The following is a 115046-nucleotide window of genomic DNA, read 5'->3' as shown; positions in this document are numbered from 1 at the left end:
GGCGGGGCGGTACATGCGGCGGTGCATGCGGGTGGTGCATGCAGGCGGGGACGGTGCGTTCGGGGGCGTTCGGCAGATCAGTTCGTTCGGCGGATGAGTGGCAGATCAGTTCGTCGGCGGATGAGTAGCGGGTCAGTGAGCTTCGGCGGATCGGTCGAGGTCAGCAGTGATGAGAGGAGTGACGGAAGTGATCGGTGAGACGTCCATGGGGGCCGCGCTGGTCTGTCTCGGCGCGCTGGTGTGGCTGCTGGGCGGGCGGCACTACGGGATGCGGCGGGCGCGGCTGCTGCTGGCGGGGGGCGGGGTGGTGACGACGGGACCGCCTGTCTGGGAGCGGTTCCGCGCGGAACTGCGCCGGCAGCACGGCCGATGGGGAGCCGAGTGGTGGGCGCTCGTCGCCGGTCTGGGGATCGCCCTGCTGGGTGCCTCGGTGATTCCGGTGGTCGCGGGGGCCGCCGGGGTGCCCGTCCTGCGCCGGATGCGGCTGGCCCGGCAGGTCCGGCTCACCCGGGAGCGGCGGGCCGACGCGGTGATCGCCCTGTGCGGTGGGCTCGCCGGGGAGGTGCGGGCGGGACGGCAGCCGGGGGAGGCGCTGTTGCGGGCCGCGCGGGACTCCGGCGGACTCGGCGACGCACAGGCCGCCGTGGTGGCCGCGGCCCGGTTCGGCGGAGACGTGCCCGGCGCGCTCGCCGTGGCCGCCCGGCAGCCGGGGGCGGAGGGCCTGCTCGGACTCGCCGCGTGCTGGCGGGTGGCCGTGGACCAGGGCGCCGGACTCGCCACCGGCCTGGACCGGCTGGACGGGGCCCTGCGCGCCGAACGGGATCAGCGATCCGACGTACGCGCCCAGTTGTCGGGTGCCCGGGCCACCGCGGTGCTGCTCGCCGCACTGCCCGTCCTCGGGCTGCTCCTCGGCACGGCCATGGGGGCGGACCCGCTGCGTGTGCTGCTGCACAGCGGCGCGGGTCTCGGCTGTCTGACGGCCGGTGCGGTGTTCGAGACGGCCGGGATGTGGTGGGCGATGCGGATCGTGCGGGGGGCGGAGGCCGGGTGAGGTGCGCCGTGCGTATGTGGCGAATAGCCCGAGTGACCGAAGACCGAAGACCGAACGGCCGAAGACCGAACGGCCGAAGACCGAACGGCCGAATGGCCGAATGGCGGGGAAGGGGTGTGCGGCATGACTGGGGAAGTCATCCACAGGCTGGGGACGGCGGTGGTCGTGGTGCTGGTCCTCGGCTGGGGTGTCCGGCGGCTGGAGCTGGCGCGACGGCGGCGTCGGGCGCGGCGCCGGGTGGCCGATCTGCTGGGCTTCGAAGTGCCTGATCGTACGGCCCAGTTGACGATTCCGGACATCGTTCGGCGGCGATGGGTGTCGACGGCCGGCGCGGCGTGTGGTGTCTGGGTACTGGTCGGCGGGGTCGTCGGTGTGGTGCTGGGGCTGGGCGTGGGCGTGGTGCTGTGGCGGTGGCGGGGCCGTCAGGCGGCAGCCGGACAGCAAGAGGTGGCCGATACGGCCGGGGCCGCGCGCCAACTCCCGCTCGACGCCGATCTGCTGGCCGCCTGCATCGCGGCTGGTGCCGGTCCGGTGATCGCCGCCCAGGCGGTGGGGGAGGCCCTTGGCGGACCCGTCGGGCAGGCGCTGGCGCGGGGCGCGGCGGAGGTCCGGCTCGGCGGCGAACCGGCTGACGCCTGGCGGAGCTTGGCGGCGCTGCCCGGTGCCGGTGCCGGTGCGCTGGCGCGGCTGCTGGAGCGGGCCGACGAGTCCGGGTTGCCCGCGGCCGGCCCGGTCGCCCGGCTCGCGTCGGACGCGCGTGCGGAGTGGGCCCGTGCGGCGACGGTCCGGGCGCACAGGGCGGGCGTACTGATCTCGGCGCCGGTCGGCCTGTGCTTCTTGCCCGCGTTCATCGCCGTCGGCGTGCTGCCGGTCGTGATCGGGCTGGCGGGTGGGGTGATGGGAGGGAGGTGAGGGCGAGGAGAGCGGGCCGGTACGCGGACGCCAGGTAAGCGCGACGAACGACGACGAGCGGCAACTAGCGACGACGAACGAGAACGAACGACAACTAGCGACAAAGACCAAAAGCCTCACGGGGGTTGAAATGTTCGAGAAGATCAGGAAAGTGGCGGTCCGGGTGCGTGAAGCCTGCCGTCGGGACGGCGGAATGGTGACGTCCGAGTACGCCATGGGGATCATCGCGGCCGTCGGGTTCGCGTTGCTGCTCTACAAGGTCGTCACCAGCGGCCAGGTCCAGGCGGAGTTGCAGGCCATCGTGAAGAAGGCCCTCAGTGCGCGGATGTGAGCGAGGTGGGGACCGTGGGTTCGTGACCGCGGAGGCGGCCGTGGTGCTGTCCGTGCTGGTGGCGTTCACGATGGCGCTGGTCTGGGGGTTGCTTGTGGTGGCGGCGCGGATCGAGTGCGTGGACGCGGCCCGAGCGGGCGCCCGGGCCGCCGCCCGGCAGGACCCGGCCGAGGCGGTGGTGACGGTGACCCGGGAAGCGGCGCCGAGGGGAGCGCGGGTGACCGTCGCGCGCGAGGGCGACCGGGTCCGGGTGACGGTGGCGGCCAAGCCACCGGTGCTGAGCGGGTTGCCGTTCGAGGTCCGGGAGGAGGCCGTGGCCCTCGCCGAGGACACGGTGGGACCGAGGGAGGAGGGGCCATGAGACGCCGGGGCGGGCCGACCGGCGAACGGGTGCGGGCCGGCGGTCGATGGGGGACCCGGGGAGGGGAGCGCGAGGGGTCGCGGTGCGGTGGGCACGCGCAGCCGGACCGGCCTTCGGGCTCTGACCGTGGATCCGCCACCGTCTGGAGCCTGGGGGCGATCGCCGTGCTGTGTGTGGTGTTCGGCGCCGTGCTCGCTCTCGGGCAGGCCGTCGTCGTACGACACCGGGCGGCCGGCGGCGCCGACCTGGCCGCGCTCGCGGCGGCGGACCACTGGGCCGAGGGCGGCACGGCGGCCTGCGCCCGGGCCGAACGGCTGGCGGCGGCCCAGGGAGTACGGCTGGTGCGGTGCGCGATCGTGGGCGACACGTCCGAGGTGACGGTGGCCGCAGGAAGGGGGCCGTTCACGGCGGAGGTCAGAGCGAGAGCGGGACCGGCGGCTGCCGTACCGCCCGGCGTGACGGACGGGTCCGCGGTTTCCGGCGCCGCGGGTGGCTCAGTGGTCGGGCCGCCTGGCACCACGGGTGGCTCTCTGGGTGGGCCGCCCGGTGTCCCGGACGGCTTGCCGGCTGTGCCGCCGGGTGTCCGGGGCGACTCCGGTGCCGTGCCGGACAGGTCCTGAACCCGGCCGCCTGACTGCGGCTCCCAGGCCCTGCCGGGCCACACCGCCCGATGCCCCGGACGGCTTCCAGGTCATGCCGGCTGCCCCGAGCGGCACCCTGGCGGCCCCACCGCCTGGCGTTGCGGTGGCCCACCGCCTGGTGGCCCGGTGGCCTGGTGTCCCGGCATCCCGGCGCTCCCGAGCCGTGTCGCTAGCCCCCGCGCCTGCTCTCCCCCGATTCCCCAGCGCCCGTCCCCTCCGGCGCCCCTCGCAGCAGCACCGTGAGCAGTCGTACCGCGCCCCTCTTGTGCAGTGGGTCGTTGCCGTTGCCGCACTTGGGGGACTGGATGCAGGACGGGCAGCCCGCCTCGCACTCGCAGGAGGCGATGGCCTCGCGGGTGGCGGTGAGCCAGGCGCGGGCGGTGTGGAAGGCGCGCTCGGCGAATCCGGCGCCGCCGGGGTGGCCGTCGTAGACGAAGACCGTGGGGAGGAGGGTGTCGGGGTGCAGGGGCACGGACACGCCGCCGATGTCCCAGCGATCGCAGGTCGCGAAGAGGGGCAGCATGCCGATGGAGGCGTGCTCGGCGGCGTGCAGGGAGCCGCCGAGGATCTCCGGGGTGATCCGGGCCTCGTCCAACTGGTCCTCGGTGACCGTCCACCACACCGCGCGTGTGCGCAGCGTACGAGGAGGGAGGTCGAGCTTCGTCTCGCCCAGCACTTCGCCGGTGATGAGGCGGCGGCGGAGGTAGGAGACCACCTGGTTGGTGACCTCCACCGAGCCGTAGCACAGGCGGCCGGCGCCCCACGGGATCTCGGTGTCCGTCTCCAGGATGGCGATGGACGTGGTGTCGCGGGCGACCGTCGAGTACGGCGGGTCCGCCTGCTCGACCAGGGCGACGGAGTCCTCCAGGTCCAGGGAGCGCACCAGATAGGTGCGGCCCTGGTGCAGGTGGACGGCGCCTTCGTGGACGGCGGAGTGCGCGGCGCCCGCGTCGACCGTGCCGAGCAGGCGGCCCGTGCCGGCCTCGACGACCTGCACCGGACGGCCGCCGGTGCCGCGGATGTCGGTGAGGTCGGCGGCCCGCTCCCGGCGGGTCCAGTGCCAGGCCCTGGTGCGCCGGCGGAGCAGCTTCGCGGCCTCCAGCTGCGGCAGGACGTCCGCGCAGGCGGGGCCGAAGAGGTCCAGGTCCTCCTCGGTCAACGGCAGCTCCGCGGCGGCGGCGCACAGGTGCGGGGCGAGGACGTAGGGGTTGTCGGGGTCGAGCACCGTGGATTCCACCGGCTGGTCGAACAGGGCCTCGGGGTGATGGACGAGGAAGGTGTCCAGCGGGTCGTCGCGGGCGACGAGGACCGCGAGGGCGCCCTGGCCGGAGCGGCCCGCGCGGCCGGCCTGCTGCCACAGGGAGGCTCGGGTGCCCGGGTAGCCGGAGATCACCACCGCGTCCAGGCCGGAGACGTCCACGCCCAGCTCCAGGGCGGTCGTGGCGGCAAGACCGAGGAGTTCGCCGGAGTGCAGTGCGCGTTCCAGGGCACGGCGCTCCTCGGGGAGGTAGCCGCCGCGGTACGCCGCGACACGCCGGGCCAGGGAGCGGTCGACCTCGGCGAGTCTCTCCTGGGCGATGACCGCGATCAGCTCGGCGCCGCGCCGGGAGCGTACGAAGGCGACCGAGCGCACACCCTGCACGGTGAGGTCGGTCAGCAGGTCGGCGGTCTCGGCGGTGGCGGTACGCCGTACGGGTGCGCCCCTCTCGCCGTGCAGTTCGGTGAGCGGGGGCTCCCAGAGGGCGAACACCAGCTCTCCGCGCGGGGAGGCGTCGTCGGCGACCTCGACGACCGGCAGGCCGGTCAGCCGGCGGGCGGCGACCGCGGGCTCGGCGGCGGTCGCCGAGGCCAGCAGGAACACGGGGGAGGAGCCGTAGCGGGCGCACAGGCGGCGCAGCCGGCGCAGGACCTGGGCGACGTGCGAGCCGAAGACGCCCCGGTAGGTGTGGCACTCGTCGACGACGACGTACTTGAGCGATTTCAGGAAGGAGGACCAGCGGGGGTGGGAGGGGAGTATCCCGCGGTGCAGCATGTCCGGGTTGGTGAGGACGTAGTTGCCGTACTGGCGGATCCACTCCCGTTCCTCGAACGGGGTGTCGCCGTCGTACACGGCCGGTCGTACCGATGTGCCGAGGGGTTGTGAAAGTTCCTTCACAGACCGGCACTGGTCCGCCGCGAGCGCCTTGGTGGGGGACAGGTAGAGGGCGGTGGCACCACGGCCGTTCGGGGCTTCCGCGCCGTCCAGGAGGGTGGACAGGACGGGCACGAGGTAGGCGAGGGACTTGCCGGAGGCGGTGCCGGTGGCGACCACCACCGAGTCGCCGTCCAGGGCGTGCTCGGCGGCCAGTGCCTGGTGCGCCCAGGGGTGCTCGATGCCGCACGCCTGGACGGCCGCGATCACTTCGGGCCGAATCCGGTCAGGCCAGACGGCATGGCGGCCCGCGCGCGGGGGCAAGTGCTCCGTATGAGTGATGCGCGCAGCCCGGCTCGGCCCGGCGGTGAGCCGGTCCAGAACCGTGCCCGGAGACGGGCGGGAGGCCGGGCGGGCCTGGGGTCGATCGGATCGGTGATTCTTGGCCATCGGCACCGAGTGTGTCACTGGCGTGACGGACAATGGAGCCAAGGCGTCGTGCACGCCTGCCGGTAAGTGATTGAATGCCATCGCGGCTGGCGAAACGTCCCGGGGGCCGCAAGCGAGGTGCCCGAGGGGCGACCGCTCGATAGCAAGGTGCTGGAGGATCCGTGGACCTGTCCCTGTCGACCCGTACCGTCGGCGATCGTACGGTCGTCGAGGTCGGTGGCGAAATCGACGTATATACCGCGCCCAAGCTGCGTGAGCAGCTGGTCGAGCTGGTGAACGACGGGAATTTCCACCTCGTCGTCGACATGGAAGGCGTGGACTTCCTCGACTCCACCGGGCTCGGCGTCCTGGTCGGCGGCCTGAAGAGGGTTCGTGCCCACGAGGGCTCGCTGCGTCTGGTCTGCAACCAGGAGCGCATTCTGAAGATCTTCCGCATCACCGGCCTCACCAAGGTGTTCCCGATCCACACCACGGTCGAGGAAGCGGTGGCGGCCACCGACTGATCGGTCGCCGACCGATCCCGGACCGGTCGCCGGCGTCGGGCTCCTGCCGGGGCCCGGTCGTCGGCCGGTCCCGTCCTGGGCCGATGCCGATGTGGCGGCCCGGAATACAGATGTACACCAGGGGGTGCGGGCGCTCGGCGGCCCCGCCCCCGACCGCACGCCCGTAGTCGCGAGGGGGATGCATGGCCACCGTCGAACTCCGCTTCAGCGCGCTGCCCGAGCACGTCAGGACCGCCCGGCTGGTGGCGGCAGCGGTGGCGCGCAGGGCCGGAGTGGACGAGGCCGTCCTGGACGAGGTGCGGCTGGCCGTGGGAGAGGCATGCTCCCGCGCAGTCGGACTCCACCAGAACAGTGGCGTCACGGCACCGGTGAAGGTGGCGCTGATCGAAGAGGAGAAACAGTTCTCCATCGAGGTCGGCGACGAGGCTCCGCATGCCGCCCCGGGCGGCGGCACGCCGGGCGCCGGGCAGGAAGCCGAGGCGGAGGCCGAGGAGGACGAGATGGGCCTCGCGGTCATCAGCGGTCTCGTCGACGACGTGGAGGTCACCACCGGGCAGAACGGTGGCCTGATCCGCATGACCTGGCCGACCGCGCCGTCGGCCGCGGCGCTCACCTGATCCAGCCCGTCTGATCCAGCCCGCCTGATCTCGTCTGTTCGATCTCGCTCACCTGGTCCGGCCGACCGGTCTCACTCGACTGGCCGTAGCCGCCGAAAACCACCCGACAAGCGCACAGGGGCCCTGCCGAGCAGGGCCCCTGTCGTGTTTGTGCGGCCACCACGGGGAATTCGTGAACGAATTCACGATCAAAACCGTGGTAATTTGATCAAGTGCCGGGTGGCCGACAATGGCTTTAGGGCATTACGTTGTTTGAGTTTGCTGTATGTACACGCAGGCCAATTCCGTTTACCGTCCCCTGTCTAGACTCACTCGACGGTACCTACAATCCGTCCACATCTTGAGCTCAGCCCAAGCGTCAAGGAGGACGAATGGCGGGGCTTTCCACTCCTCAGTCGGATCACCTCACGCCCCTCGCAGCCGCGGTCCTGACCGACGACAACAGGATCATCGTCGCCGTCATCGCGGCGGTCGCCCTGGCCGCGCTGGTGGTCGCGGGGATCCTGGTCCGCCAGGTGCTGGCGGCCGGCGAGGGCACCGACAGCATGAAGAAGATCGCCGAGGCGGTCCAGGAAGGTGCCAAGGCGTATCTCGCCCGGCAGCTGCGCACGCTCGGCGTATTCGCCGTCGTCGTTTTCTTCCTGCTCATGCTGCTGCCCGCGGACGACTGGAATCAGCGGGCCGGTCGCTCGGTGTTCTTCCTGATCGGAGCGGCGTTCTCGGCGGCCACCGGCTATATCGGCATGTGGCTCGCCGTGCGCAGCAATGTGCGGGTCGCCGCGGCGGCCCGGGAAGCAACTCCGGCGGAAGGCGAGCCGGAAAAGGATCTCACCACCGTCTCGCACACGGCGATGAAGATCGCATTTCGCACGGGCGGCGTCGTCGGCATGTTCACGGTGGGGCTCGGCCTGCTGGGCGCCTCCTGTGTGGTGCTGGTGTACGCGGCCGACGCGCCGAAGGTGCTGGAGGGCTTCGGCCTCGGCGCCGCCCTGATCGCGATGTTCATGCGGGTGGGCGGCGGCATCTTCACCAAGGCCGCCGACGTCGGCGCCGACCTGGTCGGCAAGGTCGAACAGGGCATTCCGGAGGACGACCCGCGCAATGCCGCGACCATCGCCGACAACGTGGGCGACAACGTCGGCGACTGCGCGGGCATGGCGGCCGACCTGTTCGAGTCGTACGCCGTGACCCTGGTGGCCGCGCTGATCCTCGGCAAGGCCGCCTTCGGTGACTCCGGGCTGGCGTTCCCGCTGCTGGTGCCCGCCATCGGTGTGATCACGGCGATGATCGGCATCTTCGCGGTCGCCCCGCGCCGGGCCGACCGCAGCGGCATGTCAGCGATCAACCGCGGCTTCTTCATCTCCGCGGTGATCTCACTGGCGCTGGTCGCGGTCGCGGTCTTCGTCTACCTGCCGTCGAAGTACTCCGCCCTCGACGGCGTCACCGACGCGGCGATCAGGGGCAAGGACGGCGATCCGCGCATCCTCGCGCTGGTCGCGGTGGCCATCGGCATCCTGCTCGCCGCCGTCATCCAGCAGCTGACCGGCTACTTCACCGAGACCAACCGCCGTCCGGTGCGGGACATCGGCAAGACCTCCCTCACCGGCCCGGCCACCGTCGTCCTCTCCGGCATCTCGGTGGGCCTGGAGTCCGCCGTCTACACCGCGCTGCTCATCGGGCTCGGGGTGTACGGCGCGTTCCTGCTCGGCGGTACGTCGATCATGCTGGCGTTGTTCGCGGTCGCGCTGGCCGGCACCGGGCTGCTCACCACGGTCGGCGTGATCGTCGCCATGGACACCTTCGGGCCGGTCTCCGACAACGCGCAGGGCATCGCCGAGATGTCCGGAGACGTGGAGGGCGCGGGCGCGCAGGTGCTCACCAACCTGGACGCGGTCGGCAACACCACCAAGGCCATCACCAAGGGCATCGCCATCGCCACCGCCGTCCTCGCCGCGTCGGCGCTGTTCGGGTCGTACCGCGACGCGATCACCACCAACGTGCAGGACGTCGGCGCGAAGCTCACCGGGCCGGGGGCGCCGCTCAGCCTGTCCCTGGACATCTCGCAGCCCAACAACCTCGTCGGCCTCATCGCGGGCGCCGCGGTCGTCTTCCTCTTCTCCGGACTGGCCATCAGCGCGGTGTCGCGGTCGGCGGGTTCGGTGGTGTTCGAGGTGCGGCGGCAGTTCCGTGAGAAGCCCGGGATCATGGACTTCAGCGAGAAGCCCGAATACGGCAAGGTCGTCGACATCTGCACCAAGGACGCCCTGCGGGAGCTGGCCACGCCCGGTCTGCTCGCCGTCATGGCGCCGATCTTCATCGGGTTCACGCTCGGTGTCGGCGCGCTCGGCTCCTACCTCGCCGGCGCGATCGGCGCGGGCACGCTGATGGCGGTGTTCCTCGCCAACTCCGGCGGCGCCTGGGACAACGCCAAGAAGCTGGTGGAGGACGGCCACCACGGCGGCAAGGGCAGCGAGGCCCACGCGGCCACGGTGATCGGGGACACGGTCGGCGATCCGTTCAAGGACACCGCCGGACCCGCGATCAACCCGCTGCTGAAGGTCATGAACCTGGTCTCGCTGCTCATCGCACCGGCAGTGATCAAGTTTTCCTACGGCGACGACAAGAACCTCGGGGTGCGGATCGGTGTCGCCATCCTCGCGCTGCTGGTGATCGTCGTGGCCGTGTATATCTCCAAGCGGCGCGGGATCGCCGTCAGCGACGACGACAGCGCCGGGCGGGTCGCCAACCCGCCGGACGCCGCGGTGGTTTCGTAGATCGCAGCAAGAAATCCCTGCTCACGGGCGGGCGGGCGGCGTGTGCTGACGCCGCCCGCCCGCTTGTCGTCTGTGGGCTCGCCCACGTCGTGAGCCTTCTCTCCCATGGCGTGAAAGATCACAAAACCTGACTTATGCCTCCCCCGGCGGGGGGAGGGAGTGCGTCCGCCGTGTAGATTCCGGGGGCCGAGAGCCATGGAAGGGACCAATCCGGTGAACAAGAAGCTCGCGGCCGCACTGTCCGGCGGTGCGGTACTGGTGGTGGCGGTGTCCGGGTGCAGCGACGGCGGTGACAAGGGGCCCGACCCCAAGCTGGTGTCCTGGGCCAAGACGGTGTGCGACGCGGTGCCCGCGCAGGACGCGAAGATCAGGTCGGCCAACGCTTCGATCGCGGCCATCGCCACGGACACCAACCTCCCGCCCAAGGACGCCCAGAAGACGTACGCGACGGCGTTCCAGGACATGGCCGAGGGCTACAAGGCGCTCGCCGATGCCCTCGACAGCGCCGGTGCGCCTCCCGGGATAGACGGCGGCGCCAGGCTCCAGCAGGACGCGGCCAAGAACCTCGCCGGCCTCTCCACGTCGTACGCCGACCTGAAGAAGAAGGTCGACGGGCTCAACACCAAGGACCAGGGCAAGTTCGCCAAGGGCCTGAAGGAGGTCGCCCTTCAGACCAAGGAGGTCGGCAAGCAGAGCGACAACGGCACGGAGGCGCTGAAGCGGCTGGAGAAGGGCGACGTCAAGGAGGCGATGGCCGAGCAGCCCAGCTGCAAGGTCACACCGTCCGGCTCCGCACAGCCGACGGCGTCGACGACGGCGGGCTGACGTCTGCGGGTGCGCGGCCGAGGCCCCGAGTCGGCTCGGGGCAGTCGCAACGAGTCGATGCGGGCGGTCCTCGCGAGTTGGTACCGGGCAGTCGCCCCGAGCCGGTCCCGGGCAGTCGCCACAAGCCGGTCCCGCGCAGCCGTCCCGAGTCGTCACGCGTAGTCCCCCCGATCGGTGTCGGCCAGCCACCGCGAGTCGGCCCCGGGCGGCTGTCGCGGGCCACAATGGGGGCGTGACTGACTCCCGACCCGCTCCCCTGCCCGCTACCGACCGGCCCGACATCGCCGCGCGCCTGAGGGACGCGCTGCTGGCCGCCTCCTTCACCGCCGACGGGCTGCTCGACCTGCTCGGCGCGCCCGCGTACGCGGCGCTGGCCCGCAGCGAGACCGTGCCCGCTCTCCGGGCGACCCGTGGCGACACGCCGCTGGAGACGCTCGTACGGCTGTTCCTGCTCCAGCAACCGGTGCCCCACGCGCGCGTGGCGGCCGTTCTGCCGGTCGAGGAGGCGGTGGAGGCCGGCTGGCTCAGGCGCGTGGGCGGTGACGAGGTGGCCGCGACCGTGGACGTACGGCCGTACGGCGGCCCCGGCGGCGAGGACTGGTACATCGTCTCCGACCTCGGCTGCGCGGTCGGCGGAGCCGGCGGCATCGGACAGCGTGACGAGGGTGTCGTCCTGGGCGTCGGCGGCGCCTCGACGACCCTCGCCGGCATCACCGTCCGCACTCCCGTCTCCGCCGCCCTGGACCTGGGCACCGGGTCCGGCATCCAGGCGCTGCACGCCGCGCAGCACGCCACACGCGTCACGGCGACCGACCTCAACCCGCGCGCGCTGCACATCACGGCGCTCACGCTGGCGCTCTCCGGGGCGCCCGCCGCCGACCTGCGCGAGGGCTCGCTGTTCGAACCGGTCAGGGACGACGAGACGTTCGACCTGATCGTCTCCAACCCGCCGTTCGTGATCTCCCCGCGCGCCCGGCTGACGTACCGGGACGGTGGCATGGGCGGGGACGATCTGTGCCGCTCGCTCGTTCAGGAAGCGGGGGAACGGCTGAACGAGGGCGGGTTCGCGCAGTTCCTCGCGAACTGGCAGCACGTGGCGGGGGAGGACTGGCAGGACAGACCCAGGTCGTGGGTGCCACGCGGGTGCGATGCCTGGATCGTGCAGCGCGAGGTGCAGGACGTCACGCAGTACGCCGAGCTGTGGCTGAGGGACGCCGGTGACCACCGTGGGGACCCGGCGGAGTACCAGGCGCGGTACGACGCCTGGCTCGACGAGTTCGAGGCGCGCAAGGTCAGGGCGGTCGGCTTCGGCTGGATCACCCTGCGCAGGACCGGGTCCGCCGAGCCCGTCGTCACCGTGGAGGAGTGGCCGCACCCGGTCGAACAGCCGCTCGGGGAGACGATCCGGGCGCACTTCGAGCGGCTCGACTATCTCCGGGAGCACGACGACGCGGCGCTGTTGGACAGCCGCTTCAAGCTCGTCCCCGAGGTGGTCCAGGAGCAGGTCGGGCTGCCCGGCGCCGAGGACCCGGAGCATGTGGTGCTGCGCCAGCACCGCGGGATGCGCCGGGCGACGAAGGTGGACACGGTGGGTGCCGGGTTCGCGGGGGTGTGCGACGGCACGCTGAGCGCGGGCCGCATCCTGGACGCCATCGCGCAGCTCGTCGGCGAGGACCCGGTGGTGCTCCGCGACCGCACGCCCGCGCAGATCCGGCTGCTGGTGGAGCAGGGCTTCCTGGAGCCGGCGGGCTGAGCGGGCGCGCGGGGCGGGAGCGCCGCTGTGAGCAGTGCCGCGGCGCCGGGTGAGAGGCCCCGCGAGGAGCGGTGCCGGGCAGGCGCCGTACGCCGGGTGCCCGTGCCGTCGTAGGCGCGGTCGGATCATCTTCCGATCGCGTCGCGCGCGTCGTCGTATGCCGGGGGCACGGGCCCGGTGGGGTTGCCGAGCGGAGGCGGCGCCGAACCGTTTCCCGAAAACGGCCGGAAAAAAAAAATCGGCAGCGGGTGCGAGGCCGTTCGATTCGAGTGTGCGTTCGAATGCTGGGGGGTCTTCCGTTCACCCCGATGTCGCCCGCCCGCCTCCCGCGCGTGCCACCCTCCCGGCGCTGGGCAGAGCCGACGGCAGGGAAGGGGTGCTCGGGCGATGGAGAGCGGGCCGGCGATCTTCGCGGGAGTGGTGTTCGCCCTGTTCGGGGCCGGTCTGCTGACGTGGACCGGTACCCGTCTGCGGCGCCGGGAACCGGTGGCCGCCGGTGTGAGTCGGGTCGCATCCGCCGCCGTCGCGAGCCTGGCCGGGACGATCGCGCTGAGCCTCGCCGTGTACTGCCTGACCCGGCTCTGAGACGGGTGCCCGCCCTGTCCGGGGGGTAAGGGGAACGTCACGCTCCGGACAGGATCGCGGGGGTGGCCGGGCGGTCCGGGCGGCAGGAATGGCGGTAGTCGGGTTACCGTTCGAGTGGCCGTTGTGGGCTTTTCCCGTTTGACACGGGGGCGGGATGTAGCGTCACACTCCGCAGCGTCACACGTGCCAGCAGTACGCCGCGACCCCGGGACCAAGGCCTGGGGAGGCCCCAGCGTCGACCGGAGAGAAGAGCGAAGTTGTCCCCGACCAGCGAGACCGCACAGGGCGGCCGCCGACTCGTCATCGTCGAGTCGCCTGCCAAGGCGAAGACGATCAAGGGCTACCTCGGCCCCGGATACGTCGTCGAAGCGAGCGTCGGGCACATCCGCGACCTTCCCAACGGCGCCGCGGAGGTGCCCGAGAAGTACACCGGCGAGGTCCGTCGCCTCGGTGTGGACGTCGACCATGACTTCCAGCCGATCTATGTGATCAACGCGGACAAGAAGGCCCAGGTCAAGAAGCTCAAGGACCTCCTGAAGGACTCCGACGAGCTGTTCCTCGCCACTGACGAGGACCGGGAGGGCGAGGCGATCGCCTGGCACCTCCAGGAGGTCCTGAAGCCGAAGATCCCGGTCAAGCGCATGGTGTTCCACGAGATCACCAAGGACGCGATCCGCGAGGCCGTCGCCAACCCGCGCCAGCTCAACCAGAAGCTGGTCGACGCCCAGGAGACCCGCCGCATCCTCGACCGCCTCTACGGCTACGAGGTCTCCCCGGTGCTGTGGAAGAAGGTCATGCCCCGGCTGTCGGCCGGCCGCGTGCAGTCCGTCGCCACACGGCTCGTCGTGGAGCGGGAACGCGAGCGCATCGCTTTCCGTTCCGCTGAGTACTGGGACCTGACGGGCACCTTCGCGACCGGCCGCGCGGGGGACCTGTCCGACCCGTCGTCGCTGGTCGCCCGCCTCCAGACCGTCGACGGCCGGCGGGTCGCGCAGGGCCGCGACTTCGACTCCCTGGGACAGCTCAAGAGCGAGAACACCCTCCACCTCGACGAGGCGACCGCCCGTGCCCTCGCCGCCGCCCTGGAGAACACCCGCTTCTCCGTGCGGTCCGTCGAGTCCAAGCCGTACCGCCGCTCGCCGTACGCCCCGTTCCGTACGACGACGCTCCAGCAGGAGGCCAGCCGCAAGCTCGGCTTCGGCGCGAAGGCGACCATGCAGGTCGCCCAGAAGCTGTACGAGAACGGCTACATCACGTACATGCGTACGGACTCCACGACGCTGAGCGACACGGCGATCTCCGCTGCCCGCGCCCAGGTCACGCAGCTGTACGGCGCCGACTACCTGCCGCCGCAGCCGCGCACCTACGCCGCCAAGGTCAAGAACGCCCAGGAGGCGCACGAGGCGATCCGTCCGTCGGGTGATCGTTTCCGCACGCCCGCGGAGACCGGCCTGACCGGTGACCAGTTCAAGCTGTACGAGCTCATCTGGAAGCGGACCGTCGCCTCCCAGATGAAGGACGCGACCGGCAACAGCGTCACGGTGAAGATCGGCGGCACCGCCGCCGACGGCCGGGACGTCGAGTTCAGCGCCTCCGGCAAGACGATCACCTTCCACGGCTTCCTGAAGGCCTACGTCGAGGGTGCCGACGACCCGAACGCCGAGCTGGACGACCGCGAGCGCCGGCTGCCGCAGGTCGCCGAGGGCGACGCGCTGTCGGCCGAGGAGATCACGGTCGACGGCCACGCCACCAAGCCCCCGGCCCGCTACACCGAGGCCTCCCTGGTCAAGGAGCTGGAAGAGCGCGAGATCGGCCGCCCGTCGACGTACGCGTCGATCATCGGCACGATCCTGGACCGCGGCTACGTCTTCAAGAAGGGCACGGCCCTGGTGCCGTCGTTCCTGTCGTTCGCCGTGGTGAACCTCCTGGAGAAGCACTTCGGGCGGCTCGTCGACTACGACTTCACGGCCAAGATGGAGGACGACCTCGACCGCATCGCGGCGGGTGAGGCCAAGGCCGTGCCGTGGCTGAAGCGCTTCTACTTCGGCGAGGGGACGGCCACGGGCGGCGCGGCCGACGCCGGCAACGGCGACGGCGACCACCTCGGCGGCCTCAAGGAGCTGGTGACCGACCTGGGCGCGATCGACGCGCGCGAGGTGTCGTCGTTCCCGGTCGGCAACGACATCGTGCTCCGCGTCGGCCGCTACGGCCCGTACATCGAGCGCGGCGAGAAGGACACCGAACAGCACCAGCGCGCCGACATCCCGGACGACCTGGCACCGGACGAGCTGACCGTCGAGCTGGCCGAGGAACTGCTGGCCAAGCCCAGCGGCGACTTCGAGCTGGGCACCGACCCGGCCACCGGCCACGCGATCGTCGCCAAGGCCGGCCGCTACGGCCCGTACGTCACGGAGGTCCTCCCCGAGGGCACCCCGAAGACCGGCAAGAACGCGGTCAAGCCGCGTACGGCCTCGCTCTTCAAGTCCATGTCGCTCGACACGGTGACGCTGGACGACGCGCTGAAGCTGATGTCGCTGCCGCGTGTCGTCGGCACCGACGCGGACGGCCAGGAGATCACCGCGCAGAACGGCCGCTACGGCCCGTACCTGAAGAAGGGCACGGACTCGCGCTCGCTCCAGTCCGAGGACCAGCTCTTCACGATCACGCTGGAGGAGGCGCAGGCGATCTACGCCCAGCCGAAGCAGCGTGGCCGAGCGGCAGCCAAGCCGCCGCTGAAGGAGCTGGGTGAGGACCCGGTCTCCGGCAAGCCGGTCGTGGTCAAGGACGGCCGCTTCGGTCCGTACGTCACCGACGGCGAGACCAACGCGACCCTGCGCTCCGGCGACAGCGTCGAAACGATCACTCCTGAGCGTGGTTTCGAGCTGCTCGCCGAGAAGCGCGCGAAGGGGCCCGCCAAGAAGACCGCGAAGAAGGCGGCGGCGAAGAAGACCGCCCCGGCGAAGAAGACCGCCGCCAAGAAGACGGCCGCGAAGAAGACGACGGCCGCGGCGAAGAAGACGACCGCCAAGAAGACCACCGCCAAGAAGGCGACGGCTTCCAGGGCGACGGCTTCCGGCGCGGAGGACTGACACGCCGCCGGACCGGCGGTCTCCCTTTCCGGTGCGCACGACGAACGCCCCGGCACCCCTTCGGTGCCGGGGCGCGCGCATGCCCGGACACGCGAGGTGTGGTGCCAGCGGCTGCGGATAGGCTGAACGCATGACGCGAGCCGAGCAGCCGACGGCCCACACCACAGCACCGGACGACGCCCTGGTCGCGGACTCCCGCGAGCGCGCCGTCCGCTCCCTGCTGCGCCGACCGCAACTGAAGCGCCTGTGGAGCGCGCAGTTGGTGAGCGGTGTCGGCGACACCCTGTCCCTCCTCGTCCTCGTCCTCCTGGTCCTCCAGTCGGCGATCGCCGAGGGGGCCTTCGGCGGCGGCTACCGGGGCGTGGCGTTCGCAGTGGCGACGGTCTTCGCCGCGCGGGTCCTCGCCGCGCTGCTCTTCGGCGCCGTCCTCCTCGGCCCGCTGACCTCGCTCACCGCCCAGGAGGGCCCCCTCGACCGCCGCTGGACCATGGTCGGCGCCGACGGCCTGCGCGCGGCGCTGATGATCATCGCGCCGCTGTGGATCGACTGGACGCCGGACAACGCGCTGGCCGTCCTGCTCGTCACCGCCTTCGTCACCGGTGTCGCCGAACGGCTGTGGACCGTCTGCCGGGAGAGCGCCGCTCCGGCCCTGCTGCCGGCCCCGCCGCCGGAGGGCGCGACGGTACGACCGCTGCCGGACCACCTGGACGCCCTGCGCCGCCTGTCGCTGCGGACGACCTTCCTGGCGGTGCCGCTGGCCGCCGCCGTCCTGGTCGTCGCCGCCCTGCTGAACAACCTGCTGGGCACCGGCGTGGCCTGGTTCGACCAGCACCAGGCGGCCCTCGGGTCGTATGTGGCGGCGGGCCTGTTCGCCGCCTCGCTGTCCGTGCTGACCTATCTGGAGCTGCCCGCCACGCGCACCCCGCGCGCGCGGTCACCGCTGGAGGGCCTGCGCCGCCCGCGCACCGGCACCGGCGTCGACAAGGGCCGTACGGGCGCCATCCCGCTGCTCGTCCCGGCCTGCGCCGGAGTCGCCGGTGCCATCGCGGCGGCCGTCTCGGTGAGCGTGCTGCACGCCAAGGACCTGGGCGGCGGCCCCGTGCTGTACGGCCTGCTGGTGCTGGGCCTGACCGGCGGTGTCGCCGTCGGCATCCGCACCGCCCCCGCGCTGCTGCCCTCGCTCTCCCGCCGCCGTCTGCTGGCCCTGGCCATCGCCGTCACCGGCATCGCCCTGCTGGCCGCCGGGCTGGTCCCGGACGTCACCACGGTCCTGCTGATCGTCACGCTGGCCGGCGTCGGCGCGGGCGTGGCCGCCAACACCGGGCACACCCTGCTCGACCAGGAGACCGAGGACTCCCGCCGGGCGCGCACCACCGAACACCTGCACGCCATGAGCCGGGTCTTCATAGCGCTCGGCGCACTGATCGCGCCCTTGGTCGCGGCCCTGATCGGCCCGCACCGGCTGGAGAACGGCAAGTTCGTCTTCGCGCACGGCGGCGCCGCCTTCACCTTCATGCTGGTCGGCGCGCTGCTGCTGCCGGTGGCCGCGCTGGTGCTCGCCAAGGTCGACGACCGCTCCGGCGTGCCGCTGCGGCAGGACCTCAAGGACGCCCTGCTGGGCGGCGACGACCCGGTCACCGCCCCGGCGGCCAACGGCTTCTTCATCGCCCTGGAGGGCGGCGACGGCGCCGGCAAGTCCACCCAGGCCGAGGCGCTCGCCGAGTGGATCCGCGCCAAGGGCCACGAGGTCGTGCTCACCCGCGAGCCCGGCGCCACCCCGGTGGGCAAGCGGCTGCGCTCGATCCTGCTGGACGTCTCGTCGGCGGGCCTGTCCCACCGCGCGGAGGCGCTGCTGTACGCCGCCGACCGCGCCGAGCACGTCGACACCGTCGTACGACCCGCCCTGGAACGCGGCGCGGTGGTGATCACCGACCGCTACATCGACTCCTCCGTCGCCTACCAGGGCGCCGGCCGCGACCTGTCCCCGACCGAGATCGCCCGCATCAACCGCTGGGCCACCAACGGTCTCGTCCCGCACCTGACCGTCCTGCTGGACGTCTCCCCGGAGACCGCCCGCGAGCGGTTCACCGAGGCACCGGACCGGCTGGAGTCGGAGCCCGCGGAGTTCCACGCGCGCGTGCGGGCCGGTTTCCTCACGCTGGCCGCCTCCGACCCCGGGCGCTACCTGGTCGTGGACGCCGGACAGGAGCCCGAGGCCGTCACCACCGTGATCCGGCACCGGCTGGATGTCGTGCTGCCGCTGTCCGAGGCCGAGATCAAGGCCCAGGAGGAGGCGCGCAGGAAGGCCGAGGAGGAGGCCCGCCGCAAGGCCGAGGAAGAGGCCGCCCGCAAGGCCGAGGAGGAGCGCCTGGAGCGCGAGCGCCAGGAGCAGCTGGCCAAGCTGCGCGCCGAGGAGGAGGAGCGCAAGCGGCGCGAGCTGGAGGAGGCGCAGCGGCGCGAGGCCGAACGGCAGGCGGAGGAGGCCCGGCAGCGGGCCGAGGAGGCCCGCCGGCGCGCGGAGGAGGAGCGGCAGCGGCTGCTCGCCGAGGAGAAGGCGCGCGCGGAGGAGGAGGCCCGCCGCAGGGCCGAGGAGGAGCGGCGCCGCAAGCAGGCCGAGGAGGAGGCCCGCCGGCGCGCCGAGGAAGAGGCCCGGCAGGCCCGGCTGCGCGCCGAGGAGGAGGCCCGGCGCCTGGAGGCCCAGCGCAAGGCCGAGGAGGCGCTGCTGCGTGCGGAGGAGGCCCGTCGGCAGGCCGCCGAGGCCGCGTCGGCGGCCGACGCCGCGGCCCGCAGGCCCAGCACGCCTCTGCCGACGGCACCGAGGGTGGTCCCTGACGCGGCCACGGTCCCGACGCCCGTGGTGTCGCCGGAAGAGGCCGCGCGCGGGACGGACACGCGGGGTACGGACGACGAGACGACCGTGCTGCGTCCGGTGCGCGAGGAGCGCGCCGCCCGCGGCACCCGGGGTGTCCACCCCGACTCCGAAGTGACCGCCGAGCTGCCGCAGCCGCCGGCCGTCGCCGGGCCGGCCGACGAGACCGCGGTGCTGCCGCAGGTGCCGGCGGGCGCGGCGGACGAGACGGCCGTGCTGCCGCCGGTGTCCGCCGACGAGACGGCCGAGCTGCCCAGGGTGACTCCGGGTGCGGCGGACGAGACCGCGGTGTTGCCGCCCGTACGGGACGGCGACCCGGCCGACCGGGTGCCGCCCGGCTTCTTCCGGGAGGAGCGGCCCGCCGCGGGCCCCGACGGCTCCGAGCCGCGCACGCGCGAGATGCCCCAGATCGACGCCGACGGCACGCCCCGCCGCCGCCCGCGCCCCGACTGGGCCGAGGAGACCCCGCTGGACGACCTGCCCACGCTGGCCGACGAGCTGCTGGGTTCGTACGACGAGGGACAGTACGGCGACCGGGGCGACGGCGGGGAACAGGGTCGCAAGGGCCGCGGCCGGGGTCGCCGCGGCTGAGCCGCACGCTGGTGAGGGCCGGGTCGCCGGGCGCTGGTGGGGGTCGCGCCCGGGACGCCGGCGGCTTGTGCTCGGGTGCGGGCATGGGCGTCGGCGTGTGCGGTTGCCGTCGTTGTCGGCCAGGTGAGGGCGTCGGCGCCGGCCGTGGCCTCCGATACCGGACAGGCGTAGCCCTCTGGACAGGCATGGCCCCTACTGGGCGGGCGCAGCCCTGATTGGGCAGGCGTAGCCACCGCCTCTGGGCAGGCCCAGCCCTGATTGGACAGGTGTAGCCACCGCCTCCGGACAGGCGTAAGCCACCGGCGGGCGCCTCCGGCAGGCGTACCCCCCTCCGGACAGACGCGCAGTCCACCGGCGCCACCGCCTCCGCGACCTCCGTCCACCCCGGTTGTCAGTGCCCACCCGCACAATGGAGGGCGGAACGCGGAGTGTGACGGAAGGGCGGCGTGACCCATGACCGTGTGGGACGACCTCGTCGGGCAGGAGAAGGTGAGCGCGGTGCTGGACGCCGCCGCGCGGGACGCCGACGCCCTCGTCACGGCCGCCGCGGCGGACCAGCCGCTGCCCGAGACGTCGAAGATGACCCACGCCTGGATCTTCACCGGCCCGCCCGGCGCGGGCCGGAACCAGGCGGCCAGGGCCTTCGCCGCCGCCTTGCAGTGCGTGAGTCCCGACCGCGCGCTCGGCGGCTCCCCCGGCTGCGGCTTCTGCGACGGCTGCCACACCGCGTTGCTCGGCACCCACGCGGACGTCACGTCGGTCGCCGCGGTCGGCTCCGAGATCCTGGTCAAGGACATGCGGGACACGGTCCGCAAGTCGTTCACCTCCCCGGCGAACGGCCGCTGGCAGATCATCCTGGTCGAGGACGCCGAGCGGCTGAACGAGAAGTCGGCCAACGCGGTCCTCAAGGCGGTGGAGGAGCCCGCCCCGCGTACGGTCTGGCTGCTGTGCGCCCCCTCCATCGAGGACGTGCTGCCGACCATCCGCTCCCGCTGCCGCCACCTGAACCTGCGCACGCCGTCCGTCGAGGCGGTCGCCGACATGCTCATGCGGCGCGACGGCATCGAGCCGGAGGTCGCCGCGTCCGCCGCCCGCGCCACCCAGGGGCACGTCGACCGGGCCCGCCGCCTGGCCACCGACCCGGCGGCCCGCGAGCGCCGGGCCGCCGTGCTGAAGCTCCCGCTGCGGCTGGACGAGGTCGGCGCCTGCCTGAGGGCGGCCCAGGAACTGGTCGACGCGGCTGCCGAGGACGCCAAGCAGCTCGCCGAGGAGATGGACGGCAAGGAGGCCGAGGAACTGAAGGCGGCGCTCGGGGCGACCCAGGGTGGCCGCATGCCGCGCGGCACGGCGGGGGTGATGAAGGAGCTGGAGGACATGCAGAAGCGCCGCAGAACCCGTACGCAGCGCGACAGCCTGGACGTCGCCCTCGGCGACCTCACCGCCTTCTACCGCGACGTCCTCGCCCTGCAACTCGGCACGCGCGTGGCGCTCGCCAACGCCGACGCGGAGGACGCCCTGGAGCGGCTGGCCCGGGCCGGCACCCCGGAGTCCACCCTCCGCCGCATCGAGGCGATCTCCGCGTGCCGCGAGGCCCTGGACCGCAATGTGGCTCCGCTGCTGGCGGTGGAGGCGATGACGATGGCGCTGCGCGCGGGGTGAGGCGCCCAGCCCCTGAGGGCGACCGGCCGGGCGGGGTCCTGCCGGTCAGGGCGGCCGGCTGAGGAGGGAGGAGGCCGCCGTGTCCCTCGTACGAGCCACAATGCCCACGCACCGCACACATGCCGTCGCACACGGTTAGGCTCGCCGGATGTACACCAGGCCATCTCCCCGCACCCGCCGGACCCGGGGCACCCGCGCCCGGACGACGGCCCGCCTCACGGCGACGCTCTTCACGGCCGCCGCACTGCTCGTGTCCGCCTGCTCCTCCGGGAGCTCGACCACATCATCCGCGGGCGGGACCTTGCAGGCGGCGCTGGCCGCGCTGCCGCATGCGACGCCGTCGGCGCTGGCGTCGTACTACGGCCAGCGGCTGAGCTGGCGCGACTGCGGGGTGCCCGGATTCCAGTGCGCGACGATGAAGGCGCCGCTGGACTACGCCAGGCCCGACGCGGGCACCGTACGGCTCGCCGTGGCCCGCAAGAAGGCCACCGGCAAGGGCAAGCCGCTCGGCTCCCTGCTGGTCAACCCGGGTGGACCGGGCGGTTCGGCGGTCGGGTACCTCCAGCAGTACGCGGGCATCGGCTACCCGGCTCAGGTCCGGGCCCGCTACGACATGGTCGCGGTGGACCCACGGGGAGTCGCCCGCAGCGAGCCCGTCCAATGCCTCGACGGGCGGCAGATGGACACGTACACGCAGACGGACATCACCCCCGACGACCAGCGGGAACGGGACGCGCTGGTCGCGGCGGACCGGAAGTTCGCGGAGAGCTGCGGGGCCCACTCGGCACGGCTGCTGCGGCACGTCTCCACCGTCGAGGCGGCACGGGACATGGACATCCTGCGGGCGGCGCTCGGCGACCGGAAACTCAACTACGTCGGGGCGTCGTACGGCACGTTCCTCGGGGCGACGTACGCCGGACTGTTCCCCCGGCAGGTCGGCCGGATGGTCCTGGACGGCGCGATGGACCCGACCCTGGACGCCCGCAGGCTGAACCTGGACCAGACGGCGGGCTTCGAGACGGCGTTCCAGGCGTTCGCGAAGGACTGCGTACGGCAGTCCGACTGCCCGCTCGGCGGGAGGGGCACGACGCCGGCGCGGGTCGGCGCCAACCTGAAGGCGTTCTTCCGCAAGCTGGACACCCACCCCGTCCCGGCGGGCGACGCGGACGGCCGCAAGGTGGGGGAGTCGCTGGCCACGACCGGGCTGATCGCGTCGATGTACGACGAGGCGTCCTGGGAGCAACTGCGCGAGGCGCTCACCTCGGCGATGAGGGAGAACGACGGCGCCGGCCTGCTGGCCCTCGCCGACAGCTACTACGAGCGGGACGCGAAAGGCCACTACAGCAATCTGATGATGGCCAACGCCGCCGTGAACTGCCTGGACCTGCCGCCGGCCTTCTCCGGTCCCGAGGACGTCGGGAAGGCGCTGCCCGAGTTCGAGAAGGCGTCCCCGGTCTTCGGCCCGGGCCTGGCCTGGGCCTCGCTGAACTGCGCGTACTGGCCGGTGCGGGCGACAGGTGAGCCGCACCGCATCGAGGCGAAGGGGGCGGCGCCGATCGTGGTGGTCGGCACGGTCCGCGACCCGGCCACCCCGTACCGCTGGGCCCGGTCCCTGGCCCGCCAGCTCTCCTCGTCCCGCCTGCTGACCTACGACGGCGACGGCCACACGGCGTACGGCCGGGGCAGCGCCTGCATCGACACGGCGATCGACACCTACCTCCTCCGCGGCACCCCGCCGGCCGCCGGGAAGCGCTGCTCATAGCCCCTGCCGCCCACCCCGGAACCACCCACTCCGGGGTGGGTACGAAGCACCCCCGGAAACTGTGTAGACTTACCGACGTTGCCGATCGCACCATGGTGCGGGCAGCACGCCGCTTTAGCTCAGATGGCCAGAGCAACGCACTCGTAATGCGTAGGTCTCGGGTTCGAATCCCGAAAGCGGCTCCGCTGGAAACCCCGGTCAGGACGCTCCTGGCTGGGGTTTCTCGTTGTGCGGACGCGACGGCGGCGCCGCGTCCGCTCGGCTCGCCTCCGTCTCGTCGACGGCGAGCCGCCCCCATGCAGTGGCCTGCCCGACTCGACGGCTGCGGGGTTCGGTGCCCCGTGATCCCTCTGTCCGCTGCTGACGTTCCCGGTCCCGTACTGCCCACGTGGGCCACGGTCGTCATCGTCGTCGTGGGCGCCCCGCTGATGGCTGTGCGTCTGTACCGCACGTACTGCCGCCGGAACCGCGACTAGCCGGGGAAGCGGTTGCGGTGCGGCTGCTTCCGCTTCCGTGTGGTCTTCCTGTTCGTGTCCTCGGAAGACGCCTCGCTGACGTCGCGAAGCCGACCTTCGTCCCATGGGTGAGGGCATGTGGGTCGTCCCGGTGAGGGGCACTTCCCGGGGCCGGCCGTCGGCGGGCACCCCGGTGACCCGGACCAGGCCGGGTTGACGTAGAGGTGTCGCAGGTGGCGGTCCAGGATGAATACGGGGGCGGAGGCGCCCTCAAGTGACAAAACCGGAACAAAGACGCGGCAAAGTGAATCGGCGTCCGGTGAACCCGCGGACCTGAGGCAACATCTTGGTGAAGGGCGGGCAGCGCGCGGTCGGGACGCGGTGCCGCTGTCGGCCGGATGGAGTGAGGGACGTGGTGGAGCCGAGGATCGCCGTCGCCGTGGTGACCATGGGCAACCGGCCCGCCGAGGTCGACGCCCTGCTGGAGTCCGTGGCCAAGCAGGACCTCGCCCCCGCCCGCATCGTGATCGTCGGCAACGGCTGCCGGCTGCCCGAGTTCGCCCACCGGCTCTCCCTGCCCGGCGAGGTCACCACCATCGACGTCGAGGAGAACCTCGGCTGCCCGGGCGGCCGGAACATCGCCCTCGCCCGGCTGCGGGAGTTCGGGGACGTCGACGTCGTCGTGGAACTGGACGACGACGGGCTGCTCGTCGACCCCGACGTGCTGCGCCGAGTGCGCGACCTGTACGCCGCCGATCCGCGCCTCGGCATCGTCGGCTTCCGCATCGCCGACGAGCGGGGCGAGACCCAGCAGCGGCATGTGCCGAGGATCGGCAGGTCCGACCCGCTGCGCGGCGGCTACGTCACCGGCTTCCTCGGCGGCGGACACGCCCTGCGCATGGCCATGCTGGCCGAGACCGGGGACTGGCCCGCCGAGTTCTTCTTCGCGCACGAGGAGACCGACCTGGCCTGGCGGGCCGCCGACGCCGGCTGGAAGATCCTGTACGCCCCCGAACTGCTCCTCCAGCACCCCAAAACCTCACCGGCCCGGCACGCCATCTACTACCGGGTCAACGCCCGCAACCGCGTCTGGCTCGTCCGGCGCCGGCTGCCACTACCGCTCGTCCCGGTGCACCTCGGGGTGTGGACGCTCCTCACCCTCGCCCGCACCCGTTCCACGGCGGGGCTCAAGGCCTGGTTCGGCGGGTTCGCGGAGGGGCTGCGGGAGCAGGCCGGTGAACGGCGGCCGATGCGCTGGCGGACGGTGTGGAGGCTCACCCGGCTGGGACGGCCGCCGGTGATCTGAGCGAGGGAGCCGAAGAGGCCCAGGAAGAGGAACGGGACGGGGCCCCGGTCGTTCACCTCCGCCGGCCGGGGCCCTTGTCGTCCCCGGATCCAGCCTGCGGCGACACTCCCCCGAGTTACGCGTCCTACGCGCGCGCCGTCGGGCCGAATCCGATGGAATGATCACATCAGGATGCGCCAACGGATCGCTAACATGTGGCCAACGGTTCGTCAGTGGACCGCGGAGCGGTTGGCCGGAAGTCCGCCGGTGGCAGCGGGAGCTTCCCCTTCGGGTGGGCGGATTCAACTGCCGGATGCCGGATGCCGGATGCCGGAGGGCCGGTGGGTCGGTGGGTCGGCCGGCGGTCGGCCGACAGGAGGAAGGTGGCGGGAAACCGCTGTGGACAGGGCGGAATCCCGCCAGGTGACGGCGGGTACACACCCGCCGCGGGAAGGCAGTGGAGCGGCGTGATGCGGCGGTGCGACCTGCACTTCGGACTGCTGGGACCGCCGGTCCTCTACGACCGACCGCCCTACGGAATCTCGTACGACAGCTCTTGCACCACCTCTCCAGAAACCTCCGGCACCGCTCCTGGAGCCGCCGGTGCCGCACCCCGATCCCCCGGTTCCCCCACCGCCCGCCGTCCCGCCGAGAAGGCCGGCCACGACGCCCCCCACAACGGCGTCCGAGCCATCGGCAGCCCCAAGGTCCGCGCCCTGCTCGCCGCGCTGCTGCTGGAACCCGGCCGGGTCGTGTCGGTCGAGGCGCTGAAGGACGCGCTGTGGGGCGGCGCCCCTCCCGTCTCCGCGCAGGCTTCCCTGCACAACCACGTCACCCGGCTGCGCCGGCTCCTGGACGACCCCGAACGGCTCAGGGCCGTACCGCCCGGCTATGTGCTGCGGGTCGAGCACGGCGAACTGGACGTGCACGTCTTCGACGCCCGGGTCGCCGAGGCGCGCGCCGCGCACGCCCGGCGCGACTGGCCGGGCGTCGTACGCGCCTGCGCCTCCGCGCTCGCGCTGTGGCGCGGCACGCCGCTCAGCGGACTCCCCGCCGACATCGGCGGCTACGCCCTCGTGCAGCGCCTGACCGAGGCGCGGCTGCTCCTGCTGGAGCTGCGCTACGACGCCGAACTGGCCCTCGGCGGCGCCCGCTTGGCCGCACTCGTCCCCGAGCTCGCGGCCCTGGTCGCCGAACATCCACTGCGTGAGGCGTACCACCGTCAGCTGATGCTCGCCCTGCACCGCACCGGCCGCCAGGCCGAGGCCCTCGCCGTCCACCGTGATCTGCGTGCACGCCTGGTCGAGGAACTCGGCATCGAGCCCGGCCCGACCGTCCGCGAGGCGCATGTCGAGGTGCTGCGGGGGAGCGGTGAGCAGCGGCGGCAGGACGTGGAGTACGGCGGCTCCACGCGGCCGGCCGGGCAGGGCGGACAGCCGCGCCGGGCGGACGACTCGGCCGACGGCGACGGCGACGGCGGCGGCGATGGCAACGGCGACCGTACTGGCACCGGCACCCCCAGCGGCACGGGTGCCACCCCCAGTCACACCGTGGGCGGTGCCGCGTCCCCGGCGCCCCAAGCACCCCCCGCGTCGCCCTCCGCGCCCCCCACGCCCTCCGCGTCCTCACGCGAAGGCGACGGAACTGCCGTACGGCAGACCCCCCGTCCGGCCCAGTTGCCCGCCCCGCCGGCCCACTTCACCGGCCGTGCCGACGTGCGCCGCGATCTGCGTCGCACGCTGACCGAGCCGTCCGCTCCGGCCCCCGCCGTCGCGGTGGTCAGCGGAATGGCCGGCGTCGGCAAGAGCGCGCTGGCCCTGCACGTGGCCCATGAGTTGAGGGAACGTTTCACCGACGGTCAGCTCTACATCAACCTGCACGGCGCCACCCCCGGCATGACCCCGCTCACCGCCACGCAGGCGCTAGCCGCGCTGCTGCGCGACCTCGGTGCGGCGCCCCGGAACATCCCGGAACACCCGGATGCGGCCGCCGCGTTGCTCCGCTCGCTGCTCGCGCCCGCGCGCATCCTGCTGGTGCTGGACGACGCGGCGAACGCGGCGCAGGTACGGCCCCTGCTGCCGGCCGGCCCCGGCTGCGCGGTGATCGTCACCAGCCGCTCACCGCTCACCGCGCTCGACGGCGCCCGTCGCTTCCCGCTCTCCCCGCTGACCGGTGAGGACAGCGCGGCCCTGCTGCGCGCGGTGAGCGGGCGCGCGGGACTGGACGCCGGCCACGCGCTGGTCGAGCTGACCGGCCGGCTCCCGCTGGCGCTGCGCGTGGTCGCCGCCCGGCTCGCGGCCCGCCGCGCCCTGACCCCGGACGTCCTGGCCGGCCAACTCGCCGAGACCGGCGGGCGCTTGCACCACCTGGAGTACGACGACCTGAGTGTCCGCCGCTCCCTGGCCGTCGCCCACGACGCGCTCGCCGCCGCCGAGCGCGAGGCCGACCGGGACGCGGCCCTCGCCCTGCGCCACATCGGCGCGCTCGACCTGCCCACCTACGGCGCCCCGCTGATCGCGCGTCTCACCGGCACGGACGAGCGCCGCGCCGAGGCCGCCCTGGACCGCCTGGTCGACGTCGCCCTCCTGGAGGAGACGGCGTACGGCCGCTACGCGCCCCACGACCTGGTCCGCGACTTCGCCCGCGAACTGGCCGACGCCGCCCGGAGGCCCACCGCGTTCCCGGCCGCCGGCGCGGCAGGTACGGATGCCTTCGGCGGGGCTCCCGCGTCGGCCGGCAACGAGTCCTCCACGGAGACCCCCGGCACGGCCGGCAACGACGCGTCCGGCACCACCGGCGCGGATGGCGGCGCCGGAACCACCGACCTCGCCGTCTCCGGCGGCGCGCCCGGTCGCGAATCGGCCTCTGCCGTCTCCGGCGGCGCGCCTGGTCCCGGACCCGCCTCTGCCGTCTCCGGCGGTGCACCCGGTCCCGGACCCGCCTCTCCCATCCCCGGCGGCGCACCCGGTCCCGGACCCGCCTCTCCCATCCCCAACCGCACACCCGGTCCCGTCCCCGGACCCGGACCCGCCGTCCCCGACCGCACCCCCCGTCCAGAAGACGTCCCCGCTGTCCCCGACCGCATCCCCCATCCCGGAGGCACCCCCGCCGTCCCCGACCTGGCCGCCCTCCGGTGGTACGCCGCCATGGCCGAGCGGGTGCTGACGGCGGTCGTGGAGCCCGGACTCGATCAGGACGACCGGCGGCGGCCGACCTCCGCGCAGCCGGCGGAGCACGCGGCGGACGTGGCGGCCCTGGCGCCCTTCGAGTCGGCCGAGGAGGCGTTCGCCTGGGGTGAGCTGGAGCTGGAGAACGTCGTCACGCTGGTGGCACGCAACGCCGGCACCGAAGATCCGCGCACGGCCGCCCCCCTCTCGGCGCTCGTACGGCTGCTGTACCCCTACGTGCAGCGCAGCGGCCGGGTCGCCGAGATGGAGGTGCTGGGGCGGGCCGCGCTCGGTGCCGCGCGGCGGCTCGGGGACCCGGAGGCCGAGGCGTACGCGCTGGGCGACCTCGCGGGCCTGCACTTCCTGACCGGCCGGCAGAACGACGCCCTCGCCCTCACCGACCAGGCCCTGGAGATCTGGGGGCGACTGGGCACGGCCTCCCGGATCCGGCGCTGCCTGAACAACCGAGGGTTGCTGCTGGAGGGACTGGGGCGCTTCGCTGAGTCGGGGGAGGCGCTGCGGCAGAGCCTCGCCTACTCGCGGCTGCTGAACGACCCCTACGGCGAGGCCGTCACCCACAGCCACCTGGGCAACCTCTACGAGCACACCGACCCGCGCGCCGCCATCGCGCAGCACCGGCGCTCGCTGGCCATCGGGGACGAGATCGGCGCCGTCATCGTGCAGCACTCGGCGCACTGCAACATCGGCTACGCCCATCTGACCCTCGGTGAACCGGCCGCCGCCGCCCGGCACTTCGAGGAGAGCCTGCGCATCCTCGGCGGTCACGGCGACTGGCACGGGGAGTCCCAGACCCGGCTCGGCCTGGTCCGCGCGCTGCGGCGGCTGGGGCAGACCGAGCGGGCGGCGGACGAGTGCGCCGAGCTGCTGCGCCGGGCCGACGCCCGTGCCGACCGGTACATGGGCGGGCTGGCCCTGCACCAGCACGGGTTCCTGCTGCGCGAGCGGGGGCGGCGGGCGGAGGCGTACGACGCCTGGCGCGCGGCCCGCGAGGCGCTGGACGGCACCGACGAGCAGGCGATCCTGGCGGAGCTGCGGGAGCTGTTGAGCGGCGGCCCGGCCGCGTGGTGATCCGCTGTGCACCCAGGGGGTGACGGGCGCTACTTGGCGTCGGCGTAGCACCGCACCACCGCCGTCGTGAACGGGAACCGCACCGGTGTGTCGCCGAAGGTCAGCCGGCCGGCGAGGGCGGCGGACTCGCGGATGGCCTGGACGACGGCGTCGGCCTCCTCGGCGGGGCAGTGCACGATCACCTCGTCGTGCTGGAAGAAGACCAGCTCGGCCTTCAGCTCCGCGCAGGCCCGGCGCAGCGCGGCGAGCAGCAGCAGGGCCCAGTCGGCGGCGCTGCCCTGCACGACGAAGTTCCGTGCGAAGCGGCCCCGCGCGCGGGAGTCGGTCGACGCGTAGCCGGGGCCCCAGCCGCTCTGGCCTTCCGGTCCCTCCTCGCCGATCGGGATGCCCGCCTCCTCCGCCGCGTCCTCGCCCGCCCGGGCGACCGGGGGGCAGGTGCGGCCCAGCCAGGTGCGCACCAGCCGGCCCTCCTCGCCCGCGCGGGCCGCCTCGTCGACGTAGGCGACGGCCTTGGGGAAGCGGCGGCGGAGCGCGGCGAGGTTCTTCAGGCCGTCCCCGGAGGTCTGGCCGTAGATCGCGCCGAGCACGGCGAGTTTGGCCTGGTTCCGGTCGCCGGAGAAGGCGCGGTCGGAGACGGACTGGTAGAGGTCGCTCTCGCGGCCGGCCACCTCCATCAGGCCCGGGTCGCGGGAGATCGCGGCCAGCACGCGCGGCTCCATCTGGTCGGCGTCGGCCACCACCAGCCGCCAGCCGGGGTCGGCGACGACGGCCCGGCGGATCACCTTGGGGATCTGTAGCGCGCCCCCGCCGTTGGTCACCCAGCGCCCGGTGACCGTGCCGCCGGCCAGGAACTCGGGGCGGAAGCGGCCGTCGCGCACCCAGTCCTGGAGCCAGGACCAGCCGTGGGCCACCCAGATGCGGTACAGCTTCTTGTACTCCAGCAGGGGTTCGACGGCCGGGTGGTCGACGGACTGGATCTCCCAGCGGCGGGTGGACTTCACCTTGATCCCGGCCTGCGCGAAGGCCTTGATCACATCGGCGGGCAGATCGGGCCGCACCCGGCGGCCGAAGGCGGCGGACACCTCGTCGGCCAGCTCGGCGAGGCGGCGCGGCTCGCCGCCGCCCGCGTACCGCTCGCCGAGCAGGTCGTGCAGCACTTCGCGGTGGACCTCGGCGCTCCAGGGCAGACCCGCGTGGTTCATCTCGGCGGCGACCAGCATCCCGGCCGACTCGGCGGCGGTCAGCAGCCGCATGCGGTCGGGGTGGGCGGTCTTCTCGTGCCGCCGTACCTGGTCGGCGTAGACCGCGAGCAGGTCCGGCAGGGGCAGGCGGTTGCCGACGGGTTCGAAGAGCGGGGACTGGGCGCTCGGATCGGCCGCCCGCTGCGGCGGGTCGGGCGGGACGGGGCCGCCGCGGAGGCGGGCCAGGGCGGCGGCGGCCGAGCGCGGCTCGCCGTACCGCCCCTCGTGGCCGAGCAGGAGGGTCTCGGCGTCCTCGATGTCGTAGCACCGCTCCACTCGCACCCCCGTGGCGAGCAGGCGCGGGTAGACCTCGGGGGTCGACCGCCACACCCAGCGCGTCACCTCCGGACGGCTCCGCACCGCCGCGGCGAGATCGCTCTCCCGCCGCACCGGTCCGGCGGGCAGCCCGTCCGGACCGAGGGGGGCGACGTCCACGCCTTCGTCCTCGGCCGGTGCGAGCGCCCACCGGTCGGTCATGACTGCGAGTGTGGCAGGGGGGTCTGACAACGGCCCCGGCCTGCGGGTCCGGCCCTCGTCAGCCCTGGCCGGGCTCCGCGGCTCCGGTCGCCGACTCGGCTGCCGCGGCGGCCTCCTTCTTCTGTTCCAGCAGCAGTGACAGCACCTTGCCGACGTACTCCTCGGTGGCCGCCTTGGTGATGCCGAGGCCGCTGAGGACGCCCTGGCCGTTCTCGTGCTCCAGCAGGGCGAGCAGGAGGTGCTCGGTGCCGATGTAGTTGTGGCCGAGCCGGAGGGCCTCGCGGAATGTGAGTTCCAGGACCTTCTTCGCCTCGGGGCCGTAGGGGACGAGGTCGGGGACGTCGTCCGAGGCGGGTGCGAGCGCGGCGGTGGCGGCCTGGCGTACGGCGTCCAGCGGGACGCCCTGTGCGGTGATCGCCTTCGCGGCCAGGCCCTCGGGCTCGGCCAGCAGCCCGAGGAGCAGGTGCTCGGGGCGGCCCTCGGCGTTGCGGGCGGCCACCGCCTCGTTGTGCGCGGCCATGACCACGTTCCGCGCGCGGGGGGTGTAGCGGCTGAAGCCCTGGCTGAGGTCGAGGTCGGCGGACTCCTTGGGCACGAACCGCTTCTGCGCCGCCTGCCGGGTCACGCCCATGCTGCGCCCGATGTCGGTCCAGGAGGCGCCCGAGCGGCGGGCCTGGTCGACGAAGTGCCCGATCAGGTGGTCGGCCACGTCACCGAGGTGATCGGCGGCGATCACCGCGTCCTGGAGCTGCTCCAGGGGTTCGCTGTGAACCTTCTTGATCGCCTCGATGAGGTCGTCGAGGCGCACGGATGCCGTGATGTTCGGGTTGGTCGCCATAGTGTCAACCGTAGGTTGCGCTCCTCTGGCTGTCAACTGATGGTTGACACTTCGGTCGCCTCACCGGGGGCCTCTCCGTCCTGGCCTACCGAAATGTTGTCCACAGCCTGTGGACAACGATCCGGTGCTGTCAGCGGGGCGTGGCACGATCGACAACGTGACCAGCACTGCCAGCACCGTCGAACGGGCCTTCCGGGCCGCCCTCTACGACGACACCGACACCGGCCTCGACACGGGCGCCTCCCTGCTCGCCGCCGACCCGGGCGCCGACGCCGAACTCGCGCGGAGAGGCGAGGACTTCGTGGCCGGGGCCTGGCAGCGCGGCTGGCAGCCCGCCGACGTCGTGCGGCTGGTGCGGCGCGAGCTGGACGGCGCGCACGTCCGCCTGGCCGCCGCACTGATCCGGGCGCAGGCCGGGCGGGACCGCCCGCGCGGGCGCCGCTGGACCGACCAGCTCGCGGCGCTGCCCGCCGGCCCCGAACGCACCGCCGACCGCTTCTCGCACGCCACGGCGGTCCTGGAGCTGTACCGCCTGCTGCTTCGCCTGCCCGCGCTGGAGCCGCTGGACGAGGAGCCCCGGCGTGCCCACGGTCCGGCCGCCTCCCGCATGCTCACCCGCATCCGCGCGCTGCTCGCCAAGGCCGAGGCCACCGGCTATCCGGAGGAGGCCGAGGCGCTCAGCGCCAAGGCGCAGGAGCTGATGGCCCGGCACAGCGTCGACGAGGCACTGCTCGCCGCCGAGGCGCCCGCGCCGGACGCGCCCGGCGCCTGCCGCATCGGGGTCGAGCCGCCGTACGAACAGGCCAAGGCGGTCCTGCTGGACGCGGTGGCCACGGCGAACCACTGCCGCGCGGTGTGGAACGAACCGCTGGGCTTCTCCACGGTCGTCGGGTTCGAGGCGGACCTGGAGGCGGTCGAGCTGCTCTACACCTCGTTGCTGGTGCAGGCCACGCACGCGATGACGAAGGCGGAGGCCGCCCAGAGAGCCGGGGGGCGCAAGCGGACCAAGACCTTCCGGCAGTCGTTCCTCGCGGCCTACGCGCACCGCGTCGGCGACCGGCTCGCGGCAGCCGCCGAGACCCAGGTGACCCAGGACCTGCTGCCGGTGCTGGCCACACGCGAGACGGCCGTCACCGGCCGGCTGGAGCACATGTTCCCGGAGACCACGACGACCCGACTGCGGGGGGTCAGCGACGCGGCGGGCTGGACGGAGGGCGCACGCGCGGCGGACCAGGCGCAGGTCAGAACCCGCCCGCGCCTGGGCTGACGGCCAGTCACCGACCGGCCCGGTGGCCCACCGGCCCGGTGGCCCACCGACCCGGCTACCGGCCGGCCCGGTCGCCAACCCGCTTGCTCGCCGCGCCCGGTCGCCGACCGCTCCCGTGCCGGCCGGACCAGCCGCCGACCCACTCGCTCGCCGCGCCCGGCCGCCGACCGCTCCCGTGCCGACCCGCTCGCCGCCCCGCTCAGTCGCCGCCCCGCTCCCGCCTCGCCCCGCTCAGTCGCCCACCTGCTGGAAGGCGCTCACGGACGCGTTCGGGCCGCTTCCGTCGGCCTTGCCCGCGACCGGGCCGTACTTCCACGGGAAGGTCCGGCTGGTGTCCGAGCCGGGCAGGGTGATCTTCACGGTCTGCGCCGCGAGGGCGTTCTTGGCGCCCTCCGCACCCCGTACATAGCTGATCGAGAAGGACGCGGAGTCGCCCTTGGCGAGCTTCAGCTTCTGGGCCTTCGCGCCCTTGAGCACGGGCACCCGGGCCTTGGAACCGCCCCCGTTCAGCTCGATCTCCGGGAAGTCGTCCAGGGTGCACGGGGCGCTCTGGTTGGTGATGCTGACCGGGATCTCGCCGGTGTCCCCGGCGGCCGGGGCCACGCTGGCCGCCCCGATCTCCAGCGAGACCCCGCCGATCTCGCAGGCGGAGCCGCTCTTGCCGTTCTTGTTCCCGCCGCTGTCGTTGCAGGCGGTCAGCAGCAGAGCGGCGGCGAGAGCGGTGACGGTGAGCGGAATGGCGCGCATGAGCAGGTTCCCATCGAGGTGGTGACGGTCTCCCCCGCATCATGGCCCCTGCGGTCGGGACGCGATCACGCACCCCGGCCCGATTCACCACTTCAGATGGTGCTCAACGGCGTGGAGGCCGCGAAAGCGTCACCGCTGCACCGGCGCCGTCGGCAGTCCCGACGGCAGTTTCCCGCCCTCCGCCTTGGTGTACGTCTCCTGCCCGGCCTTGCCCGACCAGGTCACCTTCAGCGTCGTACCGTTCACCGAGTCGACCATGCCGGTGGTGCGGTCCTTGTCCCCGCCGGCGCAGGTCAGGTGGATCATCTGCATGCCGTCCTCGGCGCCCGCCGTCCCGCTGCACACGGTCCCGCCGGTCGCGAAGATCCCGGCCTTCGTCCCGGTGACCACCAGGGCCACGATCTTGCCCTCGGCGGTGGTGATCCAGCTGCCCTGGAGCCGGGTGGACGCACCGGCGGGGGAGTCCGCGCCCGGCGACGTGGCCGCGGTCGCGTTCGTCGAGGGTGACGCCGAGGTGCCGTCCCCGCCCCCGGAACCGCCGCCGCACGCCGTGAGCGCCAGCGCGCCCGCCAGCCCCGCGGCCAGGGCCACGCCCCGCCCCCGCGCAGTAGCCCGCACTCTCGCAGTCGCACCAGTCACCGGAAGCTCCCTCGGCGATAGAGGTCGGCCGCCCTCGCCGGACGGCCCGCAGCGCAAGCTACCAGCAGTGACCAGGAGGACTTCCGTAGGCCGGGCGGGAACCCCCGGTGGGCGGACCCGCGCGGGCCGCCCCGGGGCAGACCGAAGGCGCGCAGGTCGCCGCGCGGGCGGCCGTCGGCCCGGTCGCGGTCGCGAACGCGAACGTGGGCGGCGGGAACCGGACGTCCCACGGCCGCCCGTCCAGTCCCCGCCGCTCGGTCAGCCGCTGGGCCGGCCGTTGGGCCCCCGTGGTGACCGAGGATCAGACGCGTAGGAAACTCCCTACGCTTGACTGGTAGGGAAATCCCTACTTATCGTCGGCGGCATGACCATCACGCACGCCTCCTTCGTCACCCTCCCCGTCGCCGACCAGGACCGCGCCCTGCGCTTCTACCGCGACGTCCTCGGTTTCGAGGTCGCCGTCGACCGGGAGATGCCCCAGGGCCGCTGGCTCCAGGTGGCCCCCGAGGGCGCCCAGACCGTCTTCACGCTCTCGGGGCCCGGCATGGGCGGTTTCGAGCCCGGTTCCGCGCGGGGGATCATGTTGGTCACGACCGATGTCGACGCCGACTGCGCCCGGCTGGCCGCGGCCGGCGTCCAGGTGCAGGGGCCGGACGACGTCCCCTGGGGGCGGATGGCCTCCTTCACCGACCCCGACGGCAACGGTCTGATGCTGCTGACGGAGAAGGAAGGCTTCTGACCGCTCGATGAACGGGACGGGTACCGCCGCCGAGGACCGCGTCTTCGCCGCGCTCGCCAACGCCACCCGCCGCGAGGTGCTGCGGCTGCTGCGCGAGCGCGGACCGCAGCCCGTGCAGGCCCTGGCCGATCACTTCGACATGCGCCGCCCGAGCCTCTCGGAACACCTCAAGGTGCTCCGGGAGGCCGGCCTCGTCTCCGAGCGGCGTTCCGGACGGCAGCGCGTCTACCGCCTGGAGGCGGCTCCGCTCGCCGATGTGCAGGACTGGCTCCATCCGTACGAGCGGTTCTGGCGCGAGCGGCTGAAGGGCCTCGGCGATCTCCTCGACCGCATGCCCGACGATGAGCAGTCATGAACGCGGCACCCGGACCTGACGCGGACGACCTGACCACGATCCGCGTCGATCAGTTCTTCCCGCACCCGCCCGCCAAGGTCTGGCGCGCCCTGACGGAGCCCGACCTGCTGGCCCGCTGGCAGATGCCCGGTGCCGAGGACTTCCGGCTCCGGGTCGGACACCGGTACCGGCTGACCTCCGTCCCCCGTCCCAACGCCCGCTTCTCGGGCGTCGTAGAGGTGGAGGTGCTGGCCTACGACACCGAGCGGATGCTGTCCCTCCGCTGGGCGGATGCCGATCCGGCCAACCCGGTCGACTGGACGATCACCTGGACCCTGGAACATGAGGGGCGCGGTACGCGTCTCTTCCTAGTGCACGAGGGGTTCGATCCGGACGACCCCGCCCAGCTGATGGCTCGGAAGATCATGGGCGGGGGCTGGAGGGGGCATGTCCTGCCTGCTCTGGGGCAGACGCTGGAACGGCTTCGGTAAAGCGGACGTCAAGACTGTAACCGCGGCACCACTCCCCGTGCACGTGCATTTGCTCATGCACCTGCACGTGAACAGAGCTATGATCCGGGTCAGTTGACTACAGCATCTATGGCCTCACCAGCCAGTGCACCACTCGGGGAGCGACCTGTGGACCGCGACGTTGACGGCGTGTACGGGGGGTACGACGTGTACAACGGCATGGCTGCCACGCAGCTGGACGGAGTGGCCTGGCAGAAGAGCAGGCACAGCAACTCTCAGGGCTCCTGCGTGGAGTTCGCGCGACTGCCGGGCGGTGAGGTCGCCGTACGGAACTCGCGGTTCCCGGACGGGCCGGCGCTCGTCTACACGCGCGCGGAGATCGAGGCGATGCTCCTGGGCGTCAAGGACGGCGAGTTCGACCACCTGATAGCCGGCTGACGCCGGCCCTCCGCCCGTGCCGCGCCGCTGGCAACGATGTCGGCCGTGCCGGCCGACGCGGAGCGGTGGACGCGCGTAGAACCGGCTGAACCCGCGCGCCCGCCGGCGCCGTACCGGATCAGCCGGCCGTGTGCAGCCGGAACAGCGCCCAGACCACCTTGCCGTCGAGCGTGCCCGCGAGCGGGTGCCAGCCCCAGCTGTCGGCGAAGGAGTCGACGAGGAACAGCCCCCGGCCCGACTCGGCCGAGAAATCGTCCGAGTCCCGCGGGGCCGGGCTCTCGTGGCTCGGGTCGCGCACCGCGCACACCAGCCGCTCGGTCCAGCGCATCAGGTGCAGCCGCACGGACGGGTGCTCCTCGCCCCCGCGCGGCGCGGCCGGCACCGCGTGGCGCAGCGCGTTGGTGACGAGTTCGGAGACGACGAGACAGATGTCGTCGAAGCGGTCGCCGACGTCCCACTGCTCCAGGGTGCGCCCGGTGAAGCGCCGGGCCTCGCGCACCGCCTCGAACCGGGCGGGCAGGGCGCAGGAGGCGGCATCGGACACGGCCGCGGGATCGAGCGGCGGAAGGCCCTGCCGTAGCGGCTTGAGCATGGTCGATCCATTCGTTCCCATGCGAGGCACTCCCGGGAATTCGCGGTCGTTGCGATGCAGCGGTGGCGCGGCACCATGGTTTCGGATGCGCACAGCAGATGCAAGGGCAGATGCACGTGCACGCGACCGAAATGGCACCCCCCGTACCGCTTCTTGGCCATTTTTTCTGCCATCTTCACGATGTTCCCGTCAGAGGTCCGGACCTTTTCCCGGCCCGCACCCGGTGGAAACGGGCGCGCTCTTTCCGTTTCCGTAACCGGACGAGTACTGCTCGAAGTGATTTAGTGGCAGACTTCGGCCCCTGAAGACGGTTGGGGAGGCTGGCGAAAGTGAGCGCGGGAGAGCCCGGATCGGTGGTGCGGCGGATGCTGCTCGGCTCGCAACTCAGGCGACTGCGGGAAGCGCGGGGGATCACGCGTGAGGCGGCGGGGTACTCGATCCGTGCCTCTGAGTCGAAGATCAGCCGGATGGAGCTGGGCCGGGTGAGCTTCAAGACGAGGGACGTAGAAGACCTGTTGACGCTGTACGGCATCACGGACGAGGCGGAGCGCGAGTCGCTGCTCTCCCTCGCCCGGGAGGCCAACGTGGCGGGCTGGTGGCACAGCTACACCGACGTCCTGCCCAGCTGGTTCCCCACCTATGTGGGCCTGGAGGGCGCCGCCTCGCTGATCCGCGTCTACGAGGTGCAGTTCGTGCACGGCCTGTTGCAGACCGAGGAGTACGCCCGCGCGGTGGTCCGGCGCGGCATGAAGGGCGCGAGCGTCGCCGACGTCGAACGCCGGGTCGCGCTGCGCCTGGAGCGGCAGAAGTACCTGCTCGCCGAGAACGCCCCCGAGTTCCACATCGTCCTGGACGAGGCCGCCCTGCGCCGCCCCTACGGGGACCGCGAGGTGATGCGCGGCCAGCTCCAGCACCTGATCGACATCTCCGGGCGGCCCAACGTGCGGCTCCAGGTCATGCCCTTCAGCCTCGGTGGGCACTCCGGCGAGAGCGGTGCCTTCACCATCCTCAGCTTCCCCGAGTCCGACCTGTCCGACGTGGTCTACCTGGAGCAGCTGACCAGCGCCCTCTACCTGGACAAGCGCGAGGACGTCGCCCAGTACGAGCAGGCCCTGAAGGAACTCCAGCAGGACAGCCCCGGCCCGGACGAGAGCCGTGACCTCCTGCGCGGTCTGCTGCAACTGTCCTGACCGGCCCCAACTTCCTTGACTCGCAAGTAGGATGACGTGCGATCAGACCTGGCGTGGATCTGTGGCCGCTAGCGATTGAGGGATCACATGTCGTCCTACTTCACCGACCTGGCCCAGCAGTACATCGACGGCGAGTGGCGGCCGGGCACCGGCTCCTGGGACGTCATCGACTTCAACCCCTACGACGACGAGAAGCTGGCCTCGATCACGGTGGCCACGGTCGACGAGGTGGACGAGGCCTACCAGGCCGCCGCCCGCGCCCAGAAGAAGTGGGCCGAGACCAGCCCCTACACCCGGCGCGCGGTCTTCGAGCGGGCCCTCAGGCTGATAGAGGACCGCGAGCAGGAGATAGCCGACCTGATCATCGCGGAGCTGGGCGGCACGCGCGTCAAGGCCGGCTTCGAACTGCACCTCGCCAAGGAGTTCCTGCGCGAGTCGGTCCACCTCGCGCTGCGCCCCGAGGGCCGGATCCTGCCCTCCCCGGGCGAGGGCAAGGAGAACCGCGTCTACCGCGTGCCGGTCGGTGTCGTGGGCGTCATCAGCCCCTTCAACTTCCCGTTCCTGCTGTCGCTGAAGTCGGTCGCGCCGGCCCTCGCGCTCGGCAACGCCGTGGTGCTCAAGCCGCACCAGAACACCCCGATCGCCGGCGGCACCCTGCTCGCGAAGATCTTCGAGGACGCGGGGCTGCCCGGCGGCCTGCTCAACGTCGTCGTCACCGACATCGCCGAGATCGGTGACGCGTTCCTTGAGCACCCCGTCCCGAAGGTCATCTCCTTCACCGGTTCGGACAAGGTCGGCCGGCACGTCGCCACCGTCTGCGCCAGGAACTTCAAGCGCGCGGTCCTCGAACTGGGCGGCAACAGCGCCCTGGTGGTGCTGGACGACGCCGACATCGACTACGCGGTGGACGCGGCGGTCTTCAGCCGGTTCGTGCACCAGGGCCAGGTCTGCATGGCCGCCAACCGGGTCCTCGTGGACGCGTCGGTGGCCGACGAGTTCACCGAGAAGTTCGTCGCCAAGGTCCGCGGCCTCAAGGTCGGCGACCCGCGCGACCCGCAGACCGTGATCGGCCCGGTGATCAACTCCGCGCAGGCGGGCGCCGTCTCCGGCACCGTGGAGCAGGCGCTCGCCGAGGGCGCCACCGCCCTGGTGCGCGGCACCACGACCAACAACCTGGTCGAGCCGACCGTGCTGACCGGCGTCCCGGCCGGCTCCCCGCTGCTCCAGCAGGAGGTCTTCGGCCCGGTCGTCTTCCTCCTCACCTTCGACGGCGAGGAGGAGGCGGTCCGGATCGTCAACGACACCCCGTACGGCCTCAGCGGCGCCGTCCACACGGCCGACATCGAGCGGGGCGTGGCCTTCGCCAAGCGGACCGAAACCGGCATGTTCCACGTGAACGACGGCACGGTCCACGACGAGCCGATCGTGCCCTTCGGCGGTGAGAAGCACTCCGGACTCGGCCGTCTCAACGGCGAGACCACGCTGGAGGCGTTCACCACGGTCAAGTGGATCTCGGTGCAGCACGGGCGCAGCGCGTTCCCGTTCTAGTCGGGACCTTCTGCCGTCGCGCGCCCCCCTGTCGTCCCGCAGCCGACTTTTTCGGCGCCCTTTCGGTGCGCGGGCCATAGCGGACAGCATCTGACCGCAATGGCCCCTAGCGTCTTCGGTACCGGGGAGAACGGCCCCCGGCGAACCGGTCCGACGAAAGGCGGTACGCCATGGTCACGCACGTTGCGGCGGAGGCGAACGGCGACGAGCGCGGGGCACTGCTCGCGTTCATCGAGGAACAGCGCGGAGGCATCCGCCGGGCACTGCTCGGGCTGACCGAGGAGCAGGCCCGTACCCGCCCCAGCGCCAGCGAGCTGTCCCTGGGCGGTCTGCTCAAGCACGTCGCCGAGGTGGAGCAGAGCTGGATCGCCCGGGCGAAGCAGGAGCCGCCGGCGGTGCGGCGCGACGAGTCGAACTGGCACGAGACCTTCCGGCTGGCCGGCGACGAGACGGTCGCCTCGCAGCTGGCGTACTGGGAGCAGGTGGCCGCCGGGACGGAGAAGTTCATCCGCTCCGCGCCCAGCCTGGACGACACCTTCCCGCTGCCGCCCGACCCCTGGTTCCCGCCGGAGGGCCGTGTGTCGCTGCGCTGGCTGTGCCTGCACCTGATCCGCGAGACGGCCCGGCACGCCGGTCACGCCGACATCATCCGTGAGTCCCTGGACGGGAAGACCGCGTTCGAGCTGGTGGCGCTGGAGCAGGGCGGCTCCTGGGGGTGATCGCGGGGTCCTAACCTGGACCCCATGTCAGCGATCCGTCTCCTCGTGCTGGGCGCGGTGCGCCAGCACGGGCGGGCCCACGGCTACCAGGTCCGCAACGACCTGGAGTACTGGGGCGCGCACGAGTGGTCCAACGCCAAGCCGGGGTCGATCTACCACGCCCTGAAGCAGATGGCCAAGCAAGGGCTGCTGCACGCGCACGAGATCGCGCCGTCCACGGCCGGCGGGCCGCCGCGGGTGGAGTACGAGATCACGGACCGGGGCGAGGGCGAGTTCTTCCGGCTGCTGCGCGAGTCCCTGGTCGCCTACGACCAGAAGACGGACCTCCAGTCCGCGGCCGTCGGCTTCCTGGTCGAACTGCCCCGCGCCGAGGCCCTGGAGCTGCTGCGGGAGCGGATCCGCCGGATCGGGCAGTGGCGGACCGCCGTCACCGAGCACTACGTCCCCGAGGACGGCCCGGAGCGGCTCGGCCACATCGGGGAGATCATGAACCTCTGGGTCCACACGGCCGACTCCGACGCGGCCTGGACCCAGGGGCTCATCGACCGCCTGGAGGCGGGCGCGTACACCTTCGCGGGGGAGGGCGAGCCGTTCGTGGGCGTGCTCACGGAGGGGCAGGAGAACCCGTACGCGACAGGGGAGCGGCATCCGGAGGACGACCGCTGAGGCCCGGCGGCGCACCGGGGCGGCTCCGGCCGGACCCGGCGGCGCTCCTCCTGCCCCCGCGGACAGGCCCTAGTGGTGGAAGCCGGTGGCCGCCTCCTTGTCGTGGGTCAGGGGGTGCGGCTGGCGGCGCAGCTCCGGCAGCAGGCGGGCCAGGTCGTCCAGGAACAGGTCGGCCAGGTCGTGCGAGAAGCCGTTGCGGCACACGATCCGCAGCACGGACAGGTCCTCACGGTTCGCCGGGAAGGTGTAGGCGGGCACGAGCCAGCCGCCCTCGCGCAGCCGCCGCGAGACGTCGAAGACGTCGTACGAGGTGACGTGGTCGGCGGTGGTCAGCGCGAACACGGGGAGCTGGTCCCCGCGTGTGAGCAGCCGGAAGTCGCCGAGCGCCTCGATCCGGGAGGCGAGCGAGGTCGCCACGTCCCGCGTCGACTGCTGCACCGCCCGGTAACCCTCCCGGCCCAGCCGCAGGAACGTGTAGTACTGCGCCACCACCTGGGCACCGGGCCGGGAGAAGTTCAGCGCGAAGGTCGGCATGTCGCCGCCCAGGTAGTTGACCCGGAAGACCAGCTCCTCGGGCAGCGCCTCCTTGTCCCGCCACAGCGCCCAGCCGACGCCGGGGTACACCAGCCCGTACTTGTGCCCGGAGGTGTTGATCGACGCCACGCGCGGCAGGCGGAAGTCCCACACCAGGTCCTCGTCCAGGAAGGGCGCCACCATCCCGCCGGACGCGCCGTCCACGTGCACCGGGATGTCGAGCCCGGTCCGCTCCTGGAGGGCGTCCAGGGCGGCGCACAGGTCGGCGACCGGCTCGTAGGAGCCGTCGAAGGTCGAGCCGAGGATGCCGACGACCCCGATGGTGTTCTCGTCGCACAGTTCGACGGCGGCCTGCGGGTCCAGATGGAAGCGGTCGCCCTCCATCGGGACCATGCGGGCCTCCACCTCCCAGAAGGTGCAGAACTTCTCCCAGCACACCTGGACGTTGACGCCCATGACCAGATTGGGCCGCGCGCCCGGATAGCGGTCGGCGTTCCGCTTCGCCCAGCGCCGCTTCAGCGCCATCCCGGCGAGCATGCAGGCCTCGCTCGACCCGGTCGTCGAACAGCCGACGACCGCCGACGGGTCCGGCGCGTTCCACAGGTCCGCGAGCATCGCGACGCAGCGCCGCTCCAGCTCGGCCGTGCGCGGGTACTCGTCCTTGTCGATCATGTTCTTGTCCCGGCACTCGCCCATCAGCACCCCGGCCTGCGGTTCCATCCAGGTGGTGACGAAGGTGGCCAGGTTCAGCCGGGAGTTGCCGTCCAGCATCAGCTCGTCGTGCACCAGCTGGTACGCCGTGGACGGCGGCAGCGCGGCGTCCGGGAGCCGGTGCGTGGGCGGGGCCTCGGTCATGCCGCCGACGGGGTTGGCCTCCCCGAAGAACGGGTTGACCGACATCGTCCGCTCCTCGTGCTTCTCGGGACCTTTGTGCAGGGCCATCGGGCTGTGCCTCCAATGAAACGGGGATCGGGAGTGAATGGGGGAGAGTCGGTGGGAGGGTCATCGGACCGGGGTCCCGTCCCCCCGCAACTGCATCTGCGGACGGCCCGTCACCAGCAGCCAGGCCGGCAGCGAGGCGACGCACAACAGGGCGAGGGTGTCGGGCGAGCCGACCAGGACGGCGGCGGTGAACAGGCTCATCCAGGCCTGCCGGGTGATCGCCAGGAGCATGCCCAGGACGCCGCCGGCCACGCCCAGCGAGAGATGCACGGCCGGCACCAGCGCGTGGGCGCACAGGCCCAGGGCGGTGCCGACGAAGACGGCGGGGAAGATCCGGCCGCCCCGGAAGCCGCAGGAGGCCGCGACGAGCAGCGCGGCCAGCTTCACCACCGCCATCGTGGCGAACTGCCCCGCCGACCAGCCCTCCGGGTCGTGGGCCAGCCGCCCGACCTCCGTCACGCCCTTGAACAGCGTGAGCTGGCCGCCCAGGGCCGCCAGCGCCCCCAGCACGACCCCGCCGGCCGGAAGCATGAGCATCGGGTGCCGCAGCCGCCGGAAGGCCGCGCACACGTACGGGAAGGCGTGGACGGCGCACATGCCGAGCAGCGCGGCGGCCGAGGCGATCACCAGGGCCGCCGGCAGGTCCCTCGCGTGCGGGTGGCCCATGGGCGGCAGACCCAGGTCGAAGGTCGGACGGGCCACCAGGGCCGTCGTGATCGCCCCGCACGTGCCCGCGGTCAGCGGCGCGAACACGTTGTCCCACAGCCGGCCCGGCATCGGCCGTCCCGCCAGCGCCTCGGAAATCACCAGCGCCGCCGCCACCGGTGTGCCGAACAGCGCGCCGATCGTCGCCGCCTCCGCCAGCACCGGCCACAGCGTGCCCGGCGTCCGGGGCAGGAAGCGCGCGCCGAGCCAGGCCGCGAGGCCCGCGTTCACCGCGATGAGCGGGTTCTCCGGGCCGAGGCTCGGACCGCCGGCCAGCATGAGCGTGGTCGCCAGCACCAGGCCCGGCAGGACGGCCGGCGGCAGCACCGGCGCGTCCAGCCCGACGGTGGCCGGGTCGGGACCGGCGTGCCCGGGGACCTTCCACACCACCAGCCCGACGGCGATCCCGGTCGCCACGAGCACGACGAACATCCACAGCACGCTGAAGCGGCCCACGCCGAGGGCGTCCGGCAGCGGCCCCCACAGCAGGCGCTGGAGTTCCTCCCCCGCCGTGCTCACCCCGATGAAGAGGAGACTCGCGGCCACGCCCACGAGGACGGCGGGCAGGATGAACGGCAGCAGAGTCCGTGCCGGGGCGCTCGGAGCGCTCGGGGGCGCCTGCTGCGTCGTCTCCTGGGCCACGGGCTCACCATAAGCGGACGTAACGTGCGCAACATCCGGAACCACGGCATCTTGCACCACAGCATCCGGAACGTGCTGCCGGCTTGCACCTCACGTGACGTGAGGCCGCACCGTGGAGGCGTACCGACGACAAGGAGCGGAAAGTGAGCTACTCCGTGGGACAGGTCGCGGGGTTCGCCGGCGTCACGGTGCGCGCCCTGCACCACTACGACGGGATCGGCCTGCTCGTGCCCAGCGAGCGGACGTACGCCGGCCACCGGCGCTACAGCGACACCGACCTCGACCGGCTCCAGCAGATCCTGTTCTACCGGGAGCTCGGCTTCCCGCTCGACGAGGTCGCGGCCCTGCTCGACGACCCGGACGCGGACCCGCGCACGCACCTGCGCCGCCGGCACGACCTGCTGACCGCCCGGATCGAGAAGCTGCGAAAGATGGCCGCGGCCGTGGAGCACGCCTTGGAGGCACGCACGATGGGCATCAACCTGACGCCGGAGGAGCGGTTCGAGGTCTTCGGGGACAAGGACCCCGAGCAGTACGCCGAGGAGGCGGAGCAGCGCTGGGGCGGCACCGAGGCGTACGCCGAGTCGCAGCGCCGCGCCGCGACCTACACCAAGGAGGACTGGAAGCGCATCCAGGCCGAGGTCGACGACTGGGGCGAGCGCTACGCCGCCCTGGTCGCCGCCGGTGAGCAGCCGGCCGGCGAGGCGGCCATGGACCTGGCCGAGGAACACCGGCGGCACATCGGCCGGTACTACTTCGAGGTCCCGTACGAGATGCACCGGTGCTTCGCGGAGATGTACGTCTCCGACGAGCGCTTCAAGGCGTTCTACGACTCCATGCGCCCCGGCCTCGCCGAACACCTGCGCGACGCGATCCTCGCCAACGCGGACCGGTACACCACTTCCTGACGTCCGTGCCCGGGCCCGGTCCCCGGCCCGGGCACCACCCGGCACGCGGTGGAACCCGGGGTGGTCCCCTTACGTTGATACTTTTGTACGGCGCCCCATCGACGTCTCAGTCGCCGTAGCCGCCTTCACCCCCCAGGGAGCCCGGACCCGTGATGACATTCGCCCTCGGCCCGAGCTGGCTGGATCCCAACTATCTGCTCGACACGTACAGCATCTGGGGTCTGCTGCTCATCGTCTTCGCCGAGTCCGGCCTGCTCATCGGCTTCTTCCTGCCGGGTGACTCGCTGCTGTTCACGTGCGGCCTGCTGATCACGTCCGGGGACCTCGACTTCCCGCTGTGGGGCGCGATCGCGCTGATCTGCCTCGCCGCGGTCCTCGGCGACCAGGCGGGCTACATGTTCGGCAGGAAGGTCGGCCCGTCCCTGTTCAACCGACCGGACTCCCGCCTGTTCAAGCAGGAGAACGTCACCAAGGCGCACGAGTTCTTCGAGAAGTACGGCCCCAAGTCCCTGGTCCTGGCCCGCTTCGTGCCGATCGTGCGCACGTTCACGCCGATCATCGCGGGCGTCAGCGGTATGAAGTACCGCTCGTTCCTGACCTTCAACGTCATCGGTGGCGTCCTGTGGGGCGCGGGCGTCACCCTGCTCGGCTCCTGGCTCGGCAACATCGGCTTCGTCAAGAAGAACATCGAGGCGATCCTGATCCTGATCGTCCTCGTCTCGGTGATCCCGATCGCGATCGAGTACCTGCGGGCGCGCGGCAAGAGCAAGAAGGCCGGGCAGACCGCCCCGCAGCCTCCGCAGCAGCCCGCCTACCAGCAGCCGCAGTACCAGCACCCCCCGGTCATGGACGACGCCACGACCCGCCTGCGGCGCGTCGAGCCCGAGCAGCCGTACACCCCGCAGTACGAGCAGCCGTACCAGCAGCCCCAGCAGCCCCAGCAGCAGGACTGGAACCAGGGCTACGACAACCAGGGCTACGGCCACGGCCACCAGGGCTACGACAACCAGGGGTACGACGACCAGGGGTACGACACCAGCCAGTCCTACGGCCGGCAGCAGTACCCGCAGCAGCAGTACCCGCAGCAGCAGTACGACCCGAGCCAGTACCCGCCGTACGACAACCGCGGCCACTGACCGGGGCGCGGGGGACGGGGAGGCTCAGAACCCGCGCGTCCGCTTGGCGGCCCGGCGCTTGCCGGCGGAGCCGACCCGCAGGAACAGCCGGGAGATCTCCGACCCCAGGTTGACCCCGATGGCGATGGCCATCGCCAGCGACGCGGCCTTGGCCAGCGACACCAGCCCCTTGTCCACGTCGTTCTGCGCCATGGACAGCAGCCCGAAGTACGTCGCCGAACCGGGCAGCAGCGGTCCGATCGCCGCCGTCGTGTACGGCAGCGCCGAGGCGAACCGGTACCGGGACAGCAACTGCCCGAACAGCCCCACGAGCCCTGCCGCGACGGCCGTGGACGCCACCGGCGAGATATGGCCCGCGTAGCGCATCGCGCCGTACACCGACCAGGCCACCCCGCCGTTGAGGGTCACCCAGAGCACGGTGGACCGTTCCTGCTGGAGCAGCACCGCGAAGGTCAGCGACAGCAGCATCGAGGCCGCGATCTGGATCAGCGGCCGTCCGGAGATGCCCAACTGCGCGTCCGGATTGAGCTTGCCGCCGATCTTCACGCCGAAGTACAGGACGGTCAGCACCCCGGTGACGATGCCGACGAAGAAGTACATGACCTCCAGCAGCCGGGCCGAGGCGGTGATGTAGAAGCCCGTCAGCCCGTCCTGCACGCCCGCCACGAGGGCCCGCCCGGGCAGCAGCGCGAACAGCCCACCGGTGATCACCGCGGACGCCTTCACGTCCACGCGCGCCAGCGTCAGCGCCACCCCGATCGCCGCGGGCGGCATCGCGGCCACCGTGAACTGGTAGAACTCCGGCAGTCCGCGCCCCGCGCACAGCCACGCCAGCCGGTCGCCGAGCATCGCGCCGACGGCCGCCGCCAGGAACACGACCGGGTCACCGCCGACCAGCACGGAGGCCGCACCGGCCAGCAGCCCGCTCGCCAGGGTCAGCGCCCAGCCGGGGTACGGGTGCCGGTTGCGGCGGATCTCCGCCAGCCGCCGGTAGGCCTCCTCCAGGGAGACGTGGGCCTCCGGGTCGGTCAGGTCGTCCACCAGCCGGAAGACGGCCGCCAGACGCGTGTAGTCGGTGCCCCGCCGCCGGACCGTCCGGGACGCCGTCACCGGGTCCTCCACCAGGGACGGCTGGTGCGAGATGGACAGCAGCGTGAAGGTGACGGTCGGTTCGCACCGGTCCAGGCCGTAGGACCGGCACACCGCGAACATCGCGGCCTCCACGTCCTCCGCGCCCTCACCGCCGGCCAGCAGCAGCTCCCCGATACGCAGGGTCAGGTCCAGCACGCGCGGGACGGCCGGACCGCCCTCCTCCACGCGCTGCACCGGCTCCGGCGCCGGCCGCTCCGCCACCGGCATGCGCAGCATCGTGCGCATCCGGTCCTGCCAGGGCGCGTCCTTGATCAGGCTGACCAGCGGCACACCGGTGGCCGGGGTGAACGCGGCCGGCGCGGTCTGCGCGCTGTAGGTGCTCGGCGCGCCGAACGCCGAACCCTCCGGCTCGGCACTCGGCGGCTGCGGCGTCTCCAGCCCCTGAGGCACCGCGAACTCGGAGGTGGTCTCCGACTCACCGCCCCTCGGGACGTCGAGACCCTCGGGAATGGCGAACTCGGACGTGATCTCCGGGTCGTACCGCGCCTCGTCCGACCGGGGCTTGCGCTCTTCCGCCTCCGTCACCTCGCACCGCTCCCTGTACCGCACTTGCCGTAAGCATCAGTATGCGCACACGTACCCGGGCGGGCCGTAAGTGTGCGGACATGCGAAACGGGCCGCACGCGCACGCGTGCGGCCCGTTCGCGCGAGCGGGCGCTCAGTGGCCGCCCTGCTCCTTGAAGCGCTTGTAGGACCGCTCGATCTCCGCCTCGGCGTCCGACCGGCCGACCCAGTTGGCGCCCTCGACCGACTTGCCGGGCTCCAGGTCCTTGTAGACCTCGAAGAAGTGCTGGATCTCCAGGCGGTCGAACTCCGACACGTGGTGGATGTCGCGCAGGTGCTCCACGCGTGGGTCGGTGGCCGGGACGCACAGCAGCTTGTCGTCGCCGCCGGCCTCGTCCGTCATGCGGAACATGCCGATCGCGCGGCAGCGGATGAGGCAGCCCGGGAAGGTCGGCTCGTCCAGGATGACCAGCGCGTCGAGCGGGTCGCCGTCCTCGCCGAGGGTGTTCTCGACGAAGCCGTAGTCGGTCGGGTAGGCGGTCGAGGTGAAGAGACGACGGTCCAGGCGGATCCGACCGGTCTCGTGGTCCACCTCGTACTTGTTCCGCGAACCCTTCGGGATCTCGATCGTGACGTCGAACTCCACCGGTGGCTCCTCCATGATCAGCACATAGTTCTGGTGGTTAAGTGTCCCTCACGCAGGTGTGTGATCGCGAAAGGGGCTGGTGGTCGTGCCTGAGCTGAGGCCTTGGCGAGCCGCGAGACCGCGCGTGGCGCGGATCGTGACCGCCGTACGACCGGGTCTGGCGCGCGCCGTGACGGCCGCCCGGCCGCGGATCGCGCGGCTGACGGAAGCCGTCCGCGTCAGGCCTGTGCACCTCCCCCGTCCGCGGACCGTCAGGACCTGGCACTACACCGCGGGCGCCGCCACCGCCGGCCTGGCGCTGGCCGCCGGCGTGGTGACCGTGGCCGGTCCCTGGGACGCCAACGGTCAGCGTACGGCCGAGCGGGACCGCGCCGCCGCACTGGAGCGGTCAGGTGGCGCAGATCACGGTCGCTCCGGCAGGGCCGCCGGGGCGCCCCGGCCCGCGCCGAGCGCCGCGCCCGTGCTGACGGGCCTCGGCAGCGCCACGGGCGCCGTCGGCACCAGGAAGACCCCTCCGGACGCGAACGCGCTCTCGGGCGTCCTGGACCCCCTCCTGGAGGCGCCCGCGCTCGGCAGCAGCCACGCGGCGGCCGTAGTCGACGTCACGACCGGCGAACGCCTCTACGGCGCCGACGCCGGCAAGGCCCTCACGCCCGCCTCCACCACCAAGATCGCCACCGCCGTCGCCGCGCTGTCCGCCCTCGGCCCCGACCACCGCCTCACCACCCGCACCGCCCTGGAACCCGACACCCGGGAACTCGTCCTGGTCGGCGGCGGCGACCCCACCCTCACCGCGCACGCCAAGCCCGGCGGCTGGGCCGGCCTGCGGGCCCTGGCGGCGGACACCGCGAAAGCACTCGACGAGCGCGGCATCCACAGGATCACCCTCTCGTACGACACCACCCTCTTCACCGGCCCCGCCCTGCACCCCATCGGCGTCAACGACAACCTCGCCCCGATCAGCGCCCTGACCGTCGACGAGGGCCGCACCGACGCCTCCACCGACGGCCCGGCGCCCCGCGTGGCCGATCCCGCGGCGGACGCGGCCACCCGGTTCGCGGCCTTCCTGAAGGACGCCGGCATCACCACCACGGCCCCCGGCCCCTCCAAGGCCAGCACGCGCGCGGAGACCCTCGCCCGCGTCTCCTCGCCGCCGCTGTCGGAGCTGGTCGAGCGGATGCTCACCAACAGCGACAACGACATCGCGGAGGCCCTGGCGCGGCACACCGCCCTGGCGAGCGGGCAGCCCGCCGACTTCGTCGGCGGCGCGAAGGCCATCGCCACCCGGCTGCGCAAGCTCGGCCTGCCGATGACCGGCGCCGCCTTCCACGACGGCAGCGGCCTGAACCGCGACGACCGGCTCACGGCCGACCTCCTCACCGCCCTCCTGGTCAAGGCGGGCGACCCCGGCCGCCCCGGCCTGCGCCCGGTCCTCACCGGCCTCCCCGTGGCCGGCTTCACCGGCACCCTGAGCAGGCGCTACACCGACGGCGCGGCCGGCCTCGTACGCGCCAAGACGGGCACGCTGACCGGCGTGAACACCCTCGCGGGCACGGTCGTCGACAAGACCGGCCACCTCCTGGCCTTCGCCTTCCTGGCCTCGGACACGACAAATCCCATGGAGGCCCAGTCGGCCCTGGACACGGCGGCGACGGCCCTGACGCGCTGACCGCAGGGAGCCACCCACCGCCGCGGGCCCGACCGTGCAGGCCGGGCTCACACAGGCGGGGCGGAAAGCGCGGCCGGCCCCGGCACGGCCGCCCGCGCCGGGTGACCGGACAGCACGGCCGGGCCTGTCGGCATCCCCATGGCCTGCCCGAAATGGGGCCGCTCACGTACGGTTGACAACATGACTGGCTTCGGTGGCACCGCATCTCCCGGGATGGTCGACTGGAACCTCGCGGTGGCGACCGCGACCCGCCTCGTACGCCCCGGCCCCGACGTCAGCCGCGACGAGGCCAGGGCCGTCGTCGCGGAGCTGCGCCGGCATGCGAAGGCCTCGGAGGGACACGTCCGGGGCTTCACCCGTATGGGCACCGAGGAGACCCACGACACCCCCGTCCTCGTCGTCGACCGCCCCGGCTGGGTCCGCGCCAACGTCGCAGGCTTCCGCGAGATCCTCCGCCCGCTCCTGGAGAAGATGCAGGAACGGCGCGGCAGCAACCCGGGCAGCGCGGTCCTCGGCGCCGTCGGCGGCAAGGTCACCGGCGTCGAACTCGGCATGCTCCTGTCGTTCCTGTCCTCCCGCGTCCTCGGCCAGTACGAGACCTTCGCCCCCGCCACCCGCGACCTCCCGGCCGGCGAGAACGGCGGCGGCAGGCTGCTGCTCGTCGCGCCCAACATCGTCCACGTCGAACGCGAACTCGACGTCGAGCCGCACGACTTCCGCCTGTGGGTGTGCCTGCACGAGGAGACCCACCGCACGCAGTTCACCGCCGTGCCCTGGCTGCGGGACCATCTGGAGGGCGAAATCCAGTCGTTCTTGGCCGAGACCGACGTCGACCCGATGACCTTCCTGGAGCGCATCCGGGACGCCGCACAGTCCCTGGCCGGCGGCCGGCCCGAGGGCGAGGAGGAGGACGGCGGACGCTCCTTCGTGGAACTGGTGCAGACCCCCGCCCAGCGGGAGATCCTCGGCCGGCTCACCGCCGTGATGTCCCTGCTGGAGGGGCACGCCGACTACGTCATGGACGGCGTCGGCCCGAGCGTCGTACCGACCGTCGCGGAGATCCGCGAGAAGTTCCAGCAGCGCCGCGCGAAGGGTGCCTCCCGCCTGGACATGGCCCTGCGCAAGCTGCTCGGTCTGGACGCCAAGCTGAGGCAGTACCGGGACGGCGAGCGGTTCGTACGCGCCGTGGTCGAACAGGTCGGCGTCGACGGCTTCAACCGCGTCTGGACCTCGCCCAACACCCTTCCCACCAAGGCGGAGATCGCCAAACCGGCGGACTGGGTCGCGCGGGTGCACCGCAAGGCCGAGTCGTGAACGGCGTGGGGACGTCGTGAAAGGAATCCGGCCGACGGCAGGCGAACGCCCCTCCAATCACCCGTCCGAGGGACCGTGAGCCATGCGTAGGCGTGCAATGCTCGGGGAACGGCCCGCTTCTGTCACCATCTACACACTCTGAGTGACCGTCCCGGGTTCACCCCCCGAAAACTTCATGAAGGGAACCGGACATGGGTCCCCATCCTGCGGTCGCGGCGATACGCCTGGCGGTTCGCCGCGTCCTCCACGACATCCTGAACGACCACCAGGGCTTTCCCGCGCAGCCGGACGGCGCGCGCCCGGACCGGACGGCCGAGCGGCCCCCCTCCCCGCTCGTCCTCGTCGCGTGCTCCGGCGGCGCCGACTCCATGGCCCTCGCCTCCGCCCTCGCCTTCGAGGCACCCAAGCTCGGCGTCCGGGCCGGCGGGGTCACCGTCGACCACGGCCTCCAGCCCGGCTCCGACCTCCGCGCCGACGAGGTCGTCCTGCGGCTGCGCGGACTCGGACTCGATCCGGTCGAGTCCGTCGCCGTGACCGTCGGCCGCGCGGGCGGCCCCGAAGCCGCCGCCCGCGACGCCCGCTACGCCGCCCTGGACGCCGCCGCCGAACGCCACGGCGCCGCCGCGGTCCTGCTCGGCCACACCCGGGACGACCAGGCCGAAACCGTCCTGCTGGGCCTCGCCCGCGGCTCCGGCATCCGCTCCCTGTCCGGCATGGCCGCGGTCTCGGGGGCCGGCGGCCGTTACCGGCGGCCCTTCCTGCAACTCGACCGGCAGACCGCCCGCAAGGCCTGCATGGTCCAGTCGCTGCCCGTCTGGGACGACCCGCACAACGCCGACCCCGCCTACACCCGCTCCCGGCTCCGGCACGAGGGCCTGCCCGCCCTGGAGAAGGCCCTCGGCAAGGGCGTCGTGGAGGCGCTCGCCCGCACCGCCCAGCTCTCCCGTGACGACGCCGACGCCCTGGACGCCTGGGCGCGGCAGGCCGAGGCCTCCGTACGGGACGCGGCCGGCCTGCTGGAGTGCGCCAAGCTGTACGCCCTCCCGCCCGCCGTGCGCCGCCGGATCCTGCGCCGCGCCGCCATCGAGGCCGGTGCCCCGGCCGGTGCGCTGTTCGCCCGCCACATCGAGGAAGTCGACCGCCTGATCACCGGCTGGCGCGGCCAGGGAGCCATCAATCTCCCGGGCAAAGTCGTCGCCCAGCGGCAGGGTGGCAGACTGGTGATTCGGCAAGGCTGAATCCCCACCCTCCCGGAGCGACCCTCCGGCGGGCCGGGCAGCCGGAGGCCGTGCGTGCGGCCGGAGCCGGTGGCCGCGCACGCGGCCGTAAGTGCGGGACGACCGAAAGTGATGCGGGTGGACGCGAAAGACATGGGTGCCGACCTCCAGCAGGTGCTCATCACCAAGGAAGAGATCGACGCGAAGCTGGCCGAGCTGGCCGCGAAGATCGACGCGGAGTACGCGGGCAAGGACCTGCTCATCGTCGGCGTCCTCAAGGGCGCGGTGATGGTCATGGCGGACCTCGCCCGGGCGCTGTCCACCCCCGTCACCATGGACTGGATGGCCGTGTCCTCCTACGGCGCGGGCACCCAGTCCTCCGGTGTCGTGCGGATCCTCAAGGACCTCGACACCGACATCAAGGGCAGGCACGTCCTGATCGTCGAGGACATCATCGACTCCGGCTTGACCCTGTCCTGGCTGATCAACAACCTCGGCTCCCGCGAGCCCGCCTCCCTGAAGGTGTGCACGCTGCTGCGCAAGCCGGACGCCGCCAAGGTCGCCATCGACGTGGAGTGGGTCGGCTTCGACATCCCGAACGAGTTCGTCGTGGGCTACGGCCTCGACTACGCCGAGAAGTACCGCAACCTGCCGTTCGTCGGTACGCTCGCGCCTCACGTCTACGGCGGCTGAGCCAGTCGGCCCAAGCCCAGTAGGACGATCGGGAACCCCAGCGGGTTCCACGCCGTTGAAGGGTGCAGAGACGGGTTTCCCAGCCGTCGAAACGGCTCCGTGCGGCTTCGGGCAACAATGCTGGGGTACCGTCAGAAGAACTGTCTTATCAAACTCACTATGGCAGGAGGGACGGGGCGACACCGCTCCGTATGGATGGACGTGAAGCGATACTTCCGTGGGCCGGTCATGTGGATCGTGCTGGCCGTCCTTGCCGTGGTCGTGTTGATGCAGGTCGTCGGCTCGTCCGGCGGCTACAAGACGGTGGACACCGGCCAGGTCGTGGCGGCGATCAACGACAACAAGGTCGAGTCGGCCAAGCTCACCACCGGTGACGAGCAGAGCATCAAGGTCACGCTCAAGGACGGCTACAAGGTCGAGGGCAGCTCGAAGATCCAGGCGAGCTACATCGGCGACCAGGGCGTGACCGTCGCCGGCACGCTACAGACCAAGTACCAGGACAAGCAGATTCCGGACGGCTACACCGTCTCGCCGTCCAAGCAGAACCCGTTCGTCGGCGTCCTGCTCTCGCTGCTGCCCTTCGTCCTGATCGTGGTCGTCTTCCTGTTCCTGATGAACCAGATGCAGGGCGGCGGCTCCCGGGTCATGAACTTCGGCAAGTCCAAGGCGAAGCTCATCACCAAGGACACCCCGAAGACGACCTTCTCCGACGTCGCGGGCTGCGACGAGGCCGTCGAGGAGCTCCAGGAGATCAAGGAGTTCCTCCAGGAGCCGGCCAAGTTCCAGGCCGTCGGCGCCAAGATCCCCAAGGGCGTGCTGCTCTACGGCCGCCCGGGTACCGGCAAGACCCTGCTCGCGCGCGCCGTCGCCGGCGAGGCGGGCGTCCCCTTCTACTCGATCTCCGGTTCCGACTTCGTCGAGATGTTCGTCGGTGTCGGTGCCTCCCGGGTCCGTGACCTGTTCGAGCAGGCCAAGGCGAACGCCCCGGCGATCGTCTTCGTGGACGAGATCGACGCGGTCGGCCGTCACCGCGGCGCCGGTCTCGGCGGCGGTCACGACGAGCGCGAGCAGACGCTGAACCAGCTGCTCGTCGAGATGGACGGTTTCGACGTCAAGGGCGGTGTGATCCTGATCGCCGCCACGAACCGCCCGGACATCCTCGACCCGGCGCTGCTGCGCCCCGGCCGCTTCGACCGGCAGATCGCGGTCGACCCGCCGGACCTCCAGGGCCGCCTGGAGATCCTCAAGGTCCACCAGAAGGGCAAGCCGGTCGCGCCCGACGTCGACCTGTCCGCCGTGGCCCGCCGCACCCCGGGCATGACCGGTGCCGACCTCGCCAACGTGCTGAACGAGGCCGCCCTGCTCACCGCCCGCGGCGACCAGAAGCTGATCGACAACAAGGCGCTGGACGAGGCGATCGACCGCGTGGTCGCGGGCCCGCAGAAGCGGACCCGGATCATGTCGGACAAGGAGAAGAAGATCACCGCGTACCACGAGGGCGGTCACGCCCTGGTCGCGGCGGCCTCGCCGAACTCCGACCCGGTCCACAAGATCACGATCCTGTCCCGTGGCCGTGCCCTCGGTTACACGATGGTCCTGCCGGACGAGGACAAGTACTCGACCACGCGCAACGAGATGCTCGACCAGCTCGCCTACATGCTGGGCGGCCGGGCGGCCGAGGAACTGGTCTTCCACGACCCGACCACGGGCGCCGCGAACGACATCGAGAAGGCCACCAACCTGGCCCGCGCGATGGTCACCCAGTACGGCATGACCGAGCGCCTCGGCGCGATCAAGTTCGGAGGCGACAACTCCGAGCCGTTCCTGGGCCGTGAGATGGCTCACCAGCGCGACTACTCGGAAGAGGTCGCCGCGCTGGTGGACGAAGAGGTCAAGAAGCTGATCGAGACCGCGCACAACGAGGCCTGGGAGATCCTGGTCGAGAACCGCGACGTGCTCGACAACCTCGTGCTCCAGCTGCTGGAGAAGGAGACCCTGGGCAAGGAGGAGATCGCCGAGATCTTCGCCCCGATCGTCAAGCGCCCGCCGCGGCCCGCCTGGACCGGCTCCTCCCGCCGCACCCCGTCCACCCGCCCGCCGGTGCTCTCCCCGAAGGAGCTGGCACTGACCAACGGTGCGAACGGCGCGACGGCGGCGATCAGCACGGCGAAGTCCACCGCCGCGGAGTCCGCCCCGGTGACGGAGCAGACCCCGGAGGACCGCTCCGAGAGCTGACCGAGCAACGGCCACGAGGGCTGGAATGAATGCCGCGTCCCCCAGGTTTTAGCCTGGGGGCGCGGCATTTCGGTTGTCCGCAGACGGGAACGCGAGGCACACCCGCGTGCAAGGCACAGGAACGAGGAACCAGATGACCGACCCGGTGACGCTGAACGGCGAGGGCCCCATCGGCGAGTTCGACGAGAAGCGCGCCGAGAACGCCGTACGCGAACTGCTGATCGCGGTCGGCGAGGACCCGGACCGCGAGGGCCTGCGGGAGACGCCGGCCAGGGTCGCGCGTGCCTACAGGGAGATCTTCGCCGGTCTGTGGCAGCAGCCGGAGGACGTCCTGACGACGACGTTCGACCTGGGGCACGACGAGATGGTCCTGGTGAAGGACATCGAGGTGTACTCGACCTGCGAGCATCATCTGGTGCCGTTCCGGGGTGTCGCCCACGTCGGCTACATCCCCTCCGAGACCGGCAAGATCACCGGCCTGTCCAAGCTGGCCCGCCTGGTCGACGTCTACGCCCGCCGGCCGCAGGTGCAGGAGCGCCTCACCACACAGATCGCGGACTCCCTGATGAACATCCTGGAGCCGCGGGGCGTCATCGTGGTCGTCGAGTGCGAGCACATGTGCATGTCCATGCGGGGCATCCGCAAGCCGGGCGCGAAGACCATAACGTCCGCGGTCCGCGGTCAGCTGCGGGACGCGGCGACGCGGAACGAGGCGATGAGCCTCATCATGGCGCGCTGAGCGAGCCGCTGAACGCGCCGGGGCGCGGGGCCGGGGGTCAGGCCACCGGCTCCGCGCCCTGGTGGTTCTGGTCGTCGTCCTCGGGGAGCTTGCAGACCCGCTCCAGGAAGATGGCGGCGGCTATCACACCGATGCCGGCCAGGACCGAGAAACCGGCGTAGATCGCCTGGTCCCGGCGGGCCGGGATGTCCAGCAGCTCCAGCAGGAAGACGCCCGTGCCGCCGTACATGCCGGCGACGAGCGCGGCCACCAGGGCGCTGGCCTGGCCGAAGACGACCGCCCGGGCGGCCATCAGCGGGTCGACGCCCTTGGCGCCGGGCCTGCGCTCGCGCTGGGCCCGGAGACGGGCGCGCAGCGACAGTGCCGTCGAGAGCAGGACCACCGCGATCAGCGCGAGGACGACGGGGGCGGCCAGGGGGACGCTGGGGAGGGTCCCGATCGAGTTCCAGAGGCGGGCGCCCGCCCAGGACAGGACGCCTGCCACGACGAACACGCCCGCCAGCACCCTGATGCGCAGCTCTCTCACGGTGTCCCTTCAGTTCCCCCGGACCATCCCGGACGGTGGTCGTCTTGGTCTTGACCCGTCTCGACCTTAACGACTACTCGGGCAGCCGGAGTTCCAGGTCCGCGCGGGGCGCGACACCCTCACGGGTGACGGCGGACAGCAGGTCGGCCACCGTGCCGCGGCCGGGGAGCTGTGCCTGCGGGTCGACGTCGTGCCAGGGCGCGAGCACGAAGGCGCGCTCGTGGGCGCGCGGGTGGGGCAGGGTGAGCCGCGGGTCGTCCGAGGTGACGCCGGCGTAGGCGACGATGTCGACGTCCAGCGTGCGCGGGGCCCAGCGCTCGTCCCGGACGCGGTGGAAGGCCTCCTCCACGGCGTGCGCCCGCTCCAGCAGGGACGACGGGGGCAGCGTCGTCTTGAGGACCACGACCGCGTTGAAGTACGACGGCTGGCTGCCCGGCTCCACGCCCCACGGCTCGGTCTCGTACACCGGGGAGACGGCCTTCACCCGGACTCCCGGGGTGTCCTCCAGGGCGTCGACGGCGCCCTGGAGGGTCTCCAGGCGGTTGCCGAGGTTGGAGCCGATGGAGATCACGGCCCACTTCGGGTTGCTCAGCGTCGTGTCGGCGGCGTCGACCTGCTCGACGACCGAGGCGGGCACGGGCTGGACGGTCGGGTCGCTGTGACCCTGGTGGAAAGGTCGGGTCATACTCGGCTCCGGGTGATGGTGACGGTCACGTCGTCGAAGGGGACGGTGATCGGGGCGTCCGGCTTGTGGACGCAGACCTCGACCTCCTCGACCCCTTCGTGCTTCAGGCAGGTCCGGGCGATCCGCTCGGCGAGGGTCTCGATGAGGTTCACCGGCTCGCCCTCGACCACGGCCACGACCTCCTCGGCCACGATGCCGTAGTGCACGGTCTTCGTCAGGTCGTCGTCGGCCGCGGCCGGCCGGGTGTCCAGGCCGAGGACCAGGTCCACGATGAAGGTCTGGCCCTCCTCGCGCTCCTTGGGGAACACACCGTGGTGCCCGCGGGCCTTGAGGCCGCGCAGCGCGACACGATCCACGCGAATCACTCCTGCAATCGTCGGGAACGACCGGCCCGTGCCGCGTGCGGGCGGCACACCGGCCTCAGACGAATCTACCTGCGGGCACTGACAAAGCCGGGCCGCGGGGGCGTGGGCACGGGCCGGTGTCCGCAGGGTTCACCGGCCGTTTCCCCCGGGGAACCCGGCCCTGTCATGGGCTGGTAGCCGCTCCTACCCCGGGGTAGGTGATTCCAACCACTTCTTCGGGTCAGGCCAGGGGTTCGTCGTCCGGGTTCACGCCGTTCACGTGGTTGTCGTCGTCGTCCTCGTCGGTCTCGGCCAGCACGGGGGAGGCGTGGTGCGACCAGAGCTTCCAGCCGGAGGGGGTGCGCCGGAACACGTTCGTGGCGACGACGAGCTGGCCGACCAGCGGGCCGAGCTCCGCGCCCTCCTCGGGGGCGGGGCCGCCGCTGAGGATGTTCTCCGTGCAGGTCACGACTGCGGTGTCGCCGGTCACGGAGACATGCACATCGGTGAGGAAGAACTGGATGTAGTCGGTGTTGGCCATGATCAGCGCGTACGACCTGAGGACCTCGCCGCGGCCGGTGAGCACCGGCCAGCCGGGGTGGACGCAGGAGATGACCCCGCTGTCCGCGGGGTCGTGGTACGTCTCGTCCACGCCCAGGTCGGCGGGGGTCAGCCAGAGGGAGGAGACCTCCTCGAAGTCGCCGCGCTCGAGTGCCTCGTAGAAGGCGGTGTTGGCGGCCTCCACCTGCTCGACATCGGTGTGGGGGGCGCTCACCGCTCTCCTTCCGCCCCGTGCTCGCCGCCGGTGCCGGGCGCGCTCGCCGCGCCGCGCGCCTCCTCCACGGCCCGGGCGACCCGGACCGCGTCCGCAGTGGCGCGCACCTCGTGCACGCGCACCGCCCATGCGCCGGCGTGCGCGGCGAGCGCGGAGACGGCCGCCGTGGCCGCGTCGCGCTCCCGGGCCGGCGGGGGCGCTCCCTGCGGTCCGGCGAGGACCCGGCCGAGGAACCGCTTGCGGGAGGCGGCGACCAGCAGCGGGTGCCCGAGGGAGGCCAGCCGGTCGAGGCGGGCGAGGAGGGCGAGGTCGTGCTCGGCCTCCTTGGAGAAGCCGAGGCCCGGGTCGACGACGATGCGGTCCGGGGCGATACCGCCCGCCAGAACGGCCTCTACGCGCGCGTGCAGTTCGTCCACGACCTCCCCGACGACGTCCTCGTAGACGCCCTTGACGTTGCCGCCCTGGAGGAAACCGCGCCAGTGCATGACGACGAAGGGGGCGCCCGCGTCGGCGACCACCGGGACCATCGCGGGATCGGCGAGGCCGCCGCTGACGTCGTTGACGAGGGCGGCGCCTGCCGCGAGGGCCTGTTCGGCGACGCAGGCGCGCATGGTGTCGACGGAGACGACGACGCCCTCGGAGGCGAGGCCCCGCACCACGGGGATGACCCGCCGCAGCTCCTCCGCCTCGTCCACGCGCGGGGCACCGGGCCGGGTGGACTCGCCGCCGACGTCGACCAGATCCGCGCCCTCGGCGACCAGATCCAGGCCGTGCTTGACGGCGACGGTCGTGTCGAACCAGCGGCCGCCGTCGGAGAAGGAGTCGGGGGTCACGTTCACGACCCCCATGACCGCGCACCGGTCCCATGCCGGAAGGCCGGCGACTCGGCCGCGCCCGCTGAGGTTGTTCATACGTTCAGCGTAGGCCCCGGACCGTGCCGGAACGCGCTGCGCCCCGGGCGGAGGCCCCGGTGCCGGAGGGGGTGCGGCGTCCTCCCGGACCGGTCCCGGGGCCGTACCGCTCGGCGTGTCGGGGCTCGGGAGGCAGGTGGGCGGCTCAGGCCGCCCGGACGTCCCGTTCGGTCACCGCGTGCGCGCACGCGCGCTGGGCCGTCGACCGGCGCCGGCGCAGGAAGCGCGGCAGCGGCACGGCGAGGTTGACGAAGCCCTCCGCCTGCATGGCGGCGAAGCCGATGCGGGGCAGGTCGGCGGAGGCCCGGTAGACCACGAACCGCGGTTCCCAGCGCGGCTGGAACTTGGCGTTGAACTTGTACAGCGACTCGATCTGGAACCAGCGCGAGAGGAACACCAGCAGTCCGCGCCAGGCGCGCAGCACGGGGCCGGCGCCGATCTTCTCGCCGCGTGCGAGGGCGGAGCGGAACATCGCGAAGTTCAGCGAGACCCGGGTGATGCCCAGCCTCGGGGCGGCTTGCAGGGCGGCGACGATCAGCAGTTCGTTCATGCCCGGGTCGGCGCTGCGGTCGCGGCGCATCAGGTCCAGCGACACGCCGTCCTCGCCCCAGGGCACGAAGTGGAGGATCGCCTTCAGGTCGCCGTACTCGCCCTGCGCGTCATCCTGCTTGTGGGCGGTGGCGATCAGACAGTCGCCGTCGGCCGGGTCGCCGATGCGGCCGAGCGCCATGGAGAAGCCGCGCTCGGTGTCCGTGCCGCGCCAGTCCTCCGCCGCCCGGCGGATCCGCTCCAACTCGGCCTCGCCGACGTCACGGATGCGCCGTACCCGGGTTTCGTAGCCGGCCCGCTCGATGCGCTTGACCATCTGGCGCACGTTGCGCATCGCGCGTCCGGCGAGCGAGAAATCCGCCACGTCCACCACCGCCTCGTCGCCCAGTTCGAGGGCGTCCAGGCCGGTCTCCCGGGTCCACACCTCGCCACCGGTCTCCGAGCAGCCCATGACCGCGGGCGTCCAGGAGTGGGCCCTGGCCTCGTCCATGAAGCGCTCGATGGCGCCCGGCCAGGCCTCGACGTCGCCGATGGGGTCGCCGCTGGCGAGCATCACGCCGGACACGACCCGGTAGGTGACCGCGGCCTTGCCGCTCGGCGAGAACACCACGGCCTTGTCGCGGCGCAGCGCGAAGTGGCCGAGCGAGTCGCGCCGGCCGTGCTTCTCCAGCAGCGCGCGCAGCTTGACCTCGTCGTCCTCGGTGAGGCGGGCGGCCGGGTGCTCCGGGCGGAAGGCCAGGTAGATCGTGGTGACGGCGGTGATCCAGCCGAGGGCGCCGAGGGAGAAGGCGACCGTCCAGGAGGTGTTGCCCTGGTAGTCGACCGGGCCCTCGAAGCCGGCCAGGCCGTAGATGACGTGCGTCAGCCGGTCGGCCAGGCTCGGGTCGCCGATCGTCCGGTGCGGGTGGACGCTGACGATGACGAGGCCGAGGGCGAGGGAACCGGCGCTCATGAGCACGAAGTTGGCGAGCGCGCGCCACCTGCTGCGCGGATCGGGCAGGGCCGCGAACTGGTCGCGGTGGCGCAGCAGCGGGACCAGGAGTGCGACCGCGATCAGCATGCCCACGACCGAGTGGCGGTAGGCGAACTGCGCCACCGCACCCGCCGGAAGCAGCACGACCGCCGCGCGCCACGCCCGGCGCTTGCGCCGTTTGAGCCCGTGCGCGAGCAGCAGCAACAGCACGCCCGCGCTGAGCGAGAGCGCCGCCGCGAACGGCCCGAAGGAGCCCGGCAGCACCTCCGCGATGGCGTGCATACGGCTGTGACGGAAGCGCGGGAACACACCCGCGGCAATGTCCAGGACGCCCACGAGCGCGGCGGCCCTGCCGACCACGGCGGGGACGGCCTCGGGGCGCGGGCCGCTCAGTATGCGCCGCGCCCGGCTTGATCGGCCCGGAACCTCGCCCGACATTTCCCCATCTATCCTGACAGACATCGCATCCCGTAGTTCTGCGAGAGACCTTGAACCCGGGCCCGATCGGGCATCCGGCGACATTGCGCCCTCTAGGACGGTGTCGCGGGGAGGGAGGTTCACTCCCCACCGGAAAGTCGGGTCAAAGGCCAAGGAAAGCCCCGGGCAAGCCCTCGCAATCTCGCGTGGGCACGACACGGGCGGAAAGCACAGGCAGGAAACAGCCTATGGATCTCACGAGCAACAAAGTGCTGGTGCTGGCGATTCTGATCGCCGTCGTGCTGTTCGTCGGCACGGTATGGCTGTGGCCGCGCCTGGCCCGTTCGAGCTGGCGGGCCGTCAGCGGGCGGGTCGGTCTGCTGCTGTTCACCCAGGTGGCCCTCTTCGCCTGCGTCGGGCTCGCCGCCAACCAGGCCTTCGGCTTCTACGCGAGCTGGGCGGACCTGTTCGGCCAGGAGACCGACCAGGGGATCGTGGTCGACCACTCGGCCAACGGCAGCACCGGCGGCCCGCTCCAGGTGGTCTCCACCTCCGACGTGCCGGGCGTGAACGCCGCGCGGCCGGAGACCGGCGGGCAGGTACAGAAGGTCGACATCGTGGGCCGTACGACCCGCATCGCCACACCGGCGTACGTGTACCTGCCGCCGGAGTACTTCCAGCCGCAGTACCGCACGCGTACGTTCCCGGTGGCGGTCGTGCTGACCGGCTACCCGGGCACCGCGCGGGCGCTGGTGGAGAAGCTGGACTACCCGAGCACGGCGCAGCGGCTGGCCAAGGACGGGCGGGTGCAGCCGATGATCCTGGTCATGCTGCGGCCGACCGTGGCACCGCCGCGGGACACCGAGTGCGTCGACGTGCCGGGCGGACCGCAAGCCGAAACGTTTTTCGCCAAGGATCTGCCGGAGGCCGTCCTCGGGCACTACCGGGCCGGCAAGCGGCCGGGCAGCTGGGGCCTCGTCGGCGACTCCACGGGCGGCTACTGCGCCCTCAAGCTCGCCATGCACCACCCGAACGTGTACGCGGCCGGCGCGGGCCTCTCGCCGTACTACAAGGCGCCGATCGACCCGACCACCGGTGACCTCTTCCACGGCGACAAGAAGCTGCGCAACCGCGCCGACCTGTTCTGGCTGCTGGAGCACGAGGAGGCGCCGGACACCTCGCTGCTCGTCACCAGCAGCAAGGTCGGCGAGCAGAACTACAACGCCACGCTGAAGTTCATCCAGCGGGTCCAGGCCACGAATCTGACCCGGGTCTCGTCGATCATCCTCGGCAGCGGCGGGCACAACTTCAACACCTGGCGGCGCGAGATCCCGCCGACGCTCCAGTGGCTCAGCGGGCGGCTCACCGACCGCTGAGCCGTTCTGGCCCTGACGCCCCGTGAAACCCACGGTGTGGCCGTGTTTTTACGGGGCGGGGGCCCACGATTCCCCTACGCGCGGTAAGTTTCTGGCCATGCCACGTGGACGCCACCGCCATTCCCCGCCTCTGCACCGGCTGTTGCCCCCGTCGGCGATCGCCGGCGTCTCCGTCGCCTGCGCGCTGGGTCCGTGGGTGTTCTCCGAGGCCACCGTGTTGCGCACGCTGGCCGCGGCGGCCGCCGCGACGGCGGTCGTCGGCGCGGTCGTCATGCGCCGCTGGGACGCTCAGGCGGGCAAGCAGGTCGCCGAACTCACACGCGCGCGTGCGGGCGACGAATGGCGGCACGAGGAACGGGTCGCCGAGCTGGAGACCGATCTGGAGGAGTCCCGCGAACTGCGCGCGAAGCTGGAGCAGCGGCTGCGCGCCAAGCGGGCGGAACTCGCGGGCCTGCGCAACGAGCACGCGGCCCTGCTGCGCCGGTACGCCACGGCGGAGACCGAGCGCGCCAGCGCCCTGGAGGGACGGCGGCTGCTGGAGATCGAAGCGGCGGTGCCCGAGCCGGAGCCCGTCCCCTCGGCGCGCGCTCTGCCGCCGGCACGCAGCGCCGAACCCGTGGCCGCCGCGAGCCCGGAGGTGTCCGGCACCGAGGAGCGGCCGGCGGCGTTCTCCCCCGGGGGCGCCCAGCTGTACCGGCGGGCGCTGACGGCCCTGGCGCGGTTCGACCGGCAGGGTCCGGACCAGGGGGAGGGCGGGGCCGAGGCCGACGCCGACGCCCAGGGGGACGAGCCCGAGGCGGCGGAGGTCCGGGCCGCGCGGCTTGCGTCCGCCGAGTCCGCTGACGTCACCGAGTCCGCTGACGCTGCTGTAGCGGCCGAGTCCGCTGACGCTGCTGAGGCGGCCGAGTCCGCCGCGTCCGTCGCCGTCGCGTCGCAGGCGTCCGGGCCGGAGGCCCACCCGGCTTCCGGGGAAGCCGCCGTCGAGGCCGCCGTCGCCAAAGGAGAACCCGGGACGGACGGCGTGAAGGAAGGCGCCGACCCGGCGTCGGCCGCCGAAGCCGCGTCTCCCGTGGGCCGGCCTCCCGCCGGGCACTTCACCGTGCCGACCGCGGTGGCCGTAGTACCGGCGGCGCCGGCGCGGCGCCCGGTGGTCGAGGGCGGCTTCGACTTCTTCGGCACCCAGAAGGGCGCGCCGAAGACCACGCTGGACTCCGTGCAGAACGAGGACCTCGCCGACGTCGTCGGCCCCGAGGCGCTCGCCGTGCACAAGGCCGAGTCCGAGGCCGGGTTCAAGGCCGCCGACGCGCGGTCCCGGGGGATCGGCCAGGTCATCGACCTGACCGCGCACGACGAGACCGAGCAGATCGACATCCAGGGTCTGCGCAGCGCGGCCTCCTGAGCCGACGTCAGCCGCACGGACCGGACACCGGGCCCGGCCTTCCCGCGAGGGGAGCCGGGCCCGAAGCGTGGGTCGGGCGGTCGTACGGGTGGGCCGGTGTGCCGGTCCGACGGGCCCCGCCGGTCAGCCGGTGGTCATCCAGCGGTCCGGGAGGGCGTCCCGGCGGCCCGTGCGGGACCTCTCCGCCTGCTCGTCCAGGAGCCGAGCGGCCTCCTCGGCGCCGCGCAGCCGGGCCGTCACGGTCTTGTTCGCGCCGGTGTCCACATGGACGTCGGCGAGGCCCCAGAGCCGCTCCCAGGGCCCCTGGGTGAGCCGTACGCTCTGCACCTTGGCGTGCGGAACGAGTGAGAGCCGGCGGCACAGCAGGCCGCTGCGGGCGGCGAACACCGCCCCGGTGACCGCCAGCCCGTGTCCGCGCCACCACAACGGCACGCACCACCGGGCCCGGCGCGGCACCCGCGACAGCTCCCGGGGCACGGTCACGCCGGGCAGCACGCGCGCGACGACGGTTTCGGCGACCGCGCGCGGGGCGACGGGGATCAGCACGGAGTTGGCGGATCCGGCCACGTCCAGTTCCACCCGCACCCAGCCCGGCCACCGCCACAGCAGCGGCTCCACGATCCGCACCGTCTGCACCCGGCCGGGCGGCACCGTCTCGTGCGTACGGTCGAGCAGCCCGTGGTCGATGCGGAGCCCGTCCGGGGACTCGCCGACCGTCCAGTCGAACTCCGCGACGAACCGGCCCACGCTGCTCGCACCGGCCGCGCCGACCAGGGGCAGGGCGGTTCCGACGACCGTCCACAGGCTGTGGGTGATGAGCCACAGCACGGTCGGGACCACCAGCGCGGCGCACAGCGAGCCCCAGGTGGCGCCCGTCAGCACCAGGGAGCGTGCCAGCTCGCGCGGGGGCACGCGCAGCAGTACACGCGCCGGTGCCTCTCCGACTTCGCGCGCCGTCTCGGGTGCGAAACCCGCCGCGCGCGCGAGCAGTTCCGCGCGCAGGGCGCGTGCCTCCCGCTCGCCCAGGAAGGCCAGCTCGTCCTTTCTCTCGGCGCCGACGACGTCGATCCGCAGTTTCGCCACGCCCGCCACGCGCGCGAGGAGCGGACGCGAGACGTCCACGGCCTGGACGCGCTCCAGCCGGATGTGCGCGGTGCGCCGGAACAGCAGCCCGGTGCGTATGCGCAGTTCGGTGTCGGTGACCGCGTAGTGCGTGAACCACCAGGACAGGAAGCCGTAGAGGCCGGCCGCCGGCACCAGTACCGCGAGCCCCAGCAGGAGCATGGTGCCGGTCAGCCGGTTGAGCTGTTCCTGGGTGCCGTTCGGGTCGTGGGCGGCCCAGCCGGCCAGCACCGCGACCGGCGCCCACGCCCGGCGGAAGGGCGTGACCGGGTGCAGCCGGCGCTCGGTGACGGACGGGTGCTGCGGTGTGCCCTCGTACGGTGTGCCACCGGCCGGTATGCCGTCGGTGCCGTCGGGGGAGGTCACAGGCCCGCCGATCGTGCCTCGCCCAGCTCGGTCAGCCGGTCGCGCAGACGCTCCGCCTCGGCCGGGTCGAGGCCGGGGATGGTCGCGTCGGTCGCGGCGGCGGCCGTGTGCAGCTGCACGGTGGCCAGCCCGAAGCGCCGCTCCAACGGCCCGGAGGTCACCTCCACCAGCTGCATCCGCCCGTACGGCACCACCGTCTCCTCACGCCACAGGACACCCCGGCTGATCAGCAGGTCGTCGGAGCGCTCGGCGTACCGCCACGAGCGCCAGTTGCGCCCCAGCAGCCACCAGCACCAGACGGCGCACGCCGGCGGCAGCAGCGCCCAGACCGCCCACCCGGGCCCCGCGAGAAGACCCGGGAGGAGCCCCGCGGCGAGCGCGAGCACCGCCGTCCACACCACCAGCAGCAGCCGGCGCACCCGCAGCAGCCCGGGCCCCAGCGCGCGCCACACCGGCCGGTCCGCCGGCCCTCCGGTCCCTTCGGGACTCCCCGTTTCCATGAGCCCAGCGTACGTAGGGGAAACTGGGTCCATGACTCCTACGACGGAGACCACGGTCGGTATCGGCGGCGCGGCGGAGAGCACCGACATGGTGCTCAACATCGGGCCCCAGCACCCGTCCACGCACGGTGTGCTGCGGCTCAGGCTGGTGCTGGACGGGGAGCGCATCGTGCGCGCCGAGCCGGTGATCGGCTACATGCACCGGGGCGCCGAGAAGCTCTTCGAGGCGCGCGACTACCGGCAGATCATCGTGCTCGCCAACCGCCACGACTGGCTGTCGGCGTTCTCGAACGAGCTGGGCGTGGTCCTCGCGGTGGAGCGGATGCTCGGCATGGAGGTCCCCGGGCGGGCGGTGTGGACGCGCACGCTGCTCGCCGAGCTGAACCGGGTGCTGAACCACCTGATGTTCCTCGGCTCCTACCCGCTGGAGCTGGGCGGGATCACGCCGGTGTTCTACGCGTTCCGGGAGCGCGAGGTGCTCCAGAACGTCATGGAGGAGGTCTCCGGCGGGCGCATGCACTACATGTTCAACCGCGTCGGCGGCCTCAAGGAGGACCTGCCGGCCGGCTGGACCGCACGCGCGCGTGAGGCCGTCGCCGCGGTGCGCTCGCGCATGGACGTCTTCGACGACCTGGTGCTCGGCAACGAGATCTTCCGGGGGCGCACCCGCGGGGTGGGCGTGCTGACACCGGAGGCGGTGCACTCCTACGGCGTGAGCGGGCCCGTCGCGCGCGCCTCGGGCGTCGACTTCGACCTGCGCCGCGACGAGCCGTACCTGGCCTACGGCGACCTCCAGGACACCCTGAAGGTCGTCACCCGGAGCGAGGGCGACTGCCTCGCCCGGTTCGAGGTGCTGCTGGCGCAGACCCACAACGCGCTGGACCTCGCCGACGCCTGCCTGGACCGGCTCGCCGAGCTGCCGCCCGGGCCGATCAACCAGCGGCTGCCGAAGGTGCTGAAGGCGCCCGAGGGGCACACGTACGCGTGGACCGAGAACCCGCTCGGCATCAACGGCTACTACCTGGTGAGCAAGGGCGACAAGACCCCGTACCGGCTGAAGCTGCGCTCGGCCTCGTACAACAACATCCAGGTGCTGACCGAGCTGCTGCCGGGGACGCTGGTGGCGGACATGGTGGCGATCCTGGGATCGATGTTCTTCGTGGTCGGCGACATCGACAAGTAGCCGACGGCATCGGCAAGCAGTCGGTGGCATCGGCAAGCAGGGCTTCACGAGCAGGGCTTCACAGCCCGGGCGCGTCCCGCGGGGCCGGTTCCAGGGGGTCCGGGATGCCCACCGGCTGGAGCAGCCAGCCGAAGTCGCCGAGGCCGCCCGGTGCCGTCAGCTCGGCTGCCTCACCGGCGCTCGCGAGGGCGCGCACATAGGCGGAGGGGTCCGAGGAGGCGAGCGCGAGCGGGGGGCGTGCGCCGGTGATGTCGAGGGCGCGCAGAGCAGCGCGTTGCGTGAGCAGACGCGCGCTGGGAAGCTCCCGCGCCGTGTATGAAGGCGCGGGCAGCGCCCCGGAGGGCGGGTGTGCCGTACGAGCCGCCGCCGCGCACGCGTCCAGTGCCACATGGGCCGTGATGTCACAGGAGCCGTCCGGGACGGGCGCCGTCTCCCGTCCCTCGCGGAAGCCGGTGAGGGTGCCGAACGGGGGGCGCGCGTCCACCGTGTGCGCGTAGTCCACGGCCACCGCGAGCCCGCTCACCACCCGGTCCACGGCCGACGCCCAGGCCCGGTCCCGGGGCAGCCCGATCTCCGCCCGCAGCCCCTGCTCGGCCGGCAGCGGCCACCAGCGCGCGAGCCAGTCGGCCGGCGCGCCCGTCACGGGCTCCCCGAACCGCTCGGAGCCGTCCTCCGCGACGAGCACCAGCCGGGGCACGCCCGCGGAGTCCACCTCCACGACGTCCACGGGCACGTTGTCCAGCCACTCGTTGGCGAACAGCAGCCCGGTGACCGCGTCCGGGAGCTCGCTCAGCCAGGTGATCCGTTCGTCCAGGCCGGCCGGGCGGTCGGCGATCTCGACGGCGTGGGCACGCGCGCGTGCGGCCACGTCGGCCGGCAGGGCGGCGAGCACCCCGCTGACCAGTTCCCCCCGCCCGGCACCCATGTCGACGAAGTCCAGCACCGGGGGCCGCCCGAGCGCCGCGTCGACCCGGCACAGCAGCCGGGCCACGGCCCGCGCGAACAGCGGGGAGGCGTGCACCGACGTGCGGAAGTGGCCCGCCGGGCCCTCCGGGCGCCGGTAGAAGCCGCCGGGCCCGTACAGGGCCGCACCGGCCGCCGCGCGCCAGCCGCGCGGGGCGCGATCCCCGCTGTTCCGGCGGGAGCCCTCCGCCGTCGTCCCATCCGTCACCGCACCAGACTAGGCACACCGATGATCACGGCATCCACCTTGGGGAGTACGCGCGCCGGGCACGGATCGGTCCCTCGGTTGACCCCTGCACGCATCTGGTTTCCCTACTCTGGGTTACGTGCAGCGCCTCTACGACTTCCTCCGCCGCCACCCGACCTGGGTCGACTCCTCCTGGGCCGTCGTCCTGTTCGGGCTGTCCGCGCTGAGCGTGGTCAATCTGGACGGGGTGCCAGGCCACCACGGGACGATCGCCGGCGGTATCGCCGTGTCCACCGTCCTGTGCGTCGTCGTGGCGCTGCGCCGCCGGTTCCCGGAGCCGATGCTGCTGCTCGCCCTCGTGGCCGGGCTGGTGCAGCTGGTCCTGGACATCGAGACGACCGTCGCCGACTTCGCCATGCTGGTGATCACCTACACGGTCGCGACCGTCGGCGCGCGCTGGGCCTCCCGGCTGGCGCTCGCCGTCAGCCTGTGCGCGGCGGCCGTGGCCCAGATCCGCTGGCCGGCCGAGGACACCGGCTTGCTCGGGCAGGCCGCCATAACGGTCTTCCAGACGGTGCCCTTCGCCCTCGCCTGGGTCCTCGGCGACTCCATGCGCACCCGGCGGGCCTACTTCGCGCAGCTTGAGGAGCGCGCGGCCCGCCTGGAGAAGGAGCGCGAGGCGCAGGCGAAGGTCGCGGTCGCCGCCGAGCGCGCCCGCATCGCGCGCGAGCTGCACGACGTCGTCGCGCACAACGTGTCGGTGATGGTGGTGCAGGCCGACGGCGCCGCGTACGTCATGGACACCGCCCCCGACCAGGCGAGAAACGCCCTGGAGACGATCTCCTCTACCGGCCGTCAGGCGCTGGCCGAGATGCGCCGCCTGCTGGGCGTGCTGCGCACCGGCGAGCACCAGGAGAGCGGGGAGTACGTCCCGCAGCCCGACGTCGAGCAGATCGACGACCTCATCGAGCAGTGCCGCAGCTCCGGCCTCCCGGTCGACTTCAAGGTGGAGGGCACCCCGCGGCCACTGCCCAGCGGCGTGGAGCTGACCGCGTACCGGATCGTGCAGGAGGCGCTCACCAACACCCGCAAGCACGGCGGGCCCCATGCGGGCGCGAGCGTCCGCCTGGTCTACTTCGACGACGGTCTCGGCCTGCTGGTGGAGGACGACGGCAAGGGCGCCCCGCACGAGATGTACGAGGAGGGCGGCGCCGACGGACAGGGCCACGGCCTGATCGGCATGCGGGAGCGCGTCGGCATGGTCGGCGGCACCCTGGACGCCGGCCCGCGCCCGGGCGGAGGATTCCGCATCAGCGCCCTGCTGCCGCTCAAGCCGGCGCACTGACCGACCCATGATCCCGAACGGAAGAGGCCCGATGACGATCCGCGTGATGCTCGTCGACGACCAGGTGCTGCTGCGCACCGGGTTCCGGATGGTGCTAGCCGCCCAGCCGGACATGGAGGTCGTCGCGGAGGCGGGCGACGGCGTCGAGGCCCTCCAGGTGCTGCGGTCCACCGCCGTCGACGTCGTCCTCATGGACGTCCGGATGCCGAAGCTGGACGGTGTGGAGGCCACCCGGCGGATCTGCGCGGAGCCGGACGCGCCCAAGGTCCTCATCCTGACCACGTTCGACCTGGACGAGTACGCCTTCTCCGGGCTGAAGGCGGGCGCCTCCGGCTTCATGCTCAAGGACGTGCCGCCCGGTGATCTCCTCGCCGCCATCCGCGCCGTGCACAGCGGCGACGCGGTCGTGGCACCCTCCACCACCCGGCGCCTGCTGGACCGCTTCGCGCCGATGCTGCCCTCCGTCGGCAAGGAGCCCCAGCACAAGGAGCTGGAACGGCTCACCGAGCGGGAGCGCGAGGTCATGGTGCTGGTCGCGCAGGGCCTGTCCAACGGCGAGATCGCGGCCCGGCTGGTGCTGAGCGAGGCGACCGTGAAGACCCATGTGGGCCGCATCCTGACCAAGCTCGGGCTGCGCGACCGGGTGCAGGTGGTCGTGCTGGCGTACGAGACGGGACTGGTGCGCGCCGGCGGCCACGGCTGACGGCGACGACTCGGGCCCGCTCCATCGGCGCGGTCCGCAGGGCCGGCCCCGATTCCTCGGCGCGGTCGGCCGGCCCGGGGCTCCGCTTCCTCGGCGCGGTCCGCCGGCCCCGGGCCCGGCCCCGCTGCCTCAGCGCAGGACGCCCTCGATGAAGTCGCTGCCCAGCCGGGCCACCGCGGACAGGTCCAGCTGGTGCTGGACGTACCGGCCGCGGCGGCAGTCGGTGATCAGGCCCGCCTTCTTCAGCACCGTCAGATGCCGGGATATCTCGGGCGCCGACATGCCGTGCGCGTCGGCCAGTTCGCTCGTGGTGTGCGGGGCGCGCGCCAGGTGCCGGCACAGCCGCATCCGCACCGGGTGGGCCAGCGCGTCCAGCCGGCGCGTGAGCTGCTCGACGGAGGGCGCCTGCGGCCGGGGACCGCTCGCGGGGTAGGTGATCGAGGGCTGCCAGCCGTACCGGTGCAGGACCATCACGTGCGGCCAGCCGAGGCTGGTCGGCACCAGCACCAGGCCGCCGTCACCGGTGGCGGCGCGGCCCACCAGCAGCTTGTCGACCGTGACGAGCCCGGCCTCCTCGTCCAGCGAGACGGCCCCGGACAGGGACGCGAGGGCCTCGCCGAGTCCTTTGCGGCGCAACAGCTCGGTCTTGTGCCGGGCGTCGGCGGCGAGCTGGGGCTGGATACGGGCCCAGGTGTCGGCGAAGAAGGCCTCGTCGCAGTCGAGCATCAGATGGCGGAACCAGGCGCGCACGGCCGGCGGATCGGTCAGCAGGCGGCGCGTGAACCGCTCCTGCACGGCACCGCGCGCGGCGGCCAGTTCCAGGGAGCGGCGGCGCAGCTCGGGGTCGTCGAGCGGGCCGGGCTCCTGGACGTCGTAGCGGAGCTGGCAGGTGAACTCCAGGGCCGCGTTGACGAACTGCTCGTCCGTCAGTTCGTCGAGCTGGTCCAGCTCTTCCGCGAGCGTCGCGCCGGGGAGCGCGCGCCCGCCCGGGAGGCCGGCGAACGGGGCGAAGACGTCCGAGAACGTCGTGCGCCACAGGAAGTCCGCCTCGCACAGCCGGTCGGCCAGGCAGGGCTCCAGCCGGGAGGAGACGGCGGTCGCCCAGCCCCGCAGCTCCGGGTGGTGCCCGGGCTCGCTCAGCGCGTGCAGCGCCATCCCCAGCTCCGCCAGCGGAGAGGGCACGACGGAGACCCTCTCCAGGGGCAGTCCGGTGATGTCGATGGTCACGCTCATGCCCCCATGGTGCACCGGGCCACTGACAGTGCCCCCGTGGATTGACGTCAGCCGTCAATCCACGGGACATCCGTGCCGGTCAGGGGCAGTGTTGGGGGCACCGGGGCAGCCGCGGAGCCCGATCAGTCACCGGTCAGCCACGTCTCCAGAAGGCGATCCGCCATGAGCATCACCCAGCAGTACCTCCTCGACAGCTACCGCGCCCGCCTGCACGGCGAGCCCGGGCCGCCCGCTCCGGGCCGCCACGACCTCGGCCTCCTCCGCGAGGTGCGCGACCACCGGCGCTTCCGCGCGGTCATCGCCGGACGACCGGCGCACGGGCGGCTCCGGCGGGCCCTGACCCACCGGCTGCGCTCCCTGGCCCGCCGGGCGCGCCCCCGCGCCCTCTAGGCCCCGTCCGGCAGGCGGTCCACGAAGCCCCGTACGGCCGCGCGGACGTCGTCCGCCGTCCACTCCAGTCCCGCGGCCTGGACGCCGACCTCCGTGAACGCGAGGCCGGGCCCGCCGGTGTTCCACACGCTCGCGAAGAGCATCACCGAGGTCTCCTCGGCCTGGCGGAGGGCCGCCTCGGCGGCCACCTCCGGCTCGTACGGCAGCCAGACCTGGAACTGGTGGGTGTGCGGCTCCTCCGGGTGGACGCGGGACCAGGGCACCCCGGCCGCCGCGAAGCCCTCGCGCAGCGCGGCGGCCACCACGCGCGCGTGCCGCACGTACTCGGGCAGCCGGGGCACTTCGCGGTCCAGGCCGATGAGCGCGGACAGGACGGTCGGGAACTGCTGGAAGACCATGCCGCCGTACCGGTGCCGCCAGGTCCTCGCCTCCTCCACCAGCGTCCTGGGACCGGCGAGCGCGGCGCCGCCGAAGCCGCCGACGGACTTGTAGAACGACACGTAGACGCTGTCGGCGAGGCCGGCGATCTCCGCCAGGGGACGCCCGAAGTGCTCGGTGCACTCCCACAGGCGCGCGCCGTCGAAGTGCACCACCGCGTCGCGCTCCCGCGCCGCCTCGACGGTCTCGGTCAGCTCCTCCCAGGTGGGCAGCACGAAACCGGCGTCCCTCAGGGGCAGCTCCAGCATCAGCGCCCCGAAGGGCTCTTCGAGGTCACGTATCTCGGCCGCCGTGGGCAGCCGGCGCTCACCGCCCACCCTGACCGGACGCAACCCGCTGACCTGGCTGAACGCCTGCCGCTCATGCACCTCCGGGTGGGCCAGCGGGTGCAGGGCCACCGTCGGGTTCCCGGTGCGGGCCGCCCAGCAGCGCAGGGCCACCTGCTGGGCCATGGTGCCCGTCGGGAAGAACGCGGCGGCCTCGGTGCCGAGCAGCGCGGCGACCCGCTCCTCCAGGGCGGCCACGATCCGGTCGCCGTAGACGTCCCCGGGCTCGTCCAGGTCGTACACCTCGGCGCCGGCCTCCTGGAGCAGCGCGAGCCGTTCGCGGATCGAGTCCCGGGGGGTCCCGTGCGCCAGGACGCGCCGCGCCTTCCGCTGGGCGGCCCTGCGCCGCTCCCGCAACCGTTCCTCAGCCGATCGTCCGTCGTCCTGCTCAGCCACATCAGTCATGCCGTGGATCATGCCCCGCACGGCCCCCGCGCGGCAGCCGGGTTTCCTGAGACGAGGACGAGGCGAGGACGAGACGAGAACGAGGCGAGGAAGCGGGCGAGGAAGCGGGCGAGGAAGCGGGCGAAGGCGTGGTGAAACCCACAGCCTGTGGACAACCGGCCGCCGCCCCACCCGATAGCGTTAACATGACGAGAAATCGTCCGGTACCCAGAGCGGACTGGAACGGGAAGGCCACCGTCGCGTGAGTACAGTCCACCAACCAGACCTCAAGGACCGCCCCGCGCGGCTCACCGTCGGCGTCGTCGGCGCCGGTCGCGTGGGCCCCGCGCTGGCCGCGTCCCTCCAGCTCGCCGGGCATCGCCCGGTGGCCGTCTCCGGAGTCTCCGACGCCTCCCGCAGGCGCGCCGAGGCCATGCTCCCGGACGTCCCGCTGGTGCCGCCCGCCGAGGTGCTCCAGCGCGCCGACCTGGTGCTGCTCACGGTCCCCGACGACGTCCTGCCCGGCCTGGTCGCCGGCCTCGTCGAGACCGGCGCGGTACGGCCGGGACAGCTGCTCGTGCACACCTCCGGCCGGTACGGCGCCAAGGTGCTCGACCCGGCCCTGCGCGCGGGCGCGCTGCCGCTGGCCCTGCACCCGGCGATGACCTTCACCGGCACGCCGGTGGACGTCCAGCGGCTCGCGGGCTGCTCCTTCGGCGTCACCGCGCCCGAGGAGCTGCGGCTGGCCGCCGAGGCCCTGGTGATCGAGATGGGCGGCGAACCGGAGTGGATCAGCGAGCAGAACCGCCCGCTGTACCACGCGGCCCTCGCACTCGGCGCCAACCACCTGGTGACCCTGGTCGCCCAGTCCATGGAACTGCTGCGCACCGCCGGTGTGGCCGCGCCCGACCGGATGCTCGGCCCGCTCCTCGGGGCCGCCCTGGACAACGCCCTGCGCTCCGGCGACGCCGCCCTGACCGGCCCGGTCGCGCGCGGGGACGCCGGTACGGTCGCCGCGCACGTCACCGAGCTGCGCAGGCACGCCCCGCAGACCGTGGCGGGCTACCTCGCGATGGCCCGCGCGACCGCCGACCGCGCGCTCGCCCACGGCCTGCTGAAGCCGGAACTGGCCGAGGACCTCCTCGGGGTACTCGCCGACGCAGGCCACGCCGGCCAGGGAGGCGAGGGAACCGACGGCACGAACGGCACCGACGGCACCGAGGGGAACGACCGATGAGCACCGCCCTGCTGAGCACCGCCGACGAGCTGCACGCGCGTGTGCGCCACGGCCGCCGCGCCGTCGTGATGACCATGGGCGCCCTGCACGAGGGCCACGCGACGCTCATCCGTGCCGCGCGGGAGGCCGCCGGCCCCGACGGCGAGGTCGTCGTCACCGTTTTCGTCAACCCGTTGCAGTTCGGCGCGGGCGAGGACCTGGACCGCTACCCGCGCACCCTGGACGCCGATCTCAAGCTCGCCGAGCAGGCGGGCGCGGACGCCGTGTTCGCGCCCTCCGTGGACGAGGTCTACCCGGGCGGCGAACCCCAGGTGCGCGTCTCCGCGGGCCCCATGGGCGAGCGCCTGGAGGGTGCCTCGCGGCCCGGGCACTTCGACGGGATGCTCACCGTCGTCGCCAAGCTGCTGCACCTCACCCGCCCCGACGCCGCCCTGTTCGGCCAGAAGGACGCCCAGCAGCTGGCCCTGATCCGGCGCATGGTCCGGGACCTCAACTTCGGTGTCGAGATCGTCGCCGTACCGACCGTCCGCGAGGAGGACGGGCTCGCCCTGTCCAGCCGCAACCGCTACCTCTCGCCGGGCGAGCGCCGTACCGCCCTCGCGCTGTCCGGCGCGCTGTTCGCCGGCCGGGACCGGCACGCGGCACAGGAGGCGCTGCGCGCGCGGGCCCGGGAAGTGCCCTCCACGCAGGCGCGTGCCGAGGCGCTGAGCGCCATCGGGGAGTCCCGCGCGGCGGCCGACGCGCACGCGGTGGCCACTGCCGCGCCCGGCGGCCCGGCGGCCGTCCGGGCCGCCGCCCGCCAGGTCCTGGACGAGGCCGCCCGCTTCGACCCGCCCCTCCGGCTGGACTACCTGGCGCTGGTCGACCCCGCCGACTTCACCGAGATCGGCGACGACTTCACCGGCGAGGCCGTCCTCGCGGTCGCCGCCCGGGTCGGCACGACCCGGCTGATCGACAATCTTCCTCTCACCTTCGGAGCCGCCTCGTGACCAGCACAGGCATACGACTGCACGCACCCGCCCCCGGGTGGAGCATCTCCGCGGACGTGGTCGTCGTCGGCTCCGGAGTGGCCGGCCTGACCGCGGCGCTGCGCTGCGAGGCCGCCGGGCTCACCACGGTCGTCGTCACCAAGGCCCGACTGGACGACGGCTCCACGCGCTGGGCGCAGGGCGGCATCGCCGCGGCCCTCGGCGAGGGCGACACCCCCGAGGAGCACCTGGAGGACACCCTGGTGGCCGGCGCGGGCCTGTGTGACGAGGAGGCCGTGCGCACCCTCGTCACCGAAGGCCCCGACGCGGTCCGGCGGCTGATCTCCACCGGTGCCCACTTCGACACCGACGGCGGGGGCGACATCCACCTCACCCGCGAGGGCGGCCACCACCGGCGCCGGATCGCGCACGCGGGCGGCGACGCGACCGGCGCGGAGGTCTCCCGGGCGCTCGTGGAGGCCGTACGGGCGCGTGGGCTGCGCACCATCGAGAACGCGCTGGTCCTGGACCTGCTGACGGACGCCGAGGGCCGTACGGCCGGGGTGACCCTGCATGTGATGGGCGAGGGCCAGCACGACGGCGTGGGCGCCGTGCACGCGCCCGCCGTGGTCCTCGCGACCGGCGGCATGGGCCAGGTGTTCTCGGCGACCACCAACCCGTCCGTGTCGACCGGCGACGGCGTGGCGCTGGCGCTGCGCGCGGGTGCCGAGGTCAGCGACCTGGAGTTCGTGCAGTTCCACCCGACCGTGCTGTTCCTCGGCGCGGACGCCGAGGGCCAGCAGCCGCTCGTCTCCGAGGCGGTGCGCGGCGAGGGCGCGTACCTGGTCGACGGGGACGGCGTGCGCTTCATGGTGGGCCAGCACGAACTGGCCGAGCTGGCGCCCCGGGACATCGTCGCCAAGGGCATCACGCGGCGGATGCTGGAGCAGGGCGCCGAGCACATGTACCTCGACGCCCGGCACTTCGGCGCCGCCATGTGGGAGCACCGCTTCCCGACCATCCTGGCCGCCTGCCGCGCCAACGGCATCGACCCGGTCACCGAGCCCATCCCGATCGCCCCGGCCGCCCACTACGCCTCCGGCGGCGTCCGCACCGACGCGCGGGGCCGCACCACGGTCCCGGGCCTGTACGCGTGCGGCGAGGTCGCCTGCACCGGCGTGCACGGCGCCAACCGGCTCGCCTCCAACTCCCTCCTCGAAGGTCTCGTCTACGCCGAGCGGATCGCCGCCGACATCGCCGCCGCCCGCGCGGCCGACGGCCTGCACCCGCGCGTGCCCGTGCCGGTCCCCGACCCCGAGAAGCCGGCCCATCCGCTGCTCACCCCCGAGACCCGGTTCGCCATCCAGCGGACCATGACCGAGGGCGCGGGCGTGCTGCGCTCCGAGGAGTCCCTCGCCAGGGCCGCGGACCAGCTCCAGAGGCTGCGCACCGAGGCCCGGGACGCGCTGGAGGAGAACGGCAAGACCGCCGAGCCCGGTGTGGACACCTGGGAGGCCACGAACCTCCTGTGCGTGGCCCGGGTCCTGGTCGCCGCCGCCCGGATGCGCGAGGAGACCCGCGGCTGCCACTGGCGCGAGGACCGCGCCGAGCGCGACGACGCGAACTGGCGGCGCCACATCGTCGTACGGCTCAATCCGGACCGGTCGCTGGCCGTACGCACCACCGACACCGCAGACTTCCCCCCTGTCCGGTAACACCAGCGCCCCAGGAGCAGTGACAGACGTGAGCACCGACGACCTTCCCCTCGCCTCGACCGGCGGCTGCGGCGACGGCTGCACCTGCGGCGCCGAGGGCGACGAGGAGTACCTGGAGTGCGGGCTGGACCCCGCGCTCGCCGAACTGCTGGCCGCTGCCGGACTCGACCCGATCGAGGTCGAGGACATCGCCAACGTCGCCATCCAGGAGGACCTGGACGGCGGTGTGGACGTGACGACCGTGTCGACCATCCCGGAGGAGGCGGTGGCCACCGCCGACATCACCGCGCGTGAGGCGGGCGTCGTGGCCGGCCTCCGGGTCGCCGAGGCCGTGCTCTCCGTGGTGTGCACGGACGAGTTCGAGGTCGAGCGGCACGTGGAGGACGGCGACCGCGTCGAGGCCGGGCAGAAGCTGCTGTCGGTCACCACGCGCACGCGTGACCTGCTCACCGCCGAGCGCAGCGCGCTGAACATCCTGTGCCGGCTGTCCGGCATCGCGACCGCCACGCGCGCGTGGGCGGACGCGTTGGAGGGCACCAAGGCGCGCGTGCGGGACACCCGCAAGACGACGCCGGGCCTGCGCTCGCTGGAGAAGTTCGCCGTCCGCTGCGGCGGGGGCGTCAACCACCGCATGTCGCTGTCCGACGCGGCCCTGGTGAAGGACAACCACGTGGTCGCCGCCGGTGGCGTCGCGCCGGCCTTCAAGGCGGTACGGGAGGCATTCCCGGACGTGCCGATCGAGGTCGAGGTCGACACCCTGCACCAGCTGCGCGAGGTCGTGGACGCGGGCGCCGACCTGATCCTGCTGGACAACTTCACGCCCGGCGAGTGCGCGGAGGCCGTCGGCATCGTCGGCGGGCGGGCGCTGCTGGAGGCATCCGGGCGGCTGACGCTCGCGAACGCGCGCGCGTACGCCGAGACCGGCGTGGACTTCCTGGCCGTCGGCGCGCTGACCCACTCCTCGCCGATCCTGGACATCGGCCTGGACCTGCGCGAGGCGGAGTAACGGCCATGCTGCTCACGATCGACGTCGGCAACACGCACACCGTCCTCGGGCTGTTCGACGGTGAGGACATCGTCGAGCACTGGCGCATCTCCACGGACGCGCGCCGCACGGCGGACGAGCTGGCGGTGCTGCTCCAGGGCCTGATGGGCATGCACCCGCTGCTCGGCGAGGAGCTGGGCGACGGCATCGACGGCATCGCGATCTGCGCGACCGTCCCGTCGGTGCTGCACGAACTGCGCGAGGTCACCCGGCGGTACTACGGCGACGTACCCGCCGTCCTGGTCGAGCCGGGCGTCAAGACGGGCGTGCCGATCCTCACCGACAACCCCAAGGAGGTCGGCGCCGACCGGATCATCAACGCGGTCGCGGCCGTCGACCTGTACGGCGGTCCGGCGATCGTCGTGGACTTCGGTACGGCGACCACCTTCGACGCGGTCTCCGCGCGCGGGGAGTACGTCGGCGGGGTGATCGCGCCCGGCATCGAGATCTCCGTGGAGGCGCTCGGTGTCAAGGGCGCGCAGCTGCGCAAGATCGAGGTGGCCCGGCCGCGCAGCGTGATCGGCAAGAACACGGTCGAGGCGATGCAGGCGGGCATCGTGTACGGGTTCGCCGGGCAGGTCGACGGGGTCGTCGGCCGGATGGCACGGGAGCTGGCCGACGACCCGGAGGACGTGACCGTGATCGCCACGGGCGGTCTGGCGCCGATGGTGCTGGGCGAGTCGTCGGTGATCGACGAGCACCAGCCGTGGCTGACCCTGATAGGCCTCCGCCTGGTCTACGAACGGAACGTGTCACGGCTGTGAGCGAGGCCCGGCGCCCGACCGGGCGCCGGGCCGTGCCGCGAACGCCCCCGACCGCCGGTGGCACCGGATGAGGGAAGCCGGAGCGACACGCGGGGGGAATGCGATGCGGAATCGTCACTTTTGTCCGATTAGTGGGTAGCGTCGCCGCATGCCCACGCCATACGGATCCCGCGGCGGCATGGCGTTCGGCGTGGAGGAGCTGCGTGTGCTCCGCCGCGCCCTCGCCCTCGCCCTTCACCCCGGCCACGCCTCCGCCGAGGACGTGCAGGACTGTCTCCGCCTCGCCGAGTCGCTCGACGAGGCGATGTGCGAGGGGGCCAGACTGCGCGCCTTCCTGGTGGCCGACCTGGGCCGCTACCGGGCCGCCCTGCCGGGTACCGCCGCCGGTTACCTCACCCTCCTGGAGGAGGCGCTCGGCGCCGGGCACCGGCCGACGCCGGACGATCTGGCCGCGCTCCGGGCGCTGCGCGGGAACCCCGCGGCGGCGGCGCTGCTGGACCGCTGCCGGGAGCTGGCCGAGCAGGACGTGCGGGCGCGGTTCGCGCAGGGCGGGCGGAAGGTGCCGGCGCCCGCCGTACCGCCCGCGAGAACGCGCCTGCTGGCGCTTGCGGGCGGCGCGGGGGAGTCCGGGGCCGCGCAGGGCGAAGGGGAGGCCGACGAGCCCTCCAGGCCCCCGCAGGAGCCCGGGCGTGAGCCCTCGCCCGGCCCCTCGGAGCGGCCGGCTCCGGAACCGGCCGCCCCCAAGCGGCCCATCCCGACGCCCGGAGAGGTCTTCCCGCGCCGCAAGCCGGCGCCCCCGGCGGAGTCCGCGCCGCACCAGTTGGCCGCGGGCTGAGGACGCCCCTGCCCCTTTCGGGCGTTCCGGCGTGGCTACTCTGGAGCCATGGACTACATCTCCGCGCTCGTGCCCCCGGTCGTCATGGCCGTGTTCTTCATCGGTGTGGTCAGGGTGATCGTGAAGACCCAGGGCGGAGCCGCCAAGGCCAAGGAAGACGCGGCCGTCGACGCCGCCCTCGCCCGTGCGGAGGGCGCCCGCAATGCCTCCGCCGCCGGCGACGCCTGAGCGGACCACGGCAGAGCACGCCAGATCACCGCAGGTCACAGCCCTTCGGTTCGGTTCTCGGGCCCTCCGGCGGGCCCACCGGACCAGCTCGGCCGACCCCGGCCGTCCCTCGGCGTACGACTCCCCGCGCCCCGGCGCCACACGAGTCGTACGCCCTTTTTGTTCGTGTTTGTAGCCCTACTGCACGTCCGGCACGCCATTGTCGGGATCTCCCACTATTGTTCTGAGTTGTGCCTCGCCCATTGGGAGAACTCGAAGACGCGGTCATGACGCGGGTGTGGAAGTGGAACCGCCCGGTGACCGTTCGAGAAGTCCTGGAAGACCTCCAGCGGGAACGCTCCATCGCGTACACCACCGTGATGACCGTTTTGGACAATCTCCATCAGAAGGGCTGGGTGCGTCGCGAGGCCGAAGGGCGGGCCTATCGATATGAGGCCGTGTCGACGCGAGCCGCGTACGCCGCCGCCCTCATGAACGACGCCTGGTCTCAGAGCGACAACCCGGCCGCCGCTCTCGTCGCCTTCTTCGGCATGATGAGCGCGGAACAGCGCCAGGCCCTCAGGGACGCCGTACGCATCGTCCAGGGGCCGGAAGAAACCCGGGAAGCCCCCGAAGCCCGCCAACAGGAACCCGCCGAAGCCCGGCAAGAGGAGAACCCCGGCGCGCCGGAGGGCACCGACGGGCGATAGCGTCCGCTCATGTCAGCAGAGCGTCCCGAAGTCTCCGCAAAAGCCATCACCGTCCGCCGGGCCCGGACCAGCGATGTCCCCGCCGTGCGCCGCCTCCTCGACGCCTACGTCCGCGACCGCATCCTGCTCGACAAAGCGACGGTCACGCTTTACGAGGACATCCAGGAGTTCTGGGTCGCCGAACGCGACGACAACGCCGAGGTGGTCGGCTGCGGAGCACTGCACGTCATGTGGGAGGACCTCGCGGAAGTCCGCACACTGGCGGTGAAGCCCGGCCTCAAGGGTGCCGGCGTCGGTCATCAGTTGCTGGAGAAGTTGCTCCAGACCGCGCGCTGGCTCGGCGTTCGACGCGTTTTCTGCCTGACCTTCGAAGTCGACTTCTTCGGGAAGCACGGCTTCGTGGAGATCGGGGAGACGCCGGTCGACACCGATGTGTACGCGGAGCTGTTGCGTTCCTATGACGAGGGCGTCGCGGAGTTCCTCGGTCTCGAACGAGTGAAGCCGAACACCTTGGGCAACAGCCGGATGCTTCTGCATCTGTGATCGTCATTGCCCCGGTGGCCTATGTCCGAAACGCGCATGTTTCCGGACGGTGGCGGTCCGCTGAGTCACTCCCGAGGGTTTGTGTTTTTCCGGCAAAAGCGGTTTGCTTTCCGACGTACTGCAGTACTGCATATAACAGGGGCGGCGAAACGGCGGACGCCGCACACCCCTGGCCCTCAACGTTATCGATGAAAGGAAATGCGGTGGCACAGAAGGTTCAGGTCCTTCTTGTCGACGACCTCGACGGCGGCGAGGCGGACGAGACCGTGACGTTCGCGCTGGACGGCAAGACGTACGAGATCGATCTCACGACTGCCAATGCGGACAAGCTGCGCACGCTTCTTGACCCCTATGTGAAGGGCGGGCGTCGTACCGGCGGCCGTTCCTCCGGCGGTCGTGGAAAGGTGCGTGCCGCCACCGGCGGCAACCAGGACACCGCGGCGATCCGCGCCTGGGCCAAGGAGAACGGTTACGAGGTCAACGACCGCGGCCGGGTTCCCGCGTCCATCCGCGAGGCCTACGAGAAGGCCAACGGCTGATCCCGCCGGTCGGCGGGACGACCGGCGCACGCGCGCCGCAGCCGGACCCGGTGACACTGCGCTGCCACCGTGTCCACCAGTCGCGCGAGATCGGGGACGCTCCCCTCGCGTCCCACGGGGGGCGCCGCCGGCACGGCCGGCATGGCGGGCAGCGAGGCCTCGACCTCACGTTCCGGACCGGGGGGCCGCAACCACACGGCGGCCCCCTGTGCGGACGGCTCGCGCGCAATCCCGGCCCGTACGGAGCCACTTCGTACGACGGCGGTCCCCGCGGGCGGCGGCGGGGCCTGAATCGTGTCGCCCGCCCCGAGGGCGCGCAGGTCCAGGGCCACCGTGCCCCACTCCAGCCAGGCCAGCAGGCCGGGCAGCTCCTCCGCGCTGCCCGCGGCCACCCAGAGCTGCATCCGGTCGCCCCGCAGGGCCACCGGGGAGCCCGGCGCGAGATGCCGGAGCGCCTTCGCGCCCGCCTCGGCCGGTACGTCCAGCACGTCGAACCGCACCCCCGTACGCAGCCGCAGCGGCCGTCCGGGCACGGTCGGCCACCCCAGATCGTTCTCGTACCAGTGCCGGGCCCGGACCTCCGGGCCGGCGGGCGGACCGGTACGGAGTCCGGCGGCCGGGGCGCCCGGATCGACGGGCCGGCGGGGAAGGGGGACCGTGGAGGTCATGGGGACCGAGCCAACCATGCCAGGAGCAACCGCCGGACCCCCCTTCGAGTTACGCTGGGTGTCCTGTCGGCTGCACAGAGTGCCGGACGAGGGGGCGTGTGGGGGCCCGGGGAGGCGCAAGGTTGTTCGCCCATAGCGGAGGGAACCGGTGCGCGCCGCATGGAGTGTCAGTCCCTGCGGGTAAGACATGCCTAGTGGGAGGGGGCGACACGCGGGAAAGGCCGTCTCACGTTCGCCATCGGCGTACTGGCGACTGGGGTAACTGTCTGGCCTGCGGGAACATCGTCTCGCACCATCGGGTTGGAGCAGATGTCGGCGTCACGGGTCAGGAGGCCATCGACGGTGTCGGCAGTTGGAATGAGCGGTCCCCGCTTGCGGGACTAAGCTGCGGAAGGACAGGGAGGGGAAGTTCCCCCCACTGCCTGACCGCTCTGAGGAGCGATTAACGATGTTCGAGAGGTTCACCGACCGCGCGCGGCGGGTTGTCGTCCTGGCTCAGGAAGAAGCCCGGATGCTCAACCACAACTACATCGGCACCGAGCACATCCTCCTGGGTCTCATCCACGAGGGCGAAGGTGTCGCCGCTAAGGCCCTGGAGAGCCTCGGCATTTCGCTTGAGGCGGTCCGTCAGCAGGTGGAGGAGATCATCGGTCAGGGCCAGCAGGCCCCGTCCGGGCACATCCCCTTCACCCCCCGTGCCAAGAAGGTCCTGGAGCTGTCGCTCCGCGAGGCCCTTCAGCTGGGCCACAACTACATCGGCACGGAGCACATCCTGCTCGGCCTGATCCGCGAGGGCGAGGGCGTCGCCGCCCAGGTCCTGGTCAAGCTGGGCGCAGACCTCAACCGGGTGCGGCAGCAGGTCATCCAGCTGCTCTCCGGCTACCAGGGCAAGGAGACCGCCGCCGCGGGCGGCCCGGCCGAGGGCACCCCCTCGACCTCTCTCGTCCTGGACCAGTTCGGCCGGAACCTCACCCAGGCCGCTCGTGAGTCCAAGCTCGACCCGGTCATCGGGCGCGAGAAGGAGATCGAGCGGGTCATGCAGGTGCTGTCCCGCCGTACCAAGAACAACCCGGTCCTGATCGGTGAGCCCGGCGTCGGCAAGACCGCCGTCGTCGAGGGCCTCGCCCAGGCCATCGTCAAGGGCGAGGTCCCCGAGACGCTCAAGGACAAGCACCTCTACACGCTGGACCTCGGCGCCCTGGTCGCCGGCTCCCGCTACCGCGGTGACTTCGAGGAGCGCCTCAAGAAGGTGCTCAAGGAGATCCGCACCCGCGGCGACATCATCCTGTTCATCGACGAGCTGCACACGCTGGTCGGTGCGGGTGCCGCCGAGGGCGCCATCGACGCGGCCTCGATCCTGAAGCCGATGCTGGCCCGCGGTGAGCTCCAGACCATCGGTGCGACCACCCTGGACGAGTACCGCAAGCACCTGGAGAAGGACGCGGCCCTGGAGCGCCGCTTCCAGCCCATCCAGGTCGCCGAGCCGTCCCTGCCGCACACGATCGAGATCCTCAAGGGCCTGCGCGACCGCTACGAGGCGCACCACCGCGTCTCCATCACGGACGAGGCGCTGGTCCAGGCCGCCACCCTGGCCGACCGGTACATCTCGGACCGCTTCCTGCCGGACAAGGCGATCGACCTGATCGACGAGGCCGGTTCCCGGATGCGCATCCGCCGGATGACCGCTCCGCCGGACCTGCGCGAGTTCGACGAGAAGATCGCCGGCGTCCGCCGGGACAAGGAGTCCGCGATCGACTCGCAGGACTTCGAGAAGGCCGCGTCCCTGCGCGACAAGGAGAAGCAGCTCCTGGCCGCCAAGGCGAAGCGGGAGAAGGAGTGGAAGGCCGGCGACATGGACGTCGTCGCCGAGGTGGACGGCGAGCTGATCGCCGAGGTCCTCGCCACGGCCACCGGCATCCCGGTCTTCAAGCTCACGGAGGAGGAGTCCTCCCGCCTGCTCCGCATGGAGGAGGAGCTCCACAAGCGGGTCATCGGCCAGAACGACGCCGTCAAGGCGCTGTCGAAGGCGATCCGTCGTACGCGTGCGGGCCTGAAGGACCCGAAGCGTCCCGGTGGTTCGTTCATCTTCGCCGGCCCGTCCGGTGTCGGTAAGACCGAGCTGTCCAAGGCGCTCGCCGAGTTCCTCTTCGGTGACGAGGACGCGCTGATCTCCCTCGACATGTCGGAGTTCAGCGAGAAGCACACGGTGTCGCGTCTCTTCGGTTCGCCCCCCGGATACGTGGGCTACGAGGAGGGCGGCCAGCTGACGGAGAAGGTGCGCCGCAAGCCGTTCTCGGTCGTCCTCTTCGACGAGGTCGAGAAGGCCCACCCGGACATCTTCAACTCGCTGCTCCAGATCCTGGAGGACGGTCGCCTGACCGACTCCCAGGGCCGGGTCGTGGACTTCAAGAACACGGTCATCATCATGACGACCAACCTCGGCACCCGGGACATCTCCAAGGGCTTCAACCTCGGCTTCGCCGCCGCGGGTGACACGAAGACCAACTACGAGCGCATGAAGAACAAGGTCTCGGACGAGCTCAAGCAGCACTTCCGGCCCGAGTTCCTCAACCGCGTCGACGACGTGGTCGTCTTCCCGCAGCTGACGCAGGCGGACATCCTGCGGATCGTCGACCTGATGATCAGCAAGGTGGACGAGCGCCTGAAGGACCGGGACATGGGCATCGAGCTGTCCCAGTCCGCGAAGGAGCTGCTGTCCAAGAAGGGTTACGACCCGGTGCTGGGCGCCCGGCCGCTGCGCCGCACGATCCAGCGCGAGATCGAGGACACGCTCTCGGAGAAGATCCTCTTCGGCGAGCTGCGCCCCGGTCACATCGTGGTCGTGGACACCGAGGGCGAGGGCGAAGCCCAGACCTTCACCTTCCGGGGTGAGGAGAAGGCGGCACTGCCGGACGTCCCGCCGATCGAGCAGGCCGCGGGTGGGGCTGGGCCCAACCTGAGCAAGGAGTAAGCGTCAGCCTCCGGCGGTAGCCGGACATCAGGGGCCGGTGCCTTCGGGCACCGGCCCCTTCGGCGTTCCCCGGCGCGGTCCCGTGCCGATGGCGCGGTCCGTGCCGGGCGCGCCCGGTCCTACGACAGCTGTCCGTCGTAGTCCGGCAGCTTGAAGGTCTTCTCGGCGTGGCCGCCGGACAGGTCCGTGGCGCTGTTGCCGATGTTCGCGATGATCGTGTAGCCGTCGTTCTCGATGTCGACGCGCTGGGCGGTCTTGTAGGCGGCGACGTCCTTGAAGAGGTCGGCCAGGCCGCGGACGCGGAGGCCGGAGACGTCGTAGCCGTCGTGTGCGAGGTTGTACTCGGTGGGCCAGTACAGGACGCCGGGGCGGGCGGTGACGAAGAAGAGGGAGACGCCGTGCTCCTGGGCGTAGCGGACGGCGTCCAGGACGGGCCGGTTGGCCGGCTGGGGGTAGCTGAAGCCGAAGTCGGTCTCCAGCGAGGTGTTGTCGATGTCGAGGACGATCGCCTGCTTCTCGCCGGGCCTGGCGGCGGCGATGCGGTCCTTCAGGTACGGGAGGGCCCGGTCCATGACCGCCTGGCAGTCCTTCTGCCAGGTGGCGTAGTCGACCTTGGCGGAGGAGGTGCTCGTGGTCGCGGCCTCGGCCGGGGCGGCCGTCGCCGCCGGGGCGGCCAGCGCGGCCAGGGCGGCCAGGGCGGCCAGGGCGGCCACGGAGACGGTGGTCACGGGGATGCGGCGTGCCCAGGGGCGTCTGGTCATCGATGGGGGTCCTCTCGCGGCTCTGAATGTCAGGGGCATGATCTGAGGCGAGGGTGGCGCGAGGGGAACCGTAGGGTTACTGGAGGGTAGGTGCCTAGAGGTCTGCGTCACATTCCCCTATTCATCGACGGGGGTTGCCGGTGATATGCGGCACAGGCGAAATGTCCGGTACTAGCCGTGATAGTGGGATGCGCCGGATGGGCAAAAGGGACGAAAAAGGGAGTTTTACCTCACGAAGTGGCGCGCGAGAAGTGCGTCGTCAGGGCCGTGCGGGCCGGGGTGTGCGGCTGTCAAGAAAGAGGGTGGTATTGGCGGCTTCTACTACTTGATGCCGTACTTGGAGCGTTTTGGGCTGGATGGGGTGCTCGGTTACCAAGGGATGGCCGCTTCGGTGAAACGTCTCGATGGACGTCCGTACGCCGGGTGGCGGAAGTGTCTCCGAGTTCACGAGGTCCAGATGTTCCAGCGCTTCACGTCCCGCTCCTCCCGTACGTCCTCGCTCCGTGCCCGTGTGACCGTCCTGGCTGCCGGACTCGGCGCCACGGCCGTGCTGGGCACCGGGGTCGCGAGCGCCGCCACCGCGTCCGCCGGCTCCTGGGTCGACCCGGTGAAGAAGTACGCGCTCTCGGCGGGCTTCGCGCAGGCCGGCAACCACTGGGCGCACAAGCACAGCGGCCAGGACTTCGCCGTGCCGACCGGCACCGAGGTCGTCGCCGCGCACGGCGGCACCGTCGTCAAGGCCGGCCCCAACGGCGCCGGTGACGGCCCGGCGTACGGCAACGCCGTCGTCATCAAGCACGGCAACGGCACCTACTCGCAGTACGCGCACCTGTCCCGGGTCGACGTCCGGATCGGCCAGGTCGTCGCGACCGGCCAGCACATCGCGCTGTCCGGCTCCACCGGCAACTCCACCGGGCCGCACCTGCACTTCGAGATCCGTACGACCCCGAACTACGGCTCCGGCATCGACCCGGTCGCGTTCCTGCGCGCCCAGGGTGTGAAGGTCTGACCTAGTCCTTCTCGTGGGCGTGCTCGTGCGCCTGCGCGACGAGGTCCAAGGCGACTTCGAGAACGGCCTCGCGCTTCTTCTCGGAGTCGCCTTCGAGGTCCTGCATCACGAACATCCCGGCGTGCAGCGTGAACATCGCGCTGACCGAGCGGACCTGGTCGACCAGCTCCGCCTCCGGGTCGATGAGGATGTCCCGCAGGCCGCGCATCCGGTCCTTGAAGGTGTCACCGATGCGCAGTTCCCGAACCGTCGCCTGGTTCTCCTGCATGAAGCGGAACAGCGGTTCCGCGCCGGCCAGCGCCTCGCTGTAGCGGCGGACGATCTCCTGCTTGGTCTCCAGGGTGTGCGGCTGCTGTCCGCCCCACTCGATCAGGTCCTCGATCGGCTGCGTCAGGTCCGCGAAGAGACTGACGATGATCTCTTCCTTCGTCCTGAAGTGGTAGTACAGGGCCGCCTTCGTGACGTCGAGGCGCTCGGCGATCTCCCGCAGGGAGGTCTTCTCGTAGCCCTGCTCCGCGAAGAGTCCGAGCGCCACGTCCTGGATGCGCTGGCGGGTGTTGCCGCGGCGCTGCTGCTTGGTGCCGTCCATGGTGAGGCCCATCCTCGTACTCCTCGCGCTCCCGCGAAAACTTACTTGACGCCCGGCTAGTAGCGGGTCTACCTTCCGCAGTGTAGTAACTAGCCGGGCGGCAAGTAAGTATCTGCCGCAGGGGGAATGGGAAGACGATGGCGGACACGGTCGAAAGTGTCATAGCAGAGGGCGGACAGCCCCAGAGTGAGGCCGAGGGCAAACCGCCCCGGAGTGTGCGGGTGGTGCTGCTCGCACTGATGATCGCGATGATGCTCGCGATGCTGGACAACATGATCGTCGGTACGGCGATGCCCACGATCGTGGGCGAACTGGGCGGCCTGGAACACCTCTCCTGGGTCGTCACCGGCTACACCCTGGCCACCGCGGCCTCCACCCCCATCTGGGGCAAGATCGGCGACATGTACGGGCGCAAGGGCGCCTTCCTCAGCTCGATCGTGATCTTCCTCCTGGGCTCGGCGCTGAGCGGCATGGCCCAGGACATGGGCCAGCTGATCGGGTTCCGGGCCGTACAGGGCCTGGGCGCCGGCGGTCTGATGGTCGGCGTCATGGCAATCATCGGCGACCTGATCCCGCCGCGGGAGCGGGGCAAGTACCAGGGCATGATGGCCGGCGTGATGGCGCTGGCGATGATCGGCGGCCCGCTCGTCGGCGGCACCATCACCGACAACTGGGGCTGGCGCTGGGCCTTCTACATCAACCTGCCGCTCGGCGCGGTCGCCCTCGCGCTCGTCACCGCCGTACTGCACCTGCCGAGGAAGCGTTCCAAGGCGGGTATCGACTACCTGGGCGTGCTGCTGCTGACCGTCGGCATCACCTCCATCGTGCTGGTCACCACCTGGGGCGGCACCGAGTACGCCTGGACCTCCGCGCGGATCATGGAGCTGACCGGCATCGGCGTGGCCGCGCTGGTCGGGTTCGTGTTCTGGCAGACCAAGGCCGCCGAGCCGGTCGTGCCGCTGCACATCTTCAAGAGCCGCAACTTCACCCTGATGTCGGTCATCGGCTTCATCACCGGCTTCGTGATGTTCGGTGCCACCCTGTTCCTGCCGCTGTACCAGCAGGCCGTGCAGGGCGCCTCCGCCACCAACTCCGGACTGCTGCTCCTGCCGATGCTCGGCGCGATGCTCGTGACCTCGATGGTCGCCGGGCGGGTCACCACCAACAGCGGCCGGTACAAGATCTTCCCGATCGTCGGCGGCGTCCTGATGACCGTCGGCCTGTACCTGCTGTCCCTGATGGACACCGAGACGACCCGCCTGACCTCCGGTCTCTACATGGCCGTGGTCGGCGCGGGCATGGGCTGCCTGATGCAGATCACCATGCTGGTCGCGCAGAACAGCGTCCAGATGAGGGACATGGGTGTGGCGTCCTCCTCGACGACCCTGTTCCGTACGCTCGGTTCCTCCTTCGGCGTGGCCATCATGGGTGCCCTGTTCAACCACCGGGTGCAGGACGTCATGGCCGAGCGGGCCGGCGCGGCGGGCGCCAAGATGACCGAACAGTCGGCACAGCTGGACGCGAAGAGCCTGGCGAAGCTCCCGGTGATGGTCCGCGAGGCGTACCAGCACGCGGTGTCCTCCGGCACGCACTCCGCGTTCCTGCTCGGCGCCGGGATCTCGGTGCTGGTGCTGATCGCGGCGCTGTTCGTCAAGGAGGTGCCGCTCAAGGGCGGTCCCAAGGCCGCCGAGGCTGCCGACGCGGCGCCGGTGGCCGTGGTCGAGGCCGTCTGACCCGGCCTGAGCCCGAAGGCCCCGGTGCGCGTGCGCGGCGCCGGGGCCTTCGGCCGTTCTCGCACGGGCCCCGATGTGAGACCCCCGCGCCACCATCGGCTCAGGGACAAGCTCGGCCGCCTGCGTCTGGCCAGCAGGCGGCGGAGCGGGGTGCGCGCGTCCGGCACCCCGTTCCTCATTCCTCAGCCACTTCACGCCCCAGCGGATGGTGGCCCTGACCCGTGAGGCCGACTTCCGCGACGCCCGCCGCGTACCGGCGGAGGAACGCACCCGCCGCTACTTCGCCGGCCGGTCGGACGGGCTCCGGCCGTCGAGAGCGGAGGAACTGGTGGTGGCGACCACCTGAGCACCCCGATGCGGTGGCGGGAGGGGGACCGGGACCGGTGTCGCCGCTCGCTCGGAGACCCGGCGCCGGAGCCGGCCGAGCGGCCGGTTCTCCACGCTGGGCCTGCGCGGCGGAGCCCGGCCCGGCCTCCTTGGCGGGCGGGGGGCTCTCCTGGGTGGGCGGGTGATTCTCCCTCGGCGGGGGGCTCTTCTCGGCGGCGGGAGATTCTCCCTCGGCGGCGGGGACCCTCTTCGGCGGGGGCCTCGGCGGCGCGGGACCCCCCTTGGTGGGCGGGAGACTCTCCCTCGGCGGCGGGGGCCCTTCTGGGCGGCGGGAGATTCTCCCTCGGCGGCGGGGGGCCTCGGCGGGCGCGGGACCCCCCTTGGCGGGCGGGGGCCCTTCTCGGCGGGCGGGGATCCTCACATGTCCCGAGACGCGCGGTGAGCGGTGCCTGCCCGCGGTACGGGGGTGCCGCCGGAGGCGGGCAGCAGCGGATAGCTGCCCGTGTTGGTCGGGGCGTGCTCCGGCAGCCACAGGACGGCCACCGCACCCTCCGAGGGAACGCCGGCGGGCGCCCCCGCGGGCCGTACGTTGCGGAACGTCAGCCGGGCGCCCAGCACGCGCGCCTGTCCCGCCGCGATGGTCAGCCCGAGGCCGTGGCCCTGCCCGGCGCGGTCCGTGCTGCCGGTGCGGAACCGGCTCGGCCCCTCGGCGAGCAGATCGTCCGGGAAGCCGGGGCCGTGGTCGCGGACCCGGATGACCCGCCCCTCCACGGTGACCTCGATCGGCGGCCGGCCGTGCCGGGCGGCGTTGGCGAGCAGGTTGAACAGCACCCGCTCCAGCCGCCGCGGGTCGGTGGTGACCTCCGACTCGTGCACCACCCGTACGGCGATGTCCGGATCCTTGGCCGCCACCCGGCGCGCGACGAACTCGCCGAGCATGATGTCCTGCAACTCCGCCCGCTCCGAGGCCCCGTCCAGCCGGGCCACCTCCAGGACGTCCTCGACCAGGGTGCGCATGGCCTTGGCCCGGTCCAGGACCAGCTCCGTGGGCCGGCCGGGCGGCAACAGCTCGGCGGCCGTCAGCAGACCCGTCACCGGGGTGCGCAGCTCGTGCGCGATGTCGGCGGTGACCCGCCGCTCGGCCTCCAGGCGCTGCCGCAGCGCGTCCGCCATGGCGTCCACCGCGCGCGCGAGTTCGTCGGTCTCGTCCCGTACGACCCCGCCGATGGCCTCCTGCACCCGGACGTCGGTCTCACCGGCCGCGGCCTGGTTCGCGGCGGCCGCCGCCTTGCGCAGCCGGCGGGACAGCTGCCCGCCGATCAGCACGCCCAGCGCGCTGCCGCCGAGCACCACCGCGACCGAGCCGATGATCAGAGCCTGGTCCAGGTCTTGCAGCATGTCGGTGTTGCGATCGGGCAGATGACTGTGCAGGGACAGCACATGCCCGCCCTTCACGGGTACGGCCGCCCAGACGTCCGCCACCCCGTGGTGCTCGGAGACATCGCTCGCCCGGCGGCCCCGCTCCACCCTCTCGCGCAGCGCGGCCGGCAACTCCGGGTCGTCGACCTTGACGTAGGGGAAGACCGGCCCCCGGTTCAGCTCGTAGTTGCGCTGGGCCATCAGGACCCGGTCGTTGGCCAGCTCGCGCGCGTTGTCCAGCATCGAGACGCGGGCCGCGTTGTGCACGACCAGGCTCAGGACGATCGCCACCAGCCCGGCCACCAGCGCGATGGCCGCGCTGACCTTCCACCTGAGCCCGGTGCGCAGGCCCGCGCGCTCCATGCGCCGGACCGGATGCCGAAGAATCCCCCGCATCACGCCGCTCCGCTCAGGCCTTCAGCTTGTAGCCGAAGCCGCGGACCGTCTCGATGCGGTCCTGGCCGATCTTCTGCCGCAGCCGCTGCACATGCACGTCCACGACCCGGGTGTCGCCGCCCCAGCCGTAGTCCCACACCCGCTCCAGCAGCTTGTCGCGGGAGAGCACGGTGCCCGGCGCGGCGGAGAACTCCAGCAGCAGCCGCATCTCGGTCGGCGTCAGCGCCACCGGCTGCCCGGCCCGGCGCACCTCCATGCCGTCGGTGTCGATCTCCAGGTCCCCGAAGGCGAGCGTGCCGCCGCCATCCGTCGACGCGGCCTCCTCGGCCTGCGCGGATCCGCCGGCGTGCCCGAAGCGGCGCAGCACCGCGCGGATCCGGGCGACCAGCACGGCACCGTCGAAGGGCTTGGTCACATAGTCGTCGGCGCCCGCCTCCAGGCCCAGGACGACGTCGATGGAGTCGGCCCGCGCCGACAGCATGATCACCGGCACGGTCGACTCGTCCCGGATCCGGCGGCACAGGCTGACGCCGTCCAGGCCCGGCACCATGACGTCCAGCAGCGCGATGTCGGGGCGGTCGGCCCGGAACGCCTCCAGGCCCGACAGGCCGTCGGGCATCGCGGTGACCGCGAAGCCGTCCCGCTCCAGGGCGAGCTGGGTGGCCTCGCGGATGACGTCGTCGTCCTCGACGAACAGGACGTGGGTCTGCTCTGCCATCCCGGTGCTCTCAGTCCTCGTGGGGTAGGTGTGGCGGTCAGGTGTGCGGGGGCGCGGGGCGGTCAGCTGTCCGGTACGGGTGTCGGGCCCCCGCCGGCGGACTTGCTGTACTCGTTGCGCGTGGGCTTGCCCTGGGCGAACCGTCCCGCCTTCCAGGTGTACGGGGTCACGATCTCACCGGACGGGCTGGAGATCGGGTCGCCCTTCTCGTAGTACTGCCTGGTCACCGACAGGACTCCCTGGTCGATCTCCGCGTAGACCGGGGACTCCTCGCTCTTGAAGACGTTCTTGAACGAGCCGGCGTCGTCCCGGTACACGTACGAGCCGATGCCGACCGCGTCGGCGCAGGTCAGGACGTTGACGACGACATCGTCCACCGGGGCCCCGGTCAGATTGCCGTAGGAGACGTCGACCGGGTACTCATCGCCGTTGCACGGTTTCAGCTCCCGCTTGACCGACGGTGACACCTCGGGATCGCCCTTGACCAGCGCGACGGGGTCCACCCGCCGGTAGTTCTCGGACGGGCCGGGGGAGGGTGAGGCGACGGCCCCGGCCACCGCCGAGGCGTGTGCCGGACCCTCGTCCCGCGCGCCCGTGCCCCCGCTGCCGCACGCGGCGAGGAAAAGGGCGGGGGCGGCGAGCGCGGTCCCCACCGCGATCACCGCCTGTGTACTGCCTCGGGCCCGGTCGGGCCCGGCCCCGGTCAGGCCGCGCAACGCTCCCGCTCCTCACGCTCCAGAGCGCGTGCGTCCAGATCGCGGGCCTCCAGCTCCTCACGGAGCCGGGCGAGCGCCCGGTGCAGCGTGCTCTTGACCGTACCGGCCGACATGCCGAGGGCAGCGGCCGTCTCCTCAGTGGACATCTGCTCCCAGTGTCGCAGCACCACGACACTGCGCTGCTTCGGTGCGAGCACCTTCATGATGTCCATCAGCAGGGCCCGGTCGGCGTGCTGCTCGGTGGAGTCCTCGACGGAGGCGTCCGGCAGCTGCTCCGTCGGCACCTCCTCCAGCTTGCGCGCCCGCCACCACTCGGTCCGCGTGTTGATCATGACCCGGCGCAGATAGGCGTCGGCGAGCCGCTTGTCGGCGATGCCCTCCCAGCGGCCGTACGTCCGCACCAGCGCCGTCTGGAGCAGGTCCTGGGCGTCGACCGGGTCCGGGACCAGCCGACGCGCGCTGCGCAGCAGCGCGTCCTGCCGGCTGCGGACGTACTCCTCGAATTCGAGCACCTCGCCCTGCGCCATGATCAACCGCCTCCGTTCCCCGTTGTGCTTCCGGCCCTTGCCCGAAGTCCCGCTCTCCCCGCGCCCGGTGGTCCGCCGGGCACGAAGAAGAAGCTACGGAGTGGTTGTCACGGGGCTGTGCGGACCAGCCTGCGGCTGGCAATCAGCTATCCGTCGGTTGTGTAACGGACGGAGGAACAGGGTAAAGCTGGCGCAGGATTTGTGGGGTTATAGGGCGATTTGCCCGGCTGGAGTATCCGTAACGGATGCCGTGCGGTGGTGACTTGGCTGTGCGTCAGCCGAGCGGCAGTCGGTAGAGGCCGCCCGGAAGCGGCTCCACCAGGCCGTCCGCGACCAGCCCGTCGAGCGCCCGCGCCCGCTGCACCGGCTCGTGCCACACCCGGTCCAGCACCGCCTGCGGCACCGGCGCGTGCGCCTCCCGCAGCACGGCCAGCAGCTTGCCGCGCACCTGCCGGTCCGTACCGGCGTACGTCTGCCCGCGGCGCGGCGGACCCGCGTGCTCCGGCTTGCCCGCGAGCCGCCAGGCGCACTGCGCGGCGATCGGGCACCGCGGGCACCCCTCGTTCCTCGCCGTGCACACCAGCGCGCCCAGCTCCATCGAGGCGGCGGCCCACCGCGCGGCGGTCCGCTCGTCCTGCGGCAGCAGTTCCCGCGCCAGGCGCCGTTCGGCGGCCGTGGTCGCGTTCGGCGGGTACTGCACCCCGGTCACCGCCCGCGCGAGCACCCGGCGCACATTGGTGTCCAGCACCGCGTGCCGCTGCCCGTACGCGAACGAGGCCACCGCGGCGGCCGTGTACTCACCGATGCCGGGCAGCGCGAGCAGCTGCGCGTGATCCGTCGGTACGTCACCGCCGTGCCGCTCCGTTATGGCGACCGCGGCACCGTGCAGGCGCAGCGCGCGGCGCGGATAGCCGAGCCGGCCCCAGGCGCGCACCGCCTCGCCGGGCGCCTCCTTCGCCAGGTCGGCGGGGCGCGGCCAGCGGGCCAGCCATTCCTCGTAGACGGGCAGCACCCGGTTCACCGGGGTCTGCTGGAGCATGAACTCGCTGACCATCACGCCCCAGGGGCCCGCCTCCGGGCGGCGCCAGGGGAGGTCACGGGCGTGGGTGTCGAACCAGGCGATCACGGGGGCGTGCAGCTTCTCAGTCATGGCCCTTCCGATCCTGCCACGGGTTGGCGGGCCTGAGGGGTGACGGCGCGGTCACTGAGCGTGGCGGAATGCGAAGGAGCGCGTCGCCCGCGGCAGTTGCCGGGATGATGATCCGGAAAAGTTGGCGCCGGCGCGGCGGGTGGCGCGAGCAAGCGCGGCGATCTCTCGTACAGTTTGCGCCGTGGGATCTCTGCGCAATCCGGTCGGGCCGCTTCCCTCCACCATCTACTGGCGACGGAGGGCCGTACTGCTGTCCGTGGTCGCCCTGTTGGCGCTGGTGATCACGTGGATCGTCGCCGCCGGCGGCGGGGGCGGCAAGAAGAACGCCGACGGGTCCAACGGCAAGAATCCCACGCACACCATCACTCCCGGACCGAGCTCGTCCGGTCCCGCCATCAGCCAACACCCCGGCGGACGCGACGAGTCGGGCGGCGGGGACTCCAGCGGCAGTGGCTCCGGTTCCGGCTCTGGGGCCGGTTCCGCCTCCGGCGGAAACGGCGGCGGCAGCGGTTCGGCCGACGGCTCCTCGGGCTCCGGTAACGGCTCGGGTCCGGGTTCGGGTTCGGCCTCCGGTGGCGGCGGCGTCGGTACGGGCGACACGCTCCCGGCGTCCTCCACGCTGCCCAACTGCACGGCCGGAGCGGTGGCGTTGAGCCTGCGCAGTGTGCACAACTCCTACTCGCCGGACCAGACGCCGACGTTCGAACTCACCGCGAAGAACAGCTCGTCGGCCGACTGCAAGGTCGATCTCGGTCCGAAGAACGCGGTGTTGACGGTCACGCCGGCGGACGGCGACGACACCTTCTGGTCGTCCGCCGACTGCCCCGAGGGCGCGGGCAGCCTGCTGTTCCGGGTGCCCGCCGGCCAGAGCATCACCTACACCGTGAAGTGGGACCGCAAGCCGAGCGCGGCGCACTGCGCGACGCCCTCCGGGGGTTCGGCGAAGCCGGGCACGTACCTGCTGGAGGCCAAGACCCCCGGGTTCGGGAAGACGCAGGCGTCGTTCGTGCTGTCGGCGGACTGAGGACGGGGCGGCGCGGTCACGTCGCCGGGTGGTGAACACCCCCACGCACCCGCAGCCGCCCCACGGCATCCGGCACCGAGCTCGTAGGCGCCCGGCCCGCGCATCAGACGTAGCGCTCCAGGATCGACGACTCCGCCAGGCGCGACAGCCCCTCCCGCACGCTCCGCGCGCGGGCCTCGCCGACCCCGTCCACGGTCTGAAGGTCGTCGACGCTCGCGGCGAGCAGCTTCTGGAGGCCCCCGAAATGCTCCACCAGCCGGTCGATGATGGCGCCCGGCAGCCGCGGCACCTTGGCCAGCAGCCGGAACCCCCGCGGGGACACCGCCGAGTCGAGCGTCTCCGGAGACCCCGTGTAGCCCAGCGCCCGCGCCACCGTGCCGAGTTCGAGCAGCTCCGCGTGGGTCAGCGCGTCCAGCTCGGCCAGCGCCTCGTCGACCGTGCGGGACCGCTTCGCCGTCGGCTCGGGCACGTAGTCGCGGACGACCAGCGAGCGGTCGGGCTCGACCCCGGCGATCAGCTCCTCCAGCTGGAGGGCGAGAAGACGGCCGTCCGTGCCCAGCTCGACCACGTACTCGGCGATTTCGGTGGCGATACGGCGGACCATCTCCAGCCGCTGCGCGACCGCCGACACGTCCCGGACCGTGACCAGGTCCTCGATCTCCAGCGCCGACAGCGTGCCCGCGACCTCGTCCAGCCGGAGCTTGTACCGCTCCAGGGTCGCCAGCGCCTGGTTCGCGCGGGACAGGATCGCCGCCGAGTCCTCCAGGACGCGCCGCTGACCGTCCACGTAGAGGGCGATCAGCCGCATCGACTGGGAGACCGAGACCACCGGGAAGCCGACCTGCTTGCTCACGCGGTCCGCCGTGCGGTGCCGCGTGCCCGTCTCCTCCGTCGGGATCGTCGCGTCCGGCACGAACTGCACGCCCGCCCGGAGGATCTTGGACAGGTCCGACGACAGCACGATGCCGCCGTCCAGCTTGCACAGCTCCCGCAGCCGGGTCGCGGTGAACTCGACGTCCAGCACGAAACCGCCCGTGCACATCGCCTCGACCGTCTTGTCCGAGCCGAGGACGATGAGCCCGCCGGTGTTGCCGCGCAGGACGCGCTCCAGGCCGTCCCGCAACGCCGTACCGGGTGCCACGGCGCTCAGCGAGGCGCGCATCAGACCATCGGAACCGGCACTCCCACCGGACTTGCCGGGAGCCGCTGCCCGGTCGTTGGCTGCCACTGCACTCCTCCGGTCGCAGGTTCTGACGCGCCCCCGCACCCGCACTCGGTTCGTACGGACGGGCGAGACCTGGGCAAAGTCTACCGGCGCTCCTCCGCCTCCCGTGGGGCCTCTCGGCGACGGGAGCGCGGCAGGACCCGGAGCGCGTCGCCCATGTCGGCGACTTCCAGGACCTTCATGCCGGGCGGCACCTTCCCCGGATCGGTCGGTACGAGCGCGTGCGTGAAGCCCAGCCGGTGCGCCTCGGCGAGCCTGCGCTGCACGCCCGTGACCCGTCTGACCTCGCCCGCGAGCCCCACCTCGCCGATCGCCACCAGGTTCTTCGGCAGCGGGGTGTCGCTGGCGGCCGAGGCGAGGGCGAGCGCGATGGCGAGGTCGGCGGCCGGCTCCGACAGCTTCACGCCGCCGACCGTCGCCGAGTAGATGTCCCGCTTGCCCAGCGCGCTGATCCGGCCCCGCTGCTCCAGGACGGCCAGCATCATCGACACCCGCGAGGTCTCCAGGCCGGATGTCGTACGGCGCGGGGAGGGGATCTGGGAGTCGACGGTCAGCGCCTGCACCTCGGCCACCAGCGGACGGCGGCCCTCCAGGGTGACGGTCAGGCAGGTGCCGGGGACCGGCTCGGCCCGGCGGGTCAGGAACAGGCCGCTGGGGTCGGCGAGGCCCGTGATGCCCTCGTCGTGCAACTCGAAGCAGCCGACCTCGTCCGTCGCCCCGTAGCGGTTCTTCACGCCCCGGACCAGGCGCAGGCGCGCGTGCCGGTCGCCCTCGAAGTGCAGGACGACGTCCACCAGGTGCTCCAGCAGGCGGGGTCCGGCGATGGCGCCGTCCTTCGTGACGTGGCCCACGAGCAGGGTGGACATGCCCCGCTCCTTGGACGCCCGGATCAGCGCGCTCGCCACCTCGCGGACCTGGGCCATGCCGCCGGGCGCGCCCTCGATCTCCGGGGAGGCCACCGTCTGCACCGAGTCGAGGATCAGCAGGGACGGCTTGACCTCGTCCAGGTGGCCGAGGACGGCGGACAGGTCGGTCTCTGCGGCCAGGTAGAGGTGGTCGTGGAGCGCGCCGATGCGGTCGGCGCGCAGCCGCACCTGGCTCGCCGACTCCTCGCCGGTCACATAGAGGGTGGGGTGCTCGGCGCCGGCCGCCTTGGCGGCGACGTCCAGCAGCAGGGTGGACTTGCCGACGCCGGGCTCGCCCGCGAGCAGGACGACCGCGCCCGGCACGAGGCCGCCGCCGAGCACCCGGTCCAGCTCCGGCACGCCGGTCGAGCGGGCGGTGGCCTGCCGGCCGTCGACCTGGCCGATGGGCAGGGCGGAGGTGGTCACCCGGCCCGGTGTGGTGGTCCGCACCGCGGGCGCGCCGTACTCCTCGACCGTGCCCCAGGCCTGGCACTCCGGGCAGCGGCCGAGCCACTTGGCCGTCTGCCAGCCGCACTCGGTGCAGCGGTAGGACGGGCGGTCCTTGGTCGTCTTGGTACGGGCAGCCATGCGGAAACCGTAGCCCGAGGCACTGACAAGGGGTCCGGCGGTCGGGTGCGAAGGAGCGGGGAGCGCGTGTGGGTGAACCGTTCTCGGCCACCGTCCATCGGGATCCAGCCGCGGAACAAAGGGTTCCTGTCCCCTTATGAGGGATCGTTTCACCCGTACGGATTAAAAGTGCTCAAGGTTCCAGAAGGGGCACTCCGCCGCCGCCTACGGTCGCACGGGTGATGAGCAGCAGTCCGGAGACGACCACCCGCACGACAGGCGCGCACCGGGCGCATCGCGGGGCACGTGAGGCCCGTGACGCACGACGCGAAGCGCGCGAGAACCGTGAGGAGAAGGAGGCGCGCGACCGCGCCGCCGCGCGCGCCGTCGCCCAGCGCACGTCGGCGCGTTACGAGCCGTACCTGGACGGCCTGTTCACCTACTGCCTGTCCGTCCTGTGCGACCACGACACGGCCACCGCCGCCCTCGGCGACGTCCTCGCCCTGGCCGAACGGCGCGGCCACCGCGCCCCCGGGGCCGCAGACCGCAGGGCCTGGCTGTACGCCCTGGCCCGCTGGGCCTGCCTCCGCAAGCTCGCCGAGACCAAGCAGAAACGTCAGGCCACACATGCGGCGGGGCGGGGCGGGGCGGGGGGCGCCGGGCAGCGGGCGGACGCCGGGAACGGCAGGAGGAAGTCCGGCGCTGCGGGGAAGAGGAGCGCCGGGGGCGCGGGCGGGCGCGGCGCCGGGGGCGCGAGCGGGAGCGGGAGCGGGGGCACTGTCTGGGGCGCCGGGGTCTCCGGGGCGGGGCGCGCCGCCGGAACCGCGGGCGCTGCCGGGACTTCATGGACGGCTGGTTCTGCGGCCGGCGGGAGTCCGGGGACGGACGGGCCTTTCTGGGCTCATGGGGCTTCCGGGTCTGATGGGTCGGTGGGGCCAGTCGGGACGGTTGGATCGGCAGGGTCAGCCGGGTCACTCGGGTCACCAGGGTCAGTCGCGTCCGCGGGGCCATTCGGTTCGCCGGGGTCGTTCGGGTCCGCGGGGCCATTTGGTTCGCCGGGGTCGTTCGGGTCCGCCGGGCCTTCCGGGTCGTCAGGGTCAGTCGGGTCCATCGGGCCTTCCGGGGCCGCCGGGCCCTCCGCCGGAGCTCAGTGGCCCTCCGGGGCGGCCGGGAGGTCCCGGACTTCCGGGTCCACCGGTAGGTCCACCGGTGAAGAGCCCCCCGCGCCAGCCGCCCTCGCCCCGGAGATCCAGGAGCAGCGGCGCCGTGAACTCGCGCTGCTGGCCTGGCCGGAGGCCGCCGGCACCACGCCCGAGCAGCGCGAGGCCCTCGAACTCGCCGTCCGTCACCACCTCGCCACCCACGAGGTCGCCGCCGTCCTCGGCATGGAGCCCGCCGCCGCGCGGGAACTGCTCGCCTCCGCCGCCTGCGAGGTCGAGCGCACGCGCGCGGCCCTCGCCGTGGTCGAGACGGGCGGCTGCACCGGCGTCGCCCACCTCACCGGCGACAACCGGCTGGTCCTCAGCGCGGCCCTGCGCCGCGAGCTGGTCCGGCACGTCGACGACTGTCCGCGCTGCCGCCGCACCGCCGAGCGCGCGGTCCCCGGCCGCTGGCCCGGCGCCACGGTCACCCCCGCCGAGCTGCCCGTCCTGGAAGCCCCGCGCGCGGCCCTGGCACGCCACCCGCGCGCGCGGGGCGCGGTCGTACCCCGCTTCGACCGGCGCGGCTTCCCGATGGACCCCAAGGACCGCGCGGCCCGCCGCGACCGCATCCGCGCGCGGGCGGTCACGACGACGGTCGTGGCCACCGTGGTCGCCGCGCCGGTCCTCGCCCTCTGGGCCGCCTACCGGGGCGAGCCGGCCGGGGAGGACGACGGGCGCTCGGCGACCGCGCGGGAGGCGCAGGGTCCCGAGGCGCTCGGCGGCGACACGTCCGGCGGTTACGAGAACGCGGGGAACGCCGGCGTGAAGCCGGGCGTCCGCATGGGCAAGGACGGCAAGGCGGACGTCTCGGTGGAGGTCGTCAGCGTCGCCGGTACGGGCGGGAAGGGCGCGGGACAGCTCGAAGTCGGCGCCGCCAACGACGGCGACACCACCCTGATCACCCTCACGGCGTCCGGGACGTCCGAGGTCCGCTGGTCGGTGTCCACGTCGGCCGGCTGGCTCTACTTCAGCCGGTCCTCGGGAACCCTCGAACCCGGTCGGACGTTGACGGTCAAGGTGTATGTCGACCCCCTGCGCGAGCCGTCCGGCCACTGGCACGCGCAGGTGGCGGTGGCACCGGCGGGCGCGGTGGTCGCGATCGACGGCTACGGCACGGCACCGACCCGCCCGACCCCGCCCCACGCCTCACCGACACCCCCGTCGCCCCCGCCGAGCACACCGCCCACCGAGCCCCCCGCCACGCAGTCCCCACCGCCCACGGACCCGACGCCGAGCCCGACGACCCCGCCCCCCTCCGACTCCCCGACCCCTACTCCCACGCCGACCGACACCGGGACTCCGACCCCGACGGACAGCTAGGCAGGACAGCTAGGCAGGAGCCGGGAAGACGGGAAATGCCTACGCTTCCGGGTCGGCCGGGTGGGGTGCCAGCAGGGGCAACCGCGACGCCAGCCGCGCTTCGCACAGCTCGACCAGGCGGTCGTACCCCGCCTTGCCCATCAGCTCCGTCAGCTCGGCCCGGTAGGAGACGTACACCGGCTCACCCGCGCCGTGCGCCGACGTCGCCGAGGTGCACCACCAGTGCAGGTCATGCCCGCCCGACCCCCAGCCCCGGCGGTCGTACTCCCCGATGGACACCTGGAGCACCCGCGTGTCGTCCGGCCGGTCGATCCAGTCGTAGGTCCGCCGGATCGGCAGCTGCCAGCACACGTCCGGCTTGGTCTCCAGCGGCTCCCGCCCCTCCTTCAGCGCCAGGATGTGCAGCGAGCAGCCGGCACCGCCCGCGAACCCCGGCCGGTTCTGGAAGATGCACGACCCCTGGAACGGCCGCGTCTGCCGGGAACCCTCCTCGTCCTCGGAGACCCACCCGCCCCGCGTGCCCTCGTCATGGTGCTGCCAGATCTCCGGCGTGAGCCGCGCCACGTGCTCGGCGACCCGCTTCTCGTCGTCCTCGTCGGAGAAGTGCGCCCCCAGCGTGCAGCACCCGTCGTCCGCACGGCCCGCCTGAATGCCCTGGCAGCCACTGCCGAAGATGCAGTTCCAGCGAGAGGTCAGCCATGTCAGATCGCAGCGGAAGACCTGCTCGTCGTCCGCCGGATCAGGAAACTCCACCCAGGCGCGGGCGAAGTCGAGCCCCTTCTCGTCGCCCATCAGCGCCTCCGTGGTGGTTTTGGCGGTCTTACGACCTTTGCCCGCCTTGTCGGCCTTCGCCTTTTTCGTCTTTGGCACCCGTCCAGGGTAAGTGGCCGGGTGCCGCATCGGGGACCGAGGACGGACGTTCTGGCAGTAGCGTTCCGTCCATGAGACTCGGTGTCCTGGACGTGGGTTCGAACACGGTGCATCTGCTGGTGGTGGACGCGCACCCCGGCGCGCGCCCGCTGCCCGCGCATTCGCACAAGGTCGACCTCCGGCTCGCCCAGCTCCTCGACGACAGCGGTGCCATCGGCGACGAAGGCATCGACCGGCTGATCGCCGTCGTACGGGACGCGCTCCAGGCCGCCGAGGACAAGGGCGTCGAGGACCTGCTGCCGTTCGCGACCTCCGCCGTCCGCGAGGCCACCAACGCCGACGACGTCCTCGCGCGCGTGGCCGACGAGACCGGCGTACGGCTCCAGGTCCTCGCCGGAGCCGAGGAGGCCCGGCTCACCTTCCTCGCCGTACGCCGCTGGTTCGGCTGGTCCGCCGGAAAGCTGCTGGTGCTGGACATCGGCGGCGGTTCCCTGGAGATCGCCTTCGGCATGGACGAGGAACCGGACGCGGCCGTCTCCCTCCCGCTCGGCGCCGGCCGGCTCACCGTCGGCTGGCTGCCCGGCGATCCGCCCGCCTCCGAGGACGTCCGCGCCCTGCGCCGCCACGTCCGCACGGAGATCGCCCGCACGGTCGGCGAGTTCAGCCGCTTCGGCGCCCCCGACCACGTGGTCGCCACGTCCAAGACCTTCAGACAGCTCGCCCGCATCGCCGGCGCGGCCCGCAGCGCCGACGGCCTCTACGTCCAGCGCGAACTCAAACGCGAGTCCCTGGAGGCCTGGGTCCCGCGTCTGGCCGGCATGACGGCGGAACAGCGCGCGGAACTGCCCGGCGTCTCGGACGGCAGGGCCGGGCAGCTCCTCGCCGGCGCCCTGGTGGCAGAGGGCGCGATGGACCTCTTCGGCGTGGAGAAACTGGAGATCTGCCCCTGGGCCCTGAGGGAGGGCGTGATCCTGCGGCGCCTCGACCACATGGGTTCCGCATAGCGTCCCGAAAGGGGCGCGGGGAACGGCGCGACAAGCCACAAACGACCCGCATCCGCCCGAATGGGATACCTCACAACGGCGAACAGGTACCGGACACCGGCACCGCCCGACGCCGTATGGTGACGGACGTGGCTGAACCAAGGGACGCAGACGTGCGTATCGCGCTCTCTACCGCCTCCGTCTACCCCGAGTCGACGGCGACCGCCTTCGAGATCGCCGCGCGCCTCGGTTACGACGGCGTCGAGGTCATGGTGTGGACCGACCCGGTCAGCCAGGACATCGAGGCCCTGCGTCGCCTGTCGGACTACCACGGCATCCCGATCCTGGCCGTCCACGCCCCCTGCCTGCTGATCACCCAGCGCGTCTGGTCCACCGACCCCTGGGTCAAGCTCCAGCGGGCCCGGGCGGCGGCGGAGAAGCTGGACGCCTCCACCGTCGTCGTCCACCCGCCCTTCCGCTGGCAGCGGCAGTACGCCCGGGAGTTCGTCGACGGGATCTGGCGGATGGCGAACGAGACGGACGTGCGGTTCGCCGTCGAGAACATGTACCCCTGGCGCTACCGCGACCGCGAGATGCTCGCCTACGCCCCCGACTGGGACGTCACCAACGACGACTACCGGCACTTCACGATCGACCTCAGCCACACGGCGACGGCCCGCACCGACGCCCTCGGCATGGTCGAGCGCATGGGGGACCGGCTCGGGCACGTCCACCTCGCCGACGGCCGGGGCTCCGCCAAGGACGAGCACCTGGTGCCGGGCCGGGGCACCCAGCCCTGCGCCGAACTGCTGGAGCGCCTGGTGCACACCGGCTTCGACGGCCATGTCGTGATCGAGGTCAACACCCGGCGGGCGATGTCCGGCGCCGAGCGCGAGGCCGACCTCGCCGAGGCCCTGGAGTACACGCGCAAGCACCTGGCCGCGGCGGCCGTGCGGGTGGCCCGCCGATGACCGCCACCCCGCCGGCGGACGACACCGCCCCCGAGCCGCCCGCCCGGCGCCGGGGCCGGCCCCCGCGCACCGAGTCCGCCGGCACCCGGGACCGTATCCTCACCGCCGCCCGCGAGGAGTTCTCCGCGCGCGGCTACGAGAAGACGTCCGTACGCGGCATCGCCAAGGCCGCCGGCGTGGACTCCGCGCTCGTCCACCACTACTTCGGCACCAAGGAGCAGGTCTTCGAGGCAGCCATCGAGGTCGCCTTCGCCCCGGCGCTGAACGCCCCGGAGGCGGTCGCCGAGGGCCCGCCGGACGCCGTCGGCGAGCGGCTGACCCGGTTCGTCTTCGGCATCTGGGAGAACCCCACCACCCGCACCCCGCTGCTCGCGATCGTGCGCTCCGCCGTCAACAACGACACGGCCGCCGCCGTCTTCCGCCGCCTGATCGCCACCCAGCTGCTGCGCCGCATCGCCGCCCGGCTGGAGCTGCCGGACGCCGAACTGCGCGCCGAGCTGGCGGCAGCCCAGCTGGTGGGCTGTGCCATGCTCCGTTACGTGATCAAGGTGGAGCCGCTGGCGTCGGCGGACCTGGAGCGGATCATCGCCCGCGTCGCCCCCGTCGTTCAGGGGCATCTGACCTCTCCGTGAAACGCGCGTCCCGCGATCCGGACACCTTGTCCCGCCCACTGGATGACCGGCGTACGCTCGACAACAGCCACATCCGTCTGAAGGAGCGAGCGACGATGCCCGAGCTGAGGTCCCGCACAGTCACCCACGGCCGCAACATGGCGGGCGCCCGCGCCCTTATGCGCGCCTCCGGTGTACCCGGTGCGGACATCGGCCGGAAGCCGATCATCGCCGTCGCGAACTCCTTCACCGAGTTCGTGCCGGGCCACACCCACCTCCAGCCGGTCGGCCGGATCGTCAGCGAGGCGATCAAGGAGGCGGGCGGCATCCCGCGCGAGTTCAACACGATCGCCGTCGACGACGGCATCGCCATGGGCCACGGCGGCATGCTGTACTCCCTGCCCTCCCGCGACCTGATCGCGGACTCGGTCGAGTACATGGTCGAGGCGCACTGCGCCGACGCCCTGGTCTGCATCTCCAACTGCGACAAGATCACCCCGGGCATGCTGATGGCGGCCCTGCGCCTGAACATCCCGACGGTCTTCGTCTCCGGCGGTCCCATGGAGTCCGGCCGCGCCACCCTGGTGGACGGCACGGTCCGCACGCTCGACCTGGTCGACGCGATCTCCGACGCCGTCAACGACAAGATCTCCGACGAGGACATCCTCCGGATCGAGGAGAACGCCTGCCCCACCTGCGGCAGCTGTTCCGGCATGTTCACCGCCAACTCCATGAACTGCCTGACCGAGGCCATCGGCCTCTCCCTGCCCGGCAACGGCTCGGTCCTCGCCACCCACACCGCGCGCCGCGCCCTGTACGAGAACGCGGCCCGCACGGTCATGGACCTCACCCGCCGCTACTACGAGCAGGACGACGACACCGTCCTGCCCCGCAACATCGCCACCTTCCAGGCCTTCGAGAACGCCATGGCCCTGGACATCGCGATGGGCGGCTCCACCAACACGATCCTGCACCTGCTGGCCGCCGCCCAGGAGGCGGGCGTCCCGTTCGGCCTGGACCAGATCGACGCCGTCTCGCGCCGCGTGCCCTGCCTGGCCAAGGTGGCCCCCAACGTCGCCAAGAACCGCACGTACTACATGGAGGACGTGCACCGCGCCGGCGGCATCCCCGCCCTCCTCGGCGAACTGCACCGCGGCGGCCTGCTCAACGAGGACGTGCACGCCGTCCACAGCCCCTCCCTCTCCGACTGGCTGAAGACCTGGGACGTCCGCGGCGGCTCCCCGTCCCCGGAGGCCGTGGAGCTGTGGCACGCGGCGCCCGGCTGCGTCCGCTCCGCCGAGGCCTTCTCCCAGTCCGAGCGCTGGGCGGCCCTGGACGACGACGCCGAGAACGGCTGCATCCGCTCCGTCGAGCACGCCTACTCCAAGGACGGTGGCCTCGCGGTCCTGCGCGGCAACCTCGCCGTCGACGGCTGCGTGGTCAAGACGGCCGGCGTGGACGAGTCGATCTGGACCTTCGAGGGCCCGGCCGTCGTCTGCGAGTCCCAGGAGGAGGCCGTTCAGCGCATCCTGACCCAGGAGGTCAAGGACGGCGACGTCGTCGTCATCCGCTACGAGGGCCCCAAGGGCGGCCCCGGCATGCAGGAGATGCTGTACCCGACCTCGTACCTGAAGGGCCGTGGCCTCGGCAAGAGCTGCGCCCTGATCACCGACGGCCGCTTCTCCGGCGGCACCTCGGGCCTCTCCATCGGCCACGCCTCGCCCGAGGCGGCCTCCGGCGGCACGATCGCCCTGGTCCAGGACGGCGACCGCATCCGCATCGACATCCCGGGCCGCACGATCGAGCTGCTGGTCGACGAGGCCGAGCTGGCCCGCCGCGAGCAGGCCCTGAACGGCGTCTACGCCCCGAAGAACCGCGAACGCAAGGTCTCCGCCGCCCTCCGCGCCTACGCGGCGATGGCGACGAGCGCGGACAAGGGCGCGGTGCGCGACGTGTCCCGCCTGGGCTGACCCACGGCAGCAGGGGCCGCTCCCGACGGGGGCGGCCCTTCGCCGTTCCACGGGGCCTTCGCCGTTCCACGGGGGGCCCTCGCCGGATCACCGGGCCGTCCGCTGTCCCCCCGGTGCCGCCCGGCCTCTCTCCCCCCGCGTCCGGGGTCACCGAACCGACGGTTTCCCGCCGTCCACGGTGAAGACCGTGCCGTCGGGCGTGGTGGCGAGGACGCGGGCGTCGACCGGTACCGGTGCGGGCGGGGTGCTCATGACCGCGGCCGAGTTCGCGCCCAGCCGCGCCGGCGTCTGCCCGACGAGCCTGCCGTTCCCGGCGCCGACGGCGAGCAGCCGGCCGTCGCTCGCGGTGAGGTACACCAGCCCGCCCCGCACGACGGGCGCCGAACCACGGCTCACCGACGTCTCCAGGTGCCACAGGTGCCTGCCCGACCGCCCCGACTCCATGTCCACGGCGTCCAGGGAGCCACCGGTGGCCAGCACGTACACCACGTTCCCGCGCACCGTCGCGTGCGCGCCGTCGAGGACGGCGGGCAGCGCGACGCGCCGGGTCGCGCCCGTGCCGGGGGTGTAGCGGACGATCTCCTTGGCGCCGTACGCGCTGTCCACGGCCAGGAAGAACACCGAACCGTCCTGCGCCGCGAACGGCTTGAGCCAGCCACCGAGCCGTACGTCCCACCGCACCTGGCCGGTGCCCGGGTCCATGGCGGTCACCTGTGTGCTCGTCCCGTCGGCGGACGTACGCGTCGCGAAGGCCGTCGAGGTGCCGGGGAACGCGTCGAGGGCCGGCATGCCCTGACCGGGCACCGTGCTCCGCCAGCGCGTGGCGCCGTTCGCGCCGTCCACGCCGGTGACCGTGCCGTCGGTGCTGGTGAGCAGGGCCGTGTCACCGGCGTACCGCACGGTGGTCCCGGCCGGAAGCCGCCGCTGCCACACCTGCCTGCCCGTGGCCGGATCCAGCCCGGCGAGCCGTGAGCCGCCGTCCGTGTACGGCTGGACCAGCCCGCCGGAGAGGGCCGGGGGCCCGCTCGTGGACCGGGTGTCGACCGAGCGCCGCCACAGCAGCCCGCCGTCGCTCGCGGAGAGCGCGAAGACGGCGCCCGGCCGCGCGCAGAAGACCTTCCCGGCCCCGTACGCGCAGTGCGGCATGCCTTCGCCGCCGACCGCCGGCCGCACCGTCCACGTGCTGCCGGAAGCCGCCGTCAGGGCCGGCTCGCTCCCCCTCTCGGGCGCCGGATCGTTTACTCCGGACGCCCACACCGAGACGAGCGCGCCGAGCAACGCCAGCCCCAGGCCTCCGGCCGTGAGCGCCACCACCCGCCGACGCCCCGGGCCCCGGCCCCTACGCCGACCGGCACCCTTGGAACGACCGGCACCCTCGGAACGACCGGCTCCAGCAGGAGTGCCCCCAGCCCCTGCCTCTGTCCCAGCCCCTGCCTCTGTCCCAGCCTCGGCTTCCGCAGGAGCCCGGTCCTCGCTCGCCCGTTGCTCCGCACCCGTCCGCTGCGCCGGTATGAACGCCTGGGTGTCGTACGAGGCCGCCACCGAGCGCAGTTCCCGCATCAGCTCGTCCGGCGTGGGCCGGTCCTCGGGTTCCTTGGCGAGACAGCGTCGTACCAGCGGTGCGAGCCCTTCCGGTACGCCGGTCAGGTCGGGCTCGTCGTGGACCACCTGGTAGGCGACGACGTACGGGCTGTCGGAGTCGAACGGCCCGCGCCCGGTGGCCGCGTGCACCATGAGCGAACCCAGCGCGAAGATGTCGGCGGCCGGGCCGACTTCCCGGGGCCGCCGGAACTGCTCGGGTGCCATGAACGGCGGAGTGCCGATCAGCTTTCCGGTCTCGGTGCGCAGTTCGCTGTCCTTCGGCCGGGAGATGCCGAAGTCGATGACTTTCGGCCCGTCCTCGGCGAGCAGCACGTTGCTGGGCTTGAGATCCCGGTGCACGACCCCGACCCGGTGGATGTCTCGCAGCGCCTCGGCGAGCCCCGCCATCAGCCGGCGCAACTGCTCCGTGGGCATGGGACCCTTCCGCTTCACATGGTCGGAGAGGGTCGGCCCGGGGATGAACAGGGTGGCCATCCAGGGGCGTTCGGCCTCGGGATCGGCGTCCACGACGGGTGCCGTGAAGGCCCCGCTGACCCTGCGCGCGGCGGCCACCTCCTGCCGGAAGCGGCCCCTGAACTCGGGATCCCGCGCGTACTCGGCGTGTACGACCTTCACCGCGAGCCGCATCCCGGAGGTGCTCCGGGCGAGGTGTACGACCCCCATGCCGCCGGAGCCCAGGCAGGACTCCAGCCGGTAGTGCCCGGCGTACTCGGGAAGTTCCGCTTCCGCGCCCGCTCCGGTGTTGCGCTGTGGCGCCATGGACCACCCCCGTGCTCTTCGTCCGCGCGCGCGACGCACGGAGCCTAGTCGATGACTCGTACGAGACAGAGGCGGCTTGCTAGCGTCTGGGTGCGAGTCGCGCACCTGCGTTTCGCGCCGAGTTCAGGGAAGACAACGGGGGAGGACCATTTTCATGTCAGTCGACCGCGCACATGAGGCCGAGGCCATCGACGACGGCGTCAACGGCACCGGCGGTGCCGAGGACGTGGTGACGCAGGCGGCGGCAGCCGTCCGTACCTACGCCGTCGCGCCCGGCGTCCGGCTGAACGTCCGCAGCGGCCCGGGCACCCAGTACAACCTGGTCCGCGTCCTGCCGGAGGACGTCCGGGTGCCGATCTACTGCCAGACGCCCGGCACGACGGTGACGGGCACCTACGGCACGACGAACATCTGGGACCTCATCGACAGCGGCGAGTACGTCTCGGACGCCTACGTCCACACAGGCACCGACGGCTACATCGCCCCACGCTGCGGCTGACCCCGGCCCGCACCCACCGACCCCGGCCCGCACCCACTGTGCACGGCCGGGACCGCACCCGCCACGGCCGGCGCCGTGAGCCCTCCCGTCCCGCCGGGGCCATGCCTCGTGCCATGCCTCGGCGGGACGGGGCCGCCGACACGGAACCGCCGCCCCGCCGGCACCGCACCCCGCCCGGAAGCCCGTGCGCCGTCGGCGCCATAATCGTGTTGTGAGCGACGAAACCGGCACCCCGGACACCTCGGCGGGCTCCGCCGGCCGCGCGGCCGAGGGCGACGGCGCGCCGCCGCAGGGTGGCGGCCCCCGCCCCGAGCCCCTGCGCTTCTTCGGCACCTCCTGGGTGAACCACGACAACGGCTACGCGGCCCGCCGCGCCGGGGTCGCCGTCGGCTCCCTCGCCGCCGCCGCCGTCTCCTGTCTGGTGCTGCGCCTCGCCTACGAGGGCATCCGGATCGCCGAGTCCGGCTCCTTCGTGACCGTGCTGGTCGTCGCCATGTTCGCGATCTGTAGCGCGCTCGCCTTCCGCAACACCTGGGAGGGCTTCGGCAAGCGCCACGACCCGCAGCGCCAGGCCTCCCTGCGCGGTCTGCTCGCCATCGGCTTCGTCGGCACCCTCCTCGCCTACTTCTTCCGCTCCTTCACCGAGGCACCGGGCGAGAAGCTGCACCGCGAGGAGTACGAGCAGGCCCGCGAGGCCCACGCACGCCGCACCACCCGCCGCACCGGCAACCCGTCGAAGAAGAAGCGCCGCCGGTAGGACGGCACCAGCGGAACGGCAACAGCGGAACCGCGACGGCAGGACGGAAAAGGGGGTACGGCAGGCGCGCGGCGATGCCGTAGACAGGAACCCATGACCGTCACCGAGCCGTCGCCCGCCGACCCGCACGCCTCCCGCGCCGCGTCCTTCAACACCGCCGCCGCCCAGTACGCCGCGAACCGCCCCTCCTACCCGCCCGCCCTCCTCGACGCCGTCGAGGAACTGGCCGGCCGCCCCCTCGCGGGTGCCAGGACGGTGGACGTCGGCGCGGGCACCGGCATCGCCACCGCCCTCCTGCACGCCCGGGGCGCCGACGTCCTCGCCGTCGAACCCGGCGCGGGCATGGCCGCCGAGTTCCGCCGCGCGCTCCCGCACATCCCGCTCGTCCGGGGCGACGGCAACGCCCTCCCCGTCACCGACGCCCACGCCGACCTCATCACCTGCGCCCAGGCCTGGCACTGGACCGACCCGGCCCACTCGGTGCCGGAGGCGCTGCGCGTGCTGCGCCCGGGTGGTGCGCTGGCGCTGTGGTGGAACACCGAGGCGCTGGACGTCGGGTGGATCGCCGACGCCGCCCGCCGCGTCTGCCGCTTCCTGGGCGTCGACGTCGCCGCCGAAGCGCGCAAGGCCGGTGACCGCATCGAGCTGGCCGACCCCAGCGGGCGTCTGGACTTCGTCCGCCGCACGGTCCGCTGGAGCCGTCGCGTCCCGGTCGACACCCACCTCGCCAACATCGGCAGCCACTCGGCCTTCCTCACCAGCCCCGAGGAGCGCACGACCGCCTTCCTCGCCGAGGAGCGCGCCCACCTGCTGGAGGTCTTCCCGGACGGCACGGTCGAGGAGACCTACGACGTCCGGCTCCTGGTCGCCCGCAAGCCCTGACCCCACCTCCCGCCCCTCCCACACCCTTCACCGGCTCCCGCCCTCTCCCTCTTCGCCCTCTGCCTCTTCGCCCCTCGCCCCTTGACGTGCCGACCCCTCCAGCCCAAGTATTCATCACATGATGAATTACGAGCCGGACCCTCCACCCCCCGCTGCCTCCGGCCCCGCGATCCACGCCGACGACCTCACCGTCACCCGCGGCCCCCGCACGGTCCTGCACCACCTCCGCTTCACCGTCCCCCGCGGCCGGATCACCGGCCTCCTCGGCCCCTCCGGCTGCGGCAAATCCACCCTCATGCGCGCGATCGTCGGCACCCAGGCCAAGGTCACCGGCACCCTCGACGTCCTCGGCCACCCGGCCGGCCACCCCACCCTGCGCAGCCGCATCGGCTACGTCACCCAGGCCCCCTCCGTCTACGACGACCTCACCGTCCGTCAGAACCTCGACTACTTCGCCGCGATCCTCGACCCCGGCCGCGCCGCCGCCGACCGCCGCCACCAGCACGTCACCCGGGCCATCGCCGACGTCGACCTCACCCGCCACGCCGACGCCCTCGCCGGCAACCTCTCCGGCGGCCAGCGGGGCCGCGTCTCCCTCGCCGTCGCCCTCCTCGGCACCCCCGAACTCCTCGTCCTCGACGAACCCACCGTCGGCCTCGACCCCGTCCTCCGCCGGGACCTGTGGCAGCTCTTCCACGACCTCGCCGCCACCCGCGGCACCACCCTCCTCGTCTCCTCCCACGTCATGGACGAGGCCGAGCGCTGCCACCGCCTCCTCCTCATGCGCGAGGGCGAGATCCTCGCTGGGGGCACCTCCCGGCCGGAGGCCGGGGGAGACACCCCGGACGCCCTGCGCACCCGCACCGGCACCGACACCGTCGAGGCCGCCTTCCTGCGCCTGGTCGACGAGGCCACCGCGGGCCGCACGAGAGAGAGCACCCGATGAGCCCGAGCCCCCTGACCACGGTGAAGACGACGACCCCGGCGGCCCCCGCCACAGGCCCCAGCGCCCTCAACGCCTCCCGCACCACCGCCACCGCGGCCCGGGTCCTGCGCCAACTCCGCCACGACCCGCGCACCATCGCGCTGATGGTCCTGATCCCCTGCCTGATGCTGATCCTGCTGCGCTACGTCTTCGACGCCGGCCCGCGGACCTTCGACACCATCGGCGCCTCGCTGCTCGGCATCTTCCCGCTGATCACGATGTTCCTGGTCACCTCCATCGCCACCCTGCGCGAACGCACCTTCGGCACCCTCGAACGCCTCCTCGCCCTGCCCCTCGGCAAGGCCGACCTCATCACCGGTTACGCCCTCGCCTTCGGCGCCCTCGCCATCGTCCAGTCCGCCCTCGCCACCGGACTCGCGGTCTGGCTCCTCGGCCTCGACGTCACCGGCTCCCCCTGGCTGCTCCTCCTCGTCGCCCTCCTCGACGCCCTGCTCGGCACGGCCCTCGGTCTCTTCGTCTCGGCCTTCGCGGCCTCGGAATTCCAGGCGGTCCAGTTCATGCCCGCGGTGATCTTTCCCCAGCTCCTCCTCTGCGGCCTGTTCACCCCCCGCTCCGACATGCACCCCGTCCTGGAGGCCGTCTCCGACGTCCTGCCGATGTCCTACGCCGTCGACGGCATGAACCAGGTCCTCCGCCACGCCGACATGACGGCGACCTTCGTCCGCGACGGCCTGATCGTGGCCGGCTGCGCGCTGCTCGTCCTGGGCCTGGGCGCGGCGACGCTACGACGGCGCACGGCGTGACCGGGCGCCCCACCGGCCGACGTCCCGCCCACCGGACAAGCCGCCCGCGCACCCCCACCCCGGTGCCAGACTGAACCGCATGAGCCAGAAAGTCGCAGTCCTCGGCACCGGCAAGATCGGCGAAGCCCTGCTCAGCGGAATGATCCGGGCCGGCTGGGCCCCCGACGACCTCCTGGTCACCGCCCGCCGCTCCGAACGCGCCGAAGAACTCCGCACCCGCTACGGAGTCACCCCGGTCACCAACACCGAGGCCGCCAAGACCGCCGACACCCTGATCCTCACGGTCAAGCCGCAGGACATGGGCACCCTCCTGGACGAACTCGCCCCGCACGTCCCCGCCGACCGCCTGGTCATCAGCGGAGCCGCCGGCATCCCCACCTCCTTCTTCGAGGAGCGCCTGGCCGCGGGCACCCCCGTCGTCCGAGTCATGACCAACACCCCCGCCCTCGTCGACGAGGCCATGTCGGTCATCTCCGCCGGCAGCCACGCCACCGAACGGCACCTCGCACATGCCGAGGAGATCTTCGGTGGCGTCGGCAAGACCCTCCGCGTCCCCGAGAGCCAGCAGGACGCCTGCACCGCGCTCTCCGGCTCCGGCCCGGCGTACTTCTTCTACCTGGTCGAAGCCATGACCGACGCCGGCATCCTGCTCGGTCTCCCGCGCGACAAGGCCCACGACCTCATCGTCCAGTCCGCGATCGGCGCCGCCGTGATGCTCCGCGACAGCGGCGAACACCCCGTCAAGCTCCGGGAGAACGTCACCTCCCCGGCCGGCACCACCATCAACGCCATCCGCGAACTGGAGAACCACGGCGTACGAGCCGCCCTCATCGCCGCCCTCGAAGCCGCCCGCGACCGCAGCCGCGAACTCGCCTCCGGCAAGAAGGACTGAACCGACCGCCCCACGCCGGTCCACGGGCGGCGGCCCACCCACCGCCCGCGGACCGACCCGGGCAGAGCGCCGCCCGCGGACCGCCGCCCGGCTAACGCGCGGCGCTCAGCGAAGGCTCCGCCACGGGCGGCAGCAGCCCGATCGCCCTATAGGCCGTATCGACCGTCGGCCGAGCCAACGCCCGCGCCTTCTCCGCACCATCCCGCAGCACCCCCTCGACATACGCCGGATCAGCGCACAGCTCCCGGTGCCTGGCCTGCACCGGCCGCAGCACTTCCACCACCGCCTCCGCGGTGTCCTTCTTCAAAGAGCCGTACGAGTCGTAAACGTCTGCCAGTGACTCAGGGTTCCCGCCCGTGCACGCAGCGAGAATGTCCAGCAGATTCGCGAGGCCCGGCCGCTCCGCCCGGTCGTAGACGACGTCCCGCCCGCTGTCCGTCACGGCCCGCAGCACCTTCTTGCGCACCACGTCCGGCTCGTCCAGCAGATAGACGACCCCCGCACCCGAGTCGTCCGACTTCCCCATCTTCCTCGCCGGGTCCTGGAGGTTCATCACCCGCGCCGCCACCCGCGGAAGCGTCGCCCTCGGCACCACGAACGCCTGCCCGTAGCGCTGGTTGAACCGCACCGCCAGATCCCGGGTCAGCTCGACGTGCTGCGCCTGGTCCTCGCCGACCGGCACCTCGTCCGTGCCGTACGCCAGGATGTCCGCCGCCATCAGGACCGGATACGTCAGCAGCGACAGCCGCACACTCCCACCGCGGTCCCGCTCCTTCGCGGCCTTCTCCTTGTACTGGACCATCCGACGCATCTCACCGTCGGTCGCCACGCACTCCAGCAGGTACGACAGCCGCGTGTGCTCGTCGACGTGGCTCTGGAGGAACACCGTGCACACGTCGGGGTCGAGCCCGGCCGCCAGCAACAGGGTCGCCGTCTGCCGGCTGAGCCTGCGTACGCGCGCCGGATCGTGGTCCATGGTCAGCGCGTGCAGATCCACCACACAGAACAGCGACTCCGCCCGATGCTGGTCCGCCTCGGCCCAGCGCCGCATGGCCCCCAGGTAGTTGCCCAGGGTCAGGTGCCCGGTCGGCTGAATCCCGCTGAAGACCCGAGTCATCTCCACTCCACCTTCTGGTCGGGACCGCCGCCCCTGCGGCCGGCCCCCCGAGATCCGGAGGGAGATACGAGAACGGCCGCCGAAGCGGCGGCCGTTGAGTGCATACGTGAGTACGGCCGCCGTCAGGCGGCCCACCAGAGCTGGGTACACGTACGCGTCATCACGCCCTCCACGGTACGCCTCCGGAGTGCCTCGCGGCAGCGAGTTGACACGCCCCACGCCGATACGTACTGTTCTCCGAGTTGTCCGACGTGAGCGCCGACCCCGGTCGGTCCCCGGACAGCCATTCCGCGAGCACCACCCACTCAATCGACACCACCGGTGTCGGCTGCTTTGGCGTGCGTATTTGCGAAATGAGGAATCCGCGTTCGAAAGGGCGCCGGCCCCCGATTGGTTCGGGAGCCAGGAATCCGCTAAAGTCTCACTCGTCGGAACGGCCCAACGGCCGGGAAGACAAGCCCCACTGACTGGGGATCAGACGCCGAAAGGATCTGATAGAGTCGGAACCGCCGGAAAGGGAAACGCGAGAGCGGGAACCTGGAAAGCACCGAGGAAATCGGATCGAGAAAAGATCTGATAGAGTCGGAAACGCAAGACCGAAGGGAAGCGCCCGGAGGAAAGCCCGAGAGGGTGAGTACAAAGGAAGCGACCGTTCCTT

100 protein-coding genes, 1 tRNA gene and 2 pseudogenes are annotated in these 115046 nt (G+C 72.4%); 68 read left to right on the top strand and 35 right to left on the bottom strand.

Features of this window, described 5'->3' with window-relative positions; genetic code table 11:
* Window positions 1-169: 169 nt before the first annotated feature.
* From IE294_RS26455 to IE294_RS49765, 5 genes are all read left to right on the top strand, one after another.
* A complete protein-coding gene (locus IE294_RS26455; RefSeq protein ID WP_373315852.1) occupies window positions 170-1051 on the top strand; it encodes a type II secretion system F family protein in 882 nt (293 codons plus the stop codon).
* A gap of 123 nt (window positions 1052-1174) precedes the next feature.
* On the top strand, window positions 1175-1963 hold the full coding sequence (locus IE294_RS26450; protein ID WP_189890162.1) for a type II secretion system F family protein: 789 nt from the start codon (window positions 1175-1177) through the stop codon (window positions 1961-1963).
* Between the two features lie 193 nt (window positions 1964-2156).
* On the top strand, window positions 2157-2294 hold the full coding sequence (locus IE294_RS26445) for a DUF4244 domain-containing protein (RefSeq protein WP_014674039.1): 138 nt from the start codon (window positions 2157-2159) through the stop codon (window positions 2292-2294).
* A 22-nt stretch (window positions 2295-2316) separates the two neighbouring features.
* Window positions 2317-2655 (top strand): TadE family type IV pilus minor pilin, encoded by a 339-nt coding sequence (locus IE294_RS26440; protein WP_189816849.1) that lies wholly within the window; start codon window positions 2317-2319, stop codon window positions 2653-2655.
* Between the two features lie 164 nt (window positions 2656-2819).
* Complete coding sequence (locus IE294_RS49765; protein WP_373315851.1) at window positions 2820-3275, top strand: Rv3654c family TadE-like protein; 456 nt, start codon at window positions 2820-2822, stop codon at window positions 3273-3275.
* Window positions 3276-3465: 190 nt separating this feature from the next.
* Here the strand turns inward: IE294_RS49765 and sftH are convergent, their stop codons facing one another.
* On the bottom strand, window positions 3466-5958 hold the full coding sequence (sftH, locus tag IE294_RS26430; RefSeq protein ID WP_189890156.1) for a DEAD/DEAH box helicase: 2493 nt from the start codon (window positions 5956-5958) through the stop codon (window positions 3466-3468).
* A gap of 80 nt (window positions 5959-6038) precedes the next feature.
* On the opposite strand from sftH, the gene bldG reads away from it, so the two are divergent.
* The 13 genes from bldG to IE294_RS26365 all read left to right on the top strand — a co-directional run bounded on the left by bldG (window position 6039) and on the right by IE294_RS26365 (window position 28900).
* Window positions 6039-6380 (top strand): anti-sigma factor antagonist BldG, encoded by a 342-nt coding sequence (bldG, locus tag IE294_RS26425; RefSeq protein WP_014674042.1) that lies wholly within the window; start codon window positions 6039-6041, stop codon window positions 6378-6380.
* Window positions 6381-6562: 182 nt separating this feature from the next.
* Window positions 6563-6997, top strand: coding sequence for an ATP-binding protein (locus IE294_RS26420; protein ID WP_189890154.1), 435 nt, complete (start codon window positions 6563-6565; stop codon window positions 6995-6997).
* 371 nt (window positions 6998-7368) lie between these two features.
* A complete protein-coding gene (locus tag IE294_RS26415; RefSeq protein WP_189890153.1) occupies window positions 7369-9771 on the top strand; it encodes a sodium-translocating pyrophosphatase in 2403 nt (800 codons plus the stop codon).
* 213 nt (window positions 9772-9984) lie between these two features.
* On the top strand, window positions 9985-10596 hold the full coding sequence (locus IE294_RS26410) for a small secreted protein (RefSeq protein ID WP_229917353.1): 612 nt from the start codon (window positions 9985-9987) through the stop codon (window positions 10594-10596).
* 232 nt (window positions 10597-10828) lie between these two features.
* Complete coding sequence (locus IE294_RS26405; protein ID WP_189890149.1) at window positions 10829-12349, top strand: DUF7059 domain-containing protein; 1521 nt, start codon at window positions 10829-10831, stop codon at window positions 12347-12349.
* Window positions 12350-12736: 387 nt separating this feature from the next.
* Window positions 12737-12934 (top strand): hypothetical protein, encoded by a 198-nt coding sequence (locus tag IE294_RS26400; RefSeq protein WP_189890147.1) that lies wholly within the window; start codon window positions 12737-12739, stop codon window positions 12932-12934.
* A 257-nt stretch (window positions 12935-13191) separates the two neighbouring features.
* The gene (gene topA / locus IE294_RS26395; RefSeq protein ID WP_189890145.1) at window positions 13192-16023 is read left to right on the top strand and encodes a type I DNA topoisomerase; all 2832 of its coding nucleotides are present in this window, start codon (window positions 13192-13194) and stop codon (window positions 16021-16023) included.
* A 130-nt stretch (window positions 16024-16153) separates the two neighbouring features.
* On the top strand, window positions 16154-19483 hold the full coding sequence (gene tmk / locus IE294_RS26390; protein WP_189890143.1) for a dTMP kinase: 3330 nt from the start codon (window positions 16154-16156) through the stop codon (window positions 19481-19483).
* A 453-nt stretch (window positions 19484-19936) separates the two neighbouring features.
* Window positions 19937-21142, top strand: coding sequence for a DNA polymerase III subunit delta' (locus IE294_RS26385; RefSeq protein ID WP_189890141.1), 1206 nt, complete (start codon window positions 19937-19939; stop codon window positions 21140-21142).
* Between the two features lie 148 nt (window positions 21143-21290).
* On the top strand, window positions 21291-22904 hold the full coding sequence (locus IE294_RS26380; protein WP_189890139.1) for an alpha/beta hydrolase: 1614 nt from the start codon (window positions 21291-21293) through the stop codon (window positions 22902-22904).
* A 108-nt stretch (window positions 22905-23012) separates the two neighbouring features.
* Window positions 23013-23086 (top strand) — tRNA-Thr (locus tag IE294_RS26375).
* Between the two features lie 685 nt (window positions 23087-23771).
* Window positions 23772-24665 (top strand): glycosyltransferase family 2 protein, encoded by an 894-nt coding sequence (locus IE294_RS26370; RefSeq protein ID WP_189890137.1) that lies wholly within the window; start codon window positions 23772-23774, stop codon window positions 24663-24665.
* 449 nt (window positions 24666-25114) lie between these two features.
* A complete protein-coding gene (locus tag IE294_RS26365; protein WP_189890135.1) occupies window positions 25115-28900 on the top strand; it encodes an AfsR/SARP family transcriptional regulator in 3786 nt (1261 codons plus the stop codon).
* A 29-nt stretch (window positions 28901-28929) separates the two neighbouring features.
* Here the strand turns inward: IE294_RS26365 and IE294_RS26360 are convergent, their stop codons facing one another.
* Together IE294_RS26360 and IE294_RS26355 are read right to left on the bottom strand one after the other, a co-directional pair.
* On the bottom strand, window positions 28930-30618 hold the full coding sequence (locus IE294_RS26360) for a bifunctional 3'-5' exonuclease/DNA polymerase (RefSeq protein WP_189890133.1): 1689 nt from the start codon (window positions 30616-30618) through the stop codon (window positions 28930-28932).
* A 58-nt stretch (window positions 30619-30676) separates the two neighbouring features.
* Entirely contained in the window at window positions 30677-31456 is a 780-nt protein-coding gene (locus IE294_RS26355; protein ID WP_189890131.1) for a Clp protease N-terminal domain-containing protein, read from the bottom strand.
* Between the two features lie 157 nt (window positions 31457-31613).
* Between IE294_RS26355 and IE294_RS26350 the strand changes: the two genes are divergently transcribed.
* Window positions 31614-32723 carry a DUF2786 domain-containing protein gene (locus IE294_RS26350; protein WP_229917352.1) on the top strand — a complete coding sequence of 370 codons (1110 nt, stop codon included), beginning with the start codon at window positions 31614-31616 and terminating at the stop codon, window positions 32721-32723.
* A gap of 231 nt (window positions 32724-32954) precedes the next feature.
* Here the strand turns inward: IE294_RS26350 and IE294_RS26345 are convergent, their stop codons facing one another.
* The 3 genes from IE294_RS26345 to IE294_RS26335 all read right to left on the bottom strand — a co-directional run bounded on the left by IE294_RS26345 (window position 32955) and on the right by IE294_RS26335 (window position 34339).
* Entirely contained in the window at window positions 32955-33470 is a 516-nt protein-coding gene (locus IE294_RS26345; RefSeq protein WP_189890128.1) for a DUF4232 domain-containing protein, read from the bottom strand.
* Window positions 33471-33599: 129 nt separating this feature from the next.
* Window positions 33600-34109, bottom strand: coding sequence for a hypothetical protein (locus tag IE294_RS26340; protein ID WP_373315850.1), 510 nt, complete (start codon window positions 34107-34109; stop codon window positions 33600-33602).
* The gene (locus IE294_RS26335) at window positions 34106-34339 is read right to left on the bottom strand and encodes an uS14 family ribosomal protein (RefSeq protein ID WP_229917351.1); all 234 of its coding nucleotides are present in this window, start codon (window positions 34337-34339) and stop codon (window positions 34106-34108) included. Before IE294_RS26335 ends, IE294_RS26340 begins: the two co-directional genes overlap by 4 nt.
* 134 nt (window positions 34340-34473) lie before the next feature.
* On the opposite strand from IE294_RS26335, the gene IE294_RS26330 reads away from it, so the two are divergent.
* The 4 genes from IE294_RS26330 (at window position 34474) to IE294_RS26315 (ending at window position 36090) form a co-directional block, all read left to right on the top strand.
* Window positions 34474-34848, top strand: coding sequence for a VOC family protein (locus IE294_RS26330; protein WP_189890126.1), 375 nt, complete (start codon window positions 34474-34476; stop codon window positions 34846-34848).
* A 7-nt stretch (window positions 34849-34855) separates the two neighbouring features.
* Window positions 34856-35203, top strand: coding sequence for an ArsR/SmtB family transcription factor (locus IE294_RS26325; RefSeq protein ID WP_189890124.1), 348 nt, complete (start codon window positions 34856-34858; stop codon window positions 35201-35203).
* Window positions 35200-35673, top strand: coding sequence for an SRPBCC family protein (locus tag IE294_RS26320; RefSeq protein WP_189890121.1), 474 nt, complete (start codon window positions 35200-35202; stop codon window positions 35671-35673). Before IE294_RS26325 ends, IE294_RS26320 begins: the two co-directional genes overlap by 4 nt.
* 147 nt (window positions 35674-35820) lie before the next feature.
* Window positions 35821-36090 (top strand): DUF397 domain-containing protein, encoded by a 270-nt coding sequence (locus tag IE294_RS26315; protein ID WP_014674096.1) that lies wholly within the window; start codon window positions 35821-35823, stop codon window positions 36088-36090.
* 118 nt (window positions 36091-36208) lie between these two features.
* Here the strand turns inward: IE294_RS26315 and IE294_RS26310 are convergent, their stop codons facing one another.
* Window positions 36209-36703: an ATP-binding protein gene (locus IE294_RS26310; RefSeq protein WP_189890119.1), complete on the bottom strand. Its 495-nt coding sequence runs from the start codon at window positions 36701-36703 to the stop codon at window positions 36209-36211.
* A 332-nt stretch (window positions 36704-37035) separates the two neighbouring features.
* On the opposite strand from IE294_RS26310, the gene IE294_RS26305 reads away from it, so the two are divergent.
* From IE294_RS26305 to IE294_RS26290, 4 genes are all read left to right on the top strand, one after another.
* On the top strand, window positions 37036-37872 hold the full coding sequence (locus tag IE294_RS26305) for a Sco1979 family transcriptional regulator (RefSeq protein WP_494487331.1): 837 nt from the start codon (window positions 37036-37038) through the stop codon (window positions 37870-37872).
* Window positions 37873-37959: 87 nt separating this feature from the next.
* Complete coding sequence (locus IE294_RS26300; protein WP_189890117.1) at window positions 37960-39420, top strand: aldehyde dehydrogenase family protein; 1461 nt, start codon at window positions 37960-37962, stop codon at window positions 39418-39420.
* Window positions 39421-39590: 170 nt separating this feature from the next.
* A complete protein-coding gene (locus tag IE294_RS26295; protein ID WP_189890115.1) occupies window positions 39591-40139 on the top strand; it encodes a DinB family protein in 549 nt (182 codons plus the stop codon).
* Window positions 40140-40163: 24 nt separating this feature from the next.
* Window positions 40164-40805: a PadR family transcriptional regulator gene (locus IE294_RS26290; protein ID WP_189890114.1), complete on the top strand. Its 642-nt coding sequence runs from the start codon at window positions 40164-40166 to the stop codon at window positions 40803-40805.
* A gap of 69 nt (window positions 40806-40874) precedes the next feature.
* On the opposite strand, the gene gad is transcribed toward IE294_RS26290, so the two are convergent.
* Both gad and IE294_RS26280 read right to left on the bottom strand, forming a co-directional pair.
* Window positions 40875-42281 (bottom strand): glutamate decarboxylase, encoded by a 1407-nt coding sequence (gene gad, locus IE294_RS26285; RefSeq protein ID WP_189890112.1) that lies wholly within the window; start codon window positions 42279-42281, stop codon window positions 40875-40877.
* 60 nt (window positions 42282-42341) lie between these two features.
* Entirely contained in the window at window positions 42342-43628 is a 1287-nt protein-coding gene (locus IE294_RS26280; protein ID WP_189890110.1) for an ion channel protein, read from the bottom strand.
* Between the two features lie 143 nt (window positions 43629-43771).
* Here IE294_RS26280 and IE294_RS26275 point away from each other — a divergent pair, with 143 nt between their 5' ends.
* A complete protein-coding gene (locus IE294_RS26275) occupies window positions 43772-44536 on the top strand; it encodes a MerR family transcriptional regulator (protein WP_189890108.1) in 765 nt (254 codons plus the stop codon).
* Between the two features lie 149 nt (window positions 44537-44685).
* Entirely contained in the window at window positions 44686-45672 is a 987-nt protein-coding gene (locus tag IE294_RS26270) for a DedA family protein (RefSeq protein WP_189890106.1), read from the top strand.
* Between the two features lie 24 nt (window positions 45673-45696).
* On the opposite strand, the gene IE294_RS26265 is transcribed toward IE294_RS26270, so the two are convergent.
* Together IE294_RS26265 and IE294_RS26260 are read right to left on the bottom strand one after the other, a co-directional pair.
* A complete protein-coding gene (locus IE294_RS26265; protein ID WP_189890104.1) occupies window positions 45697-47349 on the bottom strand; it encodes a threonine/serine exporter family protein in 1653 nt (550 codons plus the stop codon).
* A gap of 133 nt (window positions 47350-47482) precedes the next feature.
* A complete protein-coding gene (locus tag IE294_RS26260; protein WP_014674108.1) occupies window positions 47483-47974 on the bottom strand; it encodes an inorganic diphosphatase in 492 nt (163 codons plus the stop codon).
* A 124-nt stretch (window positions 47975-48098) separates the two neighbouring features.
* On the opposite strand from IE294_RS26260, the gene dacB reads away from it, so the two are divergent.
* The 6 genes from dacB (at window position 48099) to folE (ending at window position 55841) form a co-directional block, all read left to right on the top strand.
* Window positions 48099-49643: a D-alanyl-D-alanine carboxypeptidase/D-alanyl-D-alanine endopeptidase gene (dacB, locus tag IE294_RS26255; protein WP_189890102.1), complete on the top strand. Its 1545-nt coding sequence runs from the start codon at window positions 48099-48101 to the stop codon at window positions 49641-49643.
* Window positions 49644-49856: 213 nt separating this feature from the next.
* Window positions 49857-50957, top strand: a complete 1101-nt coding sequence (locus IE294_RS26250) for an Rv3626c family coenzyme F420 biosynthesis-associated protein (protein ID WP_189816969.1) — start codon at window positions 49857-49859, stop codon at window positions 50955-50957.
* 191 nt (window positions 50958-51148) lie between these two features.
* The gene (gene tilS, locus IE294_RS26245) at window positions 51149-52195 is read left to right on the top strand and encodes a tRNA lysidine(34) synthetase TilS (RefSeq protein ID WP_189890101.1); all 1047 of its coding nucleotides are present in this window, start codon (window positions 51149-51151) and stop codon (window positions 52193-52195) included.
* A gap of 111 nt (window positions 52196-52306) precedes the next feature.
* The gene (hpt, locus tag IE294_RS26240) at window positions 52307-52867 is read left to right on the top strand and encodes a hypoxanthine phosphoribosyltransferase (protein ID WP_030342680.1); all 561 of its coding nucleotides are present in this window, start codon (window positions 52307-52309) and stop codon (window positions 52865-52867) included.
* Window positions 52868-53062: 195 nt separating this feature from the next.
* Entirely contained in the window at window positions 53063-55102 is a 2040-nt protein-coding gene (gene ftsH / locus IE294_RS26235) for an ATP-dependent zinc metalloprotease FtsH (RefSeq protein WP_189816816.1), read from the top strand.
* A gap of 133 nt (window positions 55103-55235) precedes the next feature.
* Window positions 55236-55841 (top strand): GTP cyclohydrolase I FolE, encoded by a 606-nt coding sequence (gene folE, locus IE294_RS26230; protein WP_189890099.1) that lies wholly within the window; start codon window positions 55236-55238, stop codon window positions 55839-55841.
* 37 nt (window positions 55842-55878) lie between these two features.
* On the opposite strand, the gene IE294_RS26225 is transcribed toward folE, so the two are convergent.
* The 6 genes from IE294_RS26225 to IE294_RS26200 form a co-directional block, all read right to left on the bottom strand.
* Window positions 55879-56367, bottom strand: a complete 489-nt coding sequence (locus IE294_RS26225; RefSeq protein ID WP_058081406.1) for a DUF3180 domain-containing protein — start codon at window positions 56365-56367, stop codon at window positions 55879-55881.
* Between the two features lie 73 nt (window positions 56368-56440).
* Window positions 56441-57052 carry a 2-amino-4-hydroxy-6-hydroxymethyldihydropteridine diphosphokinase gene (gene folK, locus IE294_RS26220; protein WP_189890097.1) on the bottom strand — a complete coding sequence of 204 codons (612 nt, stop codon included), beginning with the start codon at window positions 57050-57052 and terminating at the stop codon, window positions 56441-56443.
* Window positions 57049-57408 carry a dihydroneopterin aldolase gene (gene folB / locus IE294_RS26215; protein ID WP_030651455.1) on the bottom strand — a complete coding sequence of 120 codons (360 nt, stop codon included), beginning with the start codon at window positions 57406-57408 and terminating at the stop codon, window positions 57049-57051. The genes folK and folB overlap by 4 nt, the downstream gene beginning before the upstream one ends.
* Before the next feature lie 229 nt (window positions 57409-57637).
* Entirely contained in the window at window positions 57638-58171 is a 534-nt protein-coding gene (locus tag IE294_RS26210; protein WP_189890095.1) for a nuclear transport factor 2 family protein, read from the bottom strand.
* Window positions 58168-59082, bottom strand: a complete 915-nt coding sequence (folP, locus tag IE294_RS26205) for a dihydropteroate synthase (RefSeq protein ID WP_189890093.1) — start codon at window positions 59080-59082, stop codon at window positions 58168-58170. Before folP ends, IE294_RS26210 begins: the two co-directional genes overlap by 4 nt.
* A gap of 145 nt (window positions 59083-59227) precedes the next feature.
* On the bottom strand, window positions 59228-61042 hold the full coding sequence (locus tag IE294_RS26200) for a phosphatidylglycerol lysyltransferase domain-containing protein (protein ID WP_189890091.1): 1815 nt from the start codon (window positions 61040-61042) through the stop codon (window positions 59228-59230).
* A gap of 227 nt (window positions 61043-61269) precedes the next feature.
* Between IE294_RS26200 and IE294_RS26195 the strand changes: the two genes are divergently transcribed.
* Complete coding sequence (locus IE294_RS26195) at window positions 61270-62397, top strand: alpha/beta hydrolase (RefSeq protein WP_189890090.1); 1128 nt, start codon at window positions 61270-61272, stop codon at window positions 62395-62397.
* A gap of 97 nt (window positions 62398-62494) precedes the next feature.
* Window positions 62495-63796, top strand: a complete 1302-nt coding sequence (locus IE294_RS26190) for a hypothetical protein (RefSeq protein WP_189890088.1) — start codon at window positions 62495-62497, stop codon at window positions 63794-63796.
* A 123-nt stretch (window positions 63797-63919) separates the two neighbouring features.
* Here IE294_RS26190 and IE294_RS26185 read toward each other — a convergent pair whose 3' ends face one another.
* Together IE294_RS26185 and IE294_RS26180 are read right to left on the bottom strand one after the other, a co-directional pair.
* On the bottom strand, window positions 63920-65257 hold the full coding sequence (locus IE294_RS26185) for a PH domain-containing protein (RefSeq protein WP_189890240.1): 1338 nt from the start codon (window positions 65255-65257) through the stop codon (window positions 63920-63922).
* Window positions 65258-65280: 23 nt separating this feature from the next.
* The gene (locus tag IE294_RS26180) at window positions 65281-65784 is read right to left on the bottom strand and encodes a PH domain-containing protein (protein WP_189890086.1); all 504 of its coding nucleotides are present in this window, start codon (window positions 65782-65784) and stop codon (window positions 65281-65283) included.
* A gap of 31 nt (window positions 65785-65815) precedes the next feature.
* On the opposite strand from IE294_RS26180, the gene IE294_RS26175 reads away from it, so the two are divergent.
* A complete protein-coding gene (locus IE294_RS26175; RefSeq protein WP_189890084.1) occupies window positions 65816-66967 on the top strand; it encodes an NADH-quinone oxidoreductase subunit D in 1152 nt (383 codons plus the stop codon).
* Between the two features lie 58 nt (window positions 66968-67025).
* Here IE294_RS26175 and IE294_RS26170 read toward each other — a convergent pair whose 3' ends face one another.
* A complete protein-coding gene (locus IE294_RS26170) occupies window positions 67026-68138 on the bottom strand; it encodes an SAM-dependent methyltransferase (RefSeq protein ID WP_189890082.1) in 1113 nt (370 codons plus the stop codon).
* 118 nt (window positions 68139-68256) lie between these two features.
* Between IE294_RS26170 and IE294_RS26165 the strand changes: the two genes are divergently transcribed.
* Together IE294_RS26165 and IE294_RS26160 are read left to right on the top strand one after the other, a co-directional pair.
* Window positions 68257-69462: a sensor histidine kinase gene (locus IE294_RS26165; RefSeq protein ID WP_189890080.1), complete on the top strand. Its 1206-nt coding sequence runs from the start codon at window positions 68257-68259 to the stop codon at window positions 69460-69462.
* Between the two features lie 31 nt (window positions 69463-69493).
* Window positions 69494-70165, top strand: a complete 672-nt coding sequence (locus IE294_RS26160) for a response regulator (RefSeq protein WP_014674130.1) — start codon at window positions 69494-69496, stop codon at window positions 70163-70165.
* Window positions 70166-70294: 129 nt separating this feature from the next.
* On the opposite strand, the gene IE294_RS26155 is transcribed toward IE294_RS26160, so the two are convergent.
* Window positions 70295-71398, bottom strand: a complete 1104-nt coding sequence (locus IE294_RS26155; protein WP_189890078.1) for a DUF5937 family protein — start codon at window positions 71396-71398, stop codon at window positions 70295-70297.
* Window positions 71399-71560: 162 nt separating this feature from the next.
* Here IE294_RS26155 and IE294_RS26150 point away from each other — a divergent pair, with 162 nt between their 5' ends.
* Window positions 71561-71788 carry a hypothetical protein gene (locus tag IE294_RS26150; protein WP_189890076.1) on the top strand — a complete coding sequence of 76 codons (228 nt, stop codon included), beginning with the start codon at window positions 71561-71563 and terminating at the stop codon, window positions 71786-71788.
* Here the strand turns inward: IE294_RS26150 and IE294_RS26145 are convergent.
* Window positions 71785-72957, bottom strand: a complete 1173-nt coding sequence (locus tag IE294_RS26145; RefSeq protein ID WP_229917350.1) for a threonine aldolase family protein — start codon at window positions 72955-72957, stop codon at window positions 71785-71787. The two genes, IE294_RS26150 and IE294_RS26145, sit on opposite strands and share 4 nt — an antisense overlap.
* 241 nt (window positions 72958-73198) lie before the next feature.
* Here IE294_RS26145 and IE294_RS26140 point away from each other — a divergent pair, with 241 nt between their 5' ends.
* The 10 genes from IE294_RS26140 to IE294_RS26095 all read left to right on the top strand — a co-directional run bounded on the left by IE294_RS26140 (window position 73199) and on the right by IE294_RS26095 (window position 81499).
* Complete coding sequence (locus tag IE294_RS26140; RefSeq protein WP_189890072.1) at window positions 73199-74173, top strand: Rossmann-like and DUF2520 domain-containing protein; 975 nt, start codon at window positions 73199-73201, stop codon at window positions 74171-74173.
* Window positions 74170-75162, top strand: a complete 993-nt coding sequence (panC, locus tag IE294_RS26135) for a pantoate--beta-alanine ligase (RefSeq protein ID WP_189890070.1) — start codon at window positions 74170-74172, stop codon at window positions 75160-75162. Before IE294_RS26140 ends, panC begins: the two co-directional genes overlap by 4 nt.
* Window positions 75159-76856 carry an L-aspartate oxidase gene (locus IE294_RS26130; RefSeq protein WP_189890068.1) on the top strand — a complete coding sequence of 566 codons (1698 nt, stop codon included), beginning with the start codon at window positions 75159-75161 and terminating at the stop codon, window positions 76854-76856. Before panC ends, IE294_RS26130 begins: the two co-directional genes overlap by 4 nt.
* 28 nt (window positions 76857-76884) lie before the next feature.
* Window positions 76885-77862, top strand: a complete 978-nt coding sequence (nadC, locus tag IE294_RS26125; RefSeq protein ID WP_189890066.1) for a carboxylating nicotinate-nucleotide diphosphorylase — start codon at window positions 76885-76887, stop codon at window positions 77860-77862.
* Between the two features lie 5 nt (window positions 77863-77867).
* A complete protein-coding gene (locus tag IE294_RS26120; RefSeq protein WP_189816795.1) occupies window positions 77868-78665 on the top strand; it encodes a type III pantothenate kinase in 798 nt (265 codons plus the stop codon).
* A 178-nt stretch (window positions 78666-78843) separates the two neighbouring features.
* Complete coding sequence (locus IE294_RS26115) at window positions 78844-79500, top strand: hypothetical protein (protein ID WP_189890233.1); 657 nt, start codon at window positions 78844-78846, stop codon at window positions 79498-79500.
* A 48-nt stretch (window positions 79501-79548) separates the two neighbouring features.
* The gene (locus IE294_RS26110; RefSeq protein WP_014674140.1) at window positions 79549-79728 is read left to right on the top strand and encodes a hypothetical protein; all 180 of its coding nucleotides are present in this window, start codon (window positions 79549-79551) and stop codon (window positions 79726-79728) included.
* A gap of 266 nt (window positions 79729-79994) precedes the next feature.
* Window positions 79995-80417: a BlaI/MecI/CopY family transcriptional regulator gene (locus IE294_RS26105; protein ID WP_229917349.1), complete on the top strand. Its 423-nt coding sequence runs from the start codon at window positions 79995-79997 to the stop codon at window positions 80415-80417.
* Window positions 80418-80426: 9 nt separating this feature from the next.
* Window positions 80427-80960, top strand: coding sequence for an amino-acid N-acetyltransferase (locus tag IE294_RS26100; protein WP_030651520.1), 534 nt, complete (start codon window positions 80427-80429; stop codon window positions 80958-80960).
* Between the two features lie 203 nt (window positions 80961-81163).
* Window positions 81164-81499 carry a histone-like nucleoid-structuring protein Lsr2 gene (locus IE294_RS26095; protein WP_014674143.1) on the top strand — a complete coding sequence of 112 codons (336 nt, stop codon included), beginning with the start codon at window positions 81164-81166 and terminating at the stop codon, window positions 81497-81499.
* Here IE294_RS26095 and IE294_RS26090 read toward each other — a convergent pair.
* Window positions 81478-82167 carry an SCO3374 family protein gene (locus IE294_RS26090; protein WP_189890062.1) on the bottom strand — a complete coding sequence of 230 codons (690 nt, stop codon included), beginning with the start codon at window positions 82165-82167 and terminating at the stop codon, window positions 81478-81480. The genes IE294_RS26095 and IE294_RS26090 overlap by 22 nt on opposite strands.
* Before the next feature lie 448 nt (window positions 82168-82615).
* Here IE294_RS26090 and IE294_RS26085 point away from each other — a divergent pair, with 448 nt between their 5' ends.
* A complete protein-coding gene (locus tag IE294_RS26085) occupies window positions 82616-85138 on the top strand; it encodes an ATP-dependent Clp protease ATP-binding subunit (RefSeq protein WP_189890060.1) in 2523 nt (840 codons plus the stop codon).
* 119 nt (window positions 85139-85257) lie between these two features.
* On the opposite strand, the gene IE294_RS26080 is transcribed toward IE294_RS26085, so the two are convergent.
* Entirely contained in the window at window positions 85258-85899 is a 642-nt protein-coding gene (locus IE294_RS26080) for an HAD family acid phosphatase (protein ID WP_189890058.1), read from the bottom strand.
* Window positions 85900-86356: 457 nt separating this feature from the next.
* On the opposite strand from IE294_RS26080, the gene IE294_RS26075 reads away from it, so the two are divergent.
* Window positions 86357-86908, top strand: a complete 552-nt coding sequence (locus tag IE294_RS26075) for a M23 family metallopeptidase (protein ID WP_189890056.1) — start codon at window positions 86357-86359, stop codon at window positions 86906-86908.
* A 1-nt stretch (window position 86909) separates the two neighbouring features.
* On the opposite strand, the gene IE294_RS26070 is transcribed toward IE294_RS26075, so the two are convergent.
* The gene (locus tag IE294_RS26070) at window positions 86910-87509 is read right to left on the bottom strand and encodes a TetR/AcrR family transcriptional regulator (protein WP_189890054.1); all 600 of its coding nucleotides are present in this window, start codon (window positions 87507-87509) and stop codon (window positions 86910-86912) included.
* Window positions 87510-87634: 125 nt separating this feature from the next.
* Between IE294_RS26070 and IE294_RS26065 the strand changes: the two genes are divergently transcribed.
* Both IE294_RS26065 and IE294_RS26060 read left to right on the top strand, forming a co-directional pair.
* Window positions 87635-89230 carry an MDR family MFS transporter gene (locus tag IE294_RS26065; protein WP_189890052.1) on the top strand — a complete coding sequence of 532 codons (1596 nt, stop codon included), beginning with the start codon at window positions 87635-87637 and terminating at the stop codon, window positions 89228-89230.
* A gap of 205 nt (window positions 89231-89435) precedes the next feature.
* Window positions 89436-89576 (top strand): hypothetical protein, encoded by a 141-nt coding sequence (locus tag IE294_RS26060; RefSeq protein WP_189890051.1) that lies wholly within the window; start codon window positions 89436-89438, stop codon window positions 89574-89576.
* A 398-nt stretch (window positions 89577-89974) separates the two neighbouring features.
* Here IE294_RS26060 and cseC read toward each other — a convergent pair whose 3' ends face one another.
* From cseC to IE294_RS26035, 5 genes are all read right to left on the bottom strand, one after another.
* Entirely contained in the window at window positions 89975-91372 is a 1398-nt protein-coding gene (cseC, locus tag IE294_RS26055) for a two-component system sensor histidine kinase CseC (protein ID WP_189890049.1), read from the bottom strand.
* 13 nt (window positions 91373-91385) lie between these two features.
* Window positions 91386-92090, bottom strand: coding sequence for a two-component system response regulator CseB (gene cseB, locus IE294_RS26050; protein WP_014674151.1), 705 nt, complete (start codon window positions 92088-92090; stop codon window positions 91386-91388).
* Window positions 92091-92152: 62 nt separating this feature from the next.
* Window positions 92153-92806 (bottom strand): hypothetical protein, encoded by a 654-nt coding sequence (locus IE294_RS26045; RefSeq protein ID WP_229917348.1) that lies wholly within the window; start codon window positions 92804-92806, stop codon window positions 92153-92155.
* Window positions 92794-93333 (bottom strand): SigE family RNA polymerase sigma factor, encoded by a 540-nt coding sequence (locus IE294_RS26040; protein WP_189890047.1) that lies wholly within the window; start codon window positions 93331-93333, stop codon window positions 92794-92796. The genes IE294_RS26045 and IE294_RS26040 overlap by 13 nt, the downstream gene beginning before the upstream one ends.
* 274 nt (window positions 93334-93607) lie before the next feature.
* Window positions 93608-94483, bottom strand: a complete 876-nt coding sequence (locus tag IE294_RS26035) for an HhH-GPD family protein (RefSeq protein WP_189890045.1) — start codon at window positions 94481-94483, stop codon at window positions 93608-93610.
* A gap of 181 nt (window positions 94484-94664) precedes the next feature.
* Here IE294_RS26035 and IE294_RS26030 point away from each other — a divergent pair, with 181 nt between their 5' ends.
* Window positions 94665-95507, top strand: a complete 843-nt coding sequence (locus IE294_RS26030) for a hypothetical protein (RefSeq protein WP_189890043.1) — start codon at window positions 94665-94667, stop codon at window positions 95505-95507.
* Between the two features lie 103 nt (window positions 95508-95610).
* Here IE294_RS26030 and disA read toward each other — a convergent pair whose 3' ends face one another.
* Together disA and radA are read right to left on the bottom strand one after the other, a co-directional pair.
* Window positions 95611-96735: a DNA integrity scanning diadenylate cyclase DisA gene (disA, locus tag IE294_RS26025; RefSeq protein WP_015493313.1), complete on the bottom strand. Its 1125-nt coding sequence runs from the start codon at window positions 96733-96735 to the stop codon at window positions 95611-95613.
* Window positions 96736-96815: 80 nt separating this feature from the next.
* On the bottom strand, window positions 96816-98225 hold the full coding sequence (gene radA, locus IE294_RS26020; protein ID WP_189890041.1) for a DNA repair protein RadA: 1410 nt from the start codon (window positions 98223-98225) through the stop codon (window positions 96816-96818).
* 218 nt (window positions 98226-98443) lie between these two features.
* Between radA and IE294_RS50140 the strand changes: the two are divergent.
* Window positions 98444-98851, top strand: a pseudogene (locus IE294_RS50140) (RNA polymerase sigma factor); the annotation flags it as partial.
* A gap of 516 nt (window positions 98852-99367) precedes the next feature.
* Window positions 99368-100726 (top strand): annotated as a pseudogene (locus IE294_RS26015) (BACON domain-containing protein); the annotation flags it as partial.
* Between the two features lie 39 nt (window positions 100727-100765).
* On the opposite strand, the gene IE294_RS26010 reads toward IE294_RS26015, so the two are convergent.
* Entirely contained in the window at window positions 100766-101596 is an 831-nt protein-coding gene (locus IE294_RS26010) for a DUF3109 family protein (RefSeq protein WP_189890037.1), read from the bottom strand.
* 71 nt (window positions 101597-101667) lie between these two features.
* On the opposite strand from IE294_RS26010, the gene IE294_RS26005 reads away from it, so the two are divergent.
* From IE294_RS26005 to ilvD, 4 genes are all read left to right on the top strand, one after another.
* The gene (locus IE294_RS26005; protein WP_189890035.1) at window positions 101668-102600 is read left to right on the top strand and encodes a Ppx/GppA family phosphatase; all 933 of its coding nucleotides are present in this window, start codon (window positions 101668-101670) and stop codon (window positions 102598-102600) included.
* A 128-nt stretch (window positions 102601-102728) separates the two neighbouring features.
* Window positions 102729-103550, top strand: coding sequence for a sugar phosphate isomerase/epimerase family protein (locus IE294_RS26000; RefSeq protein ID WP_189890034.1), 822 nt, complete (start codon window positions 102729-102731; stop codon window positions 103548-103550).
* Complete coding sequence (locus IE294_RS25995; protein WP_189890032.1) at window positions 103547-104182, top strand: TetR/AcrR family transcriptional regulator; 636 nt, start codon at window positions 103547-103549, stop codon at window positions 104180-104182. Before IE294_RS26000 ends, IE294_RS25995 begins: the two co-directional genes overlap by 4 nt.
* A 95-nt stretch (window positions 104183-104277) precedes the next feature.
* A complete protein-coding gene (ilvD, locus tag IE294_RS25990; protein ID WP_189816779.1) occupies window positions 104278-106131 on the top strand; it encodes a dihydroxy-acid dehydratase in 1854 nt (617 codons plus the stop codon).
* A 147-nt stretch (window positions 106132-106278) separates the two neighbouring features.
* On the opposite strand, the gene IE294_RS25985 is transcribed toward ilvD, so the two are convergent.
* Window positions 106279-108492 carry a serine/threonine-protein kinase gene (locus IE294_RS25985; RefSeq protein ID WP_189890030.1) on the bottom strand — a complete coding sequence of 738 codons (2214 nt, stop codon included), beginning with the start codon at window positions 108490-108492 and terminating at the stop codon, window positions 106279-106281.
* A gap of 154 nt (window positions 108493-108646) precedes the next feature.
* Between IE294_RS25985 and IE294_RS25980 the strand changes: the two genes are divergently transcribed.
* From IE294_RS25980 to proC, 6 genes are all read left to right on the top strand, one after another.
* Window positions 108647-108991 (top strand): SH3 domain-containing protein, encoded by a 345-nt coding sequence (locus IE294_RS25980; RefSeq protein ID WP_189816777.1) that lies wholly within the window; start codon window positions 108647-108649, stop codon window positions 108989-108991.
* A 211-nt stretch (window positions 108992-109202) separates the two neighbouring features.
* Complete coding sequence (locus IE294_RS25975) at window positions 109203-109748, top strand: EamA/RhaT family transporter (RefSeq protein WP_189890028.1); 546 nt, start codon at window positions 109203-109205, stop codon at window positions 109746-109748.
* Between the two features lie 93 nt (window positions 109749-109841).
* Window positions 109842-110630, top strand: a complete 789-nt coding sequence (locus IE294_RS25970; RefSeq protein ID WP_189890026.1) for a class I SAM-dependent methyltransferase — start codon at window positions 109842-109844, stop codon at window positions 110628-110630.
* Window positions 110631-110748: 118 nt separating this feature from the next.
* Window positions 110749-111576, top strand: coding sequence for an ABC transporter ATP-binding protein (locus IE294_RS25965; RefSeq protein ID WP_189890024.1), 828 nt, complete (start codon window positions 110749-110751; stop codon window positions 111574-111576).
* The gene (locus IE294_RS25960; protein WP_229917347.1) at window positions 111573-112379 is read left to right on the top strand and encodes an ABC transporter permease; all 807 of its coding nucleotides are present in this window, start codon (window positions 111573-111575) and stop codon (window positions 112377-112379) included. The genes IE294_RS25965 and IE294_RS25960 overlap by 4 nt, the downstream gene beginning before the upstream one ends.
* Window positions 112380-112458: 79 nt before the next feature.
* Window positions 112459-113271 (top strand): pyrroline-5-carboxylate reductase, encoded by an 813-nt coding sequence (gene proC / locus IE294_RS25955; RefSeq protein ID WP_189890022.1) that lies wholly within the window; start codon window positions 112459-112461, stop codon window positions 113269-113271.
* A gap of 91 nt (window positions 113272-113362) precedes the next feature.
* Here proC and trpS read toward each other — a convergent pair whose 3' ends face one another.
* A complete protein-coding gene (gene trpS, locus IE294_RS25950; protein ID WP_189890020.1) occupies window positions 113363-114388 on the bottom strand; it encodes a tryptophan--tRNA ligase in 1026 nt (341 codons plus the stop codon).
* Between the last annotated feature and the right edge of the window lie 658 nt (window positions 114389-115046).

Origin of the sequence: Streptomyces canarius (assembly GCF_014650735.1) — a bacterium.
Taxonomy (GTDB): Bacteria; Actinomycetota; Actinomycetes; order Streptomycetales; family Streptomycetaceae; genus Streptomyces; species Streptomyces olivaceoviridis.
This window is presented reverse-complemented; position numbering and strand designations above follow the sequence as displayed.

What these genes read in the sequence shown, in the direction of transcription:
- IE294_RS26455 (WP_373315852.1), top strand. Translation starts at nt 170, where the DNA reads ATGAGAGGAGTGACGGAAGTGATCGGTGAGACGTCCATGGGGGCCGCG.
- IE294_RS26450 (WP_189890162.1), top strand. Translation starts at nt 1,175, where the DNA reads ATGACTGGGGAAGTCATCCACAGGCTGGGGACGGCGGTGGTCGTGGTG.
- IE294_RS26445 (WP_014674039.1), top strand. Translation starts at nt 2,157, where the DNA reads ATGGTGACGTCCGAGTACGCCATGGGGATCATCGCGGCCGTCGGGTTC.
- sftH (WP_189890156.1), bottom strand. Translation starts at nt 5,958, where the DNA reads ATGGCATTCAATCACTTACCGGCAGGCGTGCACGACGCCTTGGCTCCA.
- IE294_RS26420 (WP_189890154.1), top strand. Translation starts at nt 6,563, where the DNA reads ATGGCCACCGTCGAACTCCGCTTCAGCGCGCTGCCCGAGCACGTCAGG.
- IE294_RS26415 (WP_189890153.1), top strand. Translation starts at nt 7,369, where the DNA reads ATGGCGGGGCTTTCCACTCCTCAGTCGGATCACCTCACGCCCCTCGCA.
- IE294_RS26400 (WP_189890147.1), top strand. Translation starts at nt 12,737, where the DNA reads ATGGAGAGCGGGCCGGCGATCTTCGCGGGAGTGGTGTTCGCCCTGTTC.
- tmk (WP_189890143.1), top strand. Translation starts at nt 16,154, where the DNA reads ATGACGCGAGCCGAGCAGCCGACGGCCCACACCACAGCACCGGACGAC.
- IE294_RS26385 (WP_189890141.1), top strand. Translation starts at nt 19,937, where the DNA reads ATGACCGTGTGGGACGACCTCGTCGGGCAGGAGAAGGTGAGCGCGGTG.
- IE294_RS26380 (WP_189890139.1), top strand. Translation starts at nt 21,291, where the DNA reads ATGTACACCAGGCCATCTCCCCGCACCCGCCGGACCCGGGGCACCCGC.
- IE294_RS26365 (WP_189890135.1), top strand. Translation starts at nt 25,115, where the DNA reads ATGCGGCGGTGCGACCTGCACTTCGGACTGCTGGGACCGCCGGTCCTC.
- IE294_RS26360 (WP_189890133.1), bottom strand. Translation starts at nt 30,618, where the DNA reads ATGACCGACCGGTGGGCGCTCGCACCGGCCGAGGACGAAGGCGTGGAC.
- IE294_RS26355 (WP_189890131.1), bottom strand. Translation starts at nt 31,456, where the DNA reads ATGGCGACCAACCCGAACATCACGGCATCCGTGCGCCTCGACGACCTC.
- IE294_RS26345 (WP_189890128.1), bottom strand. Translation starts at nt 33,470, where the DNA reads ATGCGCGCCATTCCGCTCACCGTCACCGCTCTCGCCGCCGCTCTGCTG.
- IE294_RS26330 (WP_189890126.1), top strand. Translation starts at nt 34,474, where the DNA reads ATGACCATCACGCACGCCTCCTTCGTCACCCTCCCCGTCGCCGACCAG.
- IE294_RS26325 (WP_189890124.1), top strand. Translation starts at nt 34,856, where the DNA reads ATGAACGGGACGGGTACCGCCGCCGAGGACCGCGTCTTCGCCGCGCTC.
- IE294_RS26320 (WP_189890121.1), top strand. Translation starts at nt 35,200, where the DNA reads ATGAACGCGGCACCCGGACCTGACGCGGACGACCTGACCACGATCCGC.
- IE294_RS26310 (WP_189890119.1), bottom strand. Translation starts at nt 36,703, where the DNA reads ATGGGAACGAATGGATCGACCATGCTCAAGCCGCTACGGCAGGGCCTT.
- IE294_RS26300 (WP_189890117.1), top strand. Translation starts at nt 37,960, where the DNA reads ATGTCGTCCTACTTCACCGACCTGGCCCAGCAGTACATCGACGGCGAG.
- IE294_RS26295 (WP_189890115.1), top strand. Translation starts at nt 39,591, where the DNA reads ATGGTCACGCACGTTGCGGCGGAGGCGAACGGCGACGAGCGCGGGGCA.
- IE294_RS26290 (WP_189890114.1), top strand. Translation starts at nt 40,164, where the DNA reads ATGTCAGCGATCCGTCTCCTCGTGCTGGGCGCGGTGCGCCAGCACGGG.
- gad (WP_189890112.1), bottom strand. Translation starts at nt 42,281, where the DNA reads ATGGCCCTGCACAAAGGTCCCGAGAAGCACGAGGAGCGGACGATGTCG.
- IE294_RS26250 (WP_189816969.1), top strand. Translation starts at nt 49,857, where the DNA reads ATGGTCGACTGGAACCTCGCGGTGGCGACCGCGACCCGCCTCGTACGC.
- tilS (WP_189890101.1), top strand. Translation starts at nt 51,149, where the DNA reads ATGGGTCCCCATCCTGCGGTCGCGGCGATACGCCTGGCGGTTCGCCGC.
- hpt (WP_030342680.1), top strand. Translation starts at nt 52,307, where the DNA reads ATGCGGGTGGACGCGAAAGACATGGGTGCCGACCTCCAGCAGGTGCTC.
- ftsH (WP_189816816.1), top strand. Translation starts at nt 53,063, where the DNA reads ATGGACGTGAAGCGATACTTCCGTGGGCCGGTCATGTGGATCGTGCTG.
- folE (WP_189890099.1), top strand. Translation starts at nt 55,236, where the DNA reads ATGACCGACCCGGTGACGCTGAACGGCGAGGGCCCCATCGGCGAGTTC.
- folK (WP_189890097.1), bottom strand. Translation starts at nt 57,052, where the DNA reads ATGACCCGACCTTTCCACCAGGGTCACAGCGACCCGACCGTCCAGCCC.
- folP (WP_189890093.1), bottom strand. Translation starts at nt 59,082, where the DNA reads ATGAACAACCTCAGCGGGCGCGGCCGAGTCGCCGGCCTTCCGGCATGG.
- IE294_RS26200 (WP_189890091.1), bottom strand. Translation starts at nt 61,042, where the DNA reads ATGTCGGGCGAGGTTCCGGGCCGATCAAGCCGGGCGCGGCGCATACTG.
- IE294_RS26195 (WP_189890090.1), top strand. Translation starts at nt 61,270, where the DNA reads ATGGATCTCACGAGCAACAAAGTGCTGGTGCTGGCGATTCTGATCGCC.
- IE294_RS26190 (WP_189890088.1), top strand. Translation starts at nt 62,495, where the DNA reads ATGCCACGTGGACGCCACCGCCATTCCCCGCCTCTGCACCGGCTGTTG.
- IE294_RS26180 (WP_189890086.1), bottom strand. Translation starts at nt 65,784, where the DNA reads ATGGAAACGGGGAGTCCCGAAGGGACCGGAGGGCCGGCGGACCGGCCG.
- IE294_RS26175 (WP_189890084.1), top strand. Translation starts at nt 65,816, where the DNA reads ATGACTCCTACGACGGAGACCACGGTCGGTATCGGCGGCGCGGCGGAG.
- IE294_RS26160 (WP_014674130.1), top strand. Translation starts at nt 69,494, where the DNA reads ATGACGATCCGCGTGATGCTCGTCGACGACCAGGTGCTGCTGCGCACC.
- IE294_RS26155 (WP_189890078.1), bottom strand. Translation starts at nt 71,398, where the DNA reads ATGAGCGTGACCATCGACATCACCGGACTGCCCCTGGAGAGGGTCTCC.
- IE294_RS26150 (WP_189890076.1), top strand. Translation starts at nt 71,561, where the DNA reads ATGAGCATCACCCAGCAGTACCTCCTCGACAGCTACCGCGCCCGCCTG.
- IE294_RS26145 (WP_229917350.1), bottom strand. Translation starts at nt 72,957, where the DNA reads ATGACTGATGTGGCTGAGCAGGACGACGGACGATCGGCTGAGGAACGG.
- panC (WP_189890070.1), top strand. Translation starts at nt 74,170, where the DNA reads ATGAGCACCGCCCTGCTGAGCACCGCCGACGAGCTGCACGCGCGTGTG.
- IE294_RS26120 (WP_189816795.1), top strand. Translation starts at nt 77,868, where the DNA reads ATGCTGCTCACGATCGACGTCGGCAACACGCACACCGTCCTCGGGCTG.
- IE294_RS26115 (WP_189890233.1), top strand. Translation starts at nt 78,844, where the DNA reads ATGGCGTTCGGCGTGGAGGAGCTGCGTGTGCTCCGCCGCGCCCTCGCC.
- IE294_RS26110 (WP_014674140.1), top strand. Translation starts at nt 79,549, where the DNA reads ATGGACTACATCTCCGCGCTCGTGCCCCCGGTCGTCATGGCCGTGTTC.
- IE294_RS26105 (WP_229917349.1), top strand. Translation starts at nt 79,995, where the DNA reads ATGACGCGGGTGTGGAAGTGGAACCGCCCGGTGACCGTTCGAGAAGTC.
- IE294_RS26100 (WP_030651520.1), top strand. Translation starts at nt 80,427, where the DNA reads ATGTCAGCAGAGCGTCCCGAAGTCTCCGCAAAAGCCATCACCGTCCGC.
- IE294_RS26090 (WP_189890062.1), bottom strand. Translation starts at nt 82,167, where the DNA reads ATGACCTCCACGGTCCCCCTTCCCCGCCGGCCCGTCGATCCGGGCGCC.
- IE294_RS26085 (WP_189890060.1), top strand. Translation starts at nt 82,616, where the DNA reads ATGTTCGAGAGGTTCACCGACCGCGCGCGGCGGGTTGTCGTCCTGGCT.
- IE294_RS26080 (WP_189890058.1), bottom strand. Translation starts at nt 85,899, where the DNA reads ATGACCAGACGCCCCTGGGCACGCCGCATCCCCGTGACCACCGTCTCC.
- IE294_RS26075 (WP_189890056.1), top strand. Translation starts at nt 86,357, where the DNA reads ATGTTCCAGCGCTTCACGTCCCGCTCCTCCCGTACGTCCTCGCTCCGT.
- IE294_RS26070 (WP_189890054.1), bottom strand. Translation starts at nt 87,509, where the DNA reads ATGGGCCTCACCATGGACGGCACCAAGCAGCAGCGCCGCGGCAACACC.
- IE294_RS26065 (WP_189890052.1), top strand. Translation starts at nt 87,635, where the DNA reads ATGGCGGACACGGTCGAAAGTGTCATAGCAGAGGGCGGACAGCCCCAG.
- IE294_RS26060 (WP_189890051.1), top strand. Translation starts at nt 89,436, where the DNA reads ATGGTGGCCCTGACCCGTGAGGCCGACTTCCGCGACGCCCGCCGCGTA.
- cseC (WP_189890049.1), bottom strand. Translation starts at nt 91,372, where the DNA reads ATGCGGGGGATTCTTCGGCATCCGGTCCGGCGCATGGAGCGCGCGGGC.
- cseB (WP_014674151.1), bottom strand. Translation starts at nt 92,090, where the DNA reads ATGGCAGAGCAGACCCACGTCCTGTTCGTCGAGGACGACGACGTCATC.
- IE294_RS26040 (WP_189890047.1), bottom strand. Translation starts at nt 93,333, where the DNA reads ATGGCGCAGGGCGAGGTGCTCGAATTCGAGGAGTACGTCCGCAGCCGG.
- IE294_RS26035 (WP_189890045.1), bottom strand. Translation starts at nt 94,483, where the DNA reads ATGACTGAGAAGCTGCACGCCCCCGTGATCGCCTGGTTCGACACCCAC.
- radA (WP_189890041.1), bottom strand. Translation starts at nt 98,225, where the DNA reads ATGGCTGCCCGTACCAAGACGACCAAGGACCGCCCGTCCTACCGCTGC.
- IE294_RS26005 (WP_189890035.1), top strand. Translation starts at nt 101,668, where the DNA reads ATGAGACTCGGTGTCCTGGACGTGGGTTCGAACACGGTGCATCTGCTG.
- IE294_RS25995 (WP_189890032.1), top strand. Translation starts at nt 103,547, where the DNA reads ATGACCGCCACCCCGCCGGCGGACGACACCGCCCCCGAGCCGCCCGCC.
- ilvD (WP_189816779.1), top strand. Translation starts at nt 104,278, where the DNA reads ATGCCCGAGCTGAGGTCCCGCACAGTCACCCACGGCCGCAACATGGCG.
- IE294_RS25985 (WP_189890030.1), bottom strand. Translation starts at nt 108,492, where the DNA reads ATGGCGCCACAGCGCAACACCGGAGCGGGCGCGGAAGCGGAACTTCCC.
- IE294_RS25980 (WP_189816777.1), top strand. Translation starts at nt 108,647, where the DNA reads ATGTCAGTCGACCGCGCACATGAGGCCGAGGCCATCGACGACGGCGTC.
- IE294_RS25970 (WP_189890026.1), top strand. Translation starts at nt 109,842, where the DNA reads ATGACCGTCACCGAGCCGTCGCCCGCCGACCCGCACGCCTCCCGCGCC.
- IE294_RS25965 (WP_189890024.1), top strand. Translation starts at nt 110,749, where the DNA reads ATGATGAATTACGAGCCGGACCCTCCACCCCCCGCTGCCTCCGGCCCC.
- IE294_RS25960 (WP_229917347.1), top strand. Translation starts at nt 111,573, where the DNA reads ATGAGCCCGAGCCCCCTGACCACGGTGAAGACGACGACCCCGGCGGCC.
- proC (WP_189890022.1), top strand. Translation starts at nt 112,459, where the DNA reads ATGAGCCAGAAAGTCGCAGTCCTCGGCACCGGCAAGATCGGCGAAGCC.
- trpS (WP_189890020.1), bottom strand. Translation starts at nt 114,388, where the DNA reads ATGACTCGGGTCTTCAGCGGGATTCAGCCGACCGGGCACCTGACCCTG.